Annotated in this window: 79 protein-coding genes, 3 tRNA genes and 1 pseudogene; 20 read left to right on the top strand and 63 right to left on the bottom strand. The window is 53.5% G+C overall.

Going from position 1 to position 87,310, the window contains the following annotated elements:
* Nucleotides 1-247: 247 nt before the first annotated feature.
* The 3 genes from QN359_RS05530 to QN359_RS05520 all read left to right on the top strand — a co-directional run bounded on the left by QN359_RS05530 (nucleotide 248) and on the right by QN359_RS05520 (nucleotide 4,668).
* Complete coding sequence (locus QN359_RS05530) at nucleotides 248-2,473, top strand: EAL domain-containing protein (RefSeq protein ID WP_322247867.1); 2,226 nt, start codon at nucleotides 248-250, stop codon at nucleotides 2,471-2,473.
* A gap of 138 nt (nucleotides 2,474-2,611) precedes the next feature.
* Nucleotides 2,612-3,901 (top strand): sensor histidine kinase, encoded by a 1,290-nt coding sequence (locus QN359_RS05525; protein ID WP_322247866.1) that lies wholly within the window; start codon nucleotides 2,612-2,614, stop codon nucleotides 3,899-3,901.
* Between the two features lie 8 nt (nucleotides 3,902-3,909).
* Nucleotides 3,910-4,668, top strand: a complete 759-nt coding sequence (locus QN359_RS05520) for a LytTR family DNA-binding domain-containing protein (RefSeq protein WP_322247865.1) — start codon at nucleotides 3,910-3,912, stop codon at nucleotides 4,666-4,668.
* Between the two features lie 187 nt (nucleotides 4,669-4,855).
* On the opposite strand, the gene QN359_RS05515 is transcribed toward QN359_RS05520, so the two are convergent.
* The 8 genes from QN359_RS05515 to rpsF form a co-directional block, all read right to left on the bottom strand.
* A complete protein-coding gene (locus QN359_RS05515) occupies nucleotides 4,856-5,113 on the bottom strand; it encodes a hypothetical protein (RefSeq protein ID WP_322247864.1) in 258 nt (85 codons plus the stop codon).
* Nucleotides 5,114-5,150: 37 nt separating this feature from the next.
* Complete coding sequence (locus QN359_RS05510) at nucleotides 5,151-6,161, bottom strand: inorganic phosphate transporter (RefSeq protein ID WP_322247863.1); 1,011 nt, start codon at nucleotides 6,159-6,161, stop codon at nucleotides 5,151-5,153.
* Between the two features lie 116 nt (nucleotides 6,162-6,277).
* Nucleotides 6,278-6,904: a DUF47 domain-containing protein gene (locus QN359_RS05505; RefSeq protein ID WP_322247862.1), complete on the bottom strand. Its 627-nt coding sequence runs from the start codon at nucleotides 6,902-6,904 to the stop codon at nucleotides 6,278-6,280.
* Between the two features lie 114 nt (nucleotides 6,905-7,018).
* Nucleotides 7,019-8,407: a replicative DNA helicase gene (locus QN359_RS05500; RefSeq protein WP_322247861.1), complete on the bottom strand. Its 1,389-nt coding sequence runs from the start codon at nucleotides 8,405-8,407 to the stop codon at nucleotides 7,019-7,021.
* Between the two features lie 175 nt (nucleotides 8,408-8,582).
* On the bottom strand, nucleotides 8,583-9,035 hold the full coding sequence (rplI, locus tag QN359_RS05495) for a 50S ribosomal protein L9 (RefSeq protein ID WP_322247860.1): 453 nt from the start codon (nucleotides 9,033-9,035) through the stop codon (nucleotides 8,583-8,585).
* A gap of 26 nt (nucleotides 9,036-9,061) precedes the next feature.
* Nucleotides 9,062-9,346 (bottom strand): 30S ribosomal protein S18, encoded by a 285-nt coding sequence (gene rpsR / locus QN359_RS05490; RefSeq protein WP_110252960.1) that lies wholly within the window; start codon nucleotides 9,344-9,346, stop codon nucleotides 9,062-9,064.
* A gap of 9 nt (nucleotides 9,347-9,355) precedes the next feature.
* Nucleotides 9,356-9,655, bottom strand: a complete 300-nt coding sequence (priB, locus tag QN359_RS05485; protein ID WP_322247859.1) for a primosomal replication protein N — start codon at nucleotides 9,653-9,655, stop codon at nucleotides 9,356-9,358.
* A gap of 35 nt (nucleotides 9,656-9,690) precedes the next feature.
* Entirely contained in the window at nucleotides 9,691-10,059 is a 369-nt protein-coding gene (rpsF, locus tag QN359_RS05480; protein ID WP_322247858.1) for a 30S ribosomal protein S6, read from the bottom strand.
* Nucleotides 10,060-10,302: 243 nt separating this feature from the next.
* On the opposite strand from rpsF, the gene lexA reads away from it, so the two are divergent.
* On the top strand, nucleotides 10,303-10,956 hold the full coding sequence (lexA, locus tag QN359_RS05475; RefSeq protein ID WP_322247857.1) for a transcriptional repressor LexA: 654 nt from the start codon (nucleotides 10,303-10,305) through the stop codon (nucleotides 10,954-10,956).
* Between the two features lie 84 nt (nucleotides 10,957-11,040).
* Here lexA and lon read toward each other — a convergent pair whose 3' ends face one another.
* The 7 genes from lon to QN359_RS05440 form a co-directional block, all read right to left on the bottom strand.
* Complete coding sequence (lon, locus tag QN359_RS05470; RefSeq protein WP_322247856.1) at nucleotides 11,041-13,464, bottom strand: endopeptidase La; 2,424 nt, start codon at nucleotides 13,462-13,464, stop codon at nucleotides 11,041-11,043.
* Between the two features lie 239 nt (nucleotides 13,465-13,703).
* Nucleotides 13,704-14,969 carry an ATP-dependent Clp protease ATP-binding subunit ClpX gene (gene clpX, locus QN359_RS05465; protein ID WP_322247855.1) on the bottom strand — a complete coding sequence of 422 codons (1,266 nt, stop codon included), beginning with the start codon at nucleotides 14,967-14,969 and terminating at the stop codon, nucleotides 13,704-13,706.
* Nucleotides 14,970-15,182: 213 nt separating this feature from the next.
* The gene (gene clpP, locus QN359_RS05460) at nucleotides 15,183-15,809 is read right to left on the bottom strand and encodes an ATP-dependent Clp endopeptidase proteolytic subunit ClpP (RefSeq protein WP_322247854.1); all 627 of its coding nucleotides are present in this window, start codon (nucleotides 15,807-15,809) and stop codon (nucleotides 15,183-15,185) included.
* Between the two features lie 20 nt (nucleotides 15,810-15,829).
* Nucleotides 15,830-17,176, bottom strand: a complete 1,347-nt coding sequence (gene tig, locus QN359_RS05455; RefSeq protein ID WP_322247853.1) for a trigger factor — start codon at nucleotides 17,174-17,176, stop codon at nucleotides 15,830-15,832.
* 28 nt (nucleotides 17,177-17,204) lie between these two features.
* Nucleotides 17,205-17,291: transfer RNA gene (locus QN359_RS05450), tRNA-Leu, on the bottom strand.
* A 221-nt stretch (nucleotides 17,292-17,512) separates the two neighbouring features.
* Entirely contained in the window at nucleotides 17,513-20,605 is a 3,093-nt protein-coding gene (locus QN359_RS05445; protein WP_322247852.1) for an efflux RND transporter permease subunit, read from the bottom strand.
* Nucleotides 20,602-21,762: an efflux RND transporter periplasmic adaptor subunit gene (locus QN359_RS05440; RefSeq protein WP_322247851.1), complete on the bottom strand. Its 1,161-nt coding sequence runs from the start codon at nucleotides 21,760-21,762 to the stop codon at nucleotides 20,602-20,604. The genes QN359_RS05445 and QN359_RS05440 overlap by 4 nt, the downstream gene beginning before the upstream one ends.
* A 153-nt stretch (nucleotides 21,763-21,915) precedes the next feature.
* On the opposite strand from QN359_RS05440, the gene hpnC reads away from it, so the two are divergent.
* The 3 genes from hpnC to QN359_RS05425 all read left to right on the top strand — a co-directional run bounded on the left by hpnC (nucleotide 21,916) and on the right by QN359_RS05425 (nucleotide 23,787).
* On the top strand, nucleotides 21,916-22,725 hold the full coding sequence (hpnC, locus tag QN359_RS05435) for a squalene synthase HpnC (protein WP_322247850.1): 810 nt from the start codon (nucleotides 21,916-21,918) through the stop codon (nucleotides 22,723-22,725).
* 120 nt (nucleotides 22,726-22,845) lie between these two features.
* Nucleotides 22,846-23,037 carry a hypothetical protein gene (locus QN359_RS05430; protein WP_323493199.1) on the top strand — a complete coding sequence of 64 codons (192 nt, stop codon included), beginning with the start codon at nucleotides 22,846-22,848 and terminating at the stop codon, nucleotides 23,035-23,037.
* A 45-nt stretch (nucleotides 23,038-23,082) separates the two neighbouring features.
* A complete protein-coding gene (locus QN359_RS05425) occupies nucleotides 23,083-23,787 on the top strand; it encodes a M24 family metallopeptidase (RefSeq protein WP_322247848.1) in 705 nt (234 codons plus the stop codon).
* 104 nt (nucleotides 23,788-23,891) lie between these two features.
* Here QN359_RS05425 and QN359_RS05420 read toward each other — a convergent pair whose 3' ends face one another.
* Nucleotides 23,892-24,773 carry a hypothetical protein gene (locus QN359_RS05420; protein WP_322247847.1) on the bottom strand — a complete coding sequence of 294 codons (882 nt, stop codon included), beginning with the start codon at nucleotides 24,771-24,773 and terminating at the stop codon, nucleotides 23,892-23,894.
* 243 nt (nucleotides 24,774-25,016) lie between these two features.
* On the opposite strand from QN359_RS05420, the gene hpnD reads away from it, so the two are divergent.
* Nucleotides 25,017-25,850, top strand: coding sequence for a presqualene diphosphate synthase HpnD (gene hpnD, locus QN359_RS05415; RefSeq protein WP_322247846.1), 834 nt, complete (start codon nucleotides 25,017-25,019; stop codon nucleotides 25,848-25,850).
* A complete protein-coding gene (gene hpnE, locus QN359_RS05410; RefSeq protein WP_322247845.1) occupies nucleotides 25,843-27,159 on the top strand; it encodes a hydroxysqualene dehydroxylase HpnE in 1,317 nt (438 codons plus the stop codon). Before hpnD ends, hpnE begins: the two co-directional genes overlap by 8 nt.
* A 27-nt stretch (nucleotides 27,160-27,186) precedes the next feature.
* On the opposite strand, the gene radA is transcribed toward hpnE, so the two are convergent.
* A complete protein-coding gene (radA, locus tag QN359_RS05405) occupies nucleotides 27,187-28,566 on the bottom strand; it encodes a DNA repair protein RadA (protein ID WP_322247844.1) in 1,380 nt (459 codons plus the stop codon).
* A 168-nt stretch (nucleotides 28,567-28,734) separates the two neighbouring features.
* Here radA and lplT point away from each other — a divergent pair, with 168 nt between their 5' ends.
* A complete protein-coding gene (gene lplT / locus QN359_RS05400) occupies nucleotides 28,735-29,997 on the top strand; it encodes a lysophospholipid transporter LplT (RefSeq protein ID WP_322247843.1) in 1,263 nt (420 codons plus the stop codon).
* A gap of 5 nt (nucleotides 29,998-30,002) precedes the next feature.
* Here lplT and QN359_RS05395 read toward each other — a convergent pair whose 3' ends face one another.
* From QN359_RS05395 to tsaB, 4 genes are read right to left on the bottom strand one after another with little or no spacing between them, the layout of a single operon-like run.
* A complete protein-coding gene (locus QN359_RS05395) occupies nucleotides 30,003-30,962 on the bottom strand; it encodes a DUF1853 family protein (RefSeq protein WP_322247842.1) in 960 nt (319 codons plus the stop codon).
* Nucleotides 30,962-31,795, bottom strand: a complete 834-nt coding sequence (locus QN359_RS05390) for a uracil-DNA glycosylase (RefSeq protein ID WP_322247841.1) — start codon at nucleotides 31,793-31,795, stop codon at nucleotides 30,962-30,964. Before QN359_RS05390 ends, QN359_RS05395 begins: the two co-directional genes overlap by 1 nt.
* Nucleotides 31,792-32,256, bottom strand: a complete 465-nt coding sequence (gene rimI, locus QN359_RS05385) for a ribosomal protein S18-alanine N-acetyltransferase (protein ID WP_322247840.1) — start codon at nucleotides 32,254-32,256, stop codon at nucleotides 31,792-31,794. The genes QN359_RS05390 and rimI overlap by 4 nt, the downstream gene beginning before the upstream one ends.
* Before the next feature lie 7 nt (nucleotides 32,257-32,263).
* Nucleotides 32,264-32,968 carry a tRNA (adenosine(37)-N6)-threonylcarbamoyltransferase complex dimerization subunit type 1 TsaB gene (tsaB, locus tag QN359_RS05380; RefSeq protein ID WP_322247839.1) on the bottom strand — a complete coding sequence of 235 codons (705 nt, stop codon included), beginning with the start codon at nucleotides 32,966-32,968 and terminating at the stop codon, nucleotides 32,264-32,266.
* Nucleotides 32,969-33,038: 70 nt separating this feature from the next.
* On the opposite strand from tsaB, the gene QN359_RS05375 reads away from it, so the two are divergent.
* Nucleotides 33,039-33,476: a thioredoxin family protein gene (locus tag QN359_RS05375; RefSeq protein ID WP_322247838.1), complete on the top strand. Its 438-nt coding sequence runs from the start codon at nucleotides 33,039-33,041 to the stop codon at nucleotides 33,474-33,476.
* On the opposite strand, the gene QN359_RS05370 is transcribed toward QN359_RS05375, so the two are convergent.
* The 9 genes from QN359_RS05370 to hpaR form a co-directional block, all read right to left on the bottom strand.
* Nucleotides 33,453-35,183, bottom strand: coding sequence for a hypothetical protein (locus QN359_RS05370; protein ID WP_322247837.1), 1,731 nt, complete (start codon nucleotides 35,181-35,183; stop codon nucleotides 33,453-33,455). The genes QN359_RS05375 and QN359_RS05370 overlap by 24 nt on opposite strands.
* 607 nt (nucleotides 35,184-35,790) lie before the next feature.
* A complete protein-coding gene (locus tag QN359_RS05365) occupies nucleotides 35,791-37,575 on the bottom strand; it encodes a hypothetical protein (protein ID WP_322247836.1) in 1,785 nt (594 codons plus the stop codon).
* Between the two features lie 210 nt (nucleotides 37,576-37,785).
* A complete protein-coding gene (locus tag QN359_RS05360; protein ID WP_322247835.1) occupies nucleotides 37,786-39,444 on the bottom strand; it encodes a hypothetical protein in 1,659 nt (552 codons plus the stop codon).
* A gap of 200 nt (nucleotides 39,445-39,644) precedes the next feature.
* Nucleotides 39,645-39,721 (bottom strand) — tRNA-Arg (locus tag QN359_RS05355).
* 94 nt (nucleotides 39,722-39,815) lie between these two features.
* On the bottom strand, nucleotides 39,816-40,202 hold the full coding sequence (locus tag QN359_RS05350; protein WP_322247834.1) for a hypothetical protein: 387 nt from the start codon (nucleotides 40,200-40,202) through the stop codon (nucleotides 39,816-39,818).
* A 157-nt stretch (nucleotides 40,203-40,359) separates the two neighbouring features.
* Nucleotides 40,360-40,436: transfer RNA gene (locus QN359_RS05345), tRNA-Arg, on the bottom strand.
* A gap of 67 nt (nucleotides 40,437-40,503) precedes the next feature.
* The gene (locus QN359_RS05340; RefSeq protein WP_322247833.1) at nucleotides 40,504-42,393 is read right to left on the bottom strand and encodes a potassium transporter Kup; all 1,890 of its coding nucleotides are present in this window, start codon (nucleotides 42,391-42,393) and stop codon (nucleotides 40,504-40,506) included.
* Nucleotides 42,394-42,576: 183 nt separating this feature from the next.
* Nucleotides 42,577-43,515, bottom strand: coding sequence for an exopolyphosphatase (locus QN359_RS05335; protein WP_322247832.1), 939 nt, complete (start codon nucleotides 43,513-43,515; stop codon nucleotides 42,577-42,579).
* A 95-nt stretch (nucleotides 43,516-43,610) separates the two neighbouring features.
* On the bottom strand, nucleotides 43,611-44,066 hold the full coding sequence (gene hpaR / locus QN359_RS05330) for a homoprotocatechuate degradation operon regulator HpaR (RefSeq protein WP_322247831.1): 456 nt from the start codon (nucleotides 44,064-44,066) through the stop codon (nucleotides 43,611-43,613).
* 130 nt (nucleotides 44,067-44,196) lie between these two features.
* Here hpaR and QN359_RS05325 point away from each other — a divergent pair, with 130 nt between their 5' ends.
* From QN359_RS05325 to QN359_RS05315, 3 genes are all read left to right on the top strand, one after another.
* Nucleotides 44,197-45,138 carry a bestrophin family protein gene (locus QN359_RS05325; protein ID WP_322247830.1) on the top strand — a complete coding sequence of 314 codons (942 nt, stop codon included), beginning with the start codon at nucleotides 44,197-44,199 and terminating at the stop codon, nucleotides 45,136-45,138.
* A 66-nt stretch (nucleotides 45,139-45,204) separates the two neighbouring features.
* A complete protein-coding gene (locus QN359_RS05320) occupies nucleotides 45,205-46,731 on the top strand; it encodes an acetyl-CoA hydrolase/transferase family protein (RefSeq protein WP_322247829.1) in 1,527 nt (508 codons plus the stop codon).
* Between the two features lie 93 nt (nucleotides 46,732-46,824).
* Nucleotides 46,825-48,030, top strand: coding sequence for an MFS transporter (locus QN359_RS05315; RefSeq protein WP_322247828.1), 1,206 nt, complete (start codon nucleotides 46,825-46,827; stop codon nucleotides 48,028-48,030).
* A 19-nt stretch (nucleotides 48,031-48,049) separates the two neighbouring features.
* Here QN359_RS05315 and QN359_RS05310 read toward each other — a convergent pair whose 3' ends face one another.
* From QN359_RS05310 to nirK, 3 genes are read right to left on the bottom strand one after another with little or no spacing between them, the layout of a single operon-like run.
* Nucleotides 48,050-48,619 carry an SCO family protein gene (locus QN359_RS05310; RefSeq protein ID WP_322247827.1) on the bottom strand — a complete coding sequence of 190 codons (570 nt, stop codon included), beginning with the start codon at nucleotides 48,617-48,619 and terminating at the stop codon, nucleotides 48,050-48,052.
* Nucleotides 48,603-49,403 (bottom strand): formylglycine-generating enzyme family protein, encoded by an 801-nt coding sequence (locus QN359_RS05305; RefSeq protein WP_322247826.1) that lies wholly within the window; start codon nucleotides 49,401-49,403, stop codon nucleotides 48,603-48,605. The genes QN359_RS05310 and QN359_RS05305 overlap by 17 nt, the downstream gene beginning before the upstream one ends.
* Nucleotides 49,400-50,878, bottom strand: coding sequence for a copper-containing nitrite reductase (nirK, locus tag QN359_RS05300; protein WP_416200180.1), 1,479 nt, complete (start codon nucleotides 50,876-50,878; stop codon nucleotides 49,400-49,402). Before nirK ends, QN359_RS05305 begins: the two co-directional genes overlap by 4 nt.
* 300 nt (nucleotides 50,879-51,178) lie before the next feature.
* Between nirK and QN359_RS05295 the strand changes: the two genes are divergently transcribed.
* From QN359_RS05295 to QN359_RS05285, 3 genes are all read left to right on the top strand, one after another.
* Nucleotides 51,179-53,416: a nitric-oxide reductase large subunit gene (locus tag QN359_RS05295; RefSeq protein WP_322247825.1), complete on the top strand. Its 2,238-nt coding sequence runs from the start codon at nucleotides 51,179-51,181 to the stop codon at nucleotides 53,414-53,416.
* A 66-nt stretch (nucleotides 53,417-53,482) separates the two neighbouring features.
* Entirely contained in the window at nucleotides 53,483-53,749 is a 267-nt protein-coding gene (locus QN359_RS05290; protein WP_322247824.1) for a DUF2249 domain-containing protein, read from the top strand.
* 101 nt (nucleotides 53,750-53,850) lie between these two features.
* Complete coding sequence (locus QN359_RS05285) at nucleotides 53,851-54,231, top strand: SirB2 family protein (RefSeq protein WP_322247823.1); 381 nt, start codon at nucleotides 53,851-53,853, stop codon at nucleotides 54,229-54,231.
* Between the two features lie 9 nt (nucleotides 54,232-54,240).
* Here the strand turns inward: QN359_RS05285 and hemN are convergent, their stop codons facing one another.
* From hemN to QN359_RS05195, 18 genes are all read right to left on the bottom strand, one after another.
* Nucleotides 54,241-55,650, bottom strand: coding sequence for an oxygen-independent coproporphyrinogen III oxidase (hemN, locus tag QN359_RS05280; RefSeq protein ID WP_322247822.1), 1,410 nt, complete (start codon nucleotides 55,648-55,650; stop codon nucleotides 54,241-54,243).
* Between the two features lie 13 nt (nucleotides 55,651-55,663).
* Nucleotides 55,664-56,809 (bottom strand): NnrS family protein, encoded by a 1,146-nt coding sequence (locus QN359_RS05275; RefSeq protein ID WP_322247821.1) that lies wholly within the window; start codon nucleotides 56,807-56,809, stop codon nucleotides 55,664-55,666.
* Nucleotides 56,810-56,832: 23 nt separating this feature from the next.
* Nucleotides 56,833-57,273, bottom strand: a complete 441-nt coding sequence (gene ubiT / locus QN359_RS05270; protein ID WP_322247820.1) for a ubiquinone anaerobic biosynthesis accessory factor UbiT — start codon at nucleotides 57,271-57,273, stop codon at nucleotides 56,833-56,835.
* Nucleotides 57,273-58,193 (bottom strand): ubiquinone anaerobic biosynthesis protein UbiV, encoded by a 921-nt coding sequence (gene ubiV, locus QN359_RS05265; RefSeq protein WP_322247819.1) that lies wholly within the window; start codon nucleotides 58,191-58,193, stop codon nucleotides 57,273-57,275. The genes ubiT and ubiV overlap by 1 nt, the downstream gene beginning before the upstream one ends.
* Nucleotides 58,194-58,209: 16 nt before the next feature.
* Complete coding sequence (ubiU, locus tag QN359_RS05260; protein WP_322247818.1) at nucleotides 58,210-59,214, bottom strand: ubiquinone anaerobic biosynthesis protein UbiU; 1,005 nt, start codon at nucleotides 59,212-59,214, stop codon at nucleotides 58,210-58,212.
* Nucleotides 59,215-59,316: 102 nt separating this feature from the next.
* Nucleotides 59,317-60,009: a Crp/Fnr family transcriptional regulator gene (locus QN359_RS05255; RefSeq protein WP_322247817.1), complete on the bottom strand. Its 693-nt coding sequence runs from the start codon at nucleotides 60,007-60,009 to the stop codon at nucleotides 59,317-59,319.
* A 111-nt stretch (nucleotides 60,010-60,120) separates the two neighbouring features.
* Nucleotides 60,121-60,771: a response regulator transcription factor gene (locus QN359_RS05250; protein WP_322247816.1), complete on the bottom strand. Its 651-nt coding sequence runs from the start codon at nucleotides 60,769-60,771 to the stop codon at nucleotides 60,121-60,123.
* Nucleotides 60,772-60,800: 29 nt separating this feature from the next.
* On the bottom strand, nucleotides 60,801-62,702 hold the full coding sequence (locus QN359_RS05245) for a type IV pili methyl-accepting chemotaxis transducer N-terminal domain-containing protein (protein WP_323493559.1): 1,902 nt from the start codon (nucleotides 62,700-62,702) through the stop codon (nucleotides 60,801-60,803).
* Nucleotides 62,703-62,780: 78 nt separating this feature from the next.
* On the bottom strand, nucleotides 62,781-63,485 hold the full coding sequence (locus QN359_RS05240; protein WP_322247814.1) for a carbonic anhydrase: 705 nt from the start codon (nucleotides 63,483-63,485) through the stop codon (nucleotides 62,781-62,783).
* 24 nt (nucleotides 63,486-63,509) lie between these two features.
* Nucleotides 63,510-64,511 carry a GTP 3',8-cyclase MoaA gene (gene moaA, locus QN359_RS05235; RefSeq protein WP_322247813.1) on the bottom strand — a complete coding sequence of 334 codons (1,002 nt, stop codon included), beginning with the start codon at nucleotides 64,509-64,511 and terminating at the stop codon, nucleotides 63,510-63,512.
* Nucleotides 64,512-64,594: 83 nt separating this feature from the next.
* Nucleotides 64,595-65,047, bottom strand: a complete 453-nt coding sequence (locus QN359_RS05230) for a hemerythrin domain-containing protein (RefSeq protein WP_322247812.1) — start codon at nucleotides 65,045-65,047, stop codon at nucleotides 64,595-64,597.
* A 26-nt stretch (nucleotides 65,048-65,073) separates the two neighbouring features.
* Nucleotides 65,074-65,814 carry a peptidylprolyl isomerase gene (locus QN359_RS05225; protein WP_322247811.1) on the bottom strand — a complete coding sequence of 247 codons (741 nt, stop codon included), beginning with the start codon at nucleotides 65,812-65,814 and terminating at the stop codon, nucleotides 65,074-65,076.
* Between the two features lie 29 nt (nucleotides 65,815-65,843).
* Nucleotides 65,844-66,527, bottom strand: a complete 684-nt coding sequence (gene narI / locus QN359_RS05220) for a respiratory nitrate reductase subunit gamma (protein ID WP_322247810.1) — start codon at nucleotides 66,525-66,527, stop codon at nucleotides 65,844-65,846.
* Nucleotides 66,528-66,541: 14 nt separating this feature from the next.
* A complete protein-coding gene (gene narJ / locus QN359_RS05215; protein ID WP_322247809.1) occupies nucleotides 66,542-67,198 on the bottom strand; it encodes a nitrate reductase molybdenum cofactor assembly chaperone in 657 nt (218 codons plus the stop codon).
* 19 nt (nucleotides 67,199-67,217) lie between these two features.
* On the bottom strand, nucleotides 67,218-68,771 hold the full coding sequence (narH, locus tag QN359_RS05210) for a nitrate reductase subunit beta (protein WP_322247808.1): 1,554 nt from the start codon (nucleotides 68,769-68,771) through the stop codon (nucleotides 67,218-67,220).
* A complete protein-coding gene (locus QN359_RS05205) occupies nucleotides 68,768-72,508 on the bottom strand; it encodes a nitrate reductase subunit alpha (protein ID WP_322247807.1) in 3,741 nt (1,246 codons plus the stop codon). The genes narH and QN359_RS05205 overlap by 4 nt, the downstream gene beginning before the upstream one ends.
* Nucleotides 72,509-72,722: 214 nt before the next feature.
* A complete protein-coding gene (locus tag QN359_RS05200; protein WP_322247806.1) occupies nucleotides 72,723-74,108 on the bottom strand; it encodes a NarK family nitrate/nitrite MFS transporter in 1,386 nt (461 codons plus the stop codon).
* Nucleotides 74,109-75,341 (bottom strand): nitrate/nitrite transporter, encoded by a 1,233-nt coding sequence (locus QN359_RS05195; RefSeq protein ID WP_322247805.1) that lies wholly within the window; start codon nucleotides 75,339-75,341, stop codon nucleotides 74,109-74,111.
* A gap of 257 nt (nucleotides 75,342-75,598) precedes the next feature.
* Here QN359_RS05195 and QN359_RS20065 point away from each other — a divergent pair.
* Nucleotides 75,599-75,876: pseudogene (locus tag QN359_RS20065) on the top strand (type II toxin-antitoxin system RelE/ParE family toxin).
* Between the two features lie 11 nt (nucleotides 75,877-75,887).
* A complete protein-coding gene (locus QN359_RS05180) occupies nucleotides 75,888-76,187 on the top strand; it encodes a HigA family addiction module antitoxin (protein WP_322247802.1) in 300 nt (99 codons plus the stop codon).
* Nucleotides 76,188-76,541: 354 nt separating this feature from the next.
* On the opposite strand, the gene QN359_RS05175 is transcribed toward QN359_RS05180, so the two are convergent.
* From QN359_RS05175 to QN359_RS05150, 6 genes are all read right to left on the bottom strand, one after another.
* Nucleotides 76,542-77,828: a hypothetical protein gene (locus QN359_RS05175; RefSeq protein ID WP_322247801.1), complete on the bottom strand. Its 1,287-nt coding sequence runs from the start codon at nucleotides 77,826-77,828 to the stop codon at nucleotides 76,542-76,544.
* Nucleotides 77,825-78,598: an outer membrane lipoprotein-sorting protein gene (locus QN359_RS05170; protein ID WP_322247800.1), complete on the bottom strand. Its 774-nt coding sequence runs from the start codon at nucleotides 78,596-78,598 to the stop codon at nucleotides 77,825-77,827. The genes QN359_RS05175 and QN359_RS05170 overlap by 4 nt, the downstream gene beginning before the upstream one ends.
* Before the next feature lie 32 nt (nucleotides 78,599-78,630).
* Entirely contained in the window at nucleotides 78,631-80,028 is a 1,398-nt protein-coding gene (locus QN359_RS05165) for an ABC transporter permease (protein WP_322247799.1), read from the bottom strand.
* On the bottom strand, nucleotides 80,025-80,726 hold the full coding sequence (locus QN359_RS05160) for an ABC transporter ATP-binding protein (RefSeq protein WP_322247798.1): 702 nt from the start codon (nucleotides 80,724-80,726) through the stop codon (nucleotides 80,025-80,027). The genes QN359_RS05165 and QN359_RS05160 overlap by 4 nt, the downstream gene beginning before the upstream one ends.
* A 158-nt stretch (nucleotides 80,727-80,884) precedes the next feature.
* Nucleotides 80,885-81,760 (bottom strand): alpha/beta fold hydrolase, encoded by an 876-nt coding sequence (locus QN359_RS05155; protein WP_322247797.1) that lies wholly within the window; start codon nucleotides 81,758-81,760, stop codon nucleotides 80,885-80,887.
* 40 nt (nucleotides 81,761-81,800) lie between these two features.
* Nucleotides 81,801-81,968 (bottom strand): hypothetical protein, encoded by a 168-nt coding sequence (locus QN359_RS05150; RefSeq protein WP_322247796.1) that lies wholly within the window; start codon nucleotides 81,966-81,968, stop codon nucleotides 81,801-81,803.
* A 67-nt stretch (nucleotides 81,969-82,035) separates the two neighbouring features.
* On the opposite strand from QN359_RS05150, the gene QN359_RS05145 reads away from it, so the two are divergent.
* Nucleotides 82,036-82,761: a hypothetical protein gene (locus tag QN359_RS05145; protein ID WP_322247795.1), complete on the top strand. Its 726-nt coding sequence runs from the start codon at nucleotides 82,036-82,038 to the stop codon at nucleotides 82,759-82,761.
* Between the two features lie 189 nt (nucleotides 82,762-82,950).
* Here QN359_RS05145 and QN359_RS05140 read toward each other — a convergent pair whose 3' ends face one another.
* From QN359_RS05140 to QN359_RS05115, 6 genes are all read right to left on the bottom strand, one after another.
* The gene (locus QN359_RS05140; protein ID WP_322247794.1) at nucleotides 82,951-83,742 is read right to left on the bottom strand and encodes a hypothetical protein; all 792 of its coding nucleotides are present in this window, start codon (nucleotides 83,740-83,742) and stop codon (nucleotides 82,951-82,953) included.
* Nucleotides 83,743-83,770: 28 nt separating this feature from the next.
* Nucleotides 83,771-84,070 carry a hypothetical protein gene (locus QN359_RS05135; protein WP_322247793.1) on the bottom strand — a complete coding sequence of 100 codons (300 nt, stop codon included), beginning with the start codon at nucleotides 84,068-84,070 and terminating at the stop codon, nucleotides 83,771-83,773.
* Nucleotides 84,070-84,366, bottom strand: coding sequence for a hypothetical protein (locus tag QN359_RS05130; protein WP_323493198.1), 297 nt, complete (start codon nucleotides 84,364-84,366; stop codon nucleotides 84,070-84,072). Before QN359_RS05130 ends, QN359_RS05135 begins: the two co-directional genes overlap by 1 nt.
* Nucleotides 84,363-84,626, bottom strand: coding sequence for a hypothetical protein (locus QN359_RS05125; RefSeq protein ID WP_323493197.1), 264 nt, complete (start codon nucleotides 84,624-84,626; stop codon nucleotides 84,363-84,365). The genes QN359_RS05130 and QN359_RS05125 overlap by 4 nt, the downstream gene beginning before the upstream one ends.
* Nucleotides 84,626-86,707 carry a hypothetical protein gene (locus QN359_RS05120; protein WP_322247791.1) on the bottom strand — a complete coding sequence of 694 codons (2,082 nt, stop codon included), beginning with the start codon at nucleotides 86,705-86,707 and terminating at the stop codon, nucleotides 84,626-84,628. The genes QN359_RS05125 and QN359_RS05120 overlap by 1 nt, the downstream gene beginning before the upstream one ends.
* A 265-nt stretch (nucleotides 86,708-86,972) precedes the next feature.
* Nucleotides 86,973-87,310: hypothetical protein (locus QN359_RS05115; RefSeq protein WP_323493558.1), on the bottom strand; the 338-nt coding region annotated here is incomplete at its 5' end.

Genomic DNA, 87,310 nt, shown 5'->3' with positions numbered 1-87,310 from the left:
GCGCCGGGGGGGGGGGCCATAAGGCCGCCGGGCGCGCGGCAGGCGCGCGCAAAGTGGTGACGATTGCTTTTTCTTGGCAAAGAAGGAACAATGCAGCTTGGCTGGCGCGCCGTTTAGTGTCATAGTTCCACTACGAGGGAGGGATTAAATCTGCGTTAAAAGCAGCACCTTCCAAACTACCAACAAATCGCCCTATCCGTAGCGAATATATGCCGAGCATGGAGCCGTACTTCAGATGAACTCACCGATGCACTCTACCGCAGATGATCTGGTCTTTCTGGATGAACCAGAGCATGATGAGTTTTTGACAGCAAATCAAGCGAGCTGGCGCATCATGATCATCGACGATGATCCCGATGTCCACTCGGCGACCACCTTTGCGCTCGGCAGTTTGGAAATCCAGCATCGTCCACTGAGTTTTTTGCATGCCTATTCGGCCGCCGAAGCGCGCGACATCCTGCAAAAAGAATCCGACATCGCGATTATTTTGCTCGATGTCGTGATGGAGCAAGAGGACGCCGGCCTGCAATTGGTCAGTTATATCCGCAGCACCCTGCAACTGGCTGATGTGCGCATCATTCTGCGCACCGGCCAGCCTGGCTACGCACCGGAAATCGATGCAATTCGCGATTACGACATCAACGATTACAAAACCAAGTCTGAACTCACGCGCACCAAGCTGTACACGGCAGTGACTTCAGCGATTCGCTCCTACGAGCAAATTTGCGCCATCAATGACAGTCGGCGCGGCCTCGAACTGATTGTTAGCGCCAGCAACACCTTGATGGGCTCGCGCGGACTGCACGAGTTTGCCGTCGAGGTACTGAGCCAAATTACCGACCTACTCAAGCTCGATGCTGCCGGCTTGATCTGCGCCCGCCCTCATCCGGTCAACAATCAATCGGCCGACGACGCGCTGCATATCATTGCGGCCACCACACAGTTTGCAAGCCTGCTCAATACCCCACTCAAGCGCCAAAACTGCCAGCAAGCGCACGATATCGTCACACGGTCGCTGAGCACGCGCCAAAGTATTTATCAGCCGACCATCACGGCACTGTACTTCAACAATGTAGCGCAAGAAGACTTCAGTTTATATCTCGAAACCGGTCTCTCGCTCAATGATATGGAGCAGCGCTTGCTCGAGGTTTTCTGCGGCAATGTATCGATTGGTCTCGATAATGTCATTCTCAACACGCGCCTGCACAATTATGCTTTCTACGATTTACTGACCGGCCTGTGCAATCGCCTGAAGTTACTGCAAACCATCAACGAGACACTGGCCTCAGCAAGAAAGAACCGCAGCGCCTTAGCGCTGATCGATATCGATCACTTCGCTGAAACCAACGATGCGCTCGGCCATCAGTTCGGCGACTTATTATTAGTCGCGGTGGCACAGCGGCTGTCACAGTATTTCGGCAGTCTGTGCCAAATTGCCCGGGTTGGCAGCGATACCTTCGCCCTGCTTGGCGATGTTGAGCTGGTCTCACCGAAAAAAATTCTGGCCTTATTCACCGCCCCCTTTGATGTCGACCACCAAGAAGTCCAACTCAGCGCCACCATCGGCCTGATCAAGTTCGACGATTATGATGGCGATGGTTCAGAAGCACTGAAAGACACCAATATCGCGCTCAAACGCGCCAAAACTCACCAACGCGGTGGCTTCGAATACTTTACCCGCAATATGGGGGTAGACATTCGTGAGCGGGTATTGCTGATGCATGCGCTGCGGGCCGCCTTCGAACATGAAAAACTGTTTCTCGTGTATCAACCACAGGTTGACATGAGTACTGGAAAAATCCTCGGTGCAGAAGCACTGCTGCGCTGGCAGACCGATGATGGCAAGTTTATCCCGCCCGACCAGTTCATTCCGATTGCCGAGTACTCCGGCCTCATCATCGATATCGGCGAATGGGTATTACGCAGCGCCTGCACCGAACTGGTTCACTTGCGCAGCCTTGGTCATACCGACTTTCAAATGGCGATCAATGTGTCACAGGCACAGTTTTCGCACCCCTTGTTCATGGAGACCTTGCAAAAAGCCCTGCATGACACACAAGTACCGCCGCAATTCATCGAACTCGAAATCACCGAATCAATGGCTATGAACGACCCCGATTTGCTGGTCAAGACTCTGCACCAGATCAAGCAACTCGGCGTGAGTGTCTCGATCGACGATTTCGGCACCGGTTTTTCTTCGCTCAGCCATTTGCAAAAACTTCATGTTGACAAACTCAAGATCGACCGCGCCTTCGTCAATGAAATCCAAAAAGACGCCAACCAAGGCAGTATCGCTAAAATGATCGTGCAATTGGGTCAGAGCCTGGGCTTGGCGATCATCGCCGAAGGGGTGGAAAATCAAATGCAAGCGGAAGCCCTGCTGTCGTTCGGCTGCCATTTGGCGCAAGGATATTTCTACGCTCGTCCGCTGCCGCGCCAAGAATTGTATGCCTGGTTAGCGCAGCGACCGTAACCAGGCGCGCCAGCCAAACCCACGGCAACCCATTCTGCCCGTCGATTTCTACCGACTGTCGCATTGCGACCAGATCTTGCGTGCATTTCACTTACAGTTCCGTCTGCGCCCTCCTTCACTTATTAGACGAGTTACCACATGAATCCGCACACCACTGACACGATCAAGGACCTTTTTGTACAAACTAAACAATTCTTGAGCCTGAGTTTCGACAAAACGGCTGCTTGGGTCACCAAATTATCATGGTGGAAATTTTTTATTTTCGCCATGATCACCCTGCTGGCCGGCGCGATCCTGCAGGATTTGTTATTTACTTCCGAAGAAAGCGTCGTCGTCACACGCCCGAGCAAAAAGAACAGCACGATCAAGAACAACAGTGACAGCGACACCAGCGTAGAGATCGACAGCACCGGCATACGCATCCATAAAAACCACAGCGGCATCGTGACTGGCGAACAGATTACTATCGATGAGCATGGTATCCGTACCAGCAGCAGCGATACTCCCGCAACACCGCTACCACCAATGCCGCCAGCGACGGCGAGCGCAAGCCTGCCTGCCGCCGCCAGCAATGCGGACATCCATATCAAACTGCCGCCCGAGGTCGCGCAAGCGCTAGGCGAAGACCTCAAAAGTGCCGTGGCCGATGCCGCCGACGAAGAAGTTCGCAGCTACAAAAAAACCTCCTCCAAGTGGTTTGCCAACTTTGTCTTGCTGTTGGTATTCTGCTTGTTCGGCATGAAAATACTGATGGGTGGAAAAGTGCGCGCCGAAGAGAAAGCGCGCAGCGCCGGCCAAGCCGCCGAACGTGAAGCCTTGCTGCGCCAAGTCAGTCAGGCACAGATGCAAACCATGCAAGCGCAAGTCGAGCCGCATTTCCTCTTCAACACCCTGGCCTCGGTCGAACATTTGATCATCACCGACCCGCCGCGCGCGGCAGCGATGCAGCGCAGCTTGATCAGCTATCTGCGAGCAGTGCTGCCCCAAATCCGCGAAAATGCCCCGACTACCAACCTCGGCCGCGAAGCCGACATGGTAGGCTCTTACCTCGATTTGCTGAAAATGCGGATGGAGGAAAGGCTGACGGTCGATTTGATCATGCCGACCGGCTTGCGCAGCGCCGCCTTCCCGCCGATGATGCTGCAATCGCTGGTGGAAAACGCCATCAAGCACGGACTGGAAAGCAAGGCCGACGGCGGCACCATCGTGTTTCGCGCCGAAGTGGCCGATCATAAATTACGCGTCAGCGTCAGCGATAACGGCCTCGGTTTCGGCGCAGTCCCGAGCACCGGTACCGGCCTGGGCTTGCAAAATATTCGCGAACGCTTGAAACTGTTATACCAAGACCGCGCGCAAATGATCATCACGCCGAATCAACCGAGCGGTGTGTGCGTGACCATAGAAATTCCTTACGAACCAGCCAAGTGAGCCAGACCATGCCGACTGCCATTATTGCCGACGATGAAAGACTGATGCGCGAGCAATTACGGACGCGCTTAGCACAAGTGTGGCCGGAACTTCAGATCGTCGCCGAATCCAAAAACGGCGAGGAAGCGATTACCCAAGTCGAACAATGGCAGCCCGACCTGATCTTCCTCGACATCCGCATGCCGGTGAAAACCGGCCTCGAAGCGGCACAAGCCATCGGCAACCGCGCCCACATCGTCTTCATCACCGCCTACGACCAGTATGCGATTGAAGCCTTCGACCACGGCGCGGTCGATTACGTACTGAAACCGGCCGACCTCGAACGCTTGGGAAAAACCGTCGAACGTCTCAAAATGCGTCTGCAAGAACGCGCGCAACCGGCCGACATGAGTCAATTACTGAGCCGCTTGGCGCAACAAATCGGCTTGGCAGCACCGCTGCAGCACCTGCAATGGATACAAGCCTCAATCGGCCAAGAACTGCGCCTCATTGCGGTGGAAGAAATCCTGTTCTTTCAATCGGATGAAAAGTATACACGGGTGCAGACGGCCAACTACGAAGCGCTGATCCGCAAACCGGTGCGCGAACTGAGCGAAGAACTCGATCCGGCGCTGTTCTGGCAAATTCACCGCTCGACCTTGGTGAATGCCAAAGCGATTGCCGGTGTGGTGCGCGATCTGCGCGGTCGGCACCTGGTGCAAATCAAGGGTTCCACTGAAAAACTCGAAGTATCACGCAGCTACGTTCATCTGTTCAAGCAGATGTAAGCCATGAGTAGGCAAAAAAATCTGACTAGGGTTTGAAACCCCGGCCTTCAGAGGCTGTCGCAAAAGGGTTTTCAGTCGGTATCATTACTCTAACGGCAGACATGTCACTCCCCGTGCTCTCGCCTCGTCATTCCTGCGTAGGCAGGAATCGAGTGGCACCTTAGTGCCTTCAGGGTGGGAGGGTCGATCAAGGGCACTTTTTTTTCTGTTCAATCAACACGTCATGCTGCGCCTGAGCAGCACAGATATCACAGATATAAAGGGCGCGTACGCGCCACTGGGTTGCCGCCTGCGCGACAATGAGGAATTGGGCGAATGGGTGGGCGCGCAATCGACCTGACTTGTGGGTAATGATCAGGCTTTTGCGACAGCCTCTTTTGGCCGGTGAGCGACGAAGGAGCGACCCGATGGGAGGGATGCCAACCCCTTCCAGAGTCTTTTCCATCGTCGCTTGCGACGATCCATTTAGTTGTTCGACTGACTTACAAAATCTGCTTACCGATCCACCAAGCGATGGCGGCAACAAATGCCGCTGCCGGTATCGTCAAAATCCAAGCCCAAACAATATTACCAGCCACCCCCCAGCGCACGGCTGACATTTTTTGCGCCGAACCGACGCCGACGATGGCACCGGTAATGGTATGCGTGGTCGACACCGGTACACCGAGCGCCGTCGCCAAAAACAGTGTGATGGCACCACCGGTTTCGGCACAGAAGCCGCCTACCGGTTTGAGCTTAGTGATCTTTTGCCCCATGGTTTTGACGATGCGCCAACCACCGAACAAGGTTCCGAAGCCGATCGCCGAATAGCATGACAAAATCACCCACCAAGGCGGCATGCTATCCTGCGCACTCGAATAGCCTCCGGCGATCAGCAGCATCCAGATTATCCCCATGGTTTTCTGTGCATCATTACCACCATGCCCGAGGCTGTACATCGAAGCCGATACCAGTTGCAAGCGCCGGAACCACTTATCCACCTTGGCCGGCGTCGAGCGCACGAACAGCCAAGACACAATCAGCATCATCAGCGAACCCAACAGATACCCAAGCAAGGGCGAGAGCACGATGAAACTGATAGTCCACATCAAGCCGGAAGAAATCAAGGCACCGGTACCAGCTTTGGCAACCGCGGCACCGACCAAACCACCGATCAAAGCATGCGAAGAGGAAGAAGGAATACCGAAGTACCAGGTCACTAAATTCCAGAATACAGCACCGACGAGCGCGCCGAAAATCACATAGTGATCGATGATAGCCGGATCAATGGTACCTTTGCCGATGGTGGAGGCGACTTTAAGCTGAAAAAAGAAAATGGCGATGATATTAAACACAGCCGCCATGGCTACTGCCGTCTGCGGTTTGAGAACGCCGGTCGAGACGACGGTGGCGATGGCATTGGCGGCATCATGAAAGCCGTTCATAAAATCAAACAGCAAGGCCAGCACCACCAGCGCGGCGACGACGTAAATGCTGATTTGTATGGTATGCATGAAATGCTCTCTACTATTTATACTGTTACCGCCGACCCGATAAACGGCGTAGCGGCAAACACATTGATCATTCGCTGGCTAGGTGGAGCACCGCTCGCCTGCGAGGCACGGCCTAATCAGGCGTTTTCGACGATGATGCCTTCGATAATGTTGGCGACATCTTCACAACGATCGGTCACAGTTTCGAGAATTTCATAAATCGCTTTTAACTTGATCAGATTGCGCACGTCCGGTTCATCACGGAATAATTTCGACATCGCCGCACGCATGACATGATCGGCATCCGATTCAAGACGGTCGATTTCTTCGCAGATCGTCAGAATTTCGCGCGAATTATCCATATTATGCAGCAAGCCGACTGCAGACTTCACCTTCTCCGCACACGCCAGGCACAACTCGGCCAAACGCTTGGCTTCCGGGGTGATCTCACGGATATCGTAGAGCGAGATAGTTTGCGCCGCATCTTCGAGCAAATCGAGAATGTCATCCATGCGCGTGATGAGTTGATGAATGTCATCGCGATCAAGCGGCGTGATGAATGTTTTATGCAACAATTCAATCGTTTGATAGGTTACGGTATCGGCCTGCTTTTCCAGACTTTCAATCGCGTGAACCCGAATTTCGAGATCATCAAAATTCGTCATCAAGGCCAGCATTTCTTTCGAACCTTTGACGCAGAGCTCTGCATGTTGGTTAAAGAGTTCAAAGAATTTGCCTTCGGTAGGCATGAAGCGTCCAAACATTTTTTTCTCACTGAAAATAAAAATCTAATTGACCCATCCCCGTCGTACTGAGTATGAGTAGGTGGCCGTGGCCACCCAGAACTGCTGCTTATTTGTACGGCCTATTTCTACTATTTATTCGTTATCACCATACACCGACAGCGAACCGACGTAATTATCAAATTTCGTGTATTCACCGAGGAAGGTCAAACGCACACTGCCGATCGGTCCGTTACGCTGCTTACCGATGATAATTTCGGCCGTGCCTTTGTCGGGCGAATCAGGGTTGTACACCTGATCACGGTAAATAAACATGATCACGTCGGCATCTTGCTCAATCGCGCCCGATTCACGCAAATCCGACATCACCGGACGCTTATTCGGACGCTGCTCGAGCGAACGGTTAAGCTGCGACAAGGCAATCACCGGGCAATTCAATTCTTTCGCCAAGCCCTTCAAGTTACGGGAAATTTCTGAAATTTCGGTGGCACGGTTTTCACCGGCAGAATTGGCCGACATCAATTGCAAGTAATCGACAATGATCAAACCAAGCTTGCCGCACTGACGCGCCAAGCGGCGTGAACGGGCGCGCAACTCGATCGAGCTCAAGGCCGGTGTTTCATCGATATACAACTGGGCATCGTTCATTTTTTGTATCGCATGGGTCAGACGCGGCCAATCTTCATCGCTGAGCTTGCCTACCCGCAAACGACTCTGATCGAGCCGACCAACCGAACCGAGCATACGCATGGCCAACTGCGCCCCGCCCATTTCCATCGAAAACACGGCAACCGGCAAGCCGCTCTCGATCGCGACATGTTCACCGATATTGAGCGAAAACGCGGTCTTACCCATAGATGGTCGACCGGCAACAATAACGAGATCGCCTGGCTGCAAGCCTGAGGTCATTTTATCCAAATCGGCAAAGCCGGTTGGCACCCCAGTGATATCGTTTTGATTATCGCGGTTATACAATTCATCAATCCGTTCGACCACCTGCGTGAGCAGCGGTTGAATCGCTTGAAAGCCTTGGGCACCACGCGAACCTTCTTCGGCAATCGCAAAAATTTTTGATTCGGCTTCATCGAGCATTTGCTTGACTTCTTTGCCTTGCGGATTGAATGCATTGCCGGCGATTTCATCGGAAACCGTGATGAGCTTACGTAAAATTCCGCGATCACGCACGATTTCAGCGTAACGGCGGATATTTGCGGCTGAGGGCGTATTTTGCGCCAATGCATTAAGGTAACTGAGCCCGCCAACATCATCGGCTTTGCCCACGCTGCTGAGCGCCTCAAAGACTGTGATCACGTCAGCTGGACGAGAAGAATTGATGAGCTTGATCATGCATTGAAAAATAATGCGGTGATCATAGCGATAGAAATCTTCCTCTCTGATGAAGTCAGCAATACGATCCCAAGCAGCATTATCAAGTAACAGGCCGCCAAGAACAGATTGCTCTGCTTCTATGGAGTGAGGAGGGACGCGAATAGCGTCAAGTTGCGGATCAGAAGCGGCTTTCATGGCGCGCATTATACCTGCTAAATCATGTTACAAAACGATTACATACGAGGAGAACGCTGAGAGTTTATTTTAAACAACAATGCAAACAGGCATCGAAATGGTATAAATAATTTCTAGCGCACATGAAAAAAGCCGGGTCATCCCCGGCTTTTTTTGTTACTTCACTTTACAGCAATTATGCGTGCTCGCCAACTACTGTTACGGTGATGTTCACAACGACGTCTGTGTGCAATGCAACAGCTACCGCGTGATCGCCCGTTGTTTTCAACGGACCTTGTGGCAAACGCACTTGCGATTTTTCAACTACGCAAGCTTGCTTAGCCAAGGCTTCAGCGATATCAGAGTTCGTGACAGAACCGAACAAACGGCCATCCACGCCAGCTTTTTGGGAAATCTGAACGGTAGAACCTTCCAGTTTTTCGCCTTGAGCTTGAGCTGCTGCCAATTTGATTGCTGCAGCTTTTTCGAGTTCAGCGCGCTTCGCTTCGAATTCGGCGATCGCTGCTGTTGTCGCACGGCGAGCCATGCGTTGTGGGATCAGGAAGTTACGTGCATAACCATCTTTAACACGAACTACATCACCGAGGTTGCCGAGATTAACGACTTTATCCATCAGAATAACTTGCATATTTTTCTCCTATACCTTGCCGTCAATTACGCTGTGTGCAGATCAGTGTATGGCAACAACGCTAAGTAGCGTGCGCGCTTGATCGCCGTGTCAACTTGACGTTGGTACAAAGCTTTCGTACCAGTCAAACGTGCTGGCATGATTTTGCCGTTTTCTTGCACGAAATCTTTCAAGGTGTCGATATCTTTGTAATCAACTTTTTCTACATGTGCTGCTGTGAAGCGGCAGAATTTTTTGCGCTTGAACAAAGGGTTTTGTTGCTGACGCTTTTGCTTCAGTTTGCTTTTATCAAATTTTTTACCGAATGCCATTTTTGGCTCCTAATCTAGTAAATTGGTCCCGATTTCATTGATGTGAAACACGAGACTTTTGCTGTTGCGATTTTTGCGTGCTAAAAAACCAGTGAAAACCATCTCTACTTCCATCGGCAAGCTGGCGAACTGTGCTGAAATTTGCCCTGCGGCTTGCGCAGTCATTTCAAATTCGACCAATCTCTCGATGTTGGCTTCGACCTGCCGGGAACTGTGCATCAAAGTAGCAGATGCGATCGGTATACCGGCTGGGGTGTAGCGCAACGGCGATTTCTCTATGATGCGCGCAACAACTTGGAGGTGATTCACTCTTTTTTCAGACGACCTTCTTCAAATCAAACGAATTAAGCAGCCGGGGCTTCGACGCGCGAAGCTTTTGCTGCGTCTTCTTTCTGAACCGCTTTCATCATTGGCGATGGAGTGATTTCAGCTTTTTTCAGTTTGACTGTCAGGTGACGCAGAACCGCATCATTGAATTTGAATGCTGTTTCCAGCTCAAGCAATGTTTCTGCATCGCACTCAATGTTCATGCAAACATAGTGTGCTTTAGCCAATTTTTGTATCATGTAAGCCAATTGACGACGGCCCCAATCTTCAACGCGGTGAACCTGACCACCACGTGCAACAACGCTGGCTTTGTAACGTTCGATCATTGCAGGCACTTGCTCGCTCTGATCGGGATGTACGATAAATACGATTTCATAATGACGCATATATTCTCCTTGTGGACAATAAAATAGCCTGCCTCGGCGTCAAGACGAGTGCAGGAAGAGGAAAGCCAACAAGTGTAACCCAGTTTTTCATTTCATTCAATCACTTCCCTCACTTGTCGACTACGGAACAGAGATTGACGGCCGCTAAGGCAAACAAAGCAGAATTTCCTTGCACATAATGCGACACTGTATAAAAATACAGACTGTTCATATATACAGCGCAATTACGTGCGCCGCCACCTCATGCTTAAGCTGACCGCCCGCCAGGAACAAATCCTAAATCTGATCAAAGACGCGATCCACAATACCGGATTCCCCCCGACCCGCGCCGAAATCGCCAATGAGCTCGGGTTTCGCTCGACCAATGCCGCCGAAGAGCATTTGCAAGCACTGGCACGCAAAGGTGTGATCGAAATCGCCGCCGGCACCTCGCGCGGCATTCGCCTGCTTGAATCAGCCTTGTCCAGCCACATTACCGGCGCACACTTCGCCGTGCCGGCGGCGCTGCTGCAGCTCAGCGTACCCCTGGTCGGGCGCGTCGCCGCCGGCTCACCGATACTCGCCAGCGAGCACATCGAAGCCAGCTATCAACTCGATCCGGCCTTATTCTCTGCCAAGCCCGATTTTTTACTCAAGGTACGCGGCATGTCGATGCGCGACGCCGGCATCCTCGACGGCGATCTGCTGGCAGTTAAAAAATCAGATCAAGCGCGCAATGGCCAGATCATCGTCGCCCGCCTCGGTGATGATGTTACCGTCAAACGTTACAAAAAGACCGGTAATTGCATAGAATTGATCCCGGAAAACCCCGATTATTCGACCATCCGCATCGATGACCAGGAACAGGATTTTTCGCTCGAAGGCTTGGCCGTCGGCCTGATGCGCAATTGGGTGTGATCTGCAGCTGATCGGTACGCCGTTTGGTGCCAAAAAAAATGCCCGCGCAGTACACTGCGCGGGCATTTTTTATTCAAGTAAGGCTCAGTGCTTGACCACGGTGAGATCAACCACCGGCTCAACCACTGCAGCTGCAGCGGCAACAGCCACCGCCGCCACCAGTTCAGGCTCGGGCAATTCCTGCGGCATACGCTCGAGTGCGATTTCCAACACCTTATCAATCCAGCGCACCGGAATGATTTCGAGTTTGTTTTTCACATTATCGGGAATCTCGGTCAAGTCCTTGGCATTTTCTTCTGGTATCAAGACGGTTTTGATGCCGCCGCGATGTGCCGCCAGTAACTTCTCTTTCAAGCCACCAATCGGTAAAACCTCACCACGCAAAGTGATTTCACCCGTCATGGCGACATCGGCCCGTACCGGAATACCGGTAAACACCGAGACCAAGGCAGTGGTCATCGCAATACCGGCCGAGGGACCATCTTTCGGCGTCGCGCCTTCAGGAACGTGAATGTGAATATCGCTTTTCTCAAACACATCCGCCTTGATGCCGAGGCGCTTGGCGCGGCTACGCACGACCGTGCGCGCAGCTTCAATCGACTCTTTCATAACATCCCCGAGGGTGCCGGTGCGTATCACGCCACCCTTACCCGGCATGGCCACGGCTTCTATCGTCAGCAAATCGCCGCCGACTTCAGTCCAAGCCAAACCAACCACTTGACCAACTTGATTGTCCTTGACCGCTACGCCGAAGTCATAGCGACGCACGCCCAAGTACTTGTCGAGATTCTTAGAATTGATCGTGGCTTTCTTTTCGGTCTTCTTGAGCAGCAACATCTTGACGACCTTACGGCAAATCTTGGAAATTTCTCGTTCCAAGGCGCGCACACCGGCTTCACGCGTGTAATACCGAATGATGTCGCGAATCGCGCTTTCCGCAATGCTGATCTCCGCTTCTTTCAAACCATTGTTTTTGATTTGTTTTTGCAGTAAATAACGTTGTGCAATGCTGGTCTTTTCATCTTCCGTGTAGCCGGACAAACGAATCACTTCCATCCGATCGAGCAGCGCCGGCGGGATATTGTAAGAATTCGAGGTTGCCACAAACATGACATCAGAGAGATCGAAATCGACTTCGATGTAATGATCGGAAAATGTATGATTCTGTTCAGGATCGAGCACTTCCAACAGCGCCGATGAAGGATCACCACGGAAATCGGCGCCCATCTTATCGACTTCATCGAGCAAGAACAATGGATTACGCACACCGACCTTCGCCAGGCTTTGCAAAATCTTGCCTGGCATGGAGCCGATGTAAGTGCGCCGATGACCGCGAATTTCCGCTTCATCACGCACCCCACCCAAGGCCATGCGCACGAACTTACGATTGGTCGCGCGGGCGATCGATTGCCCCAGCGAAGTCTTACCGACGCCAGGAGGCCCCACCAAGCACAATATCGGTGCTTTGAGTTTGTCTACGCGTTGTTGGACTGCGAGATACTCAAGAATGCGCTCTTTGACCTTATCGAGGCCGTAATGCTCATCCTCGAGCACTTTCTCGGCATTGGTCAGATCATTATTAACCTTGGATTTCTTTTTCCATGGCAAGGCGACGATGGTATCGATGTAATTGCGCACCACCGTGGCTTCGGCCGACATCGGCGACATCATCTTGAGTTTCTTCAACTCGTTCATGGCTTTGTCGCGCGCTTCTTTCGGCATTTTGGCGGCAACGATTTTCTTTTCGAGTTCATCGATATCGGCACCGTCTTCGCCTTCGCCCAACTCTTTCTGTATCGCTTTGACTTGCTCGTTGAGGTAATACTCGCGCTGCGATTTTTCCATCTGGCGCTTGACGCGACCACGGATGCGTTTTTCTACCTGCAGAATATCGAGTTCACCTTCCAATTGACCGAGCAAATGCTCGAGTCGCTTGGCGACGCTGAAAATCTCGAGGATCACTTGCTTTTGTTCTAACTTCAGCGGTAAATGTGCAGCAATGGTATCGGCCAAGCGGCCGGCATCATCGATACCGGACAAGGAAGCGAGAATTTCCGGTGGAATTTTTTTATTCAGTTTGACGTACTGATCAAATTGCTGAACGATGGCGCGACGCATCGCCTCGACTTCCGAATCATCTTCTTCTTCGGCAGCCACAGGGCTCAGTTCGGCCCAAAAATGCGATTCTGTGTCGTGAATCTTGTGAATACGTGCGCGTTGCGCACCTTCGACCAACACTTTAACGGTGCCGTCGGGTAATTTAAGCATCTGCAAAATATTGGCTACGCAGCCAATTTCGTAGATATCATCGGCAGAAGGCTCATCTTTTGCAGCCGCTTTCTGGGCCGCGAGCATGATGCTCTTTCCTTGTTCCATCGCGGCTTCAAGCGCCTTGATTGACTTCGGTCGCCCCACAAACAGGGGGATGACCATATGCGGAAATACAACCACATCCCGCAATGGCAGCAAGGGCAGTTGGATTTGCTCGGTAATCAGAGTAGTTGTCATGGCGCACCTTTCAAAAATACTAGTTGTTAATGTTGGCGCACAAGGCCAAAACACAAGCCCAGAGTTAAAAAAAAACCATAAAAAAAGCTGCGCAGAGCGCAGCTCGGGCTACGCAGCTTTACTGGAAGCCAGACGCATGGTCTGAGTTCATTCTACTGCGATTCAAAAAAACGCGTTGGCTCGGCACGTAAAAAAAGGGAATTTCTTCCCTTTTTTCTATCAATCACAGCAAATGCTGTTCAGGCACCAGCAACTTTCGCTTTTTCGTGGTAAATCAACAAAGGCTTGGCACCATTGGTAATGGTTCCCTCGTCGATCACGACCTTCTCAACGTTTTGATGACTCGGCAAGTCATACATGACGTCGAGCAAAGCGTGCTCAAGGATAGAACGCAAACCGCGTGCGCCGGTTTTGCGGGCAATGGCTTTTTTGGCAATCGCTTGCAGTGCCGCCGGACGTATCTCGAGTTCCGTGCCCTCCATTTCCAGCAATTTACCGTATTGCTTGATCAAGGCATTTTTTGGCTCAACCAAAATTTGAATCAAAGCCGCTTCATCGAGTTCACTCAAAGTAGCAATCACCGGCAAACGGCCGACCAATTCCGGAATCAGACCGAATTTAATCAAATCTTGCGGCTCAGCATCAAGCATGACTTGGCTGGCACTTCTTTCAGTCTGACTCTTGACACTGGCCGAGAAACCGATGCCGCTGCGCTCAGAACGATCGGAAATGATTTTAGCCAAACCATCGAAGGCACCGCCACAGATGAACATGATGTTGGTGGTGTCGATCTGAATGAAATCCTGATTAGGATGCTTGCGGCCACCCTGTGGTGGCACCGATGCCATGGTGCCCTCTACCAGTTTCAGCAAGGCTTGCTGCACACCCTCACCGGAAACATCGCGGGTAATCGAAGGATTATCCGATTTGCGTGAGATTTTGTCGATTTCATCGATGTAGACAATACCTTTTTGGGCGCGCTCTACTTCGTAATTACAATTTTGCAGCAATTTTTGGATAATGTTTTCTACGTCTTCGCCAACATAGCCGGCTTCGGTCAAGGTGGTCGCATCGGCGATCACGAACGGGACATTGAGCATACGGGCCAAGGTTTGCGCCAACAATGTTTTCCCGGAACCGGTAGGGCCGACCAACAAGATATTACTCTTGGCCAATTCAACATCGTCTTTTTTACCCAAATGCTTGAGGCGTTTGTAGTGGTTGTAGACTGCCACAGCCAAGATACGCTTGGCATTAACTTGCCCGATCACATATTGATCAAGCAACTCGGTGATTTCCTGCGGCGTTGGCAATTCGGTTCTGGCGCTGGCGATATTATCGATATCGGCGACTTCATCACGAATGATGTCATTGCATAAATCTATGCATTCATCACAAATGAAGACTGACGGCCCTGCAATGAGTTTTTTAACCTCATGTTGACTCTTACCGCAAAACGAGCAATAGAGCAGCTTTTCACCACTGGAGGATTTTTTATCGGGCATGATACGAGTATAGAAACAAAGTTAATGAGGGGGAACGCTGATCTGTCATTTTCAACATTTGCGGTGCTTGCTTGCATAGCAATAAGATGCATCTTACCCGCAAAAACCGTTTACGTCATTGCTACCGGTATTGATGCAGGTGAATTGGCAAACCGATTCAATGAAAAAACGCCCGACCTTTTGGGTAACGGGCGTTCATTTGAACTCAAGCAATCACACGCGGTGCGTGAGAACTTTATCGATCAAACCATACTCAGCTGCCGTATCGGCCGACATGAAATTATCACGATCGGTGTCTTTGGCAATCTGATCGAGGCTACGACCGGTTTTTTCAGCAAGTATACCGTTGAGGCGCTCGCGCAGATACAAAATTTCACGCGCTTGAATTTCAATGTCCGACGCCTGCCCTTGGGCACCACCCAAAGGCTGATGAATCATGATGCGCGAGTTCGGCAAAGAAAAACGCTTACCCTTAGCACCAGCGGCGAGCAAAAACGCACCCATCGAGGCAGCCAAGCCAGTACACAGCGTGGATACATCAGGCTTAATGAATTGCATGGTATCGTAAATCGCCATCCCTGCCGAAACCGAACCGCCGGGGGAATTGATATATAAAGATATATCTTTTTCCGGATTTTCACTCTCGAGGAACAGCAACTGCGCCACGACCAGGTTGGCGGTCTGGTCGTTGACCGGACCGACCAAAAAAATCACACGTTCTTTGAGCAGACGCGAATAGATGTCGTAAGAACGCTCGCCACGCCCGCTCTGTTCGACCACCATAGGCACCATGCCCAGCATATTTGTATCCAACGCCGAATTGCGGATGATGCCTGTCATGTGATTTCCTTTTTTTAAACTTAAGCTTGAGCGTTGTTACCCATGAGCTCGTCGAACGGTACAGCTTTATCTGCTACCTTCGCTTTGCCAAGCACATAGTTGACGACGTTTTCTTCTAATACAAGGGCTTCGACTTCAGCCAAGCGGTTACGATCGCTGAAATAATATTTGACGACCTGTTGTGGGTCTTCATAACTTTGCGCGAAATCTTCTACCTGGGCTTTGATTTGCTCCGAAGTTGCTTGCAAGCCATTGGCTTTCACTAATTCAGCCAAGATCAAACCGAGGCGAACACGACGCTCTGCTTGCGCTGCAAACATTTCCAGCGGGAATGGCACGTCCGTGACATTCATGCCGCGCTGGGCCATGTCTTGACGGGTCATTTCAGCCAAACGTTCGCCATCTTGTGCAACCAAGGCTTTCGGCACGTCGAATGCAACAGCTTTCACCAAGGCATCCATGACGCTTTCTTTAGTCTTGGCTTTGACACGGCCTTTGACTTCGCGCTCGAGGTTTTCTTTGATGTCAGTACGCATCTTCACCAAATCGCCATCTTCCACACCAAGCGTCTTCGCAAATTCTGCATCAACGGCTGGCAAGTGCGCCCATTCCAGTTTCGTCAGGGTAATAGTGAACTCGGCAGTTTTGCCGGCCACATCTTTACCGTGGTAGTCGGCTGGGAAAGCCAGTTCGAATACTTTCGATTCGCCCGCTTTCAAGCCCAAGGCGGCAGCTTCGAACTCAGGCAACATGCGGCCTTCACCCAAAACAAAGGCGTAGCCTTCAGCTTTACCGCCGGCAAATTCGACGCCGTCGATTTTACCGACGAAGTCAACCGTAGTGCGATCGCCGTTTTGTGCCGTCGGCTCGCCGCCATCACCATGTTCACCGGCTTCGCCTTTGACGTGGAAATGCACGCGCTGCTTGCGCAGGATGTCGATGGTTTTATCAATTTCAACATCGGTAACATCGGACTTAACTTGCTCAACTTCAGCAGTCGACAAATCACCGACGATCACTTCCGGATACACTTCAAATGTTGCAGTGAAACCCAGTACGCCTTCGACCGCAGCTTCGGCAGCGACCGGCTCGATGTTAGGATAGCCGGCTACGCGCAAACCGCTGTCGCCTATGGCTGCGGCGAATGCTTGACCGACTTTATCGTTCAAGACTTCGCTCTCGACTTGATAGCCATGCTGAGCAGCAACCATCTTCATCGGTACTTTACCTGGACGGAAACCAGGTGCTTTGGCGGAACGTGCACGCACTTTTAAACGTTTTTCAACTTCCGATTGCACATCAGCGACCGGAAAAGAAATCGTCAGGCGGCGTTCCAAATTATCTAAAGTTTCGACTGCAGTTGCCATGAAAATCGTCCAAATAGTAAAAATTCTGTGGTGCGAGGAGGGGGACTCGAACCCCCACACCATTACTGGCGTCAGGACCTAAACCTGGTGCGTCTACCAATTTCGCCATCCTCGCGGGATGAGTGCACAGCTGCGTGCCGGCAACACCGGCAGCACTTACACAAAAACAAAGGGCGACCCGAACAGCAATCGTCGCCCAATCTCATGCAAGTAGCATTACAACTCTAGCCCGATATTCTACTGGATTTTGTAGCGGCGTGTCTTATTTTTTTATTGCCTTAAAAAAAAGCCTGGCGTCAACTCTACGCTGCGCCGCACAAGGCGGCGCCGCGCCTTTCAGACTGGCTGACGAACCCGAAACCAGGTCGCATACAAGGCCGGCAGAAACAGCAAAGTCAAGCCGGTCGCAATGATCAAGCCACCCATGATGGCCACCGCCATCGGCCCCCAAAATACCGAACGCGATAAGGGAATCATGGCCAACACCGCAGCGGCAGCGGTCAGGATAATCGGCCGGAAGCGTCGTACTGCCGCTTCGATCACCGCCGTCCACGCTGCCGTCCCCTCGGCAATATCATGCTCGATCTGATCGATCAATATCACCGAGTTACGTATGATCATACCGAACAGCGCAATTACCCCTAGCTGAGCAACAAAGCCGAATGGTCGACCGAGCAGCAACAGCGCCATGGCGGCACCGGCCACGCCCAGCGGGCCAGTTAAAAACACCAACAGCGCACGCGAGAAACTATGCAGTTGCAGCATCAAGAGGGTAAAGATAATGAACACCACCAGCGGCACATTGGCAGCGATGGAATCTTGTGCCTTACCACTGTCGGCAGCCGCACCGGCCAGCGCGACTTTATAACCAGGCGGCAAGCTTGCGATGATGCTTTGCAAGGCCGGTAAAATCTGCGCCGACACGGTCGGCCCTTGAATGCCATCCACCACATCTGATTGCACCGTCACCGCCCATTCGCGCCCTTCACGCCAGACTACACCGGGTTCCCAAACCAGTGCAATCGTGGCCAATTGCGACAGAGGTAGCGACTTGCCGCTGCTGGTAGGCATATTGGCATTACCAAGCGCTTCTATGGTTGAGCGTTCGTCAAGTGGCTGCCGCACGACCATATCGATCAGCTTGTTGCCATCACGGAATTTCCCTACCGAGCTACCGCTCAGTATCGTGTTTGCCGCGCGCATGACCATTTGCGAGGTAACACCGACAGCACGTAATTTATCCTGATCGAGATCGATACGTACCACTTTAATGGCTTCGTTCCAGTTATCATTCACGCCCAAGGTATTGGCGTTCTGGCGCATGACTTGCTTGACTTGGTCGGCAATTTTTCGCACTTGCTCAACTTCCAAACCGGTCACACGGAATTGCACCGGATACGGCACCGGCGGTCCATTCGGTAGTAATTTGACGCGCCCACGCACTTCCGGAAAATCGACTTTGAAGATGTGGGCAATTTTTAAACGCAAGCTTTCACGCGCCTTCAAATTTTTCGCCAGCACGACGATTTGCGTCACATTGGTTTGCGGCAAAATCTGATCGAGCGGCAAATAAAAGCGCGGACTGCCATTACCGACGTAACTGGTGACGCTGGCCACGCCCTCTTGGTTTTTAATGAAGGCTTCGAATTTCTTGGTTTGCGCCTCGGTAGCGCGGAAAGAAGAGCCTTCCGGCAACCACATTTCAACCATCAACTCTGGCCGACTCGAGTCAGGGAAGAATTGTTGCTCGATGAATTTGAAGCCAAAAATACCGAGACCGAAGATCGCCAACGTGATCACGATGGTCGTTTTGCGCCAAGTGACACACCAGGTGACGGCGCGCCGGAAAGCACTGTAAAAAGGGGTATCGAATAGCTCTTGCTGACCATGCTCACCCACATGCGGCTTCACCTTCAGCAGCAGAAAGCCGAGATAAGGCGTAAATAAAACCGCCGCAAACCAAGAAATCAACAAGGCCAGAGCATTGACCGAAAACATGGAAAACGTGTATTCGCCGGCCGCCGACTTGGCTAAACCGATCGGCAAAAATCCGGCAGCGGTAATCAAGGTACCGGTCAGCATGGGCATGGCGGTAGAGCTATAGGCAAAGGTGGCGGCATCGAAACGCGAAAAGCCCTCTTCCATCTTGCGCACCATCATTTCCACGGCGATGATGGCATCATCGACCAACAAGCCCAGCGCAATGATCAAGGCACCGAGCGAAATCTTATGCAAGTCGATGTCAAGCACATGCATGAACAAAAAGGTGATCGCCAACACCAGCGGTATCGTCAAGCCGACCACCAAACCAGGCCAGATATCGAGCCGAAATGGCTTGGTGTGCAAGCCGAGTGCGAGAAAGCTGACTGCCAGCACGATGATCACCGCTTCAATCAAGGTGTGAACGAATTCCCCCACCGAGGCCTGCACCGCATCAGGCTGATTACTGACTTGCTCGAGCTGTATTCCGACCGGCAATTTGGCCTTGATCTGCGCGACCGTCGCCTGTAAATGCGTACCCAGTGCGACAATATTGCCGCCCTTCTCCATCGAAATACCTAAGCCCAGCACGTCCTTACCATTGAAGCGCATGGTGTCGTGCGGCGGATCTTGGTATTGTCGTTTGACGGTGGCAAAATCGCCGAGACGGAAGGTGGTGCCATTCGCGCGCAACTGCAAATTTTCCAAATCTTTGGCCTGCATCAAGGCACCCGACACCCGCACCTGCAGATCATCGGCCGCCGTCGTCAAGATACCTGTGCCTTCGACACCATTTTGCGCACTGATTTGTGTGACGATTGCATCAAAAGAAATACCGAGTTGAGAAAATTTCTTCTGAGAAAATTCAATTTGAATTTTTTCATCTTGAACACCGAATAATTCGACTTTTGCCACGCCAGGGATGCGTAAAAATTGCTGCCGCACGAAGTCACCGTACTCACGTACTTGCTCGTAGCTGAAGCCATCGCCGGACAGGGCAAAAATAGAACCATAGGTATCGCCGAATTCATCATTGAACATCGGTCCGATCACGCCTGGCGGCAGGGTATCCTTGATATCGCTCATCTTTTTACGCACTTGGTACCAAGCTTGCTGCACCTCTTTCGGCGGCGTCGATTCACGCAATTCCAGCGTAATCAAGGTTTCACCGGGCTTGGAATAGCTGCGAATACGGTCGATATACGGGGTTTCCTGCAATTTCTTTTCCAACTTATCCGTCACCTGATCGGCCATCTGCAAAGCCGTGGCACCGGGCCAGACCGCTTTGACCACCATGGCGCGAAAAGTGAACGGCGGATCTTCATCTTGGCCCAGTTTGCCGAAACTGAAAATACCGCCCAACAGCAGTGCTACCATCAAATAACGCGTCAGCGCGATATGCTCCAGCGCCCAGCGCGATAGATTAAAGCCTCCGGAAGCGCCACTCATCGCGCCGCTCCCGCTGGTGCTGCCGCAGCCGGCGCACCAAGCAGCGTTACCCGTTGCTCCGGCTTTAAGAAATGCACACCAGCCGTGACCACGGTTTGACCATCAGCAAGCCCACCAGCGACCAAGGCCTCCTCACCTTGCGCACCGAGCACGCGCACTGGCGTCAGCTTGACTATGCCATCGCGCACCACCCACACCGCGTCGCTACCCTTTTCTTGCAGCAAGGCTGTCATCGGCACATGCATCACTTGATCAGGCGTAACGAGAGCGAAACGTACCGTCGCCGTCATACCGAGGCGCACATTGGCCGCTTCGGTCGGTAGCACCACCTTGGCACTGTAAGTACGGGTAACCGGGTCGGCAATCGGAGATAGTTCGCGCAAGCGCCCCGCCACCGTCTTGCCCGGCTCAGCCCACAGACTGACGCGAATATCATTCATTTTCGCAATGCCATTGATTTTATTTTCCGGCACACCAACCACCACTTCCATTTCACCCTTCTGAGCTACCCGGATAACGGGCGTGCCAGCCGCCACCACTTGACCGACTTCGGCATCGATGCTCGTCACCACACCATCGGCATCAGCCACCAGACTGGCGTAGCCGGTTTGATTACTTTGACTGGAATGGGCAGCCAGCGCCTGCTCATAAGCCGACTGTGCCGATTGCCAAGCAACTTGCTTGGCATCGAGCACGGCGGCGGCAACGAAATTTTTGCTACGCAATTCTTGGTAACGATGCAACTCTGCGCGCGCCAGTTCACGATTACTATCAGCTGCCGCCAGCGCGGCCTTGGCTTGCGTCTGTGCCAGCGCCAAATCTTGCGGATCGAGTTGCATCAAGACTTGACCACGGCGCACCAAGCTACCCAACTCGACTTGGCGGTGGATAATCTTGCCAGCCACCCGAAAACCTAGCCGCGACTCTATGCGCGCGCGCACTTCACCGGACAACTCCAGTGCTGCCACGGCACTGGCCGCATGCACGGTCACGGCACGGACCGGACGAATATCTTCGTCTTTTTCGACTGGCTTGGAACAGGCCGACAAGAGGGTCAGTGTGGCAAACGCCAGACTGACCCCTCGCACAGCGGCGCGACCACGCGGTAAATGAGGTAGGCGCGGGGATGGCGCGGCGGTGGATGCAACAATGCTCACTGGGGTTTTCCTTTACTATCTGGCGGTTCAGACTGAAACGCCGAAAAGTAGGCGCAGCAGCAATCTTAAATATAAATGACTCAACGGTTAGTTATTATAATTAAGGCCTTTGCTTTTGCCAATGACTTTTCGGTCATTAAATAATTTCCCCTTATGCCGACAGAACACTACGAAAATTTCCCAGTTGCGTCGATGCTGTTACCGCCGCATTTACGGCCGGCCGTACAAACCATCTACGCCTTCGCCCGCAGCGCCGATGATTTCGCCGACGAGGGCGATGCCAGCCCAGCCGAGCGCCTGCAGGCTTTGCAACAGTACGAACAAGAACTCGATGGCATCGCTGCCGGGCAGGTTTCAAGCCAGCCCTTATTTCAGGCACTGGCCGCCGTGATGACTGAATATCAGTTGCCAGTGTCAGCATTGCGCGATTTATTAAATGCCTTCAAGCAAGATGTTACCACCACGCGCTATAGCGATTACGCCAGCTTGCTCGATTATTGCCGCCGCTCGGCCAATCCGGTCGGTTGCCTGATGCTGCATTTGTATGGTGCCGCCAACCCAAAAAATCTGCTCGATTCCGATGCAATCTGCAGCGCCTTGCAATTAATTAATTTTTGGCAAGACGTGGCGATCGATATCAAAAAACAGCGCATCTACATTCCCCTCGAAGACTTGCAGCACTTCGGGCTGGACGAGCGCGCCTGCAGCGGCCCCGCCAAAGACCCGGCCTGGCAAGCCTTGATGTTGTTTCAAACGCGCCGCGCTCATGCACTGATGCTGTCCGGCAGTGGTCTGGCGAAACGCTTGCCGGGACGGATAGGTTGGGAATTACGCTTGGTGGTGCAAGGCGGCTTACGCATCATTGAAAAAATCGAGGCGGTCAATGGCGATGTATTCCAGCGCCGCCCGAAAATCGTCGCCAGTGATTGGCCGCTACTGCTGTGGCGCGCACTGAAAATGTAAATTTCAGCAAGGAAGCGCGGATGAATCGGCGCAATTTGGCGCATAATGGCGGAAAAGCCACTTTACCGTGGCGCGTATGCTTTATCCCTAGTTTTTCCACTGCCCGAGCGTGAGTTGATGATGCAAAACCAAACTTGTATAAAGCCTTTGTTTTTCCTACTATGCATGCTCTCGCTCAATGGTTGTACGGTTCTGGCGATTGCCGATGTAGCGGTAGCGACCACGGTCAAGGTTGGCGGCGCGGTGGTCGGCACGGCCGTCGATGTTACCAAAGCCGGAGTCGGTGCCGTCACCGGCAGCGCTGCCAAATAAATCCGGCCAGCTCACCATAGCCAGAGCCAAGACATAGAAAACATCATGCCCACCGAACTCGAAATCGAGCAACATCGTCAGATTCAGGCCGCCGCCAAAGCAGTGCTGAGCCAATTAGCCAGTCTGATCACGGCCGAAGACAGTGAAAAAAGCATCGCCGACAAAGCCCATCGTTTGCTGCAAGATCAAGGCTACCCCGATACGTGGTACTACGCCTGCCCAGCTCTGGTATTGCTCGGCTCGCGCAGTTGCGTATCGATTTCGGGCCGCGACTATCAACCGCGCGAAGAACTGGTCGGCCGCTCCAACCTCGTCACCATCGACCTGAGCCCGACTCGCGACCGCTTCTGGGGTGATTGCGCACGCTCGTTTCCGATCGAGAATGGACGCGTCACGACGACGCCGCAATTACGCGAATTTCAAAACGGCTTGGGATTTTTAGAGCAAATGCACTTGCAGATGCTCAAACTGGTACGGCCACAAACCAGTTTCGCGCAATTGTTCGACTGGGCCAATATGCGCATTCGCGAAAATGGCTTCGTCAACCTCGATTACCGCAATAACGTCGGTCACAGCATTGCTAGCGAGCGCGACGCGCGCCAGTATATCGAATCGAACAACCATGCCCTGCTCGCAGACGTGCCGTTTTTCAGCTTTGAACCTTTTATTCGTCTCAAGGGTGGTAAATGGGGTTTCAAGCGCGAAGGTATTTTCTATTTCAATCAAGCGGGTAATTTGGAAGAACTCTAAGATAAAGAAAAGCCAGCGCGGATCACATCAGCGCCAGCGCTGGCCAAACAAAAACCGCTGCCAACCCCTCAGGGTGGCAGCGGTTTTTTTATTTAACGAGGTGATCAGATACAGTTGACCACGACATTCGCTGAAGCAGCCGGGTTACCAAGATTGGCAACACCGCTGGCATTTTGCACCGAGCAAGTTTGCCCGGTCGGCTGAGTCAGCACCGCTACTTTATATGGCATCCCTGTCAACAAAGACCAGTTGAAATTGTACACACCGATGGTGGTCAATGTAAGATTATCAACTCGTGCCGTCGAGGTATCGGTCAACACCAGGGTATTACCGGCAGTCAGGCCCGTCACCGTCACGGTCACTGGCGTCGCACTCACGCAAGCAACGGTCACGTTGGCTGCCGCAGCAGCATTGGCATTATTGGCCAAACCGGCACCATTGGCGACGGTACAGAATTTACCTGCAGGTGGGCGCGACACCGTGACATTGTAATTATCACCACTGACGACATAGGTTGGCAGCACAAACGTACCATTACTGGTCAGCGCGGAAGCACTGTCGACGTCGAGGTTGAGGCTCTGACTGGTGTTGGTGATATTATTATTGAGGTAGAGACTGTCACCATCCGGTAAACCGGTGATACTACCGACGATTTGCACATTCGGCACACAAGTAACGGCAACATTGGCCACGCCGGACGAACTGTTCATCGTGCCGCTGCCGTTGGCGACGCTACAATTGACCAAATTTGGCTGGGTTGCCACCGTGATGGCGTAGACGGCATTACTGGCTTCATTAAAGGAAAATGTGCCGTCAACCGTCAAACTTTGGTGGTAATTGCCTTCATTGCGCAGAACCAAGGAATTGGTACCGCTCGTGCCCAAGCCGGTGACGGTACCGCTGACGGTGGTGTACACAAAGCCGCCGCAGCCGACCAGAACGAGTCCGAGTCCGGCCAGAATTCCTGCAAGTTTTGATTTATTCAAGATGTTTGTCCAAATTAAGAGTTTTTTACTGCGAAAGCCGGGCTCTTTTTGCAGAGCGACCATATAATGCGCCAACCAAAGCACTATTATACGAGCTGGTGCGCGTCAGGTTAACAATTCTGCGTCGCAATTACATTACGATACGTCTATGCCTCCTACCTGCGTGATTTCATTTCACACAGTGATGAAGTTTGTTAGCATAGCGATTTATTTGGTTTTGTGCCAATTACTTATACGAAGACAATGTCCCCTGACGAATATTGCCAACAAAAAGCCGCCCAGAGCGGATCGAGCTTTTACTACAGCTTTCTGTTTTTGCCCGCCGAACGACGGCGCGCCATTACCGCACTCTACGCGTTTTGTCGCGAAGTCGATGATGTGGTCGACGAAAGCAGTGATGACATGGTCGCGCGTAGCAAACTGAACTGGTGGCGCAAAGAAATTCAAGCCATGCTGGCCGGCACACCCACCCATCCGGTTTGCTGCGCCTTGCTGCCTCATATGCGTCGCTTCGAACTCGATGGCGCGCATTTGCAAGCAATCATAGACGGCATGGAAATGGATCTGAACCAAACCCGCTACCTCGATTTCCAGGCTTTGCAAAAATATTGCTGGCATGTTGCGGGCGTGGTTGGCATCCTGTCGGCCAGTATTTTCGGCATCAGCAATCCGCAAACCCGCAGTTTCGCGGAAAAACTCGGACTGGCATTTCAGATGACGAATATCATCCGCGATGTCGGCGATGATGCGCGCAAAGGCAGGATTTACTTGCCGGTAAACGAATTGCAAGAATACAAAGTCACGGCAGCCGATATTCTCAACGCCAAGCACAGTCCCGAGTTTGTTGAATTGATGCAGTTTCAATATCAACGGGCCCAACGCTTGTATGATGAAGCCTTCGCCCTGCTGCCACCGGAAGACCGGCGCGCCCAGCGTACCGGCTTGATCATGGCGGCGATTTATCGCAGCTTGTTGGAAGAAATACGTAACGATGGCTTCCACGTTTTGAATCAGCGCATTTCCTTGACGCCAATACGCAAGCTTTGGTTGGCATGGAAAACTTACCTGCGTGCTTGAGGTGGGTGCGCGCGACATCGCCGTCATCGGTGCCGGCTGGGCTGGCTGTGCTGCAGCCATTGCTTTAAATCAAGCAGGTCACCGAGTCAGTCTGTTTGAAGCCACCCGCACGGCCGGCGGGCGAGCCCGTCGTGTCGAACTGCAAGGCATGGCGCTCGACAATGGTCAGCACTTATTGCTAGGCGCGTACCGCAACAGCTTGGCGATGCTGCGCCAGGTCGGCATCGATCCTGACCTGGCCTTGTTACGCCTGCCTTTACAAATGATCTACCCACCAGGCGAAGATGGCATGCATTTTCTTGCGCCACGCAGCACTTGGTGGCCAGCCCCCTTGCATCTGACCATTGCTCTTTGGCAAGCTACTGGCTTAACGCGCGCCGATAAAATGGCACTCGCCCGTTTTTCCTCGACGGCGCGCTGGATGGATTGGCAGCTCAATGAAGATTGCAGCGTCACTGAATTACTGCAAGGGTTTGAACAGAGCGAACGGCTGTGTCGCCTGATGTGGGTGCCACTATGCTTGGCGGCTTTGAATACGCCGCCCGAACAGGCATCGGCACAAATTTTTCTGCATGTCTTACGCGACAGCTTAGGGGCCCGAAGAGCGGCCTCGGACATGTTGATTCCACGCATGGATTTATCCTCCTTGTTTCCGCAGCGTGCCACCGAATACCTGTTACAACGCGGTGCACATGTCCATTTCGGACAAGCGATACGACAATTGCAGCGAAGCACCTCTGGTCAATGGCAACTGAGCCAAGATGTCGACGCGCCGCACTACGATGGTGTCATCGTCGCCTGCGACCCCGATAATGCCCGGCGCTTGCTGCAGACTTGCGGCGAAGAGAGCGTACCGGCGTTTGAACAAGCCGCGATTTGTACTTGCTATTTACAATACCGAGCAGATTTGCAACTGGCACGTCCACTGTTTGCGCTGCGCGACGATGTCGCAGCACAAGCCTGGGGGCAATATGTCTTCGATCGCGGCCAACTCGATGCCAGTCAAGCCGGCCTATTGGCGGTCGTCATCAGCGCCGCGCACGGCTTGCCTGATCACAGCACACTGGCTGCCGCCATCGCTCAGCAATTGGCACTGAGCTTTGCCATGCCGGAACTGGCAGCGCCACGCTGGAGCCGCGTCATTACCGAGAAGCGCGCGACCTTCAACTGCAAGGTGGCCTTGGCACGTCCCGATAATCAGACCGGCCAAGCCGGCTTACTGCTCGCCGGCGACTATACCGCCGGCCCTTACCCATCAACGCTGGAAGGCGCGGTCAACAGCGGACTGCGCGCCGCGGCACTAAGCTAAGAAAGCGCGGATTTAATCCGCGCTTCCCTACGTCATATCGTCGATCTCACGGATTTTATTCATCGCCTCATCGATACGATCGACAGCGATGATAGTCAAGCCTTCAATTTTCTGCTTCGGTGCATTGGCTTTCGGAATCATGGCAATGGTGAAACCGAGTTTCGCCGCTTCCTTAAGCCGCTCTTGACCTCGAGGGGCTGGTCGTATCTCGCCGGCCAGTCCGACTTCACCGAACACGACCAAGCTGCGCGGCAAAGGCTTATTGCGCATGGAGGAATTTATCGCCAGCAAGACCGCCAGATCGGCCGCCGGTTCGGCGATTTTCACGCCGCCGACGGCATTGATAAACACATCTTGGTCAAATGCCGCCACGCCCGCATGGCGGTGCAACACGGCCAATAACATCGCCAAGCGGTTTTGCTCCAAACCAACCGACAGACGGCGCGCATTCGGGGCGTGCGAGCTGTCGACCAAAGCTTGTATTTCCACCAATAAAGGACGAGTCCCTTCTTGCGTAACCATGACGCAAGAACCGGCCACTTGCGTCTCGTGCTGCGACAGAAACAGCGCCGACGGGTTAGCCACACCCTTGAGGCCGCGCTCGGTCATGGCGAAGACACCGAGTTCATTGACGGCACCGAAACGGTTCTTGATAGCGCGCACCAAACGGAAACTGGAGTGGGTATCACCTTCGAAATACAATACCGTATCGACGATATGCTCAAGCACACGCGGACCAGCCAAGGCACCTTCCTTAGTCACATGGCCAACCAAAATCATGGTGATATCCATGGTCTTGGCGAGGCGCGTCAATTGCGAGGCACATTCGCGCACCTGTGCCACCGAACCGGGTGCCGAACTGAGTGCATCCGAATACATGGTTTGAATAGAATCAATGACCACCACCTGCGGCCGATGCTCGGCCAAGGTTTGCAGAATTTTTTCCAATTGGATTTCCGCCTGCAAGGCCAAGCCATCGGTACGCAAACCGAGGCGGTGCGAACGTAAGGCAATCTGAGCCCCCGACTCTTCGCCGCTGACATACAAGACCTTTTTTAGCTGCGCCAAATTCGCCAAAGCCTGCAACAACAAGGTCGATTTGCCGATACCGGGATCGCCACCGATCAGCACCACCCCACCCGACACCAAGCCACCGCCCAGCACCCGGTCGAATTCTTCAATGCCGGTGCCAAAGCGCGGCACATCGGCCGCCTCAATATCGGCCAAATTAAGTACCGGCGCGGTTTGCGCCAAACTTTGCGGACGCGCCGAAAACCGATTTCCCGGCGCTTCGACCAAGGTTTCCACCAAGGTATTCCATTGCCCGCAAGCTGGACACTGTCCAGCCCATTTATTGCCAATACCACCACATTCGGTACAGGTGTAATTTGTTTTTGCCTTTGCCATCACGATTCCCTGCGCACGAGCGGCGCATGCTGATAAGTTTAAAAAATTGAATAACTACTGATATTTTACCCAGTATTGTGGGTAAAGCTGATGCTATTTCAGTTGAAGCACCCGAATTTCATGGTATAAAGCTGACCGATAACTCTTTGTCACAGGCAAATCATCAGCATGAAACGCGGTTTCTATACGATCATGGCGGCGCAGTTTTTTTCCTCGCTGGCCGACAACGCTTTGCTCATCACTTCGATGGCTTTATTGGTCTCCATGGAATCGCCCGCATGGATGACGCCGCTGTTGAAATTATTCTTTGTGTTGTCGTATGTAGTGCTGGCCGCCTTCGTCGGCGCGTTCGCCGATTCGCGCCCGAAAGGCCGCGTGATGTTCTTCACCAATCTGATCAAAGTCGCCGGCTGCGCACTCATGTTCGTACAAGTGCATCCGCTGGTGGCGTATGCAGTAGTCGGCTTCGGCGCGGCGGCCTATTCGCCGGCCAAATACGGCATCCTCACCGAATTGCTGCCGCCGGAACGTCTGGTCGCTGCCAATGGCTGGATTGAAGGGTTGACGGTGAGCTCGATCATCCTCGGCACCGTCCTCGGCGGCGCACTGGTTACCCCGAATGTGTCGGCCACTTTACTCAGCTTCGATTTCCCCTTCATCGACCTCCCGGTTCACACCCCCACCGAAGCTGCCTTGTGCGTGATTACCGGTCTATACTGCATAGCAGCAATTTTCAATCTGAGAATTCCCGACACCGGCGCCCGCTATAAGCAGCAGCAACACCACCCGCTACGCTTGATCACCGAGTTTTGCGGCTGTTTCATGACGCTGTGGCGCGACAAGCTGGGGCAGATCTCGCTGTCCGTGACGACGCTGTTCTGGGGTGCCGGCGCGACCTTGCAATTCATCGTCTTGAAATGGGCAGAAGAATCACTGAACATGCCGCTCAACAAGGCCGCTATTTTGCAAGGCGTGGTAGCAATCGGCATCGCCCTCGGCGCGGTGGCGGCAGCGCGCTTCGTACCTTTGAAAAAATCTCTATCGGTGATGCCGGTGGGAATCGCCATGGGCTTGGTCGTGGTGACCATGATTTTCGTGCACAGCGTGTGGATCGCCTATCCCTTGCTGATTTTGATCGGCATCCTGGCCGGCTTCTTCGTGGTACCGATGAATGCCCTGTTACAGCATCGTGGTCATGTGCTGATGAGTGCAGGTCATTCAATTGCAGTGCAAAATTTCAATGAAAACCTGTCGGTACTGGTCATGCTCAGTGTGTATGCGGTGATGGTTTCGCTGAAACTCAATATCCAGATCGTCACCATCCTGTTCGGGGTATTCGTCGCTTGCACCATGTTCTTGGTCATGAAAAAACACCACGCCAATCAACGCCAACACGATTCACTGGCCTTGATCGGCGAACACAAGCACTGAAGACTTCAAACCGGGCGCAAAGCGGTACGTGCTTGCGCCGCTTGCTGCCACCAATCATCGGCGACGATCATGGCGCGGCTGAGCTCGCGGGCTTGGCCGGCGGCACACTGAACCAAAGCCAACAAGAGCGTGGCCTGACTATGAGAAAAATGCTGTTCGACTTCTTGCAATAAAGCTGCCCACGTCGGCACATCGGCTTCTGCCAGCTGGGCCGGTGCCAACCAATCCAAGCGCTCCAGCAAGATGCCGCTCAATCCACCTGGGGCAGCGAGCGCACGTAATTGCGTCAGAGTCAAAATCTCGCCCCGACAATGATCGACCGCGATCCCTGCCAAGGTGTCAGGCGCTAGCGCCGGAGCATAGAACAACCAGCCGCGCACCAAAGCATGCGCCTCACTGATCTCGGCTGGCAACATGGCACGCGCCGTCGCTTGCTGCCCCAAGAGCAATTGCTGATGCAAAATCTTATGCATCTTACTGCCGAGGGTATCGGCCAGATTCGGTCCCACGTAATCGTACAAATCGGGAGCCAACTGAGCGCTTGGACAAAACAGATAAAACTTGGTCGCGAGTTCCCAATGCACCAAAGCGCCGTTTTGCCGCAAAACAAAATCAAATTCACCGAGTGTACGTGCCGCAGCGTCATGCACTTGCAAGCCGTGCGCGACCATTTCTCCGGTTTGCGTCAGAAAAAAAGCCAGTAATTGCTCGGCATACAAACCGAGACGCCGAGTAGGACGCTGGGCCAGCGCGGCATGTAAGGCTGCCGGTGCGGCGTCGAGTGCCGTCAGCATGCCGACCATCACCTCAGTGGGCGGCAGGCGTGGTGATAAGCCAGCACCGTGCCATACCGAGGCCCCGCTATCGAGCAAAGGGGCAGCGCATAACAACCAAGCCAAGGTGCGGACATGCCTATCTTGTAAATGCCCCCAGTTGCGATGAAACGCTGCCTGTGAAGTCGGCATCAGGGCACAGTTGCAGAAAAAGTTTGCTGCGCCAAGCACAAATCAGCCCAAGCCTTGCTCTTTTCTAAAGGTTTACGCAACAAGTAAGCCGGATGAAAAGTAACAATCAAGGGACGCTGGCGGTACTGGTGCACTTGGCCACGCAAGCTCACCAGCGTCGTATCGGCGGCCAAACCGAGTAAGCTCAGCGCCGCCGTCTTACCGAGCGCGACGATGACTTGAGGCTGCAGCAATTCGATCTGCCGCTCCAGATAAGGCAAACAAGCGGCGATTTCATCAGCATGAGGCGAGCGATCTTTACCCGCGGTATCGAGCGCACGACATTTCACCACATTCGTAATATAAGCCGTGCTCTGTCGATTCAAACCCAGTGCCAACAACATATTGTCGAGCAATTGCCCGGCCGGGCCAACGAAAGGTTCACCCTGCTGGTCTTCGTGCACACCGGGCCCCTCACCAACAAACAACCAGCGCGCCTGATGCTGGCCAGTGCCGAACACGGTGTGGCTACGACCGCCACATAAGGCACACGCCTGGCACTGTGCCACCGTGTCGCGCAAATGCGGCCAGTCCAGGCTGGCCATTGCTGGTGCTGGTGCTGGTGCGACTGCTGCAGGCGGCAACACGAGCTCGTGCGCAACCGGAGCAGCCACCGAACCGCCTGCCGGCATCGCTGCCGAACTCGGTGCAGTAACAGAGACAGATGGAGGAACAGATGCCGCCGCCAACACGGGCACAGGCGGCACCAGTGCGGCCTGACGTTCCACCCACAAAGGACCCAAGCCCATTGCATTCAACATTCTGGCACGCTGTGCCGTAGCGCTGCTGTTCATCGATAGATTCTCCGCATCACAATAGCATCTTCGCGGCCAGCTTCAGCCGCCGGATAATACGCTTTACGGCAGCCGATTTCGAGAAAACCATCGCTGCGATAAACCGCCAAGGCGCGCGCATTGCTGCGCCGTACTTCCAGCAACATCGAGGCAAAACCTTGCTCGATAGCATAGTCATGCAATAAATTTAACATTTCGCGCGCATAGCCTTGCTTTTGCTGTTGCCCCGCCACGGCAAAATTGAGCAAGTGCAGCTCTTCCAAGACCGGCATCACGAAGCAATAGGCGATCAGGCCGTGCTCGGCATCGCGCAAGCCAAAACCGGCATGGCCGCTCTGCAAAGAGTCGGTAAAATTTCCGCGCGTCCATGGATGAGGATAGAGCTGCACTTCCAAAGATAAAACGGTATCGATATCGGCATAACCAAGTTTCACAAAAGCAACGAAATCATGTGTAAGCATAGCGATCTCAGCCTTCCCGCGGCGCATTTTTTTGCGCCAGACGTTCGGCCGTGGTCAAGGCGATTTTATTGCGTAAATATAAGGGTTGCGCCAATTCCGCCGTCAGCGTCAAGCCCGCTTGGTACGCCGCCAAGCCGGCCAAAGCGGTTTGTCGCGCATGCGGCATCAGCGCCAAGTGTGTGCAGTCGGCATACGCCGCTGGCAAGAGTACGCCCTGCCCTAGCACCAGACAACAAGTCTGGGCCTGATCTATCACTAAGTCTTCGAGTTTCAGCAACGCCGGTGCCACCACTTCCTGCCAAACCCCCGCCAACCAGCGATAACGCGCGCAGTAGACTTCATTCATACGCGCATCGAGAATACAGACAAAATCGGTGCCGTCGTTTTGTTCACGCGCGGCCATGGCCATGACCAGCAAGCTGCCCACCGGCACCACCGGCAAGTCTGCACCAAAGGCCAAACCCTGCACAATCCCACAGGCAGTACGAATGCCGGTAAAAGCCCCGGGGCCACAGCCGAAGGCAATGGCATCACAATCGCTCAAGGCCAAGCCTGCTTGCGCGAGTAAATCTTGCAATGCGGGCAAGATACCTTGAGAGTGAGTTTCAACACCATTAAGTTCGCGCACCCAACTATGCGAACCGACCAGCAGCGCGGCCGAAGCCAGCGAGGTCGAGGTTTCTATTGCTAAAATTGCGGTTAACTTTTCCATGGGCGTATTTTACCGTGTCACTTCTCTCGAAGGCGGGAATTCTTGACGAGAGATCGGTTAAAATCAGCACATGACTGCCCTGACCCCGACTCACGACCGCGCCGCACTACAACTGCAATTGAATGAACGCGCATGCTTGGTCGCTTGCCTGTGCGCCGCTTGGTGCGATACCTGCACCAGCTATCGCCTCGCTTTCGACCAACTGGCGCTGCGCCATCCTGATAAATGCTTCGCTTGGGTCGATATCGAAGATTGCGCCGAACTCGTCGATGCACTCGACATCGACAATTTCCCCACGATTTTGATACAGCATGGCGACGAAGTCGCCTTTCTCGGCACCATGCTGCCAGACATCAACCAGTTGCACCGCTTGTTAAGCGCACTGAGCGCCGACGCTGCCAGTAGCAAAGCCAGCGCGCGCAATGCCCAAGCGCCGGCTGGCTGGAGCCTGCGGCGACTGCTGCAAAGCGATGCCAGCAGCGCCTCAGTGAATCTGCCCGCAGCGTAAGATGAAATGATAGTACTCGCGCTTGATCCATTCGGATGGAAATTGCCCAGTCACAAACAAATGGGTGAAGGTCTCTCGAAATGTCTGGCGCGCAACGTCGAGCCCGCTGGGGGTCGGCCAGCCAGCCTCGAGGCGCCCCATGGCAGAGATGAATGACTGTTCATGACCTTGCTTACACGCTTCCAATACTGAAGCAAACAAGTTGCGATCAAACTGCGCCTGATGCACCGCATAGCCACCGTCACGCAAGGTGCTCGCGCTGCCTAGGCGTTCCTTTAAAACCATCACCGTCGCTGAGGCTTTCCACGGCACGCAGACCAAACCCTTGGCTGTCGCAACGATTTTATCTGACAACTGTTCACAACGTAGCTGCTGCGCCGCACTGATCGGGCGCGGTGCCAATAAAGGGGATGGCAGTTGTGCGTGCATAAAACGCCGCAGATAGGAGGGATTCAGGCATTCGCCGTAGGCGATATCTTGGTACAGCGCCCCGATCGCCAATTGCCCCTCCACACTCTGTTCCGCAACAATGACAGTATGATCCAGCGTCGCGATCAAGTCGGGGATGCGCTGGCATAGTATCTGGTACAGGGCTTGGTCAGCGACCTTGACTTGTTCAATCTCGCCATCAATGTACTGGCGATTTTGCGTCGCAATCGACACAGCTTCGCCACCACCCAGCGGCATGAAGCTCTCTAACCACGCATCAAGTGGCACGGTCATTCTCCGTACAAAGTGATCAATCAACTCCTTGATCTCGCTGTCGGCATAATCGGCTCTGGCCTCCACATCATCGAAATGGAGCGCCGGCAGACGCTCCATGCGGTAAGGATTACGCTGCAGCAAGCGCAAATGAACCGGTAAGTATTCATGGAACTGAGCAGGAAAATGTGGCACATCCGTCAAGCTGCTACAACCGCGTAGATTCAGTCGCATCAAATTGGTCGGCACATTCTGCGGCAAACGCGTCAAGCTGATGCAATCGAGAATATGAATCAAATGCAATAATTCAGGCCAATGTGGCGGCAACACGCTTAGGCGCGAACAGTTGCCTATACGTAAGCCCAGCAAGCGGCTAGGTAGCAATTCGTACACACCCGTTAAAGCGCGGCATTGCGTGACGTCAAGCGAAAGCAAACCACTCGGCAATCGATCAATGCGTTGCAGCGCGTGGCAAAAAGAAATATTCAGGTTAGCCAAATTGGTCGGAAAATTTTCCGGTAACTGCGTCAAAGCCACGCAACCAGTCAGCGACAGCGACATCAAACTGTTTGGCAAATTTGCCGGCAGTTCGGTCAAAGACGGACAGTTGCAAAGCTCGAGCGAGGCCAAGCCGACCGGCAAGGATTCGCCCAAGGACATCAGCGACTCGCAACACATAATTTTCAAACGACACAAACCGTTAGGCCACCTGGGAGGTAAGCACTTCAAGTGTGGGCAATTATCAATACTGACTTCAGTGACCCTGTCCGGCAAAGGCGGCAGACTGCTCAAATTCCAGAAATGATGCAGTTCCAGAGTAGTGGCATTGTTACTATGGGCATTGAGCAAATATTGCTCTACCACCTCTCCATCTACCTCTTCAGCAGCGCGGTCGCGCCATGCACGCAGGATCTCCGGGTAACTATTTGGTATCTTGGGTGCCAGTGCTAGTGCGAGTGCTACTGTGGACGATCTGGCTGCAGAGGATGGCGACAGGTTTATCATGATTTTACTGACTCAAGTGCGAGGATAAAATCTCTACTCTAAGCAAGCCTGTAACAAGCGGAAATCAGTTTTCGCCCATTTTCAGTGTGCAAGCTGACACTAACTCTTCGAGTTTCATCAAAAATCTGACTAGGGTTTGAAACCCCGGCCTGAAGAGGCTGTCGCAAAAGGGTAGTGAGTCGGTATCATTACCCTAACTGGTGGCCACGTCATTCCTGCGCGCTTTTGGCAGGAACCCAGCGGCGTTCGTGGTTAACTGAAAATGCCAGAAATTGTGGCATTTTCAGTGTAAAAAACGACGCTGGGTTCCCGCCAAAAGCATGCGGGAATGACGAGGCTGCGGCATGCGGGAAAGACGCGGTATGCGGTGTTTCAGGTGTAAACAGCGTCCATCAGGCTTTTGCGACAGCGTCTTCAGGCCGGTGAGCGACGAAGGAGCGACCCGATGGAAACCCCTTCCAGAGGCTTTTCCATCGTCGCTTGCGACGATCCATTAAGTTGCTCAAATACTTGCAGCGTTTGTTAAGCGCACTGAGCGCCGGCGCTGCCAGTGGCAAAGCCAGCGCACCCAATGCCCAAGCACCGGCTGGCTGGAGCCTGCGGCGACTCAGTGAATCTGCCCGCAGCGTAAGATGAAATGGTAGTACTCGCGCTTGATCCATTCTGAAGAAAAGTAACCGGTCACAAACAAGCGCACGAACTCCTCTTGGAAGGTCAGACGCGCACCATCGAGTGGCCCCGGGGCCGGCCAACCGGCTTGAAAATCAGCCATAGCCGCAAGGAACATCTCCTCGTCACCCTGCTTGCACGCGCAAAGCACTTGACTGAACAATGCCCTGTCGATGCACGAGGAATGTACCGCATAGCCACCGTCAAACAGCACCATCTCCCCATCAGCACGCTCAATCGATACTTTAGCCCGCGCATTTGGGTGCCAGGGCACGTTTGGAATCTGTTGGGCCAGCTCGGTAATACTGGCCGACAAGCGGCGGCAGTAGCCTTCCTCTTCGACCAAGAGCGGCCGAGTTTCCATCAATGGCGATGGCTTTTTCGTACAGGTAATATACTCGAGCGCATCCGAACTGAGCTCATCGCCAATGACGATTTCGTCATACAAACGGGCGATGGCCACCTGCGCCTCGGCACTTTGTTCCGCCACCACCACCTGGTATTTCAAATTCACAATCACATTGGGCACCCGTTCCACCAACAGCATCACCAGCGCCGCATGGTGCATAGCGATGCGTTCGACCGTGTCATGTCCGAAGGGCGGATTCTGCGTCGCAATCGATACCGGCTCACCACCGTGCAAAGGTGTATAGCTATCGATCCACTCGCCGCGACGGTTCGCCGTGCGCAAGCTGAAATGATCGATCAGTTCGCAGATCTCGGTATGTCGATAAGCGGATCGAGCAGGGATATGATCGAAGCATGCCGCCGGCAAGATCCGCTCGCCCTCATCGAGCGTATCTTGGATTAAATGGATAGGCAGTCGCACCTCTAAACCTAGATGGTAACGCGGTACGAAAGCCAGCGAAATACACGCAATCAGGTCAAGATGAGCCAAACTTTCCGGCAGCCTGGCAGGCAGACGAGTGAGGGCACCGCAAGCAACCAGCGACAGCGTCAACAAGCGCGGTGTTGACAGCCGCGGCAGCGCGACCAGCGCGGAACAATTCCGTATCGTCAGACGACGTAAGAACGCCAAATTCAATTCACACAGTGCCGTCAAGGCCGGGCAATCAGTGATTTCCAAGCCGCGCAAAGCGCTTGGCAAGGGCCCAGGCAAGTGCGTAAAGCTGGCGCAATTATTGATCGATAATTCTCTCAGGCTATCCGGCAAACTGGCAGGTAAATTCGACCAAGCTGCACAGCGTGTCAGTTTAAATTCACGCAATTCCGCAGGCCATTGCTCACTCAGCGCATGCAGCTTGGGACAGTCGCTGATCACGACCGATCGTAAGGCCGGCGATGGCGCGGCGCGCACAGATTCGAGCGCCAAACAGTGAGAAATCGTCAGACACCTCAAGGCTAGGGGCCAGTCGGTCTCGAGCGCCGTCAGGGCGTTGCAATCTTTAATATACAACTCCTTCAAACCGGCTGGCCAGCGCGCGCTTGACGCAGATATGCCAGCGCCAGGCATACTCAATAAGCTCGGGCAATTGCGAACCATCAGTCGCACTACGCAGTCAGGTAAGGGTGGCAGACTGCTCAAGCCATCCAAATCACACAGTGTCAGCAAAGGCGTGCGATTAGCATGCACCTCAAGCAAGTGTGCCGCTACCATCGCCCGCTCCTCGTGCGCCGGGCTAACGCCAACCCAGGCATCGATCATCTGCCGGTAATCCTGCACAGCGGATGCAGCAACTGAGTTGGCACGTAGCGGTGTCATTGACATGCCAGCAGTTGAACTGGGAATACAGCTGAAACGAGGTAAAATCGGAGGCATGTGCAGTCGAAGTCAAAGTGATTGATCACCGTCAGATGTTAGCGAGGCACTGTCACGAGAAATACCAGTTTTCGCTCATTACATTCAACTGCTGCGTGCATGCACTTACCCTCGATGCACCGTCATTTCCGCAGGCCGCAACGACATTTGTATTCAGTGCATCTGCCCACAGCGCAACACAAAATGGTAGTACTCGCGTTTAATCCATTCCGAGGCGAATTGCCCGGTCACGAACAGATGTATGAAGTTTTCGCGAAACGTCAGGCGTGCTTCGTCGAGTAAACTGGGGGTCGGCCAACCAGCCTCAAAGTATGCCATCACCTCGATGAATTCCGACTCATCATCCTGCTTGCAGCAGGCCAATACCCCCGCGAACAAGGCGCGATCAATACTGGACTGGTGCACGGCATAGCCACCATCAAGCAAAATATGTGCACTCGACTGACGTTCTGCCAATACCATGATCGTGCCAGAATCGTCCCATGGCACGCAAACCAACTCCTTGGCTGCCATAATGATCTTGTTTGATAACTGCTGACAACACAATTGCTGCTCAGCGCTGATAGGGCGCAGCGCCAATAAAGGGGATGGCAATTGTGCGCGCAGAAAACGCTGCAAATAGGAGGGGTCAAGGATAGCGCCGTAAGCAATATCTTGATACAAGGCCTCGATTGCCAAGCGCCCCGCCTCACTCTGCTCGGCAATAATGACGGTTTGCTGCGGCGCTGCGATCAAATCAGGCACGCGCACCATCAACTCCAGCTGCAGCGCTTCGTCAGTCAAGTTCACTTGCTCAATCTCGCCCTCCACATACAGGCGATTTTGTGTAGTAATCGATACCGCGGCAGCGCCATCGAGCGGCGTGAAGCTGTCTAACCAGGCATTTTGAGGGCTGACTGTACGCAGTACGAAGTGCTCGACCAACTCCTTGACTTCGCTGTCCTCATAATCGGCCCTGGCCTCGACATCGTCGAAATGCAGTGGCGACAGCGCCTCAAGAGAGTGAGGATTGCGCATGGGCTCGCGCAAATGCAAAGGCAAGTACGGCTGAAAACGGATGGGGTAAATCGGCGCACTCGTTATCGCAGTGCTACCGCGCAGATCGAGACGAATTAAGCGCGACGGTACCGTCATCGGTATGCGCGTGAGCGTGACACAATTGGAAAGCGTCAGTATCTGCAACGACGCCGGCAATTCTTCCGGGATATCGTTTAACGAAGGACATAAATCGATACGAAAGCTCATCAATTCATCGGGCAAGTGGCCGCGCACCGCCGTCAATCTATCGCACCGACAGATATCAAACGAGACCAAAGAGCGCGGAATGTACTCTATACTCCGAAGCGCATGACAACCGAAAATATGCACATGAATTATGCGATCCGGCAAATTGGCCGGCAATTGCTCAAGCGCCGCGCAACTGACCAGCGACAGCGCCATCAATTCAGCCGGTAAATTCGCCGGCAAAGCGGAGATAGATGGACATTCAGTCAAGCCCAGCGTGTTCAAGCAACTGGGAAGATTCTCACCCAAGGAGCACAAGGATGCACATTGAAAAAAATTCAGACTGCGCAAACTGGCAGGCAACACGGCCGGCAAGCTGCGCAAGGCCGGGCAATTGTAAATTCTGATTTCGTGCAAGCCGCCCGGCAAGGCTGGCAAACTACTCAGCGTACCGAAGTGGCGCAGCACCAGCGTGGTGGCGTTGTCACGGTAAGCGCTGAGCAAACGTCGCGCTACCTCTACCCTATCCTCCCCCGGCGGCGCACTGTCGCGCCATACGCGTACGATCTCCGGATAACTGGCTGGCACAGTGGGTGCTGACGCGACTGCTCGCAATCCAGCAACAGAGGATGAAAAGACATTTATCATGGGGGCGATCAATTGCTCACAGGCTGGAGTGAAAATGCCACTCTAACCAAGCCCATCCCAAGCAGAAATCAATTTTCGCCCATTTTTCGCGCGTGCCAAATAGAAAAAAGGGATCAGATTTTCATCTGATCCCTTATATCTGGTGCGGCTGGCAGGAATCGAACCCACGACCCCTTGGTTCGTAGCCAAGTACTCTATCCAGCTGAGCTACAGCCGCGAAGAACAAAATTATAGCAAAGCTCAAGGGAAAATTATAGCCCCCTGGGCAAATTATTTTTCTTTACCAACAAGTAACAGCGAAGAAACAGCGCTCAACGCCGCCCACGATACAAGCCGCCATAACAGACCAAGCCACTGCGCCCCTGAAAACGGCCACTATACAGCGCCCCGCACACCACCGCACCGGTACGGCTTTCGGCATAGCCGGCATAGCGACCGCCAGCGCAAATCTGACCGCTGCGGCTTTCGGCATAGCCGGCGAAATCAGGCGAACAACCGATACTGCCATCGGGCCGCTCAGAATAACCACGATAGCCGTTCGCAGTCGGGTAATTCGAATAACTCGGATAGTCGGTCGACAGGGGATATGGCGGATACGGATTAGCGTGATAGCCGCGGCGCTGAGCACAAGCGGTAAGCACGGTGAGCACGGTGAGCACCATGCACAAACGGAGACAGCGGCGGGAAAAATTCGACATACAGAAAAACTGCCCTTCATGATCATCAGAAGACCTGAAGTCTGCAATCGATCCGCACGAATGACAAGACGGAAATTTCTGAAATCACCGTAGGATTTTTCTGAAGCGGCGGCAGAATAGAAAAAAGGGATCAGACTTGCGTCTGATCCCTGAAATCTGGTGCGGCTGGCAGGAATCGAACCCACGACCCCTTGGTTCGTAGCCAAGTACTCTATCCAGCTGAGCTACAGCCGCGAAAAACAAGATTATAGCACAGGCTTTTTGATTATATAAGCCCCCGACCGAGTTTTTACTGACAAACTTAAATTTCCACTTGCGAACCGACTTCGATGACGCGGTTGGTTGGGATGCGGTAGTAATCAGCGGCATCGCGTGCATTGCGCGACATCAGCACAAACAGCCATTCACGCCACAAGGCCATGCCACTGCCCGGCTTGGAAACAATGGTTTGTCGGGCGATGAAATACGAGGTTTCCATCGGTTCGAACAACAAACCGAATTTTTCGCACAAAGCCAGCGCTTTGGGAATATCCGGCTCATTCTTGAAGCCGTAATTGACATCGATCTGGTAACAATCATGACCGAAGTCGGTGACATGCACTCTATCTTCCGGTGCCACCCAAGGAATTTCCTTGTTATGCAAAGTCAGAAACACCACACGCTCATGCAAAATCTTGTTATGCGACAGATTATGCAGCAAGGCGTGCGGCACACCATCGGCTTCGCCGCGCAAGAAAATCGCCGTACCAGGGACGCGGTGAGGTGGTGAGACAAACAAAGATTCCAAAAAGTCACTGAGTGGTATCGCATGCTTTTTCAAGTTATCGAATACCAACTCACGACCACGCTTCCAGGTTGTCATGATCACAAACATGATCGATCCGAGCACCAGCGGGAACCAGCCACCATGGACAATTTTGAGCGCGTTGGCAGCAAACAGCGAAAAATCGATGAAAGCAAAAAAGCCGGTAGCCATCAAACACAGCGCCAAATTAAGCTTCCAGCGGTGACGAATGACGAAAAAAGTCAGCAAAGAAGTCACCAGCATGGTGCCCGTAACGGCAATACCATAGGCCGACGCCAGATTAGAGGAAGAAGCGAAACCGACCACCGCCGCCACCACCACCAGCAATTGCAGCCAATTCACCACGGGAATGTAGATCTGCCCGATCTCTTTCGCCGAGGTATGAATGATCTGCATGCGCGGCAAAATACCCAAAGCAATGGCTTGCTTGGTCATGGAGAAGGTACCGGAAATCGTCGCCTGCGAAGCAATCACCGTCGCCACGGCCGACAAAATCACCAAGGGGTAAACACTCCAAGGCCCGAGTTGCTGATAAAACGGGTTACTGACCGCAGAAGGCGTGACGATCAGCAGAGCACCCTGACCGAGATAATTGAGCGCCAAGGCTGGAAACACGACCGAAAACCAGGCAATCCGTATCGGTTGACTGCCGAAATGCCCCATATCCGCATACAGCGCTTCAGCACCGGTGAACGCCAACACCACGGCACCGAGCGCTAAAAACGCTACCCAACCGTGCGAGAGCAGAAAATCAAAGGCATGCACCGGGTTGAGGGCGCCGATAATGCTCGGCATTTTAGCGATGTTATACACGCCCATCACCGCCAAGAGTGCGAACCAGATCACCATGATAGGACCGAACCAGCGACCGATACCGGCCGTACCCTTGAACTGCACGGCATACAAGGCAGCAATCACCAGCACGGTAATCGGCACCACATACGGTTTGAAGGCCGGCGTCGCCACTTCCAAACCTTCAATCGCAGATAACACCGACACCGCCGGGGTGATCACACCATCACCGTAAAACAAGGCGGCACCGAGCAAACCGAGCACCAACAAAACAAAATATAACTTCGACGATTTACCGACCGATTCCAGCGCCAGCGCCGTCAGCGCCATAATGCCGCCCTCGCCGCGATTATCGGCGCGTAAAATCAGTGTGACGTATTTGAGTGCAACGATGATAATCAAACCCCAACAAATCAGGGAGATCACACCGAAGACATTGAATTCATTGAGCTCCAGACCGTGTTCGGGAGAGAACACTTCCTTCATCGTATAGAGCGGACTGGTACCGATATCGCCGTAAACGATACCAATGGCGGCGAGTGACAAAGCAGCAAGACTGCTTTTCGCATGATTCTGATGATTTTCCAATTGCATACCCTATTGTTTTTGGTGCACTGCACATTAGGCGATTAAGCGGCGAAATTCAATAGAGCGGCATAAAAAAAAGTTTATTGCATATTAAAGCAACACTTAGTAACACTCGGCCTTGCTGGTCTGCGTTTGTGTTAAGAAAGTGCAGACAAGCAAGGCCGAGGCGTAGCTCACAAACAGAACGGCTCAGCCATCGGCATTGATTTTGTGGATTAAGGCAGCCAAAACTTCCGTGGCGCTTTCGTTGGCCACTTGGCAAGTTCCGGCATTTTCATGCCCACCGCCGCCATATTCGAGCATCAAGGGGCCAACCGAGGTCTTCGATGTACGATTGAGTATCGATTTCCCAGTTGCAAAAACGGTGTTTTGATTTTTCAAACCGGACAAGACGTGAATCGAAATGTTTGTCTGTGGAAACAATGCATAAATCAAGAACCGGTTGCCGGCAAAAATACTGGCTTCCTGACGCAAATCGAGCACCACCAGATTGCCATGCACACTGGCACAGCGCAAAATTTGCTCTTGGCATTTGGCGTTGTGCTCGCTGTACAGGTCGACCCGCTCTTTGACATCGGGATTCTGCATGATCTCAGCAATATTCTGAGTCTTGCACAGCGCAATCAATTCCATCATCAAAGCATAGTTGGAAATACGGAAGTCGCGGAAACGACCGAGTCCGGTACGGGCATCCATGAGGAAGTTCAGCAAATCCCATTCTTTCGGCCGCAACACCTCTGCTTGATTGAACTGTGCCGAATCGCCCTTGTCGACGGCCGCCATCATATCGTCCCACGCCTCTGGAAACGCCGCATGCGCGCCGTAATGTTCATACACCACCCGTGCCGCCGATGGTGCTGCCGGATTGATTACATGATTATCGCGCGCACCGCTATGACGCAGGGTTTCTGACAAGTGATGGTCAAAGGCCAAGTGTATACCCTCGACATACGGCAAATTGGTACTGATATCGTCGCTACTGACGGCGATTTTCCCATCTTGCATGTCTTTCGGATGCACGAACAAAATATCATCGATCAAATCGAGATGCTGTAACAGCACGGCACAAACCAAGCCGTCAAAATCGCTGCGTGTGATGAGTCGGAATTTCTTCGTTTCTACGGACATGACATCCCTTTCGGTAAGCAGCTTGTTCAAAAAAAATAGGCAGCTCAGACTGTAGTTCCTTTTAGCAAGACTGTCTATATCCACTCAGTCTGCGCTCAGTCCAATAACACGCGCGGCACGCTGTTTTCATCAGCCTGACAGAATGCTTCCAACACCGACAGCAATTGTTCAATCTGATCGGTACCGAAACTCTGTTCAATATACGCGTATTGCTGCTCGATCAGCGGCGCAATCTCTGCCATCAGCGCATCCCCCTGAGGCGCGAGCGTGATCACCAGGCGCCGCTGATCACCACTGAAGCTGCCACGACAGATCAAGGCACTCTCTTCCATGCGTTTCAACACGCCAGCCATACTGGGACTGGAAATCTGGCACAACTCGCATAATTCGCGCGATTCCAAACGACCATGTTCATCGAGTACACGCAGAATGCGCCATTGTTGATCGGTCAAACCGAACTTCGCCAAAATAGGCCGAAAATGCGCCATCAACTGGGCGCGCGCCTTGAGAAATAATTGCGGCAAATTGCGCTTGGCAATTTTGGGATGCATCGCGACTCCGAAAAAATAATAAAACCATGATTGTAGCGTTTGACTTGCTCACATATTAGTGTTTTAATTCACTCACATATTAGCAAATTAGCGAGCCCTGCTTGAATTGTTTTGAAGACTGGACTGACCGGTGATAGTCAGAGACCGCCCCTCGGGCTGGCGTTTATTTCTACTCTTGCGCGGCTCGGTGTTACCCCGCATCCTGCCCGCCTTGATCATCAACATCCTCATCGCCACCCTGGTGACGATCTCGCATGGCGATCTGTTCAAACTCAAGATCACCTTAACGACGATACCGTTTACCCTGATCGGTTTGCCGCTCTCGATTTTTCTCGGCTTTCGCAATAACGCTGCTTATGATCGCTACTGGGAAGGCCGCAAGCTATGGGGCGAACTGCTGCTCAAGAGCCGTAATCTGGCACGTCAATGCCACAGCCTGATCGATTATGCCCATCCAGCCTTGGCCCAGAATGGTTTCGGCGATCTACGTGTGCGCATGATCTTGCGTACCATCGCGTTCTGTCATGCCTTGCGCGACCTGTTGCGCCAACAAGAGAGCAAGCCGGAAATGCAGCGTTGGCTCAGCAGCAGCGAATACCGACAACTGCTCGCGAGTGTGAATAAAACCGATATGCTGATGCTGAATATGGGGCAAGACCTGCGTACGGCCATGCAAGAACAGCGCATCGACCCGTGTTTGGCGGCCAATATCGACAATACCCTGTCTGCGCTGACCGGTGCCGCCGCCGCCTGCGAACGCATCCGCAATACCCCGATTCCCTTCTCGTACACGCTGCTACTCCATCGCACTGCGTATATCTATTGTTTCTTGCTGCCATTCGGTTTGGTCGACACCATCGGTTTCATGACACCGTTCGTGGTCGCCATCGTCGCCTACACATTTTTCGGGCTCGATGCACTAGGCGATGAAATTGAAGAGCCATTCGGCACCGATTCGAATGACTTGCCGCTCGATGCAATTTGCCGCGCAATCGAAATCGATCTGCGTCTGGCACTGGGCGAAACCGACTTGCCGGCACCAGCCCTGCCAGTCAATTACTGCCTGACTTAAAACAATACCGAAAAAAAAATCAAAAACCCGCTGCGCCATCCATGTTACGAGACGAAGGAAATAAAAATGCATGAAGTACAAGAACAAAGAATCCGCCTGCCACAACTGCGCGAGCGTATTTGCAGCGCCACCGCAGCCGCCGCCTGGATAGAAGACGGCATGACCATAGGCATGAGCGGCTTCACCCGCGCCGGCGACGCCAAAGTGGTGCCGCTGGCCTTGGCCGAACGGGCGCGTAAAGAATCCTTGAAAATCACCCTGATGACCGGCGCTTCGCTAGGCAGCGATGTCGACCGCACCCTGGCCGAAGCCGGTGCGATCACCCGGCGCATGCCCTTCCAAGCCGACCCTACCCTGCGGGCGGCGATCAACCGTGGCGAAGTGATGTATGTCGACCAGCACTTATCCGAAACCGTCGAACAACTGCGCACGCGTCAGATTAATGCGATCGACATCGCCATCATCGAAGCCATCGCCATCACCGAAACCGGGGCCATCATCCCCACCACGTCCGTCGGTAACAGCGCCAGCTTTGCCATTCTGGCCGAACAAGTAATCATCGAAATCAATCTGAGCCAGTCACTCGAACTCGAAGGTTTGCACGACATCTTCATTCCGCAATTGCGACCGGAACGACAACCGGTGCCTATCATGCACGTCAATGATCGCATCGGCACCACGGCGATTCATATTCCGCCGGAAAAAATCATCGGCATCGTATTTACCAAAAAAGCCGACAGTGCCTCAACCATTTTGCCAGCCGATGAAGACACGGCAAAAATCGCCGCCCATCTGGTCGAATTTTTCCAGCACGAAGTACGCGACGGTCGCCTCAGCAAACAATTGATGCCTATCCAGGCCGGCATCGGCACCATCGCCAACGCCGTCATGATGGGTTTCATCGACAGTCCATTCGAACATCTGACGATGTATTCAGAAGTCTTGCAAGATTCCACCTTTGATTTATTCGATGCCGGCAAACTCGATTTCGCCTCCGGCTCCTCGATCACCCTGTCAGAACAAAAAGCGCGCACGGTGTTTGCCGACATAGGCAAATACAAAGAGCGCTTGATCTTGCGACCGCAAGAAATCAGTAACCATCCGGAAGTCATCCGCCGGCTCGGCATCATCGCCATCAATACCGCGCTGGAAGCCGACATCTACGGCAATGTCAATTCCACCCATGTGCTGGGCACCCATATGATGAACGGCATCGGCGGCTCCGGCGATTTCGCGCGCAATGCTTACCTCTCGGTGTTCGCCACCAAATCGGTCGCCAAAGATGGCCGAATTTCCAGCATCGTTCCCATGGTCAGCCATGTCGACCATACCGAGCATGATGTCGATATTCTGGTCACCGAAGTCGGATTGGCAGATCTACGCGGTTTGGCACCACGTGAACGGGCACGCGAAATCATCGAGCATTGCGTGGCCGAACCGTATAAGCAAATGCTGCTTGATTATGTCGCGGCGGCGACGCTGCGCGGCGGTCAAACCCCACATGTACTGGAACAAGCCTTCGACTGGCATGTGCGCTATCGCGACAGCGGCAGCATGCAACTTCCCCAGTTCGAACTCAAAGCGGTGGCTTGACATCCGATAAACGCGCGCTTTGCTACGCCCCTGGCCGATTCGATTTAGAATACGGCTCCGGACATGCCTTGCATGACCGCTCTCAGGAGTTTCATGCAACCGACCACCCCACCCGCCCGCTTGCCGGCACTGGCAATTCCCGTGTTATCGCTGGCCGCACTCGGCAGCGGCATTTCGCTACGCGTGATGGACCCGCTGCTACCCTTGTTGGTGCGCGAGTTCGGTATCACGCTCGGTACGGCGGCGCAGGCGATCACGGTGTTTGCGATTGCTTATGGCGTGTCGCAATTGTTTTTCGGCCCGCTCGGTGACCGCTTCGGCAAATATTTAGTCATCGCCGGCGCCGCCTTAGCGTGCGCGCTGAGTTCGGCGCTGTGTCTGCTGGCCGACGAATTTCACGGCTTGCTGCTGGCACGTGCTATCGCCGGCATCACGGCGGCGGCGATTATTCCGCTATCGATGGCATGGATCGGTGATGTCACCCCGTATGAGCGGCGCCAACCGGTATTGGCACGGTTTCTGATCGGGCAAATTTTCGGTTTGGCGATCGGCGTGCTGGGTGGTGGTATCGCCGCCGATGCCGGCCACTGGCGCTGGCCATTCCTCTTCATGGCGCTGCTGTTCGCCGTAGTCGGCTGCGGTCTGCTACTGCTCAATGCCAGACTGCCGCCAGCGGCGCGGCAACGACGCAGCGTCAGCGGTTCAGCCACGGCCCATATGTGGCGCGAATTTCGCGCCATCGCCATGCTGCCTTGGGCACGCTTGGTATTGGCGACGGTATTTTTGGAGGGCGCGTTTCTATACGGTCCGTTTGCCTTCATCGCCAGCCACTTGCATCATACGTTTGCGATTTCACTGACGCTGGCCGGCAGCCTGATCATGCTCTATGGCTTAGGCGGCTTTGTGTTTGCCATGAATTCGCGCCGCTTACTCGCACGCTTGGGCGAAACCGGCCTGACCCGTTGGGGTAGCTTGATTTTAGCCGCATCGATTGCACTGATAGGCTTGGCACCGGCCTGGTGGTGGGCGATTCCAGCCTGCTTTTGCGCCGGTCTGGGCTTTTACATGCTGCATAACACCTTGCAAATCCATGCCACCCAAATGTCGCCGGAACGCCGCGGTGCCGCTGTATCGGCGTTTTCGGCTTGCTTTTTTCTCGGTCAATCACTCGGTGTGGCCTTGGCCGGCCGCTTGATCGGACCAGTCGGCAGCGCCGCCGTGCTGCTGTGCGGTGCCGCCGGCATCGTCGTACTAGGTGGGCATTTTTCCCTGCGCATCAAACAACGCGACCAAGCCTGAACTGCGCACACGCGCGCCGTCAGCGCAGCAGGCTTTTCATTTTCTGCAAAAACAGCGGATCGACATTCCCGAGTTCGCTGCTGCGCGCCACCATTCGCCCCTGACGGTCGAGCAGAATCAACACGCTGCTGTGATTAAATTCACCACTCTCCAACTGGCGATATTGAATATTGAGTACCGCCGCCAATTCACGCACACTATCGGTACGCGCCAGTGTCCAACGTGTCGCCGGCAAGGCCTTGCTCGCAGCAATCGATGCCAGCGTCGCCGTATCATCGCGCGCCGGGTCGAGTGTCACCAACAACACCGACAATTTTTCTCGTTCGCGCCCAGTCAGACTACGCTCAAGCAGGCGCACCGTATCGATCAACATAGGACAAACAAATTCGCAGGAGTTGTAAAACATGCTGAGCACCGTCACATGCCCAGCAAACTGGGTCAGCGCCAAGCTCTGCCCATGTTGTTCGCTCAATTGCAGCGGTAATTGATAAATCGAGTCACCGGGAAAAACCGGATCGGCCGCCTGCCCCATGGCACTGCTCAACAGCAGCATGGCTGCGAGCAGTGCTTGTTTAATTCTTGGTTTCATATATTTCCTTCACATCCTTGGACTTGATATCGCGCGCACAACGGAAGCCCAGATGATCGGTAGTACTGGCACCGCCCAGCGCAGAAAGAAAAGCCACCCGCATCAAAATCGCGTAATCTTGCTTGTTTTGCAAACTGATCGCCCCGGCACCGCAAAACTGCAAACGATCCGGGTCGCCCTGGGTACGACTGTCTGCACTGATCAGCAAGGCATTGAAGTCGCCTACCCATTCCCAGATTTGCCCATGTATCCCGCTGACGCCATACACATTCGGTACTGGCGTGGCAGCTATCGCAGCGCTGCTGTACCAATCGAGTATCACGGCACGCCAGGCCGGATCAGCCCGCGCATCGCGCCGAGTAGCATCGGCCGCCGCCACCAATTCCCATTCCGACCAAGTCGGCAAGCGCGCCTGCTCGCTGCGACAATAAGCCTGCGCGGCATGCCAACTGACATTGGTAACCGGTGCCTCCAACTCAAGCGCACTGCCGACCTCCTCATCCGCGCGCCATTGGTGCAGATAGCTGTGATCGGCCAGCAGCAAGGGCACCCGACTGCGCTGCCACGCGGGATGCGCATCGGTGAAGGCTAAAAACTCCCGCAAAGTCACCGCTTGGCGCCGCAAGGAAAACGCCGCCACCGTGACTTCCCCTTGCGGACTGGCCGCCGACAAGACACTGCGCAGCGCCGCGCCCGGCACACTCACATACTGCTCGGCCGCCCCGCTTTGCCCACAGCACAGCAGCAGCGCCAGACTGCCGAGCCAGCGCCGCGCCGCGCTCAATGCGCCGCCGCTTTCGGCACCACAGCGGTGGCGCGCACGGTTTTCACTGCGGCCGCGCTGATTCGTCCACCTTGGTTATCCCAAGTATTGAGTACATAGGTCAAGATATTGGCGACTTCATCATCATTCAATTGGTTCATGGCCGGCATCACGGAATCGAATTCCTTACCATTGACGCTGACTTTCCCATTCAAGCCGTGCAACAGTATGCCGATCGCACGGGTCGGATCCGCATTGAGATAATCGGACTTGGCCAAGGGTGGAAACACACCGGCCAAACCGGCACCATTACTTTGATGACAAACCGAACAAGTCCCGGCAAACAACTGTGCCCCAGCATTCACCTGATCCTGCAAACTCAGCGTGCCGCGTTCCACTGCTTGCTGGGCCGTCGCCACAGCGGCCAAGTTGGCTTGGGCACGATCACCGAGATAAACGGCGTCAAGTTCTTTGCCTGAGTAAATATCTTTCTTGGCCGGTCCATCGACCTTCATGATCGCCAACGCTCCCTTATTGAAGGCACGGAAAATCGAATGATCAACCAAGACATAACTGCCCGGCACCTTAGTCTGATATTCGACCACCGCCGCGCCGCCGGCCGGTATCAAAGTAGTTTGCACATTTTTTTGGAAATTGCTGCCGCCTTCGAAGCGCACCTTATCAAAAATCGCACCGATCACATGGAAGCTCGATACCAAGTTTGGGCCGCCATTACCGACGAATAAACGGATTTTCTCATCGGTTTTCGCCGCCAAGGCTTTATCACCAGTCAGTGCGCCCTCTGCCCCATTGAACAACACATAGGTCGGCTTTTCATCGATCGCTTTTTCCATATCAAACGGCTGCAAACCTTTTTCACGATATTTTCCGGTCGTATAAAAATCACCCTGCATCACATAATATTCATGATCAACGGCCGGCAAACCCTGCGGCGGCTCGACCAAAATCAAACCATACATACCATTAGCGATATGCATGCCAACCGGCGCAGTGGCGCAGTGATACACATACACCCCTTCGTTGAGCGCCTTGAACGTGAATTGCGATTCATGGCCAGGCGCAGTAAAACTCGACGCCGCCCCGCCACCGGGACCGGTGACGCCATGCAGATCGATATTGTGTGGCATCTTGCTGGACGGATTATTCTTCAAATGAAATTCCACCGTATCACCCTGACGCACGCGGATAAAACTACCGGGCACGGTACCGCCGAAAGTCCAAAACATGTATTTCACGCCTTCGGAAATTGCCATCTCTTTTTCTACCACCTCAAGTTCCACGATCACTTTCGCCGGATAGTTGCGATGTATCGGTGGCGGTACATTTGGCGGACTGGTCAACACTGCATGAATCGGCACGCCACGCGGCGGACCGAAGTCACCGGCAATACGTGCCGTACCGGATGCTTGGGCGAGTGCGCCCATGCACAGACCGAATAAACCAAGCGCGATGGCTTTGGGAATAAAGCGTTTCATAAAGACCTCGTCAGTAAAAGAAAAAGATAAGCGCACACAAATTGCTGCTCACCTTACTGACTCGTAGCGGAAATTTCCTTGACCTGCGATAAGAATTGGCGATGCGCTTACCGCACCGCGCGCGCAGCACTGTCACTCACTGCGCCAACAAAAACTGAGCCAGATCAAGAATTCCAAACAATCAGACAGCATTCAATTTACAGCCCTCAATACATGCACATAAAATACATCTTCATTGATGCAGCCACTGATAAAGACTGCGATCAGTTCATCTTCAATTACCCTGAAAGGAATCTCGCCATGCATGCCACGCGCAAACTATGGACCTGGCTCGCAGTTGTCTGCGTGCTGTCTTTTGCCGTACTGGGCTGGGTCGGAACAGAAATTTACCTGACCGCGCCGCCCATTCCTAAACAAGTTGTCAGCGCCGACGGTAGCGTGCTGTTTTCCGAAGGTCAAATACAACGCGGACAAGAAGCCTGGCTCTCCGCTGGCGGCCAACAACTCGGCACGGTCTGGGGCCATGGCAGTTATGTCGCCCCAGATTGGTCGGCCGACTGGTTACACCGTGAAGCGCTGGCATTACTCGACATCTGGTCGCAGCGCGAAGCCGGCTTGTCGTTCGAAAGTCTGCCGCTTGAACGTCAAGCCGTTCTCAAAGCGCGCCTGAAGCTAGCCATGCGCAGCAACACCTATGCCGCCGATAGCGACAGCATCACGCTCTCACTCGATCGCGCCACCGCGGTACGCCAAGTGGCCCAGCATTACATCGGCTTATTCGGCAACGACCCCAAGCTCGACACCTTGCGCGAACAATATGCGATGAACCGTGCTTCACTGCCCGATCCACTCGATCTGCAAGCCTTGCCAGCCTTTTTTTATTGGTCTGCCTGGGCCACCGCCACCGATCGTCCCGGCGCTACCGACCTCAGCTACACCAGCAACTGGCCGCATGAACCCTTGATCGACAATACCCCGACCACCGGCGCCGGCATGTGGTCAATCGCCAGCGTGATCCTGATGATCGCCGCCATTACCGGCATGATTTTCTATCACTCTCTGAATAAAGAAGCGGGCGATCCGACGCCACCGAAAAACGATCCGCTGTTCGAGCTGAAACCGACAGCATCGATGTTGGCGACGAAAAAATATTTCTACGTCGTCATCGGCCTGATCTTGGCACAAATCGGCATGGGCGTGATCAGTGCCCACTATGCCGTCGAAGGCCACAGCTTCTTCGGTTTCCCCTTGGCTGACTTTTTACCCTTCGTCGTCAGTCGCACCATCCATACCCAGTTTGCGGTATTGTGGATCGCTACCGCTTGGTTGGCCACCGGTCTGTACATCGCCCCGGCGATTTCCGGTCGTGAACCGAAATATCAAAAGCTCGGCGTCGATCTGCTGTTTTACGCCCTGCTGTTCATCGTGGTCGGTTCAACTGCCTTCGGTTGGTATGGCAGCATCGAGCATCCGGGAAACGACTTCAGTTTCTGGATCGGCAATCAAGGCTTGGAATTCACCAGCATGGGCCGGATTTGGCAAATTCTCTTATTCGTCGGCTTATTATTCTGGGTGTTACTACTCGGTCGCGGCTTATGGCCGGCATTGAAAAACCCGTCTGAGAGCCGCGGCTTGATCGCCATGGTATTTCTGTCAGCCTGCTGCATAGGCGGCTTTTATGCTACCTCGCTGACTTGGGGCCAGCATACCCACTATTCAATGATCGAATACTGGCGCTGGTGGTTGGTACATTTGTGGGTAGAAGGCTTCTTTGAAGTATTTGCCACCGCCGTCATCGCCTTGTTATTCACGCGTTTAGGTTTGATTCGCGCCGCCACCGCCAATAGTGCCATTGTGTTGGAAACCATCGTGTTTCTGTTTGGCGGCATACTCGGCACCTTGCATCACCTGTACTTCACCGGCACCCCAACCTTCGTGATCGCCATCGGTGCCATGTTCTCGGCCTTGGAAGTGGTACCGCTGGCCTTGATCGGACTGGAAGCGCATCGTAATTATCAGCGTTCGAAAGCGGCACCCTGGGTGCAGAATTACAAATGGTCAATACTGTGTTTCATCGCCGTCGGCTTTTGGAACATGGTCGGTGCCGGCCTGCTCGGCTTCTCCATCAATACCCCGATCGCTCTGTATTACATGCAAGGTTTGAACATGACCCCAGCCCACGGCCATGCCGCACTGTTCGGTGTCTACGGCATGCTCGGCATAGGCTTGCTGCTGTTCTGTTTGCGCGGCATGTCAAATCGTGCAGCTTGGTCGGATCGTCTGCTGCAAGCGATGTTCTGGTTACTTAATATCGGTTTGGCGATGATGGTCTTCATCTCGCTGGTCCCGGCTGGCATCTATCAAGCTGCAGCCAGCATCAGTCAGGGTATGTGGTATGCCCGCTCGCCGGCAGTGGTGCACTCACACTTCATGGAAACCTTAGTGTGGATGCGGGTACCGGGCGATGTCATATTCGCCCTCGGCAGCCTGTGTCTGGCTTGGTTTGCACTGCGTTTATTGTTTAAAAAATCTGTCTGAATTTGATGCGGCAACATGGTTGAGCGCCAGGCGCTCAACCTGCTCCTAACTTTAAGGAAAAATACCATGGCCCACGATTGTTCCACTCCGCTGATCGCCACCGGCGTTTACGCATTTGATGCACGCGGCGTCGCTAAACGATTTCGTCATGCCGCCATTTTCGGCGCCTTGGCGGCACTCGAAAGCGGCGAAACCATGCGCTTTTGTAATGACCATAATCCCTTGCCATTGCTGACGCAAATAGAGCACCATTTCGGTTCGGCCATCACGATTCGCTATGTCTCGTCGGAACCGGGTGCCGTCATCATTGATTTTCACGTCAACGAATCCTGAGCTAATGGGGCTGTCGCAAAAGGTTTACGACAGCCGCAAAAGAGTGGGGGAATGACGAGCTAAAATAGCGCTACAGAATTTCAACCCGGAGTCAGTTTCAGATGAACTATCTGTCGATCAAACACTTGCATATCAGCTTAGTCATACTCAGTGGAACACTTTTTTTACTGCGGTATTTTTTGCGCGAACATCCAGCGCGCTTACTGCAAAGCAGACTCTGGCGCAGCCTGCCGCATGTGATCGACACACTGTTACTGCTGTGCGGACTCACGCTACTATCCATACCAGGCTACGCGGCACTGGCCACGCCGTGGTTGCAAGCCAAGCTGTTGGCCTTGTTGTTGTATATAATTTTCGGCAGTATCGCGATGAAACGCGGAAAAACGGCCAGCACCAGAAGACTGGCCGCGCTGGCGGCCGTCGCCTGTTTTTTGTATATCGTCGCCGTCGCCATCAGCAAGCGCGCCATCCCCTTCCAGTGAGCGGCACGATCAAATCAGTTTCGAGTAGGTCGCCGTGGTGGTGCCTTGCAAGTACTTGTCAAATACCATCGCCACGGCGCGCACAAATAAGCGCCCTTTCGGTGTCACACTAATCCGCTGCGGTGTGACGATCAAGAAGCCAACGTCTTCATACTGCGCCAAAGCGGCAATTTCGCTGGCAAAGTAAGCAGAAAAATCAATTTGATAGCGCAGATTAAGTGCAGCAATGTCGAGCGGCATACTGCACATCAACGTCATGATGACTTCGCGACGTAGCAAATCATCGCTAGTAAGCGCCGTCCCTTTCTCAATCGGCAAATGCCCGGCATCGAGCGACTGGTAATATTCTTTGATAGTGCGTACCGATTGACTGTAAGAATGGCCGACCTTACCGATGGCGGAAACGCCAAAACCAATCAGATCACAATCGGCACGGGTGGTATAGCCTTGAAAATTCCTATGTAAAGTCTGATTCTGACGTGCCTTATTCAATTCATCATCCGGTTTGGAAAAATGATCGAGACCAATATACACGTAGCCAGCTTCGAGCAAGCGCCTGGTCGACATCATAAAAATTTGCAAGCGCTCTTCGGCCGAGGGTAAATCGGCTTCGATAATCTGGCGCTGGGCTTTGAAACGCGAAGGCAAATGGGCGTAGTTATACAAAGCGATGCGATCCGGTGCCAGCGTAATCAAACGATCGAGCGTGAGGCTGAAACTGGCCATCGATTGCTTAGGCAAGCCGTAAATCAGATCGGCATTAATCGACTGAAACTGCGCTTGACGGCTGCCGAGCACGGCCGCCTCCACCATTTCATAAGGTTGAATGCGGTTCACCGCTTGCTGCACGGCTGGGTCAAAATCCTGCACACCGAAACTATTCCGATTAAAACCGAGTTCGGCCAACACGGCCAGAGTTTCTGGCTTGACGGTGCGCGGATCGATTTCGACGCCGATCTCGGCATCCTCGGTAAAATTGAAATGCTGACGCAACAACTGCATCAGTTGGCGCAATTCATCGGAACTGAAAAAAGTCGGTGAACCGCCACCGAGGTGTAATTGCGCAGTCAAACGGTCTGGGCCAATGTGCTCGGCCACCAAGGCGATTTCCTTAGCCAAATAGCGCAGGTATTCGGTGGTACGGCTATGATCTTGCGTGATAATTTTATTACAGGCGCAAAAATAGCAAAGCGATTCGCAAAACGGTAAATGTAAATACAGCGACAGCAGCGGATTATCGCTGTTATTCTTACGCTGACCAAGATAATGTAAATACATGCTTTCATCAAAATTCTGATGAAAGCGATCGGCGGTCGGATACGAAGTGTAGCGTGGGCCGGATGTATCAAATTGACGGATCAAGGCTTCCGACAAATCGATTTGATCGGCCACGGTGTCATTTTTTTCAGCTATGTTCATTTTTTCCTCTCGATTAACCCGGTTTACCATCGGCGCGCGCGCCCAAATACAAAGGCAGCATCATTCCCATCCAGCCGATTAACAGCAGCAGCCAGGCTGCGGCAGACCAAATCAGCAAAGCCGGCATGGCCAATAAACTGGCTGCCACACGCGCTACGGCGGCTGCATGCAGCGCCAAATACAGTAACCACAAAAAATTCGATACTTGCAAGGGCCGGCCGCTGTGACCGAAGGAAACACGGCTGACAAAGGCGACCAACATGGTCCCCATGAAGCCGAGCGCGAGCGCATGCAGCGCCGCCGATGTCGGCACGAAACCCAGACTGGCGGCCGCTTGCAAGGCAAACACCACACTCAACCAAGCAAATGACAAGTGCAACATCGCCAGCAAACGGTTTGGCAGGCTGCGAGCGATACCCCAGCGCCACGAAGTATACAAAAAACTCAGCGCCAGCGCCGCAGCATTGAGTGCAGCCAGCCACTGCCACGCCAGCATATCGGCGCAAGCTTGTAACACACAGCCGCTCAACCAAAAAGTCAACAGCCAATCCGGCCGCCACGGCGCATACCGGACCAGCACATTACTGCTGAAAAATGGCAGCATGCGGTGGCAAACCGTCAAAAACACCGGTAACAAAAAAGCGAAAAAGCTTAATTCGCGCGCCGCCAACCACGCAGCACTCCAACCGGCACTCCAGCACAGCGTCGCCAGCAAGGCCAAAGCCCCACCCAGCATCGCCGCGGCGAGCGCGCGCGCATGCTGTTTATCAACTGCGCGACTATGTCGCAACAAGCCTATCCAACGCCAAGTGACGGCACACCAGGCCGCTGACATGAACACGAAGCCGGAGCTGCGCAAGGCATGCAAGCCAAACGCCGCAGAAAACAGCACCAACAACATGCCGACAAAATAGGTCGCACCATGCAGCAAAAAATCATGATCGGGCGTATCAAGCGCGAGCCAACGCGGACCGGCGGTAAACGTGAAGCCGAGTATAAACAATGGAAACACGCCCAAGGGCATGACCAAGGCATGCAAGGGCAGCGCTTGGCTTTGCTGCTGCAGCAGCTGTAGCAGCCACCAGAAAAACAGCATGGTCACGGCCAGTCCGCCGAGAAAAAAGTACAGTCGGTGTGGTGCTATGGCGAGTCGTTTCATTTTCTTATCCTTGCAAGGGGGTATTACATACTGGCCAGCCGACTGGCGCAGCGGCTCAACCAAGCCGGACGTTCGCTGGCATCGATCCAATACTTGACCGCCACGCCCAGTTCGGTATCGCCTTCGATACGTAAGCGCCGCCGAAAAAACAAGCTATCGGCATCTTCCATACCAGACGCCATCTGAAAAAAATCGACCGCCTTGGCCGTCATCGTCACATCGGCCGGACTACTCGCCGGCAGCGATTTGAAGCGTCCGGCGTCGCAATGAAAGCACAGCGTCAGCGCCAGATCTTCGACCACAATCCGAAAGCTGCGGCCATACAGCGTGGCTGGCGCCACCAACAGTGCACGCCGCCGCGCCACTTCCAACAGCAGTAACAAAGGCGCACTGGCCAGCGGTGCCGGCAAATGACGCGTCAGCTGACGCAGCACAGCGGGAAAACGAAAATCAACAAAGTTCATCAGTGACAAGCTCCCTCAGTAGGTTCAGATAACCAGCGCATGCCCGCCTGCGCGTGCCAATAACCATTGCTGCGCGCAGCCAGCGGCGGCAACAGCGTATCCACGAGTAGCGCCGCAGTACCGCTGCGACGTGCCAAATCGAAAGCGGCCACCACCGCGGCCATGCCCTGCGATTGAATCTGCAAGCGCAGCACTTCAACCCCAAGTTCGGCCAGCGCCGGTAAGGCGGCACCGAGATCAAGACACACCGCGCTTTGCGTCTGGATACCATTCAGGCTTAAAAACTCCGCGCCATCACGGGTCGCCAGCGCCAAGCCATCGGGATAATCGCCACAGCGAAATTCACAATTATCTTTGCGCAAACGGTGGTGGCGCGCAGTAAAACAGCGCGCCGAATACGCCAAGGCCATGCGACCCCAGACTTGCACTTCCGTTTGCATGTTCGGGCTACGTTGCGCTTGCAAGGCGGCTAAGTCGTCGCGTGCCAGCTCCAGCGGCGGCGCGAAGCGCAGCGCACCCAATTCTTGTAACCAAGCCAGGGTGTCGGCGTGATACACATTCAAATGAGGCCCGGCCACGAAGGCTTGCCCTTGCAGCGCGCGCACGGCACTGAAATCATTCGCCTCCACCATCAGACCGGCAGCGCCAGCGCGCTCGACCAAGCGCAGCATGGCGCGGCGGTCGGCATCATTGTCGATCAGGGTCAGGCTGGACAACACCACTTCTTTTCCGGCCGCGCGTAATTCAAGAGCCAGCGCCAGCCAGTCATCGGTTTTCATCACATGTCGACGCGAACAAATCACTTCACCGAGGTAGACAATGTCAACCGGCCAATCGACTGCCGTGGCATAAAATTGCAAGGTATCGGCGCGGCTCCAGTAATAAGCCAGCGGTGCCAGAGAAAGTCGAAAAGTAGTCATACTGCGGGTTGTCCCTTTATTTCCAAGGGCGATCAAACGCGCCCTGAGTAACTTGCGCGCCTTCGGCATGCCGCGCCAGCATGGTTTGCCATTCCGGCCGCGCTGAATAGCGCTCCGGGTCAGCTTGCGCGTTGTCGAGTGCGGCGCGCAGAGTTGCCACCACTTGGCCTACATACGTGGGGCTACGCTGACGTCCTTCGATTTTTAATGCCGCCACCCCCATCGTCACTAGTTTCGGTAGCAGCGAAATCGCATTCAAACTGGTCGGTTCTTCGAGAGCATAATCAATTTCACCATCGACCAAGAAACGTCCTTTGCACAGAGTCGGATAGGCAGCGGCTTCGCCTGCCGCATAGCGATCGATCAGGGTGCCGGACAAGCGTGCTTCGAGTACCTGCTCGCGCTCGGTCCAACTGACCGCATGGGCTGGCGAACACACGCCTTTATTATTCGGTGAATCACCGGTAACGTAACTCGACAGCAAACAGCGTCCTTCAGCCATCACGCACAAACTGCCAAAGCCAAAGACTTCGATTTCAACACTGGTTTGGCGAATGATTTTTTCAATTTCCGGCAGGCTTAACACCCGTGGCAACACCGCGCGGCGTATGCCGAATTGTTCGCGCATCAATTCGATGGCGTCGACCGTGGTGGCCGAACCCTGCACCGACAAGTGCAAACGCAAATCGGGGTGACGATCACGCGCATAAGCCATCAAACCGGGATCGGCTAAAATGACGGCGTCGGCCCCGAGGCGCACGGCACTGTCGACCGCGTTACGCCATTCGGCCGCCGCGCGCGGCTGTGGGAAGGTGTTGATGGCAAACAGAATTTGCCGGCCACGGCGATGCGCATACTCGACGCCGCTGCTAATATCGTCGTCACTGAAATTGAGTCCACCGAAATTGCGCGCATTGGTCGCATTGCGCAAGCCCAGATAAACTGCATCCGCTCCTTTGTCTACAGCCGCCTTAAGCGCGACCAGACTACCGGCAGGAGCCACCAAATCAAGTGTTTTCATGACAAACGATGATAGTGAAAAAAATCCTGACAGTCATTGTTCTCGGTCAATAAAATCGAACGTCATGCTGCCATAGTCGGCCATTTCAAGCCACACCGCGTATCAATGCCAGGCCGGTTGCTCAGTTTGATAGATTTGTAGCGCGGTGGCGCAGCCGATGTGAATGGTGGAACCACAGACGCGTATGAGTTTTTCATCGCTCAGCTGATGCAGCACGCGCGACAAGGTTTCCGGCGATACATTGAGTAGCGAGGCGAGCAAATGCTTCTTCAACTCCAGCCGCACATCATTAGTGCTTTGCATCGCCGAGGTCTGCAACAGATAATCGACCACACGCTGACTGGCGCTTTGCAAGGAATAGCGCTCGACGCTGCGAATAAAGCCCAGCAGGCGATACGACAGACCGGCCATCATCTGACGCGCAATCACGGGCGAACTGGCGAGCAGACTCAGCAAGGCCTGGCGCGGCACTTTCAGCGCCAAGGTATGTTCCAACGCTTCGGCGTGAAATGGATAGGGTTCATCGAGAAACATCATCGCTTCGCCAAAGCTTTGGCCGGCGCGTATCAATTCCAATACTTTGTCATTGCCCTGCACCGAAGGTAAGCTCAGTTTAACCAAGCCGAACACCACGATATAGCTGGCGTGCGCGGTGTCGCCCTTGCGTAGCAACAGGCTGCCTTTATCGAATTCCAACTTCACGACCTCGCTCTGCAGCGCGCCCAATTCGGCCGCTGAAATATGACGGAACAAGGCATGATTTTCGAGCAAGCCCATCAAATTCAAGTTATTCATCACTGGTCTCCGAAAAAAAACTGTCAGAGATCAAGTGTAGTCAGGCACCCTGCCCACGCCTATCCGCCAAGTGAACTAGAACGCACATGCAAACGAAGGGTTGACTGTATCTCATCCGGCTTTGTCGAGTCGATGTTCCACTGCATACACGGCGATTTGCACGCGCGAGCTCAAATTGAGCTTTTTCAGAATATTCTGCACATGAATTTTTACCGTACTTTCCGCCACATCCAGGTGGCGCGCGATTTCCTTATTACTTTCACCGCGCGCCAAGCACACCATGGTGTCGCGTTCACGTGGCGTCAATTTATCGCGTTCAGTCGGCACTGCCAAGTGTTGACCGCTGCGAAATTGCATGACTAATTTGGCCGTCATGGCATCGGCGATCACCGCTTCGCCGGCAGCCGCGCGTTTTATCGCCTGAGTCAAGTAATCAGCTTCGATATTTTTCAACAGATAACCGCGTGCACCGCTCTTGAGTGCGCGCGTCAAGTCTTCTGCTTCTTCCGACACGGTCAACATTAACACCGCCGTATCCGGCAAATCTTCGATAATCAACTGCAGCGCTTCCAAACCCGACAAACCCGGCATGTTCAAATCCATCAACACCACATCGGGACGCAATTGTTTGGCCCGCTTGACGCCCTCAAGACCATCGGCAGCTTCACCGACGATGTCAAACTCAGGATTACGTTGTAATAGCAAACGCATGCCGCTGCGGAATAAGGTATGGTCGTCGACTAATAATATTTTGATCGTCATGCGTTCTTTCTAACTAAGCTGTAATAGAGCTAAGCCACCAATCGTTCCTGCCGTAACACATGCAGAGAAATATGGGTACCGACGCCACGCTCACTGCTGATTTCGAAGGTGGCCGACAAGCGTTGTGCCCGCTCACGCATGATGCGCAAACCGATGTGCTCCTCCCCTTGGACATCGCTAAGGTCAAAGCCTTGACCGTTATCGCTGATGACGAAAGAGAAATCGCGTTCATTTCGGATATGCAGACTGACCAGACTGGCATCGGCATGTTTGCGCACATTGGATAAAGCTTCCTGCAAGATGAACAATACTTGCAATTGCTGTTCCGAGGCCAGCGCCGCGCCATTGCCCTGCAAGGCAATATCGGTCGCAATCCCAGTCTGGCGTTGGAATTTATTGAGCACATTGCGCATCTCTGAAATCAAATCACTATCCTGCAAGCGGGTGCGAAAATTGAGCAGCAATTCGCGCACATCTTCATAACTTTCCTGTACGCCGGCGCGCAGTAGCGGGGTGATCTCGACAATTTCCGTATAAGCTTGACGCTTAAGCGAATCTTCCAGCATTTGCACCTGCAAATTAAGAAAGTTCAAACCTTGCGCGATACTATCGTGTAAACCTTGGGCCAGCAAATTACGCTCTTGCGAGACGGCGAATTCTTTTTCTTTTGCGATCAAACGTTGGTTTTCTATCGCCGTTCCGAGATTCTTCCCCAGCGTTTCGAGTAAACGCAACTCTTCCCTGCTGATCACACGTTCGGCGCGAAAATGCAGAGAAAAACTGCCGATCACCTGTTCGCGCGCCAAAATTTGAAATACCGCCAGCGAAAAAAAGCCCTCGTCCTGACAACGAAACCGGTGCTGCTGATTCAATTGACGAAAATCGCGTATCAGAATAATGCCTTGCTGAGTCGCCGTCCCACAGAAACAAGCGTCAGTCTTGATACAATGTTCTTCTTCGATCATTTGCTCAGAAATACCCTCATGCACGGTAATATGCAGATGGTCGCTGTGATTATCGAGTATGCGCACCGTCCCGCCATCGGCGGCGATACGCTGCATGATGCGATGTAAAAAGCCGCGACATAATTCTTCTATCGCATGTGGGCCGGCCAAGAACCCGGCAATCTCATAGAGCGTACTGATTTCATGATGTTGCTCCTGTAATTGCGCCGTTTTTTCCAACACCCGCTGTTCCAAGGTTCGATGCACCGTTTGCACGCGGTCGGCCATCTGATTGAATGCGTGTGCCAGCACACCGAATTCATCTTCACTCTCAATCGGCAAACGCACGCTCAAGTCGTCATTCGACATGCGCGCGATACCGCTTTGCATGCGACTGACCGGTCCGACGATCCAAAGATAGAGCAAATACAGTAGCGCCACGCTGGCGGCCAAAGACATAAACGTCAAGGCGGTCTGACACAAGCGCAGCCAGGTAGTTTTTTCGGCCAACTCCACTTCGACCAGCGATACCAGCACATTAATACTGTCGACAAACAGAGGTAGCTCTTGCATGTAACGCGACAGCGCCTGTTGGCGTGCGCTGCCACTATCCGTCAGCGCCGCCTTGGCATCGACTTCCACACGCTGCTCCCACGTCTGCACCACCCTCTGCATTTGTAGTCGGATACTGCTGCTGGTGGGCAGAAACAAGGGTCGTTTCGCATCGCCTTCCTGCAGTGCCGTCAAGGTGCGAGAAAATTCACGTAATTGCTGTGGCACATCGGCCGGCGTATGTTCCAGCGCCACCGCCAAGCGGTACGAACGCATGCGCAAACTACCGGCTTCATTGATAGCCGCACCGCCGCCCTCTAATTGCCAAGACAAGACCAAGGTATACGCAATCGCCGTCAGTGTAAGTCCCAAGCCAATCAAGGTACTGAGCAAGATACGAAACGTCAGGCGCTTGCTGACCGGAAGAATAGCCACGCTCATGACTGTGCCACGCCAAGGGCGCGACAAGCGCGTGTAACAATACGGCGCTTCAGATACATAGGGTTTTCTTCCTCAAACGAAGGCACTGCGACGGCTATGCTGAGCTACACCCAACGGGCACACCATCGGCAAAAATGAATCGGAACGCTCCGAATACGCCAGTAAAGCACCCTCACTCATGTCAAAATACCAGCCATGCAAGACGATGCTGCCGGCCGCTTCGCGTTCGGCCACCCAGGGAAAGCTACGTAAATGATTGAGCGACATGATCACCGCACCCATTTCACAGGCGCGATGCTGTTCCTCTTGGCTGCAATGGGCCAGTCGCTGTAACACCTGCTGCTTGACCGGCTCAACCATGCGCATCCAGCGACCGATGAAATCGAGCGGACGCGACGTTTGATCCGCTTGGTCGGGCTGCGCAGGCTGCATCAGTGCGCGTATGCCGCCGCATTTTTCATGTCCCATCACGATGATACGCTGCACCTGCAAACTTTCGACCGCAAATTGTATCGCCGCGCTGACGCCATGTACATGCTCACTATCACTGCAAGGCGGCACCAGATTGGCGACATTGCGCACCACGAAAATATCACCGGGATCACAATCAAGCAGCAGCGCCGGATCGACGCGCGAATCGCAACAGCCGATCAGCAGAGTACTCGGGTCTTGCCCGAGCTTAAGCCGGTGGTACAGAGCCTCTTCGCCGACAAAGTATTTACTTTGAAAGCGTTGAAAACCTTCGATGAATTGATGAAGTTTATTCGTTTCAGTCACAATCGTCTTCGCAAAAAAAACGCCTCAGCCGCCGGTCTGTGACATGAAGCGTATGATTTTATCAGGCTGCTCAGTGAAGTCATGGCGCTCCGGCTTGAGTTCTATCGCCGCGCGCAGCGCCAACTCCAGCTCAACATCGCTGATCCCGGCGCGCAGCAAGGGGCGCAAGGCCAATTTCTCATCCTGACCGAGGCACAGATACAAAGTACCATCGACGGCCAAGCGCACGCGGTTGCAACTGGCACAGAAATGCTGACTGAGCGGTGAAATAAAACCAATAGTACCGCGCCCATCACGGGTACGCCAGTAGCGCGCCGGCCCACCACCGAGTTCGGCCACCTCTGGAATCAAATCAAAACGGCGCACCAATTGCTCACGCACCGGGCCGACATCGAGATAGGCACTGGCACGCCCACTGCTGCCGATAGGCATGGCTTCAATCAAGCGCAACAGATAGCCTTCATCGTAACAAAATTGCGCCATCTTCATGATTTCATGCTCGTTCACCGCTTTCATGAGCACCATATTGACTTTAATCGGCGCAAAACCGGCCGCCTTCCCGGCGCGCAAACCGGCCAAAATACTGGCAAAACTATCACGACCGGTAATTTTTTCGATACAGGCACGATCGAGGCTATCGAGACTGACATTGATGCGACTGACACCGGCAGCGCGTAAGGCCGCCGCGTGTTTCGGTAATTGGGTGGCATTGGTCGAGAGCGCGATATCGCTCAAACCGGGCAAAGCTGCCAGCCGACTCACCAGCGCGGGCAAATGCCGGCGCAACAGCGGCTCGCCGCCGGTCAGGCGCAGGCGTGCCACGCCCATGCGCGCAAAAGCCGCGACCACGCGTTCAATTTCATCGAAGCGCAGCCAATTTTCCGGCTCTTCGAAGTCGGAAAAATGCTTGGGCATACAATAACTGCAACGTAAATCGCAACGGTCGGTCACCGACAAACGCAAATAACTGACGCGTCGGCCGAAGCGATCGATCAAGGCTGGCGAGGTGTGGGCAAGGGTTTCCATCACTCGATTGTGCCTGAGCACGCACGCACTGACCATTCGCCGCCAGACTAGGTCGTACTAGTTCTTTCGGCGGAGGCCGGTGCCTATCCGCAGGAACAGGCCCCGCAACAGCCACTGCCCATGCCGAGCACGCCACTCAGATCGTTGATGCGCGCAGCACACATCGGATACAACACAGTTTCTTCTTTCAGGCTGTGTTGTTCCAAGACCGTTCCCAAACGCGCCAGCAGAGCCTGCGCATTGCCAGCGCTGACTTGTGCCAACTGTGCATGGATTTCCCCACACAAGGCCAGCATATCGACATGCTCGGTCCGCATCACCATGGTCGGCCCACTCAGATTGCCGGTAGCCTGTTCAAAAGCTGGAAACAAGCGCTCTTCTTCAAGGCGAATATGGGCCCTGAGCTCCGAGTCAAACTGGCTGAAATGTTGCGCCGCCACGGCCGGCTCCGCCCGATTCAAAGCGGCGTGACACTGCGCCAAGCAATTGTCGGCACTGTGATGTTGACGGATCAATTCTTTAATGGCTACAGACATGATATTTCCTTCTTCAAATTTGAGATTCACTGCAGCAGCGGACTATCCGCGCTACCCAGATCGATGCCGGAAATACTGGCGCGACCGACCGCAAGGTGCAAATACTGGCGCACCGCCCTATCGTAAGCAGCTTGATGCAAGGCGCTGGCAATTTGATGCTGCACGCTTGCAAACGGCAGCAACTGCCCCGGCACGACCCGACCGATGGCGATGATATGCAAGCCAAAGCGGGTTTCCACCAAACGCCCGATCACCGCCCCGACCGCAGCGGAAAATACCGCGCTTTCAAATTCCGGCACACAGGCACCACGTGCTATCTGGCCCAGATTGCCGGCCACGGCAGCCGAGGGACAATTCGAATTCGCTGCTGCCGCCGCCGCAAAGCTGCTGGTACCGTTCAGCACAGCGGCCAACACAGTTTCGGCATGCGCACGCAAAGCCGCCAGATCGACGGCCGGCGTGACTTGAAATAAAATATGACTGACTTCGGCTAACTGACCCACCGTAAACCGCTGCGGATACGCTTGGTATTGACGCCGACAATCGCTCTCATCTGGGCTTGGCAGCGGCACTTGCTGCGCCAACAGCGCTTCGATCACGCCCTCTTCATCGGCTGCCTGCAAACCGAGCGCTGCCGCTTCATCGAGCAATACTCGCCGCAGCACCAACGCCGTCATGGCCGCCGACACATCGGACTGATCACTGGCGGCCAAGGCCGCCGCCATGTCGGCGTCATTGAGTTCGACACCATTAACAATAACCGGCATTGTGTTTACTCCCGAGTAAATGACAGCGCTCAGCGCGGCCGTACCAATTGCCAAGCGCGCGTAACATAGCCGAGCGCCGCAAAGCCGCTCCAGACATGCACCAGGCGGGTGAAAGGAAAAATCACGAACAAACTCATGCCCATGAATAAATGTAGCTTGAATAACAAAGGCGCATCGACGATGAAGTCAGCCGCATCCGCACGCAAGGTAAAGATATGCTGCGCCCAATTCATCAACAACACCATCATGTGGCCGTCGCGGTGATTGGCCGATTCAAAAATCGTCGATAAACCAAGCGCCAGCGTAATGAAAATCCATCCCAGCAAGAGCTTATCGCGACCCTTCGTCTGCGCGGCGACACGCGCATTCATCAAACGCCGCTGCAGCAAAATCAACAAACCGAGCATACCGAGGCTACCGAATACACCGCCAGCCAGCATCGCCACCATTTGTTTCAGGCTATGGCTGATACCGAGCGTGTCCCAAACGATGACTGGTGTCAGCAGCCCGACCAAGTGACCGAAGAACAGGCCCAACACGCCGACGTGAAACAACAAATTCCCCAGCCGCAGTTGACCGGCATACAGCAATTGCGAAGAATCACTCTTCCAGGTGTATTGTTCGCGCTCGAAACGCAGCAAACTGCCGAGTAAGAAAATCGCCAGCGCGATATAAGGATAAATCCCGTAAAGGAATTGATGTAGATAATTCATGCTCGCCACCCCTTTCAATGACACGACCCCGACATCGCTGTCGGTGGCCGCTGCGGATAAAAATTCACAGTCTGTGGGCCACCAGGCCGTAACAGCGGTTCGACGCCATCAGCACCGGGGCCGAAAGTTTCCATAGCATCATCCATATCGCGTACCGGCGGCTCCCCCTGTTCTTGGGGCACCACATCGGTGAAGCTAGTCAGCAGTAGAAACAGGTTGGCGTAAGGGTTTTCACGCCGCTGCAGTCGCACGCCGATAGCGGCCAACACATGGATTGCTTCACCTAGTAGTTTGACGGCGGCCACACTATCGACCAGACTTAAAAATTCTAAAAACAGCGGCACGAAGTCGGGCAATTCGCTCACCTCCGGCTCGAAACCATGACGTCGGTATTCATCGATCAAATCCACCATGGCTTGGCCGCGGTCGCGACTTTCACCGTGGATATGTTCAAACAAATGCAAGGCCAGCGAAGGCGTGCGATCGAAGTTCGCCACATAATTTTCTTGCAGCGTGATCAGGCCGGTGTGGGCCAGATAATCAAGTAAGGGGGCCAAGGCGGCGGCGCTGTCCGGGGTGGCCGCCAAGGCCAGCTCGATTTCCGGCAGCGCGGCGAGCAACTCGGCCTGCGGATAACTGAGCAAGGCCGATAAAATGCGATAAATAGTCATATTCTTATTCCTCGTAAACTCAGTCTGTGGTGGCGCTTTTTTTACGCGATTTCGGCATCGATACAAAAATCGCGCTGCCTTGCGGTTTTTTACCGAACAAAGAAGTTTCCGAAATACCGTCAGAACAGCCATTACCGAAGGTAAAGCCGCAACTGCCCTTCTCGTTGAAACTATCTTCCACCATTTCTTTGTGCGAAGAAGGAATCACGAAACGGTCTTCGTAATTGGCGATGGCTAAGGTTTGGTACATATCTTCCACTTGTGCCGCCGTCAAACCAACCTGCTCCAACACCGCCGTATCGGCCACATGGTGCACGGTTTCGGCACGTTTATAGGCGCGCATGGCCAGCATGCGTTCCAAGGCTGCCAGCACCGGTGCTTCTTTACCGGCAGTGAGCAAATTAGCCAGATAGCGGATAGGAATGCGCAGTGATTTGACATCGGGAATAATGCCGTTCATCCCCATGTGGCCAGCTTCGGCCGCCTTTTGAATTGGCGACAGCGGCGGCACATACCACACCATCGGCAGCGTGCGGTATTCCGGATGCAGCGGAAACGCAATCTTCCATTCCATCGCCATTTTATATACCGGCGATTTCTGTGCCGAGATGATCCAACTCTCAGGAATGCCATGCTTGCGCGCTTCGGCAATCACGGCCGGATCATGCGGATCGAGGAAGCAATCGAGCTGCGCCTGATACAAATCCTGCTCGTCCGGCACCGCTGCGGCGGCGGCGATTTTATCAGCGTCATACAACAGCACGCCGAGATAACGAATCCGACCAACACAAGTTTCCGAACATACGGTCGGTTGACCAGCTTCGATGCGCGGATAACAAAAGGTACATTTCTCGGCCTTACCCGAGCTCCAGTTATAGTAAATTTTCTTGTACGGACAGCCGGAAATACACATGCGCCAACCGCGGCATTTATCCTGATCCACCAACACGATGCCATCATCCTCACGCTTGTATATCGAACCCGATGGGCACGACGCCACGCAAGCAGGATTGAGGCAGTGCTCGCACAGCCGCGGCAAATACATCATGAAAGTCGATTCGAAGGTGCTGTACATTTCTTTTTGCAAGCCTTCGAACAGCGCATCCTTACTGCGGGCGCTGAATTCACCACCGAGATCGTCCTCCCAATTCGGGCCCCAAACAATCTTATCCATCTTCTTACCGGTGATGACAGAAATCGGCCGTGCCGTTGGCGGCGTTTGCATCAGCGGCGCGTTTTGCAAGTGTTCGTAATCAAACGTAAATGGCTCATAATAATCATCGATCGCCGGCAAATTCGGATTGGCGAACAAATTCGCCAGGATCCGTAACTTACCGCCCTGCTTGGGAGTCAACTGGCCATCGGCCGAACGCTGCCAACCGCCCTTCCACTTCTGTTGGTTTTCCCATTCTTTCGGATAACCGATGCCGGGCTTGGTTTCGACGTTATTGAACCAAGCGTACTCGACGCCATCGCGACTGGTCCAGACATTTTTGCATGTGACGGAACAGGTATGGCAACCTATGCATTTATCGAGATTGAGCACCATGCCCACTTGTGCACGAATTTTCATGTTGCAGCTCCCTGTCCGGTTTTCTCATCGAGACGGCCATCGAGCCAGTCTACTTTTTTCATTTTGCGTAACACCACGAATTCATCGCGGTTACTGCCAACCGTGCCGTAATAATTGAAACCGTAAGCCAACTGGGCATAGCCGCCTATCATATGGGTAGGTTTCAGCACCGCCCGCGTGACCGAGTTATGAATTCCGCCGCGCTGCCCACTGAGTTCAGCACCGGGAGTATTAATGATCTTTTCCTGCGCGTGATACATCAGACACATGCCTTTCGGAACCCGCTGACTGACCACCACGCGTGCCGTCAAGGTCCCGTTGCTATTGAACACCTCAACCCAATCGTTATCTACCAGCCCGGCTTCTTGCGCCTCGATTTCCGACACCCACACATGCGGCCCGCCGCGACTGAGCGTGAGCATGCGCAGATTGTCTGAATAGGTAGAATGAATCCCCCATTTCTGATGCGGCGTGATGAAATTGAGAACGATTTCTTTCTCACCATTCGGTGAACGATTGAGCATCGGTGCTACCGTCTTGGTATCGATGGCCGGCTTATAGACGCACAAACCTTCACCGAAATCGAGCATCCAACGATGGTCTTGATAAAATTGCTGACGCCCGGTCAGCGTGCGCCAAGGAATATATTCATGCACATTGGTATAGCCGGCGCTGTAACTGACTTCTTCCGATTCCAAACCAGACCAGGTCGGTGCCGAAATAATCTTGCGCGGTTGTGCCTGCACATCGCGAAAGCGGATTTTGTCGTGCTCGCGTCCGCGCGCCAAATGCGTATGATCGCGGCCAGTAATCTTGCCCAGTGCTTCCCAAGCCTTGACCGAAACATGGCCATTGGTTTCGGGTGCGAAGGTCAAGATCATTTCACAGGCATCAATCGCCGTATCAAGCCGCGGACGGCCTTGGCTGACGCCAGCTTCAGTGACAATTTTCGTGATACCGGCGATTTCCTGCACTTCATGCTCGGTATTCCAGTTGATACCCTTGCCGCCATTGCCCAACTTATCGAGCAAAGGCCCGATCGAGGTGAACTTCTTAAAAATATCTTTGTAATTGCGTTCCACCACGATGAAATTCGGTGCCGTCTTACCCGGTATCAAGTCGCATTCGCCCTTTTTCCAATCTTGCGGCTCGAACGCTTGCCCCAATTCGCCCGGCGTATCATGCATCAGCGGTTGCAGCACCACATCCTGACGCGTACCGAGATACTCGCCGCCGATTTCCGTGAACTTGGCAGCGATGCCCTTGTAAATTTCCCAATCGGTACGACTCTCCCACAAGGGTTGCACTGCCTCGCTGAGCGGATGAATGAACGGATGCATATCGGAAGTATTGAGATCATCTTTCTCGTACCAAGTCGCGGTCGGCAAGACGATATCGCCGTACAGACAAGTCGTGCTCATGCGGAAATCGAGCACCACCAATAAATCGAGCTTGCCTTCGGCCGCTTCGGCACGGAACTTGACTTCCGACGGTTTCACCGCATCCTCGGGGTCATCAAACAAAGCATTCTGCGTGCCAAGCAAATACTTGAGAAAATATTCATGCCCCTTGCCGGAACTGCCGAGTATATTCGAGCGCCAAACAAACATATTGCGCGGAAAATTCTTCGGATTATCGGGATCGTCGCAACTCATATTGACACTGCCGTTTTTCAAACTCTGCTTCAAATACTCAGGCGTCGTCATGCCGGCTGCCGCGGCCGCATCACAAACATCGAGCGGATTGGTTTCGAGTTGCGGTGCCGATGGCAACCAACCGAGCCGTTCCGACTTGGCATTCATATCGATCATGCTCATCTGGCCGATCTTGGCCGTATCGGCGGTCGGTGCCAGAATTTCACCGAGTGCCAACTTTTCATGCCGCCATTGGCTGGTATGCGCATAGAAAAAGCTGGTACCGTTCATTTGCCGCGCCGGCCGCATCCAATCACTGGCAAACGCCAACGGTGCCCAACCGAATTGCGGACGCAATTTTTCCTGCCCAACATAATGCGCCCACCCGCCGCCGGATTTGCCGATGCAGCCGCAGAGCATCAGCATATTGATGATGCCGCGGTAAATCATATCGTTGTGGTACCAATGATTGAGCGCTGCGCCGACGATGACCATGCTCTTGCCTTCGGTATCGTGGGCATTCCGGGCAAATTCGCGCGCCACCTGGATCACCAGTTCGCGCTTCACACCGGTATGCTTTTCCTGCCACGCCGGCGTGTACGGAATATCCTCATCGTAACTATGCGCGACCGCCCCACCCAAGCCCTGATCGACCGCATAGTTCGCCATCGTCAAGTCATATACGGTGGCGACATACACCGTACGGCCATCGGCCAAGCTCACCGCACGCGCAGCCACATTGCGCAGCACGATATCATTGGCATCAGCACCGCCAAAATAATTAAAAGCCACGCTGAGCACGGCATCATGTTGCTGACACAAACTGAGCAAGGGATCGATGCTGCGGCCGCTGCCGCCATCCTTGGCTTCCAAATTCCAACGACCGAGCTTGGCACCGTCATCGAACTTGCCTTCGCCCCAACGGTAGCCGATAGAACCGTTCGGCGACACAATCGCACCGCTGATCTCATCAATGGCCAGGGTTTTCCAGTCGGCATTATTCGCTTCGTGCAAGGCATTGGGCATTTGCGAGGCACGCAGCATTTGATCCGGCACATAGCTGCCATTGCGTTCTACCAGTACGACCAGCATCGGCAAATCGGTGTACTGTTTAACGTAGCTGCGGAAATACGGTGAGGGATTGTGCAGATGGAATTCCTTCAAAATCACATGCCCCATCGCCATCGCCAAGGCCGCATCGGTACCCTGCTTCGGTGCCAGCCAGATATCGCCGAATTTCACCATCTCACCGTAATCGGACGATACCGCCACGGTCTTGGTACCTTTGTAGCGCACTTCCGTATAAAAATGCGCATCCGGCGTGCGCGTTTGCGGCACATTCGAGCCCCATACCATCAAATACGTCGAGTTATACCAATCGGCCGATTCCGGCACATCGGTTTGTTCACCCCACACTTGCGGGCTGGCCGGCGGCAAATCGCAATACCAATCATAAAACGACAGACAAACGCCACCGATTAAACTCAGATAGCGCGAACCGGCTGCATACGACACCATAGACATGGCCGGAATCGGCGAAAAACCGACTACCCGATCCGGACCGAATTTTTTTATCGTAAACGCATTCGAGGCGGCGATGATTTCCTGCGCCGTATCCCAATCGGCCCGTACAAAGCCGCCGAGGCCGCGCACCGATTTATAGCGCGCCGCTTTTTCCGGATTTTGGCTGATCGCTTCCCAAGCCGCGATCGGTGCCATGGTTTTGCGCGCTTCCTGCCACAGTTCCATCAAACGACCGCGTATCATCGGATACTTGACCCGCTGTGCCGAATACACATACCAACTGTACGAGGCGCCACGCGGACAACCGCGCGGTTCATGGTTAGGCAAATCAGGACGGGTGCGCGGGTAATCGGTTTGCTGGGTTTCCCAGGTAATCAAACCATTCTTGACATACACCTTCCATGAGCAAGAACCGGTGCAATTAACGCCATGCGTAGAGCGAACGATCTTGTCATGCTGCCAGCGGCTGCGGTAAGCGTTTTCCCACTGTCTGTCTTCCTCCACCACGGCACCATGGCCATCGGCGAAGGTGCTTTTCACCCGCGACATAAACTTCAATCTATCGAGAAAATGACTCATCTTACACTCCGTATCAGGCGGGCGGCAGCCCCGCAGGTTGGTTTTCGGGCCGCGCCTCTGGCAATCAAGCCGGCCCGATGCAAAAAACATTTGCCTATAGTCAGTAGCACCAGTGTAAGCAGCGCCGCCCCATCCGACCATTCTTCAGAGCGCCAGTGCACTGGCCGCATTGGCACTAGGATGGCTAGTTCAAAAGAACTAGGCGCCTGAGCGATCAACACGGCATGGCTGCACCACGGCGCGAATAATTCCACCAAGTGATGAGCATGCAACTGATATAAAAACCGATGAACAGGTATAAGGCGGCATCGGGGCCCCCGGTCAATTTGATCGAGGTGCCGAAACTTTGTGGAATAAAGAAGCCGCCATAGGCCCCGAGTGCACCGGAAAAACCGAGCACCGCGGCCGCTTCCCGCGCCGCATCCAAACGTGCCTGTTTCAGCGCCGCCGCGCCGCCGCCCGCCGCGGCACGTTCGCGTTCAGTTTGAAAAATCAGCGGTATCATGCAAAATGTGGAACCGTTACCCAAGCCGGTGAGCACAAACATGACAATGAAAGAAATCAGAAACGACATGAATTGATGGGCATGCAAAGCCGGTAAAATTCCGAGCAAAATGGTGCCAGACATGGCGGCAAAAACCCAAAACGTCAAGCGTGCGCCACCGATTTTATCGGCGATCATGCCACCGAATGGACGCGCCAAGGCACCGGCCAAGGGACCGAGAAAAGCAAAGCGCGCCACTTCCACTTCAGGGAACTGGGCCTTGATCAGCATCGCAAACCCGGCCGAAAAACCGATGAAAGAACCGAAGGTGCCGATGTACAGCCAACACATCAACCAATTATGTTTACGCTTGAAAATCACTGCTTGATCGGCAAAGCTTGCCTTAGCCGAAGCGATATCGTTCATACCGAACCAGGCTGCCAGCGTGGCAGCGATGATGAATGGCACCCAAATGAAGCCGGCATTACCGAGCCAAAACAATTGATCTGCGCCGGTTTTCGCGTTATGAAACACGTGTGCATCACCACTGATGGCGGCACCGAACAGCGCCGAAGAAATCACCAAAGGCGTAACGAACTGCACTACGGAAACGCCAAGATTACCGACACCGGCATTCATGCCCGTGGCATAACCTTTGCGCGCTTTGGGAAAGAAAAAACTGATATTGGCCATGCTGGAACTGAAGTTACCCCCACCCAAACCGCACAGCAGCGCCAGAATTAACAAGGTCGAATAACTGGTACTACTGTCTTGCAAGGCAAACCCCATACCTAGCGCCGGAATTAACAAACTGGCAGTGGAAATCGCCGTCCATTTACGACCACCGAACAGCGGCACCAGAAACGAATAAAAAATGCGCAGGGTCGCACCCGACAAAGCCGGCAAGGCCGTCAGAAAGAACAACTGATCTTTACTGAAATGAAAGCCAGCCTTATCCAAATTGGCCGCTACCACACTCCACAACATCCAGACCGCAAACGCCAGCATCAAACTGGGAATCGAAATCCACAAATTACGCGTGGCAATCGCACTCCCTTCGCGCTGCCAAAACTCGGCGTCTTCCGGCTCCCAGCGATTCAAAATATGGCTCATCATTCACTCCTTCGGTAATTTATTGGCTTCGTTACGAAACTGAAAATGCATCGCCACCAGCGAAACGCACACCGCTCCATACAACATCATGAAACAGGAACTGCGCACGCCAGACAGATCGAGCAACGCGCCGAACAATATCGGCAAAATGAAGCCGCCCAAGCCGCCGGCCAAACCGACCACTCCCGACACCGCGCCGATATTGCCGCTGTATTCATCGGAAATAAATTTGAATACCGAGGCCTTGCCGACCGCCATGGCAATCCCGACCACGAACAGAATAACGGTGAACCACAGCGGGCTAAGACCAAGATGAAAACTGCGCAAACCAGTGACGGTAGCGATGGAAAAATCGGTCTGCGGATAGGACAACAGAAAAAACGCCACCCAACACACCCACATCACCGCCCAGGTCACCTTATACGCACCGTATTTGTCGGCTAACCAACCGCCGAAGGCGCGCAAAACTCCGCCCGGCAAAGAAAAGCAGGCCGCCAACAAGGCCGCGCTGCGAATATCGAAACCATATTCGCTGACATAATATTTGACCATCCACAGGCTCAAACCGACATAGCCACCGAACACCACCGAGTAATACTGACAATAACGCCAAACCTTGGGATCTTTGAGCATGCCCAATTGCGCGCGCCAGCTTTGCTTCGATTCGACTTGATGGTGCGGATCGGTGGCCGAACCCAGCCAAAAGATCAAAGCAGCCGCCAACATCAAACCGGCATACACTTTCGGCACCAGAGTCCAACCGGCAGCAGCGATCAGTACCGGCGCGATGAATTTATTGACGGCGGCACCGGAATTGCCGGCACCGAAAATCCCCATGGCCAAACCCTGACGCTCTTTTTTAAACCAGCGTGCCACATACGGGGTACCAACTGAAAACGAACCACCGGCCAAACCGATCAGCAATCCCAAGACCAAGAAATGCCAATACGCGCTGGCGTAACTGATCAAATAAATCGGCAACACGGTAGTGAGCATCAAAATGAACAAGACGATGCGGCCACCGTAACGGTCGGTCCAGATTCCCAGCGGCACGCGGATCAAGGAACCGGTCAACACCGGCATGGCGGTGAGCAAACCGAATTCGGTTTCATTCAGATGCAAAGCCGCCTTGATCGGAATACCGATCACGCCGAACATCATCCAGATAGTGAAACAAACGGTAAAAGCAAGGGTGCTGGAGGCCAGCACGGAAACCGCTTGGCGTTCGCTCTTCATGATCAACTCCTGAAAACTGATTTAACTGGCTCAGCTTAGGGAAGTCGTGCAGATTTGGGAATTCGTCCGATGGTGGTAACAGCGACGGCAAACGGAAGTGTTGATAGGTCAAAAGGACTAGTCTGGAATGAGAAAAATCAATGCATGGATTTCAAAAATGGTTCACATTACGTGAACCCAACTACAAGCAGTTCGACGAGCAATGACATCATTATTATTATTGAATTGTATCGCGTAACGTTATAAGATACAGAAAAATGATCCTTAATTTTGCACATAAAGGACTGGAAAAGTTCTTTTTAACTGGCAGTAAAGTAGGAATTCAAGCCAGTCACGCAGCCAAATTGGCGCGTCAATTGGCGCTATTAAACGTAGCTCAAGCGCCACAAGAAATGGATATCCCAGGTTGGCGCTTACATCAATGACTGGCAATTTACGGGCTCATTGGTCGGTATCAGTCAATGGACATTGGCGTTTGACATTTTGTTTCAACGGTAAAGATGCTGACATTGTCAATTACCAAGATTATCATTAGGAACAATTTTTATGGCTAAAATGTTTAAGCCACCCCATCCCGGTCAGACATTGCGCGACGATGTATTGCCCGAATTGGGTTTGACAGTGACCGATGCGGCCACCCAGTTGGGTGTATCACGTGTCGCCTTATCCAGAATGATCAATGGTCGTTCTGCGATCAGCGCAGATATGGCAATACGCCTGGCGCAATGGCTGGGTGGCAGTGCCGAAGTATGGCTACGTCTACAAATGCAATATGACTTATGGAATGCCGAAAAGAAAACGCGCTCGATAGTCAAGCCGGTAAACCGTGAGATTTCAACAAGTTAATGGATCGTCGCAAGCGACGATGGAACAGACCCTGTAAGGGGTTTGTCTCCACCCAGCCGCCCAATTCGTCATTGCCGCGCAGGCGGCAATCCAGTGGCGCGTACGCGCCTTTTATATCTGTGCCGCTCAGGCGCAGCAAGACGTGTTCATTTCACAGAAAAAAAGTGTCCTTGATCGACGTTCCCACCCTGAAGGCACTGTCGTGCCACTGGATTCCCGCCTACGCAAGGAATGACGAAGCGAGCGCACGGGGGAATGACATGTTTGCCAGTTGAAGTAATGATACCGACTGAAAACCTTTTTGCGACAGCCTCTGAAGCCCGGGGTTTCAAACCCTGATCAGATTTTTGATGATTAAAAATAATACCGCGCCAACACTGCCCAATTCTGGCTCTGCAGCGCCGCACCGTAATTACTGAGTGCGCGGCCACTGTTGCGCTGCCATTGCAAAGCAAATTCCACTTGCTTCAAATGATAACGCGCCTCCAACCATTGCAAGCGGCTGGCATCGGCCATGTCGTAACGCTGCATGGCCGAGATATCAAGATGATTGATCAGCGCATCCTGCCAACTGGCATACACAAATACGGCGCGCTTGGTCGGCGCTTCCTGCACGGTTTGCAAATAGCCACGATAGGCTGCGTACACGCCGAGCGGCGCATGGGCCGCTGCATTCCACTGCGCATCGTCGAGCGCGGCACCGTTGTAATCGAATTCCGCCGTCAACGAGATTTTATTCGTCGTGGTGTAAGTCGCCCCGCTGGCGAGCCGGTTACGCCAGCGCGTATCGTCGGCCACGTTGCGGCCCTGAGCCAGCAGCGCTTGCGCCATCGATGAGCGTGCTTGCCCGCCCGACCACTCGACAAACAGTACCGTCGCATCGTCGACCAAGCTGGTCAGATTCAAGCCCAGCTGCACGGCTTGACCGGCATTTTTATACAATAACAGCTGCGGCTGCCAACCCTCGGTAATGGTCTGACTGACACTGAGCAGCCAGCGATTTTCGGCATTGGTGGCACCGACATCAGGATTGAATTGCGCCGCATTCGGACTGCGGCTGAGGCCAGGTGAAAACACCAGGCTGCTCGAACCGCCGCTCCACAATTTTTGCGCGCGCAGCATGACACTGCCCTGACGATTTTCTTTCAAACTGGCCGGGTCCGACGACACGACCGAACGCAGCGAGGCGGTTTTAAAATAATCATTCGGGTTATACCCGAGTGCCACGCCATTGCGGACATTGATGCGGCCGACATCGAACAAGCGGTCACTCTGCGCTTGCCAACTCACATACGCTTCTTTGATGGTATTGATGGCGGGCTGCTGCGCAATCAAAGATGGCCAATTAACGTCCAGACGATCAGACAACACCGCGCGCCAGCCCGGCGCAAAGTTACCATCATATTGCAGCGCGAATGACAGCCTTTGGTTCGATGTCGTGCTGCCATCGCTGCGTCGCGTCGCCGCGCCGCCGGCTGCTTCGGCAAACCAGCGCACATTACTGGCCTGCTCGACCGGCGCGAGCATTTGATCGGCCAGCAGCAAGGCGTCGAGATCAGGATCTTGCTGGGCCATGGCAGCACCGCTCAAGCACAGCAGCGCTATGCCACTACGCCGCAGCAGTGTGAGCGCGCGGCTCATTCCGGCTTGAAGCGCGGCAGATAATCGCGCTGCAACCATAACTCCGGCACCTCACGCTTGACCAAGTTCGAATACCGCATCACCGTCACCCAAGTCGGATCGAGGCCATCGATGATCACCGTTTCAGTCGGTCGGTCGATGCCCAACTGTTTTTCGTAGCGTCGGTAATAGGCACTCTTAAGCAGCTTACCACTGTCGGTGTAAAACCGTGCCTTGACCGGATGATTATTGGCGCGCTCTATCCACATCTCGATATGATGGTAGGTGGCGTCCGCTGTCGCAGCATTGAGCATGAGACGGTAAGACTGCTTGGTCTGGCGATCGCCATCTTGCGTGTCCTCGTCGACGGCACTGACGGCCTGATAATCTTTGGCCAAATTCACCGTCACCACATCGCCATTGGACGCCTGACCGAGCAAGCGCTGCTGCGGCGACATGCGGATGCTGGCTTTGCTGCCTGGATCGTAGAACCATAAATCCTTACCGCTGAAAAGTATCAATTTATTGGCGTCGCGCGCCGGTGCCACATAGCGTATCAGGCTGCGAAATTGACCGCTCTTGTCATCGGCCTTGGAGTAAATGCTCAGCGTACTGGTATCGGTTTGTTTGCCATTGCGGTACTCGACCAGGGTATTGGTCAAACCGAAAGGATAATCGGGATTGCGCACCACATCACTGGCCGCCAGAATCGCTTGCGGCTCCAGCGCCAGCGCCAGCGAACACAGTGAGAAAGCCAGCGCAAACACGCCGAAATGGGTTTTGACAGACATGCGATTTCCTTATGAAAAATACAGTATTTTCTTTAAACGTGGCGCAATGCATCGACAATCAACATTTTGGAGGCGCGGTTAGCCGGCCACCAAGCTGAAATCACGGTCACCGATACCAAACCGATCACACTGCCGGCCAACAAGGCCGGATCTTGCCAGACACGCACCATGATCAAATAGGCATACGAATAGCCGGGCGGCGTCCACGACAAACCGCTGTGATTGATCAGATAGGCGATGCCCAGCGCGCATAACAAGCCAAGCGCCGCACCGAACAAGCCGAGCAAAATACCTTCAAATAAAAACAAGCGACGCAAACCCGAACGGCGCAAACCGAGCGCGCGTAAGGTGCCGATTTCAACCGTGCGCTCCACCACCGCCGTGCTCATGGTGTTCCCGATGGTAAACAAAACGATCACGGCAATTAAGGTAGCAATGAAGCCGAAAATCGAATTCATGAATTGCGCAGTCTGCCCATACATGGGATTAAGCACTTTGAAATCGAGAATTTCCAAGGGTTGATCATGAAACTGCTGATCCAATAAAGTCTGCAGACGCGCTCTGGCCCGCTCCAGTTGCGCCGTGTGTTGCAATTGAATTTGAATCGCCGTCACCTGCGGCGCGGTTGAACCGTAAATCAAACGCTGCGCTTGCGCCAGGTGCATGGCCAGATACACGTCGTCGAGTGCTTTGATACCGATGTTTTTCGCTGCGACCACGTTAAGGCTGGCGACATTGGGTGCGCCATGTGCGGTAGCGGCCAGCATTTCTATGCGCGTGCCGCTTTCGACTGCAACATCGCCCTGAGCCAGTGCCGACAAGGCAGCGATATCGGCCGGCGCATCTGCCGCGCCAGTGCTGACGGCAGCAGTCGAGCCAGCGGCTTGCACACAATTGGGTACCTTCAGCGCTTGGCACAATTTGAGCTTACGCGCCACCCCTTCCCCGATCACCACCGCATCGGCGCTGCTGCCATCGAGCGGTAAAGGCTTGGCGTAACTGGTCATTTGATAGTCATTCCACAGCGTCATGCGATTCCGCTCTGCCACCACGACACCAACCGCCATCACCGAGCGTGACACACCGGCGGCAAAATTGCCAGCCAAACCGCCCAGTTGCAAGGTCGGCGTAACCGTCGTCAGCATCGGTGCGAGCACGGCATCATGACGTAGTACCTCGATGATTTTCTGATATTCGGCAATCCCATACGCAGTAGGATTATCACCGCCATCGAGAAAATAATTTTGATGCTGAATTTGTAAATGACCGCTGGCTTGAATGAAACCGGTTTCCATACCATAGGTGATATTCGAGCGATAACCACCGAACAGCAAAATCGCCGATAACCCTATCACCATCGCCAACAAGGTGGTTAAGGAACGGCGGCGATTCCGCAGCAAGTTACGCAGGGCAAGCGAAAAAGTACTCATGCAACAGCCTCCTCAGTTTTACGTTCGATGCCAATGATGCGACCATCGCGGATAAAAACGGTGTCATCGGCTTCCGCCTGCACCAAAGGATCATGCGAAGAAAACACAAAGGCCACCTGATGCTCGCGCTGCATCTTGCGCATCAAGGTGATGATGGCCGCGCCGGTTTGGCTATCGAGATTAGCCGTCGGCTCATCGGCCAGCACCAGTTTCGGTTCGATCGCCAAGGCGCGCGCAATCGCCACGCGCTGCCGCTGCCCGCCCGACAATTGACCGGGGCGGTTCTGCGCCCGATCCGACAAGCCGACCGCATCGAGCAAACTGCGCACCCGCTCGCGCCGCCGCGCCGCCGGCACTTGGGCCAGAATCAGCGGGTATTCAACGTTTTCATAAGCGCTCAAGACCGGCAGCAAATTAAAATTCTGAAAAATGAAGCCAAGATGGCGCGCACGAAAATCCGACAAGGCATTGTCCGACATGGTATGCACCGCCTGACCAGCGACGACGACTTCACCACTGTCGGCACGGTCTATGCAACCGATCAGATTGAGTAAGGTGGTCTTGCCACTGCCGGAAGGCCCGGAAATGACGGTAAAACAATTCGGGCGAATTTGTAAATCAATATCACTGAGCGCCGGCACATCGACGGCGTCGAGATGATAAATCCGATTAACCTGCCGCAATTCGACTGGGTACATACTCGCTCCAAAAAATGTAAAACTGCCACGCAGCAGTCAAATTGACCGACGACCATCAGAGCTTGATCATAAACTCACCCCTTACGTCAGGGTCAAGCAAATCGCAAAAATACAGAGATACATCGCGCTTTGATGTTTTTTGTTAACCACAAAGCGGCTTACTCACCGCGCACGGCCGCCGCCAACAAAGGCCACACCGCCTGGTGCGAACTGCGGAACCAATCGATATGACCCAAGGCAGCCAGGCCGAACTGGGCTGGCTCGACACAGACAGCCTGCTTATTCGCATTTGGGAAGGTACGCAGTAAGTCAGCAACCGTAACGGCATTAGCGATATCATCATCTTGCGCATAAAAAGCCGTCACCGGCATCCGTATCTGCGCATGAAAATCCTGCTCCGGCTTGCCCACTACCGCATTACTGGCATAACCACCGGCAGCACACCACTGCCCCCACTGACGCCCCACCGCACGCGGCAAATTCTCGCCCAGCCCGAGCCAAGCCGCCGGCGCATAGCCAAGTACGGCGCTGGCAAGCGGCATCACCACGCGCAAACCGAAACGGGCTTGGCGCGCGAAGGCTGCCCGCATACCGGAAAACCAACCACTGGAAATCGCTACCCCAACCACGCGTGCAAGCTGCGCATGATTCGACATCAATCCCATCATTTGTCCGCCGGCGCTGTGCCCGACCAAGACTGCCTGGGCACTGCCACTGCGTTCGATTAAAAATGTCAACGCGGCGACTTGGTCTTGCTGACCCCACTGCGTCAAACTGGCACGGCTGTTTTTCAGCGGCCCCGACAAAGACAATCCAATGCCACGGTAATCGAACACCAACACTGCATGCCCCTGATTCGCCAACCAAGCGGCAAAGCGCAGGTAAAAATGTTGTTTCACACCGGTAGCCGGACAAATCAACACTGGCAAACCCTTGTCCACCCCGCCGGCGCTAAAAAAATGGCCCGCCAAGGCGACCCCATCTTGGCAAAAAAATTCGACACGTTGTGGCTTAAGGCTGGCAGCAGAGCTCATCGTTGGCTAAATTATTTTAAAAGAGACACATCATAGCGTGTCACCAGCGCTTGCGCTGATTCGCAAAAAAAGCAGCACCATCAAGCCGTTGATTCGTCATTTTCGCGCAGGCGGAAATGACGAATTGAGCGACTGGGTGGATACGTAATTGACTTGACTTGCGGGTAACAATCAACATGTCGTTGGCGGAAACAGCCGCCTCATGCACAGGAACTTCTGCCGATTATCTACATCCAACCTGCGCTTCAAATTTTCCCCGATTTAAACTTCATTCCATGAAAACTACTCATTCTTATATCTTTGCCGGTTTGGCACTATTATTATCTGCTTGTGGTGGCAGCAGCAGCAGCGCCACTGACGCCGCAACCACCGAAACAGCCGCAACTGCCACAGCGACTGGAGTGGAATTTCCTTTTCTCAAAGCTTATACAGCAATGGTAAAAAATGGAATCAACACGACATTCGCGCTCAATTTAATTGGAGAAAACGAATGCGCCGGCAAGGGCAGTTATGTTCTCACGCCGGCCACGGCAGGCAGCGTATTTTATATTTCACCGGGAAACCCGGTTGACGCACTACGTTCAATTCAAACATTCAGGTTCGACTTTACCAGCGGTCCCTGCATTGATCAGGGTCATTCGAACAGCCAATATTATTCTGCAGCCAATGGAGTTCCTTTGGGTGTCAATTATGAAATTGGCGAATATCGAGTATTTTCAGCACAGCATATTCCTCAGACCGTACGTATCGGCGATAGCGGGCCCTTTTTCAATACAGACAGCCACGACAGCACTACGCTGCAATACACGTCTCAAATGAGCGCGGCTAGCTATGCCGTCACGGCAGGAAGTACCCCGAACACCGCCATATTTACGATCACACACAAAAACCACTTCTATGATGATGTGGAAGTGTATTCACTGACATCTGATGGCGCAATAAAGCCAGTGTCATTTTTCTGGGGTGGGATAGTGAGCTCCTTGATGATGAAATTTGATTGAAATACTAGCTTGAAAAAAAGTCCTGCCAAAATTCATTTCTTTGGCAGGACTTTTTTCAACTGCTGTCGGCTTCAGAAATGCCTTCCTGCTTCGACATGCTGACAATGGAAGGGGAATCCGTTCGTTTGGTATGCGAGACATGTATTAATCCTGCCGCCGTGATGGTTAGAAAATGCCGAAATCGGCAACTTACCAACTATCCTGACACAGAGGGGGTCGCAACAACTGCTCAATAGCGCTAGCCCCAAATCCGACTATGGTTGCAGTTCCTGCCATTCCATACTGAGTCAGCGCACCCGCTTGCAAAACTGCGTTCGGTTGCGACGCCAGATAGGCACCATATGCCGTTGCATAAGCACTAAATTGACCTGCCTGATTAGAAACACTAGCCGCAAAATCCGCTGTTCCACTTTTCATCGTATCGATTTCAGTCTGGCTCAGCGGTCTGTTAGGCAGTACTCCTGCAGCACATTCTGCCGTCGCACAGTTGGCTATTGGCATCGGTAACGGTATCGCTGTATTGCTGTAAGACGGAGCGATATAGGTTGCACCATACGTGATTGAGCTTGGTATTTCACCGTGCGTCGTATTATTCACAATATAAGTGCGCAACGCGGTATCTTCCGTTGAAATTTGTTGCATAAATATTGGCTGCCCGTCTGACGTTGTTCCGGCTTTTAGCCACGTGCCATCGCCAAGATTGGTACCAATAATGACATCAGGCGTTCCAGCTTCGGTGACACCATTTATTTTCATCGACATCCCGCGCATCTGATCTTCAATCTGTGCTTGTGTATATTTGCCGTTGCTTTGTTTTGCCAGATGTTTGGCTAGGATTTTTTCTTCTGAATGCAACTGCCGATTATTCGCATCCACCACCAAGCCCATGCCCGCACCTGATACGCCACCTGCCGCGCCACCTGCCGCGCCACCGATACCTGCCGCAGCCCCGGTCGCAATCGCTTGCGCCGCCATGTCCATGGAGGAAATTACTCCTGATCGGCACATGTTATTTTCCTGTTTTAAGTTTTTGATACCAATCTTGAGATTCCCAATCTTCTAATACAGATATGAAATTAGACTCCGCAGAATAAACGTCCTTATGGCGCTCATAAAACTCAGGCTCTTTTCCAAGTGCCATATGGTGCTCATATCCTTGAGGTGGAACAACCCGGCCCTTTTCTATTTTTATGAACAGTGGCATTAACCAGCCCAATAACCTTTCTGCATCGTCATCAACCTTGGCATATCGTTCCAGTAGTTCACGCAGTACTCGCGCCTTCTCTTGCAGATTTTTTACCTTGTCCATTAGCCGCCTCCTGCGCTACGCAACGTGAAGGGATTGACCGGCGCGGGGGGTGTCCACTGCGTGCGATTCGGCACAATGACTTGCTGTGCAGTCCCCGGCATCGTTACCTTACCTTGCGTTGTATTCGCTACGCTCGACACGAATACCGTCGGTGTTGTGCCAGACTTGGGCGTGATCGCATAGAAATCCACGTCGTTTTTAAGTATGTTGGCCGCTTGCGTTGCTGGTAGACCGAGCACTTTCCCTGCCTGCTCTGGCGTCCTTAATGCAACCGCCTGTGCTTGTTGGGGACTCATCTAATTTTTTCAAGCACATCTGCAAAATCAGCAGCAGCACCGCACAAGTCCGGATAAGCTGGCAGATTATTTTCTCCTCTGAAAAATATCCAACCATAGGGGAATTTCATCGGCTCATTGATTTGACCAGCTTCAGCCTCATCAAGAAGAGACTTAATCCATTCATAAGCCTCTTTTACGTCTGAATCTGAAATGGCATATTTTTCAAGTAAAGTACGCAACACCCGAGCCTTTGCTTGAAGATCTCTCTCTTTCTTCATCACGATCCTCCTGTTGCAGATAGTAATTTGAACGGATTCACGGGCACAGGCACTGTCCATTGTGTACGGTTCGGCACAATTATCTGTTGCGCCCCACCGGGCATGGAGACTGCTCCTTGCGACGTATTGGCTACACTAGACACAAAAACATTTGGTGTAACGCCCGGTTTAGGCGTAATAGCATAAAAATCCACACCATTTCTAAGCATGTTAGCCGCCTGTGCCGCTGGTAATCCAAGCACCTTGCCAGCTTGATCTGGCGTCATGGTGGCAACGGCTTGCGCTTGCTGAGGACTCAGCCAATATCCGCTGTTAGATGACACGCCATCGCCCTTTGGTACAACTTTGACTAACGTGCTGCCTGAAGTGGCAATCCCGGCTTGTGGTAAGAATGTCCCTGACTCAAGATATTCTTTAGCGAATCTTTCTACTGCATTTGAAGGGAGATTAGGGTTGCCGGCCTGAATTTCCTTGATGAGAGCCTGTGCTTGCGGTGCCTGCATAATCTCAGGAGTCACTTTAATCCCATTGGGATTAAACTCCTTATAACTCGCCTGCGCCAACGTATTAGCTTGCGTCAACTTGATACCAGCCTGATTCGCCAGTACCACAGTGCCAACCGTCGCTCCAAGATTAACAGCACCATACATCGATGCCGCAGCCTGTGGACTCAATCCCAAACTTTGCAATGCTTGCTCGCCATAGGTTGGCGTTGCATTGCCGCTGACCAGTTGCTGAAACCCGGCATGCGAATAATCCAGGCTGGTACCTGCAACCGTCGCGCCAAGACCGCAACCAACGACAGTTGCACATCCTGCCGTCAATGCACTTGCCGCAGCCGCAGATCCCATGACGCCTTGCACTGCACCGACCGTTCGATTTGGAATTTGATAACGATCGACGGTATCAACGAATGGGTCTAAACGTTCGTAAGAGAACAGGCCGGTAATTTTCAACTGACTCTGTTCAGCCGTGTATTGTTGCCCACGTTGTTCGGATGCGGCCAGTGCCGTTTTATAGGGATCACTATCTGGAACTCCTGCGGAACAATGTACCATCGCACATGCTGCGTCGGTAAGCCGTTGTCGCTCTTCTTGGGTTTTACCTTGCTGAAGTTGTTTGAGTTTTGCAGTTTCATCAGGATGCAACTGCCGATTATTCGCATCGACCACCAAGCCCATTCCCGCACCAGCCATACCTCCACCTGCCGCGCCACCGATACCGGCCGCAGCCCCGGTCGCAATCGCTTGCGCCGCCATGTTCGCCAGACCAAGTGAGAGACCGGCTCCGGTGAGTTGTTCAGCCATACTGCTCTGAACCTGCTCAAGCATGGGTGCCGCCAGTGCCGCCGCGCCGGCACCAAGTGCGCCACCAATTCCGCCGCTTAATGCACCGGTGACGAGGTGTAGCTTCGCGCGATTAACACCGCCTTCGTTCCACTTATCGGCTTCGCTTTGTAGCTCGGCGCGTTTGATCGGATCGTTTTCGTTTTTCGCTTGTTCGCGCAAAGCAGTTTGCTGGCTCTCTGCATAACTCGCCACGGCCTGCGGTGCTTGCTGGCTGGCCGCCGCTGTGATCTGCGTTTGCGCGTTGATAGTCTGCTGCACTTGCTGGGCATTGAATATCGCTGCAATGCCGGTTTGCGCGGCATCGCTGGTGATGCTGGTGTTTCCAGCTATGCCGGAAATCCCGCTCTGGCTGACGCTCTGCGCATTTCCCCCAGCCAGACCCAAGCCTGCAGCCGTACCTTGGTTCCCCGCCGGCAGCGTACCGACGCCACCGCTGGCACTCATGCTGTGTGCGCTAAATGCTGCTTGGTTTTGCATATCGTTTATCACCAAACCATTGGCGCTGTTAAAACTGTTCAGCCCTTGTTCAAGCGCTTGCGCGGTACTGGCAATCACGGCACCCGTGAGTTCGGTTTTACCGCCGACCTGAACAGTAAACCCACCGTCACCGGCTAACATGCCGGATTGTTGTCCAACGCTGGCATACTGGCTGTCGATCTTGCTGTTACTGAGGTGGCCGCTGACGCTGCCGGCGCCGGCACCAATAGGGATGGCGATGCCGGCTATGTACATATGGATGCCACGGCAGATGCCAATATAACAATTAGCAATACTGTACGCGCAAATTGATTTGTTCCATTTTCATAACTATATGGACCGACCCCAGGCATATCCTTATTGTATTTAAATGCAAGCACCGCCCAAATAAGCCAAATTTCTCCTATGAAAATAACCCACAAATTCGTATACTTATCGTCGAGCAATCGCTGCACAAACCGAATACAACCTAAAATCAAAACAAGGTAGCAAATTATTAAAATCATTTTTTGAAATTTCACTATCTCCCTCCTGAATTATCTGGCACCTTGGTTTCTTTAGCCCGATCTATAAAAGCTTGCCAACCACCACTTAAATCGACTACTGCAGTTATTCTATTTGACACAGCTTCTGACAATCCATAAACAGCTTTCAGATATTTTGTTGCTGATGCTGCTAAAATTTCTTTTGTTAAAGCAGATCCGAACTCATCGTTTAATATCCCATCTGCTAAGCTTGATAAAGTTCCAACCGTTCCAGCAACAACTCCCGCCACTCCAACCGGATTCGCAATCGTCACCAACGTCGACGCCGTCCCTATATCATTAAGAACCTTCTTATCGAGCGCTTTAACATACG

It is taken from the genome of Undibacterium sp. 5I2 (assembly GCF_035019605.1).
Taxonomy (GTDB): Bacteria; Pseudomonadota; Gammaproteobacteria; order Burkholderiales; family Burkholderiaceae_D; genus Undibacterium.
Note: the sequence above shows the minus strand (reverse complement) of the source record. Positions and strands in the feature narration are given on the sequence as shown.

Coding starts and splice junctions, on each gene's coding strand:
- QN359_RS05530 (WP_322247867.1), top strand. CDS start 248: ATGCACTCTACCGCAGATGATCTGGTCTTTCTGGATGAACCAGAGCAT.
- QN359_RS05525 (WP_322247866.1), top strand. CDS start 2,612: ATGAATCCGCACACCACTGACACGATCAAGGACCTTTTTGTACAAACT.
- QN359_RS05520 (WP_322247865.1), top strand. CDS start 3,910: ATGCCGACTGCCATTATTGCCGACGATGAAAGACTGATGCGCGAGCAA.
- QN359_RS05515 (WP_322247864.1), bottom strand. CDS start 5,113: ATGGAAAAGACTCTGGAAGGGGTTGGCATCCCTCCCATCGGGTCGCTC.
- QN359_RS05510 (WP_322247863.1), bottom strand. CDS start 6,161: ATGCATACCATACAAATCAGCATTTACGTCGTCGCCGCGCTGGTGGTG.
- QN359_RS05505 (WP_322247862.1), bottom strand. CDS start 6,904: ATGTTTGGACGCTTCATGCCTACCGAAGGCAAATTCTTTGAACTCTTT.
- QN359_RS05500 (WP_322247861.1), bottom strand. CDS start 8,407: ATGAAAGCCGCTTCTGATCCGCAACTTGACGCTATTCGCGTCCCTCCT.
- rplI (WP_322247860.1), bottom strand. CDS start 9,035: ATGCAAGTTATTCTGATGGATAAAGTCGTTAATCTCGGCAACCTCGGT.
- rpsR (WP_110252960.1), bottom strand. CDS start 9,346: ATGGCATTCGGTAAAAAATTTGATAAAAGCAAACTGAAGCAAAAGCGT.
- rpsF (WP_322247858.1), bottom strand. CDS start 10,059: ATGCGTCATTATGAAATCGTATTTATCGTACATCCCGATCAGAGCGAG.
- lexA (WP_322247857.1), top strand. CDS start 10,303: ATGCTTAAGCTGACCGCCCGCCAGGAACAAATCCTAAATCTGATCAAA.
- lon (WP_322247856.1), bottom strand. CDS start 13,464: ATGACAACTACTCTGATTACCGAGCAAATCCAACTGCCCTTGCTGCCA.
- clpX (WP_322247855.1), bottom strand. CDS start 14,969: ATGCCCGATAAAAAATCCTCCAGTGGTGAAAAGCTGCTCTATTGCTCG.
- clpP (WP_322247854.1), bottom strand. CDS start 15,809: ATGACAGGCATCATCCGCAATTCGGCGTTGGATACAAATATGCTGGGC.
- tig (WP_322247853.1), bottom strand. CDS start 17,176: ATGGCAACTGCAGTCGAAACTTTAGATAATTTGGAACGCCGCCTGACG.
- QN359_RS05445 (WP_322247852.1), bottom strand. CDS start 20,605: ATGAGTGGCGCTTCCGGAGGCTTTAATCTATCGCGCTGGGCGCTGGAG.
- hpnC (WP_322247850.1), top strand. CDS start 21,916: ATGCCGACAGAACACTACGAAAATTTCCCAGTTGCGTCGATGCTGTTA.
- QN359_RS05430 (WP_323493199.1), top strand. CDS start 22,846: ATGCAAAACCAAACTTGTATAAAGCCTTTGTTTTTCCTACTATGCATG.
- QN359_RS05425 (WP_322247848.1), top strand. CDS start 23,083: ATGCCCACCGAACTCGAAATCGAGCAACATCGTCAGATTCAGGCCGCC.
- hpnD (WP_322247846.1), top strand. CDS start 25,017: ATGTCCCCTGACGAATATTGCCAACAAAAAGCCGCCCAGAGCGGATCG.
- radA (WP_322247844.1), bottom strand. CDS start 28,566: ATGGCAAAGGCAAAAACAAATTACACCTGTACCGAATGTGGTGGTATT.
- lplT (WP_322247843.1), top strand. CDS start 28,735: ATGAAACGCGGTTTCTATACGATCATGGCGGCGCAGTTTTTTTCCTCG.
- QN359_RS05395 (WP_322247842.1), bottom strand. CDS start 30,962: ATGCCGACTTCACAGGCAGCGTTTCATCGCAACTGGGGGCATTTACAA.
- QN359_RS05390 (WP_322247841.1), bottom strand. CDS start 31,795: ATGAACAGCAGCGCTACGGCACAGCGTGCCAGAATGTTGAATGCAATG.
- rimI (WP_322247840.1), bottom strand. CDS start 32,256: ATGCTTACACATGATTTCGTTGCTTTTGTGAAACTTGGTTATGCCGAT.
- tsaB (WP_322247839.1), bottom strand. CDS start 32,968: ATGGAAAAGTTAACCGCAATTTTAGCAATAGAAACCTCGACCTCGCTG.
- QN359_RS05375 (WP_322247838.1), top strand. CDS start 33,039: ATGACTGCCCTGACCCCGACTCACGACCGCGCCGCACTACAACTGCAA.
- QN359_RS05370 (WP_322247837.1), bottom strand. CDS start 35,183: ATGATAAACCTGTCGCCATCCTCTGCAGCCAGATCGTCCACAGTAGCA.
- QN359_RS05365 (WP_322247836.1), bottom strand. CDS start 37,575: ATGACACCGCTACGTGCCAACTCAGTTGCTGCATCCGCTGTGCAGGAT.
- QN359_RS05350 (WP_322247834.1), bottom strand. CDS start 40,202: ATGTCGAATTTTTCCCGCCGCTGTCTCCGTTTGTGCATGGTGCTCACC.
- QN359_RS05340 (WP_322247833.1), bottom strand. CDS start 42,393: ATGCAATTGGAAAATCATCAGAATCATGCGAAAAGCAGTCTTGCTGCT.
- QN359_RS05335 (WP_322247832.1), bottom strand. CDS start 43,515: ATGTCCGTAGAAACGAAGAAATTCCGACTCATCACACGCAGCGATTTT.
- hpaR (WP_322247831.1), bottom strand. CDS start 44,066: ATGCATCCCAAAATTGCCAAGCGCAATTTGCCGCAATTATTTCTCAAG.
- QN359_RS05320 (WP_322247829.1), top strand. CDS start 45,205: ATGCATGAAGTACAAGAACAAAGAATCCGCCTGCCACAACTGCGCGAG.
- QN359_RS05315 (WP_322247828.1), top strand. CDS start 46,825: ATGCAACCGACCACCCCACCCGCCCGCTTGCCGGCACTGGCAATTCCC.
- QN359_RS05310 (WP_322247827.1), bottom strand. CDS start 48,619: ATGAAACCAAGAATTAAACAAGCACTGCTCGCAGCCATGCTGCTGTTG.
- nirK (WP_416200180.1), bottom strand. CDS start 50,878: ATGAAACGCTTTATTCCCAAAGCCATCGCGCTTGGTTTATTCGGTCTG.
- QN359_RS05295 (WP_322247825.1), top strand. CDS start 51,179: ATGCATGCCACGCGCAAACTATGGACCTGGCTCGCAGTTGTCTGCGTG.
- QN359_RS05290 (WP_322247824.1), top strand. CDS start 53,483: ATGGCCCACGATTGTTCCACTCCGCTGATCGCCACCGGCGTTTACGCA.
- QN359_RS05285 (WP_322247823.1), top strand. CDS start 53,851: ATGAACTATCTGTCGATCAAACACTTGCATATCAGCTTAGTCATACTC.
- hemN (WP_322247822.1), bottom strand. CDS start 55,650: ATGAACATAGCTGAAAAAAATGACACCGTGGCCGATCAAATCGATTTG.
- QN359_RS05275 (WP_322247821.1), bottom strand. CDS start 56,809: ATGAAACGACTCGCCATAGCACCACACCGACTGTACTTTTTTCTCGGC.
- ubiT (WP_322247820.1), bottom strand. CDS start 57,273: ATGAACTTTGTTGATTTTCGTTTTCCCGCTGTGCTGCGTCAGCTGACG.
- ubiV (WP_322247819.1), bottom strand. CDS start 58,193: ATGACTACTTTTCGACTTTCTCTGGCACCGCTGGCTTATTACTGGAGC.
- ubiU (WP_322247818.1), bottom strand. CDS start 59,214: ATGAAAACACTTGATTTGGTGGCTCCTGCCGGTAGTCTGGTCGCGCTT.
- QN359_RS05255 (WP_322247817.1), bottom strand. CDS start 60,009: ATGAATAACTTGAATTTGATGGGCTTGCTCGAAAATCATGCCTTGTTC.
- QN359_RS05250 (WP_322247816.1), bottom strand. CDS start 60,771: ATGACGATCAAAATATTATTAGTCGACGACCATACCTTATTCCGCAGC.
- moaA (WP_322247813.1), bottom strand. CDS start 64,511: ATGGAAACCCTTGCCCACACCTCGCCAGCCTTGATCGATCGCTTCGGC.
- QN359_RS05230 (WP_322247812.1), bottom strand. CDS start 65,047: ATGTCTGTAGCCATTAAAGAATTGATCCGTCAACATCACAGTGCCGAC.
- QN359_RS05225 (WP_322247811.1), bottom strand. CDS start 65,814: ATGCCGGTTATTGTTAATGGTGTCGAACTCAATGACGCCGACATGGCG.
- narI (WP_322247810.1), bottom strand. CDS start 66,527: ATGAATTATCTACATCAATTCCTTTACGGGATTTATCCTTATATCGCG.
- narJ (WP_322247809.1), bottom strand. CDS start 67,198: ATGACTATTTATCGCATTTTATCGGCCTTGCTCAGTTATCCGCAGGCC.
- narH (WP_322247808.1), bottom strand. CDS start 68,771: ATGAAAATTCGTGCACAAGTGGGCATGGTGCTCAATCTCGATAAATGC.
- QN359_RS05205 (WP_322247807.1), bottom strand. CDS start 72,508: ATGAGTCATTTTCTCGATAGATTGAAGTTTATGTCGCGGGTGAAAAGC.
- QN359_RS05200 (WP_322247806.1), bottom strand. CDS start 74,108: ATGATGAGCCATATTTTGAATCGCTGGGAGCCGGAAGACGCCGAGTTT.
- QN359_RS05195 (WP_322247805.1), bottom strand. CDS start 75,341: ATGAAGAGCGAACGCCAAGCGGTTTCCGTGCTGGCCTCCAGCACCCTT.
- QN359_RS05180 (WP_322247802.1), top strand. CDS start 75,888: ATGGCTAAAATGTTTAAGCCACCCCATCCCGGTCAGACATTGCGCGAC.
- QN359_RS05175 (WP_322247801.1), bottom strand. CDS start 77,828: ATGAGCCGCGCGCTCACACTGCTGCGGCGTAGTGGCATAGCGCTGCTG.
- QN359_RS05170 (WP_322247800.1), bottom strand. CDS start 78,598: ATGTCTGTCAAAACCCATTTCGGCGTGTTTGCGCTGGCTTTCTCACTG.
- QN359_RS05165 (WP_322247799.1), bottom strand. CDS start 80,028: ATGAGTACTTTTTCGCTTGCCCTGCGTAACTTGCTGCGGAATCGCCGC.
- QN359_RS05160 (WP_322247798.1), bottom strand. CDS start 80,726: ATGTACCCAGTCGAATTGCGGCAGGTTAATCGGATTTATCATCTCGAC.
- QN359_RS05155 (WP_322247797.1), bottom strand. CDS start 81,760: ATGAGCTCTGCTGCCAGCCTTAAGCCACAACGTGTCGAATTTTTTTGC.
- QN359_RS05145 (WP_322247795.1), top strand. CDS start 82,036: ATGAAAACTACTCATTCTTATATCTTTGCCGGTTTGGCACTATTATTA.
- QN359_RS05140 (WP_322247794.1), bottom strand. CDS start 83,742: ATGGACATGGCGGCGCAAGCGATTGCGACCGGGGCTGCGGCAGGTATC.
- QN359_RS05135 (WP_322247793.1), bottom strand. CDS start 84,070: ATGGACAAGGTAAAAAATCTGCAAGAGAAGGCGCGAGTACTGCGTGAA.
- QN359_RS05130 (WP_323493198.1), bottom strand. CDS start 84,366: ATGAGTCCCCAACAAGCACAGGCGGTTGCATTAAGGACGCCAGAGCAG.
- QN359_RS05125 (WP_323493197.1), bottom strand. CDS start 84,626: ATGAAGAAAGAGAGAGATCTTCAAGCAAAGGCTCGGGTGTTGCGTACT.
- QN359_RS05120 (WP_322247791.1), bottom strand. CDS start 86,707: ATGTACATAGCCGGCATCGCCATCCCTATTGGTGCCGGCGCCGGCAGC.